Genomic DNA, 98,799 nt, shown 5'->3' with positions numbered 1-98,799 from the left:
GCGCCGGGGCCCCGGGGGGGGGCGGTGGGGGGCGCCGGGCCGTGCCCCCCGGCCCCGGGGCCTCGGCCCGCGCGCCCGGCGCTGCCGAAGCGTGCTCAGAACGCGCTGGGACGCGGCTCGGGCAGCGGCTCATCCACCATCGGCTTCAGCTCGGGGTCCAGCGCGATCCGTTCATCGAACACGAAACAACGCCCCTCGTAGCCCTCGCCACCGACTTCCTCGAAATAGCCGAGGATGCCGCCATCCAGCTGCAGCACGTTGTCCATGCCATCGTTGACCATCCACAGCGCCGCCTTCTCGCAGCGGATGCCGCCGGTGCAGAAGCTGACCACCGTGCTGTCCTTCAGCGCCTCGCGGTGCGGTGCCAGTGCTTCCGGCAGGTCGGTGAACTTGTGGATGGGCAGTACCAGCGCATCCTTGAAGGTGCCGTACTCGATTTCCTGCAGGTTGCGCGTATCCAGCATCACCACCGGCTTGCCGGCATCGTCGTGGCCCTGCCGCAGCCAGCGCTGCACGGTGGCCGGATCGATGGCCGGTGCACGCGGATAGTCCAGCGGCTGGCCATCGTCACGACGGAAGCTGATGATTTCGTCTTTGATCTTGGCCTTCAGGCGCGCAAACGGCTGGTGTTCACTGAAGCTGGTCTTGACCCGCATATCGGCAAAACGCACATCCGCGTGCAGCCACGCATAGAAGCCTTCGACAGCCGCAGGCTCACCGGCCAGAAACAGGTTCAGACCCTCGCCAGCCACCAGGATGGTGCCCTGCAGACCCGCCGCTCCGGCACGCGCCAGCAGCTGGTCGCACAGATCCTGGGGAGCGTCGATGACGGCGAAATGGTAAGCGGCGGTATTGGCGATCATGCGCCCATTTTAACGCCAGACCGTCGCCGGGGCAGTTTCCAGCGTTCATCCACGCATGGCCTGGATCTACAGGCGCCGGAAACTGCTGAAGGCGGGGCACGGTGGGTTTGCCGGGTGCAACCCGGCCGCCCCCTACCCGCGCAGCAGCATGAACGGCAGCAGCACCAGTGCCGCCGCCACTGCCATGCCCAGCAGCACCAGCACCACGAACAGCGGCCGCCGCCGGAACAGGCTGCCGAAGGTCTCAGCGGTGCCGTCACGCAGCGCCTGCTCGCGTTCGGCGCGGACCCGCACGCCACGCGCGGCCTGGTAGTCAGCCATCAACGCCTTGGCACGCGGATGGTCGGCATCCTCGCGCAGCCACAGGCCGCCATTGGAGATACCCCAGGGACTGGGTTCGGTGCGGTACCAGGCGATGCCATGCTGGTCCAGCAGCGTGCAGACATCGGCATATTCGTCGTTGCCGACGTTGCGTAGATTGAGCAGTAGTTTTGCCATGCCCGCATGATACCCGGCGCCGATGCGCTACCCTTGCCGCCCTCGACTCATCCCCTGTGGAGACGCCCGATGCGCCGCCTGTTGCTTCCCCTGCTGCTGTCCCTCGCCGCCGCTGGTTGCTCGTCGGAACCGTCCGGCCCGCCACCGGGAGGCACCCTCACCGCCTTCGAGCGCATCGACACCCAGGTCGGCAGCGGTGCCGAAGCCGTACCCGGGCAGAAGGTCAGCGTGCACTACACCGGCTGGATCTACGACCAGCGCGCCGACAACAAGCATGGAAAGACCTTCGACAGCTCGGTCGAACGCGGCGAGCCGTTCACCTTCGCGCTGGGCGCCGGCCAGGTCATCCGTGGCTGGGATGAGGGTGTGGCCGGGATGAAGGTCGGCGGCAAGCGCACGCTGATGATTCCGCCGGAGTTCGGCTACGGCGATCGCCAGATCGGCCCGATCCCGGCCGGCTCGTCGCTGGTGTTCGACGTCGAGCTGCTCGATGTCAAGCAGTGAAGCAGGCCCGCCGCGTCGCGTCGCCGTCATCGGCGGTGGCCCGGCAGGGTTGTTTGCCGCCGAGCGCCTGCGCGCGGCCGGCCTGGACGTGGATCTGTACGAAGCCAAGGGCTCCCCTGGCCGCAAGTTCCTGATCGCCGGCAAGGGCGGGCTCAATCTCACCCATTCCGACGAACGCCCGCTGTTTGACAGCCGCTACCGCGAACAGGCCGCCACGGTCGGGCAGTGGCTGGATGGGTTCGATGCGCAGGCGCTGCGCGAGTGGGCCGCCGGCTTCGGCGTGGAGACCTACGTCGGCAGCTCTGGCCGCGTGTTCCCGGTCGATCGCAAGGCCGCGCCGTTGCTGCGCGGCTGGGTGCGCCGGCTGAAGGAACAGGGCGTGCGCCTGCATGCCAATCACCGCTGGCTGGGCTGGAGCGAGGGCGGTGCGCTGCGCTTTGCCTGCGACCACGGTGAGCTGGAGGTGCGCGCTGATGCAACCGTATTGGCGCTCGGTGGTGGAAGCTGGCCGCAGCTCGGCAGCGACGGTGCCTGGGTGCCGCTGCTGCAGTCCCGCGCGGTGGATGTCGCACCGCTGCAATCGGCCAACTGTGGATTCGATGTGGCGTGGACCCCGTTCTTCGCGCAGCGCCATGCCGGTGCGCCGTTGAAGCCTGTGGTTGCGCACTGGCTTGGGTTGGACGGTGAACCGCGCGCACTGCAGGGCGAGTGCGTGGCCAGCGGGTACGGCATCGAAGGCAGCCTGGTCTATGCGTTGTCCGCCGACCTGCGCGACACCATCAACCGCGACGGCCACGCCATGCTGTGGCTGGACCTGGTACCCGGGCGCGACGAGGCCCGGCTGCTGGCCGACCTGTCGCAACCGCGCAAGGGCCGCAGCTTCGGCGAGCACCTGCGTCGCCACGCGGGGCTGGACGCGGTAAAGACCGCGCTTGTATTCGAGATGCTCGGCAAGGACGCCGGGCAGGATCTGCAGGCAGTTGTCACCACGCTCAAGCGCCTGCCGTTGCGCCTGCTGCGCCCGCGGCCAATGGCCGAAGTGATCAGCACCGCCGGTGGGGTGCGCCTGCAGGCACTGGACCAGGGGCTGATGCTGCACGCCCTGCCCGGCGTGTTCTGTGCCGGGGAAATGCTGGATTGGGAAGCGCCAACCGGCGGCTATCTGTTGACCGCCTGCTATGCCAGTGGCCTGCGCGCAGCGGAAGGCGCCATCGCATGGTTGGCCGGCCGCTAAAGCGCGCATCGTAGAACCGAGCGCGGGCTCGGCTCTACAGGAAGCATCAACGCAGGCCGTTCACCACGGCCTTCGCATTTTCACCGAGGCCAGCGCCACGCCACTCGGATGCGGATACGCCTCTTCGCGCTCGGCAATGAAGCCCTGCCGCTGGTAGAACTGCACTGCATTGAGCGAGGCCGACAACACGACATCCCGCAGCGGATCGGCCATCGCCAGCAGTCGCTGCATCAGTGCCTGCCCTACGCCCTGGCCGCCACGATCAGGGTCCACGAACAAGGCATCGACTTCATTGCCGGCAGCATCGAATACCCCGAACCCCAGCAGACCGCCCTGCGCATCCTCGGCCACCACGCAGCCGCCCTGCCCCAGCAACGCCGCGTACTGCACCGGCGGCGGAGAAGCCGACCAGGGCGCGATCACCTCCGGTCGATAGTGGCTGCTGCACAATTCGCGCACGCAGCGCGTGCGCAGGGCCCACAGCGTGGCCACGTCGCCAACCGTACCGGTCCTGAACTGCATCCCGCCTCCTCGTAGCGTCGAACCGTGCGCGACGCTGTTGAATCATTACCGCGACTTGCTGGCACGCAATGCCTGGATCCGCGCCGGCGGCTGGAACGAATCACTGCGTGCATCCGCCCAGAACGAATGGAACACCGCGTGGTCAGGCACCCGGCGCAACAGCTCGCCCGGCTCCAGATAACGGTACAGGGACGCAAGCGAACGGATCTCGACCGGCGACACCCGTCGCAGGATGTGCTCCGGGCCGAGTTCGGCCGGATCGTTCAGGCCGGCCGCGCACAGCAGCTCCTTCAACGCATGCAGCGTATGCTCGTGGAAGCTGTACACGCGCGTGGCCTTGTCCGGCGCGTCCAGATGCTTCCAGCGCGCCGGATCCTGGGTGGCAATGCCGGTGGGGCACTTGTCGGTGTGGCAGCTCAGCGACTGGATGCAGCCCAGCGCGAACATGAAGCCACGCCCGGCATTGCACCAGTCCGCGCCCATGGCGATGGTGCGGGCGATATCGAAAGCACTGGTGATCTTGCCGGCAGCACCGATACGGATGTGCTCGCGCAGGTCCAGGCCGACCAGGGTGTTGTGCACCAGCAGCAGCGCTTCGTGCATCGGCACGCCGACGTGATCGACGAACTCGGCCGGTGCCGCGCCGGTACCGCCTTCGGCGCCGTCGACCACGATGAAATCGGGCAGCAGGCCGGTTTCCTGCATCGCCTTGGCAATACCGAACCATTCCCACGGATGCCCGATGGCCAGCTTGAAACCGACCGGCTTGCCACCGGAAAGCTCGCGCAGGCGGGCCACGAACTGCAGCAGTTCCACCGGCGTGGAGAAGGCGGAATGGCGCGAGGGCGAAACGCAGTCCACGCCCATGGGCACGCCGCGGGTCACCGAGATTTCGGCCGTTACCTTCGGTGCCGGCAGCACCCCGCCATGGCCGGGCTTGGCACCCTGCGACAGCTTGATCTCGATCATCCTGACCTGCTCGAGTGCCGCATTGACGACGAAGCGCTCTTCGCTGAAGCCACCCTTCTCATCGCGGCAACCGAAGTAGCCCGAGCCGATCTCCCAGACCAGGTCGCCGCCCATTTCACGGTGATAGGGTGAGATCGAGCCCTCACCGGTGTCGTGGTAGAACCCGCCCAGCCGTGCACCCTCATTCAAGGCACGGATGGCATTGGCCGACAGCGATCCAAAACTCATCGCCGAGATGTTGAACACGCTTGCCGAGTAAGGCTTGGCGCAGTTCGGGCCGATCAGTACCCGGAAGTCATGCCCGGCGATGGTGGTCGGCGCCAGCGAATGGTTGATCCATTCGTAATCCACCGCATAGGTGCTGCGCAGCGTGCCGAAGGGCACGGTGTCCATCTGGTTCTTGGCACGCTGGTAGATCAGCGCGCGCTGCTGCCGCGAGAACGGCACGTCTTCCAGATCGCTCTGCACGAAGTACTGGCGGATCTCCGGACCGATCGATTCCAGGCCGTAGCGGAAATGCGCCATCACCGGGTAGTTGCGGCGCAGGGTGCTGCGCTTCTGCAGCAGGTCCCAGGTCCCCAGCGCGACCATCGCGGCGGTCAGGCCGACGCCCCAGTACCAGGCAGGCCAGATCGTCGCCAGCCACAGGCACAGGGGAAACATCAGGATGGCGAGCAGGTAGACGATATACCGGTGCATGGCGTTCCTCGATTGCAACAAGCCTGCGAGTCTACCCCGCAGGTGTCTACAGGCGGTCGTCCACCACGCTGCGCGGCCAGGCGGACTTCACGTCGTAGACCAGCCCGCCGGGGGCAAGCAGGCGGCGGATATCATCCTCCCCCAGCGCCTTGAAGTTCTCATGTGCCACTGCCAGCACCACGGCGTCGTAGCTTTCGATGCGCGGCTCGGCGATCCAGTGGACGCCCTGATCGGCAAGCGCGGCCGGCCCCACCCACGGGTCACTCACCTCGACCTGCGCACCACTGGCACCCAGCCGCTGCGCCAGTTCCAGCGCGCGGCTGTTGCGCAGGTCCGGGCAGTCTTCCTTGAACGTCACGCCCAGTACCAGGATGCGCGACTGCGCCGGCACGCGCCCGCGCGCTTCCAGCATTGCCAGCACCCGTGCGGCAACATGCTCGCCCACGCGGTTGTTGACCTGCCGCGCCGTATGGATCAGATCGGGGTGATAGCCCACGCTTTCGGACTTGTGCAGCAGGTAGTACGGGTCCACACCGATGCAATGCCCGCCCACCAGGCCGGGGCGGAACGGCAGGAAATTCCATTTGCTGCCCGCAGCGTCCAGTACGTCCTGGGTGTCGATGTCGAGGCGGTCGAAGATCAGCGCCAGCTCGTTGACCAGGGCGATATTGACGTCGCGCTGGATGTTCTCCACCACCTTGGCCGCCTCGGCCACGCGCATCGATGGCGCCGGGAACGTGCCCGCCGCGATGATCCGCCGGTACAGGCTGTCGACCACCGCAGCCACTGCCGGCGTTGAACCGGAGGTGATCTTGCGGATGTCGGCCAAGCGCCGCTGGCGGTCGCCCGGACTGACCCGTTCGGGGCTGTAGCCGCAGTAGAAGTCCTCATTGAAGCGCAGGCCCGACCCCTGCTCCAGCAGCGGCACGCAGACCTCTTCGGTGGTGCCCGGGTAGACGGTGGACTCGTAGATGACCAGGTCGCCGCTGCGCAGGTGGCTGGCGATCAGCCGCGTTGCCGAGCGCAACGGTTCCAGATCGGGCTGCTCGTAGGCATCGATCGGCGTTGGCACGGTAACGATGTAGACATTGCACGCATCAAGCCGCGCAGCATCGCAGCTGTAGTGCAGCAGCGACGCGCTGGCCAGCTCGTCGGGTTCCATCTCCAGCGTGTGGTCCTGGCCTGCGGCCAGCTCGGCGATGCGCGCAGCATCGATGTCGTAGCCCAGGGTCGGCATCTGCCGCCCGAACGCCACCGCCAGCGGCAGCCCGACATACCCCAGGCCGATGACCGCCGGAGAAGGTCCCCGTGCCGCGCCGATCGGCGCGCTCAAGCGCGGCGCCCTGCGGGCGACGGTGGATTCCACTGGGTCATGCGGGGGTCCGTGGGCGAGCAATCATGCCCACAAGGTTAACCGCCATGGCCGCGCCAGACTACGCCCGGCTCAGGACCCCAGACTGACCGCTGCCGGTTCCAGCTCGCCATGGCCATCGGTCCAGGCCCGCAGCAACAGCGCAAAGCCGTGCCCGGGATGCTCCGGCTGCAGGATGAAGCCCTGCCACGGCGCGGCCACGATGCTGGCCAGCGTGCCCGCCTCCACCTGCCGGTTGGCCATGGTCCAGCGCGGGAACCAGCGGGCCTGGATCGGGCCAGCGGCAAGCTGGGTGATGCTGCCGTGGCGGCGTGCGTTGCTGATGCGTGCGTGCACCGAGGCCAGCCCATCGCGGGGACCCTCGATGTACTGCAGGAAGCGATGGCCATCGAACATCAGCACGCCGGTCACGCCCGCCATGCGGTTGAACGCGGTCGCATCGGCCAGCAGCGCATCAAGCTCAGGTACGTCCAGTCCCTCCCTGGCCGTACTGACATAGGCGTACGCGTGCAACGGCATGTCCATCACTCCCCTCCCGAGTGCAGAGGAATATGACAGGAAGTGCGAGGACTTCAAGCGTTGCCTATTCCGGCGGCGCTTCCATCTGGTAGCCACGCTGTGCCAACGCATCCAGATAGCCTTCGCCCAGCAACAGACTGACCGGCACCGTGGCAAAGGTGGCTGCGTGCTGGACCAGTGCCGCATCCACAGCCTGCAGCCAGCGTGCGCGTACCTGTTGTGGCATGTCGTTCCAGCCGCGGCTGCGCACGAATGCAGAGTCCTGCAGCAGTTCGCGGCAGGTCTGTGCCATCGCCGAACCAGACAGGCGGCGCAACGCCGCGATGTCGCCCAGCGCCCAGGCGTTGGCCCGCTCGCGCAGCACCGGCGCCTGGAATTCGACGGTATCGAGCGTGCGTTCGAAACAGGCGCGATCATCGACTTCGGTAGCCTGCAGTTCCTTCAGCGTGGCACGGATGTCGTCGACCTTCAGTTTGACCCGCACATCTTCCGGCTTCAGATCGTGCGCCCTGTAGGCACCGGCGAGCGCCTCTTTCACCTGTTTGCTGTCGCGCAGGCCGTTGCGCTTCAGGAAGGCCTGGTAGAGACGGCCGGAGGCGACCAGCGGCCGATCCTTCTCGACGCCGCGATCGTTGCCCATGTAGGTCTGCTTCAAGCCGAGCCAGCGCGCGTGCGTGGCGGCCGGCAGAATCTGATCGAGCGTGCGCCCCTGCGGATCGCGCGCGGTCTTCAACGCCAGCGGCAACAGGGTCAGCCCCTTGAACACGCCGATCTTCGCATCGAGGGTGAACCCCGGGTCACCCAGCACGTGTTCGACACCGGCGATGGTCTGCTGCACTTCATCCGAGCGCCATTGCACACCACTGGGCAGCGGTGAGACCGTGCCCAGAATCCACAACACGTGCCCCTGCGGCCCGGTCACCTTCCACAGGCCGGGGCCGGGCTGTTCGCCGCTGACCTGCACGGTGGCCATGTCCACCACCGGCGTGGGTGGCACTTCTGGTTGCGCCCCTGCCACGGACAGCGCCGGCAGCAATGCCAGTGCCAGTGCCATGCATCGCCCGATCCATCGACTGCCACGTCCGTGCATTCCGGCATTTCCATTGGAGTTGGCGGACTGTACCCAGTGCTGCGGCATGCCGCGTAAACGCTTCGTTAGCCAGCGTCGCCGCCGGTGATTCGGCTACAATCGGGCGCGCTGCAGGCCCGGATGGCGAAACTGGTAGACGCATCGGACTTAAAATCCGCCGGGGGCAACCCCATGCCGGTTCGATTCCGGCTCCGGGCACCATCCCATCAAGCATCGACGCCCCTGCAAAGGGCTCGCGCACGGCGGGTTCAACGGTAATCCGCCGAAAAGGATGCGGCCATTCGACCGCCACTGCGGCGATCGAGACGGCCCCAGGCCGGCGTGGCAGAATCCAGGGCGTCGCCCCGTTCGACAACGACGCATAAGGAGATCACCCATGAAGTGGATATGGCTCGCATCATCGCTGACACTGGCCACGCTGTTCGCCCAGGCCACTACACCGGCATCTGCGCAGAGCCGGTCGGACAGCCACCGCAACCTCGACGGAAGCCTGGATATCCGCAACAGTGATGGATCGTCCAGCCGCATCAAGCGCGACCTGTCCGGACGCGTGATCGCCGAGCACAGCAACGGCAGCCGCTCGACCACCAGCACCGATCTGAGTGGCCGCAAGCGCACCTCCTACAGTGATGGCAGCTACTCCGAAAGCAGCACCGACCTGAGCGGCAACATCCGCACCGAGTACAGCAACGGCACCCATTCGGTCAGCAAGCGCGACCTGAGCGGCCGGTGGCGCACCGAGTACAGCGATGGGTCCTACTCAACCAGCGTGCGCGACCTCAGCGGCAACTGGAGCACCACCTCCAGTGGTGGCATGGCCGCGCGCCACCCCGAGCGCGGCGTCGGCAAACGCTGAGGCCTGTACTCAGATCGCCCGCGAGTAGCGCGGCTGCTCGTGGGCGACACGCAGATAGGGGTCGAAGCACATTGCCAGCAGGCGAAGCAGCGGGCGCCCCGGTTCGCTGGTGCGCACCACGCCATCGCGGTATTCGGCCAGGCCGTCCTGCTGCAGACGCTGCACGGCCCGCAGGTCTTCGGCGAAATAGTCTTCGAAATCGACGCCGTGGCGCTGCCCCAAGGAAGCTCCGTCCACCTCACCCTGGCACATCAGCTGCTGGATCAGCTCGGCGCGCAGCTGGTCATCGGCACTGAGCGCCACGCCGCGCCAGACCGGCAGCTGTCCCAGGTCGACCGCGTTTTCCCATGACGGCAGATCGCGCGGATTCTGGCTGTAGGTGGCACCGATGTGACTGATCGCACTCACGCCCAGGCCGAGCAGATCGGTATCGGCATGGGTGGTGTAGCCCATGAAATTGCGGTGCAGCTGTCCGGCGCGCTGTGCCCGCGACAGGTCTTCTTCAGGCAGTGCGAAGTGGTCCATGCCGATGTACTGGTAACCGGCGGCGGACAGTCGCTCCACCGCCAGGCCCAGCAAGGCCAGCTTGTCTTCCGGTGAGGGCAGACGGCTTTCGTCGATCTGCCGCTGCGCGCGGAACAGGTGCGGCAGATGCGCATAGCCGTAAACCGCCAATCGATCCGGGCGCAGCGCCAGCACCAGCTCCAGGGTACGGCCGAATCCCTCCAGGCTCTGCCCGGGCAGGCCATAGATCAGATCGACGTTGACCGAACGCATGCCGCTGTCGCGGCACGCGCGCAGGATATCCAGCGTTTGCCGCACTCCCTGCACGCGATTGATCGATGCCTGTACCTGCGGATCGAAATCCTGCACGCCCAGGCTGGCGCGATTGAATCCAAGCCGCGCCAGCATCGCCACGTCACCGGTGTCGATGAAGCGCGGGTCCAGCTCGATGGAAAAGTCACGCTGCGAGGAATCGCTGAAATCAAAACGGCGGCGCAGCCCTTCGACCAGCGCAGTCATCGCATCAGCGTCGAGGAAGTTCGGAGTACCGCCGCCCAGGTGCAGCTGGATCACTTCGCGGCCGTCGGCGAACTGTGGTGCCAGCAGGTCAGCCTCGGCCAGCACGCGCGAGACATAGCTGTGGCCGCGACCACGGTCACGGGTGATGACCCGGTTGCAGCCGCAGTAGAAGCAGGGGCTGGAACAGAACGGCACGTGTACATACAGCGACAGCGCGCGTGCCAGCGAATTGCTGTCGGCGATCGCTTGCCGCAGGGCCGGCGCATCGAAGCCATCGTGGAAGTGCGGCGCGGTGGGATAGGAGGTGTAACGCGGCCCCGGCCGGTCATGCCGGCGCAGCAGATCGGGATCGAAGGTCCAGGCCAGGCCACCGGCGGCGGGAGAGAACATGTCCATGGCGCCAGCATCGCGCCAAGCCCCGGGCACCGCCTTGACCCAGATCAATCCTTGGCGGGAACGCCCAGCACCGGCAGCGTCACCTGTGGCCAGCGCAGCATCTGGTAGCGGCGCCAGAAGGTTTCGGCAATACGCGCGGCGACATCATCGGCCAGCGCCTGCATCGGCGGGTTGTTGCATTCGGCCGTGGTGATGTGGAACAGCACCAGCCAGCGGTCGAACAGATCCTTCTCCAGCTCGATCGCCATGTGCTTGGACATCGGCGAACCCTTGAACCTGCGCGTACCGCGCAGCATCGCCGACCAGAAATCGACCAGTTGTGCCAGATGCTCGGGCCAGTCATGCACATGTGCCTCGAACACCGGCCCCAGGCGCTCTTCCTCGCGTACCCGCGCGTAGAAGTCGTGGACCAGCCGGGTCACTTCCTCTTCGCTGCACAGCTCAGGCGATGCAATGGGAAGGACGGGCGAAGGTGTTGCGTTCATCGGGGCACCAGTTGCGGGTCGGCAGTGTGCCGCATGTCGCAGCCACCGCTGTTGATCCAGATCAATGTCAGCGCACGGGGGCGCACCTAGGCTGGCACGCTTGCAGGAAGCATGCCCTGCGGATGCTGCGCCAATCACGGCGGAGTATACGCGCCGCCCCCTTCTTCGATCCGAACCCGCATGAACACACCGTCTTCCGGCCGCCGCCAGCGGCTGATCCAGCATTGGGGCGCCGTCCTGTGGCCCAGCTTCATCGCCGCCGGCCTGGCCAGCGTGGTGTTCTTCGCTTTCGTCGATCCGCTGCGGCTGCAGGCCATCAGTTTCCCGGGCACCTCGATCAGCCGTGAACTGGGTTACACCGCCGGCTTTTTCATGTTCTGGGCGGTCACCGCACTGTCCAGCGCGGTCAGCGGCTATCTGCTGCGGCCAATGCCGGCCGCGGATGATGAGGAGCTGCCGCTGGGATGAGCATCAACGCTTCCTCGCCACCCCGACCGTGGCGGTGGCGCGGCGCCCTGAGCGTGGCACTGCTGGTCTTGTTCCACGTGCTGCCGTGGCTGCAATGGAACGGCCGCCAGGCCTTGCTGCTGGATATCAACGCGCGTCGCTTCGACCTGTTCGGCTGGACCCTGTGGCCGGAAGACATCGGGATGCTGCTGGGCCTGCTGGCCGTGCTTGCCGTCTCGCTGGCACTGCTCACCCATCTGGCCGGCCGCGTGTGGTGCGGCCACGCCTGCCCGCAGACCCTGTGGACGCGCGCCTTCGACTGGATCGCGCAGGCGCTGGCCCGCCTGTTGCCGGCATCGGTTGCACGACCGGCCACCCACCTGGCCTGGTGGGTGCTGGCAGTGTGGACCGGGATCACCTTCGTTGGACTGTTCAGCCCGATACGCGAACTGCTGGCCAGCGCTGCCCACGGCGGATGGAGCGGCTGGGAGACCTTCTGGGTGCTGTTCTATGCAACTGCCACCTGGGGCAACGCCGCATTCCTGCGCGAACACGTGTGCCGCTCGCTCTGCCCGTTCGCGCGCATGCAGCCGCTGCTGACCGATCCCCATACGCCGCGCATGCTGTATGACGCGCGCCGTGGCGAGCCACGCGGCGCCCGCCCGCCGGCACGGGGTGGCGTGCTCGGCCGCGGACGCGGCCTGCTCGACCCGACCACCGCACAGGACTATGTCTTCCGGGCCGCGCATCCGCTGTTGGCCGGGCCGATGCCCAGCTTCAGCGCAGATCGGCTGGGCGACTGCATCGACTGTGCGGCGTGCGTACGCGCCTGCCCGATGCAACTGGACATCCGCCACGGGCCACAGGCCGATTGCCTGGCCTGTGGCGCCTGCCTGGAGGCCTGTGCAGCACAGCAGCACCTGGCCGGATTCGGTCCAGGGCTGGTGCGCTACTGCAGCCCGCAGACCATGGCAGACCAGCCACGACGGTGGTGGCGCCCACGCACCACGGCGATGGCATCGCTACTGCTTGCGCTGCTGGCCTGGGGCGCCTGGCGCCTGGCCTGAATCAGCCAGGGTCGCCCGGGCGCGGCGGTACCAGCTGGGCACGACGGACAATGCCCAGTTGTTCGATGATCAGCGCCATTTCATTGGTGACGTCGGTTCGGCCGGTCCCCTGCGGAACCAGACGATCAAGCACCTGCTGGTAGGTATCCCAGAACGCCGGACCGCATCCGTGTTTGTGATAACTGGCTTCCAGTTCGCGGCGTACCCGTTCAGCCAAGCCATGCATGCCGTATTCCATACGACCTCCGTTGGACTTGTTCTGCATCGTTGACGGTCTACCGATTCACTTGCGAGCTACTGAAAGACTCCCGGCCTTCACGGCCAGTTGATGCCAATTAGTCACAGATTTCACGACAGGTCAATTACAGGGCGCGACTTTAGCGATTGAAATTATTAATCGTTCATGAAAGACCGCGCTAGCCGCGCCCTTCCGTAAGCGGGGCGATGCCGACACTGCTCGGCAGGGAATCCGGCTGGCCGTCACAGATCAGCCCAGGCGATGCAAACGGCCGGACCGATTCCATCCATTTTGGCAAGCATGCTTAACAAAAACCTCTCTGCGGCCTGCATGCGACAACCCCTGACGCAACTCATTCACTTTCGTCGCCTGCACCGTCGTCCAACGGGAACAGAACCGGATAACGCTGGTGCAGCATGTAGCGCCGCAATGCCGGAATGGGAAAGCCTCGTGGCCATTGCGAGACAGCGGATCTGCTGATTCCAAAGAGCCTGGCGAGCTCGGCGTCGGTCGAAAAGCCCAGTCGCTCGCGTACTCGCCGCTTGCTCCAGAATTCGTCCATTTTCGATCCTTTTCATCATCAAACTTATTTTTGCGCCAAGGCCTCTTGCGATTCCACGCGTTAAGCTGGCTTGCATAGATGAATACTCTTGGACAACGACTCGCGGTCGCCATGAAGGACGCCGGGCACCCTCGCCCGGCCGATCTGGCACGTGCCGCCAAAACAACGACGGCGACGATCAGCAATTGGTTGAATGACCACGTCAAAGTCGACCATGTGAAGGCCGAACAGCTTTTCCGTATCGCCGATGCGGTGAAGCTGGACCCACGCGAACTGTTGTTCGGTCCGCTGGGGCATGGCGTGGGTGAGCGCGGCACGGCTTACATGCACATGCCCAGCGAAGCCCATCTGGATGTCTGGGAGGCCGCCTACGAGCTGGTCGCGCACATCCTGGCCGAGCGCGAACTGGATGTCGGGTTCCGCCGCGAGGCGACGCTGGGGCTGATGGCCCACGACCTGCTGATGGAAGGTGTCAGCCGCGGCAAGGTCGCCCGGGTGGTGATGACCGCCCTGCCCTGACCCGGCCGGGACTGGTAGCATGGGCGGCGATGGGGATGGGGCTCCCCCGATAACCGCCTGCAAAGGCTGATGGCTCCTGCTGCGACGAACCCGGCGTTCGTCGATGGCAGGCTGCGCCCGCCATCGCGTACGCCATCGACTCTGCAAACACGCACTCGAGGCAAGCGATGCAAACCTTCAACAACTATGTGCTGGTCTTCCTCGGTGGCGGCGTCGGCGCCTGCCTTCGCCATGCCTGCAACCTGATCGGCGCACGCGTCACCGTGGGCAGTGCCTGGCCCTGGTCGACGTTCCTGGTCAACATCAGCGGCGCCCTGCTGATGGGCGTGGTGGTGGAAGCGTTCGCCCTGCGCAATGGCGCTTCGCCGCAACTGCGCCTGCTGCTGGCCACCGGCATCCTTGGCGGCTACACCACCTTTTCCACCTTCTCGCTGGAAACCGGTCTGTTGCTGCAGCGCGGTCAGCATGGCCTGGCCACCCTTTACGCGGGTGGCTCGGTGGCCCTTGGGCTGGCCGGTCTGTTTGCCGGCATGAAACTGACCCGGATGGCGTTGGGTTGATGCTCAGGCGGCAGCGACGCGCGCCTGCCCGCGCCACTGCCGTGGCGATTGCCCGGTGTGCGCCTTGAACGCACGCGACAATGCCGCTTCGCTGCCGTAACCAACTTCGTCCGCGATCCGCTTCAACGGCCGCCCCTGGCGCAACGCCTGCTGCGCCAGCCCCACCCGCCAACCCTGCAGATATTGCCCCGGCGTGGTGCCCATGGCCTCGCGGAAGCTGGCGGCAAAGACACTGCGTGACATGCCGGCCACATCGGCCAGATCTTCCAGCGTCCAGGCCTGCGCCGGTGCCTCGTGCATCGCCACCAGCGCCAACCGCAGTCGCGGGTGACCGAGACCGGCAAACAGCCCGCCACGCATTTCACCGCCTTCCATCAGCTGCCGCAGCACCTGGATCATCACCACTTCGAACAGGCGGTTGACCATCACCGTGCGGCCGCACCGCTGCTCGAACGCCTCTTCGAACAGCAGTTCCAACGCAGCGTTGCCACCGTAGAGATCGGCCAGCGGCAGGCAGATGAAGTCCGGCAGTGCCGCACTGATCGGGTTGAGCCGGCCGCCTTCGAAATGCAGGTTGGCACAGGCCATGTCGGCACCCTGCTGCGGATCGCTGTGGAAGCGATGCGGCATCGGACGTGGATACAGCAGCAGACTGGGAACGTCGACAGTCAGCGTCTGCGCACCATGGCTGACCTGCAGCGGACCGCGACGCACAAGATGCAGCTGGCCCGCATCGCCCTCGGCTTCCAGGCTGTTGATGCCGCACAGCGCGCCGGCATGGAACACCGAAGCGGTCACCGCGAAGCGTTCGAGCAGGATGGCAAGGCGATCGACCATGACGGGACTCCAGGTCATGCAGAGGTGCGAGATACGCCAAATCGTATCGGATTCGGTTGCATTGCGTGAGGTACTAGCCACCGTGCAAGGGCGGCGCTATATAGATGGCACCTTCCGCGCAGACCGCAGCCAGGGCAAAGACCATGATGCGAATCTTCCATCGGCTTGTCCTTGCGCTGGTCCTGCTGCTGCCGCACACGCCGCGTGCCGCCGTACCGCCCGCCGCACCGCACACCTCCAGCGGGGAGCTGCAGGGCGCACGCTGGCGCCTGGACGTGCCTGCCGGCTGGAACGGCGAACTGGTGATGCTGGCGCATGGCTATGAACCGGTCGGCGTGGCGCAGCCATCACCGATGCCGGCCAACGACAGCACTGCCGGCCTGCTTGCAGCCGGCTATGCCGTGGCGCAGAGCGCCTATGCCAGCCAGGGCTGGGCAGTGGCAGATGCGATCGTGGACATGGAACGCCTGCGCGCGCATGCCCTGTCCGAATTGAAGGATGTGCGTCGCACCTGGATCCTCGGCTTTTCGATGGGCGGTGCAGTGGCCATCGCCACCCTCGAACGCCTGCCACAGCACTACAACGGTGGTGTGTCGCTATGCGGGGCCAACCTGCCCGGCGAACAACTGGCCAACGACCTGCTGACTACATTGCTGGCGTTCGACTATTTCTTCCCCGAGGCGGAGGGGCTGCCCCGGCAGGGCCTGGCATCGGCGGAAGCTGCAGCACTGGCGCAGACGGCGCTCTATCAAGGCATCGCTGCCGCGCTTCAGACCCGGCCGGCAGTGGCCGCACAACTGGCTACACGGTTGCAGGTAAGCGCAGAGGCATTGCCGGGCACGATCAGCCTGCACGCGATGGTCCTGCATGAACTGGCCACGCGCGCCGGCGGCATGCCGGTCGGCAACCTGAAGACCGTCTACCGCGGATTCGGTGACGACAAGGCGTTCAACGCGGGCGTGAAGCGGTCAGCGCCTGCTGCGCCGGCGCAGCGGTATGTGCGCGAGAAGTTGGCGTTGACCGGCACAGTCAAGCGACCACTGGTGATCCAGTTCAACAATGATGATCCAAGCATTGTGCCGCGCATGCAGACGGTGTATCCGCAACTGGCCGAGCGCGCTGGCGCAACGCCGTTGCCGCGCGTGTTGCCTGCAGTTGGCGAAGGTCACTGCGGCTTTACCGATTCACAGGTCGTCGAGGCATTGAAGGCAGTAGACATTTCATCCTGACCCGAAATCTGCGGCAGCGCACCAGCCCTGCCGGGCAACGACTGCTATTGTGACCTCGCCCATTGAAGGGCAAACAAAGGACTGATGTGATGATCAAGACGACCTTGAAGATCATGACGTTCCTTGCCATAGCCGTTTCAGGCTTCGCATTCGCGGCCGGCACCTGAATTCTGCGACCTGAGGTATCAGCAGTGCCTTCGTGCCCCCCATAGTCCCGGTGCCCCCACTTCTGCACAGTGCGACCTCGAGTATCGCCTCTGCAGGGAGTTGGATTGCCCGTCGCCTTGACCTGTACTCCGGCCGGCTCCCAACCCGGGACCCGGCTCAAGCCTTCCAGAGTTGCAGATGCCGCCCGCACGCCGGCAGGCCGCTGTTGCAACGGTTCAGTGGCCCAGCGTCCCCATCGTGAAGGTGTACCCCGAGCGCATCAGGAACTCACGCATGCGCAGCTCGGCGCGACGTGGCGATGGAAGGTCCGATGGGCCGTACAGCGCGTACACCTCGCCCGCACCCTCGATGCGCTCCCGGCGCACCCCGCACTGACGGGTCTCCGAGGCAACCACCCAACCGTCCTTCAGCTGGTCCGGGCCAATGGACTGCCCGTTCTTCAGCCGGAATGTGAGCCAACGCACCTCAGCGGTTGATCTGCTCATTGCCGGCGCGCTGCATCATGCATGCAGCCCCTCATGTCCTTGCCTGCCATTGCTGCTCCCGAAGACCAGGACTCTGACCATACCCCCTCGCCATGTCGCTACCGGCTGAGACTGGCAGCGGGCGCCAGCAGGCGTTTCAGGCGTGGATCCCGAACAGCCGGCGCAGCGCCTGCTGCCCCGCCGCAGTGACCCGCAGTTCGCGCCGCCCATCGAGGCGACGCAGCCACTGGTTGTGCAGGAAGCTGTCCAGCAATGCCTCGCCGACCACACCGGCCATGTGCGGGCGACGCTCGGTGCAGTCCAGGCATCCGCGGCAATGGCGCTCGGGCGTTGCGCGCGGTGCCGGCACCATCGCGGCGGCCAGCGGCGGTCCCACCGTGCGCAGCAGGTCGGCGCCCTGTACGGTGATCTGCCAGTGGTCCGTGGCCGGGATGATGGCGCCGATACCGAGGAGATGGTCGGCTATGGCGACGGCGTGCTCCCCCGCCAGATGCCGGTAGCAGGTGCGCGCCTTGCGGAAGCCGGCATCGCCGCGCGCGACGCGTGGTGGCGGAGACCGTTGATCGCTGAAACGCAGGATGCCTTCCAGCATCTCAGCGACCTCGGTGGAGGCAAGACGGTGATAGCGGTGCCGCCCCTGCGCCACCACCGCCAGGATGCCACCGTCGATCAATCGCCGTAGATGGCTGCTCGCCGTCTGCGGCGAGATACCTGCCACATCGGCAAGTTCGGTTGCGGTATGCGCGCGTCCATCCATCATCGCCAGCAGCATGGAAGCCCGGGCATGATCACCGACCAGCGTGCCGACGGCGATGAGGATGCGGGACGTCTGGACCATGCCCGATTGTGGCATGCCAGGCTGCACCCATGCTTCGGCCTGGATCGAAGCATTGTTGCTGCCGCAGCGGGCACAGTTGCCGCCCGTTATCGAGAAAATCCAGCATGCCATCGCAAACGATCCAACGACGCCGCATCACTCCTTCGGTGCTCTATCCCGGAACACCGGTGGTGCTGATGACCACGCTGAACGACGATGGCAGCGCCAACATCAGCCCGCTTTCCTCGTTCTGGGCGCTGGGCGACCGCGTCGTGCTGGGCATCGGGGAACAGGGCCAGGGCTGCAGCAATTTCCTGGCACGCGGCGAATGCGTGCTGAACTTCGCAGGCGCCGCACAGGCGGCCCAGGTGGAGGCCATCGCCCGCGCCACCGGGCGTGCCGAGGTACCGGAGTCAAAACGCGCGCTGGGCTATGTGCATGTGCGCGACAAGTTCGCGCTGGGCGGCTTCAGCCGCGTTGATTCGCTGCAGGTCGCACCGCCTGCGATTGCCGAGTGCCCGCTGCAGGTGGAAGTCACCCTGCTTGCCTCGCACCGGCCCAGTGGCACGGACGATCAGGCTTTTGTGATCGCCGAAGGACGCATCTGCTGCGTGCATGCACATGAGGCCATCACCGTTGCCGACAGCCAGCACATCGACGTGCAGCGCTGGCAGCCACTGATCTACCTGTTCCGCCACTACGTGGGCACCACTGCGCCGATTGCGCGCAATTTCCGCGCTGCAGAGCCAGCACCGCTGCAGGCGTGAGCGCTGCAATCAGGAAGACGGTGCAGACGCGCCTGCATATTTCTCGCGCACCTGTTGTTCACGATCACGGCGCATGCTCGAACAGCGATCGCGGGCGGTCGACATCTGGCTGTCCGCCGAGGTCCGTTCCGCGCTCAACGACTGCTGCAGACTGGAAATCTGTGCGCGGATGCCCGATTCGCTGGTCGCCCCGGCAAGGTTGGTGCCGGCCGCTGCCAGCTGTCGATTCAGATCGGCCACCTGCCGATTGACCGCTTGGCTGCGTGATTCCCATGGACCGTAGATGCGCGACTGCTCGCTCTGCAGGCAGTTGCGCTCGGCAATGCCGGCATCATTCAACTCGGCGGTCTGGAAAACAGCCGTCCGGTTTGCGGCCTCGCCGGCGGTCTCGGCCGCCGCCCGGTTCGAGCGCAGCTTCATGGGTTCCGAGCCCGCACCGCAGGGGTTCTGCGAGTAAGTGCTCTCACCGGAGGCCCCCTTGCACTTGTAGACCTGCGCCGATGCCAAGGGAGCGACCATCAGCAATGCCAGAACGATGCCAGGTTTCATGTTCATGCCAGACCTCCTGTCCCGGGGCCGAGCGGCCCGCACGGGCCATACGCTACGACTGATCGCGCGCGCGGGCAAATACAGCCCGTTCAAGCGTTTCCGTCAGCGCGCGGCTCGGCCGCTGCCCGTGCGGCCGCATTGTGGGCATGCAACTGATCGGCCAGCTGTTGGATGTCCTCGCGCAGGGCCAGTTGTTGCAGCCAGTGCCCGGGAATACCCGCCATGCCATGGAACGCCCCTGCCAGCTGGCCGACGATCGCTGCGGTGGTATCGGCGTCGTCACCGAGATTGGCAGCCTCCAGCACTGCACCGGCAAACGTGTCATGACGGTGGAAGCACCACAACGCCGCTTCCAGGCTGTCGACCACATAGCCGCTGCCGCGGATCTGTTCGCGCGCCGTGTCCTGGTAGGCCCCTGCAGCAATGGACTGAAGGCGTTGGCCCTGCAGCGGAACGTCATGCAACGCCAGCACGTCCTGCTTCGGCAATCCCGCCAGTGCTCGCTCCAATGCGACGGCCAGCAGTCGACAGGCATCCAGGCACTCGCGCGCGGCATGGGTGGTGCGCGAGCTCTGCTCGGCCATGGCCTGAAGCCCGGCCAGCCCGGCGTAGCGCAACGTTACAGGCGCCAACCGCATGATCGAGCCGTTGCCTGCACTGCGCGGGTCATCGTTGCCGGCCAGCGGCTCACCGCTGGCCAGAAACCGTTCGACCGCCGCGCGCGTCGCCGTGCCGATATCAAAGCATTCGCCAGTCGCGCTCCAGTAGCCATGCCGGTACCAGTTCGCATAGCGGGTCATCTGGTCGCGTGCATCGAACCCCTCGCGGCGCACCAGGCTCTCGGCCAGGCACATCGCCATCGAGGTGTCGTCGGTCCACTGCCCGGCCTGCAGGTTGAAGGGACCGCCGCCCACCATGTCGGTGAGCGGTGCAAAGCTGCCGCGCGGCTGAAACTCGACGGTAGTGCCGACAGCATCGCCGCAGGCCAGTCCCAGCAGCCCGCCGCGAAAATGATCGATCGCGTTCATGTGGTGATTGTAGCGGGCAAGCGCATCTCAACCGTTCGCAGGGTGTCTTCGCAGCTCCAGCGCGGCGAAGATGTACCAGCCGAACGCCGGCACCAGCGCAATGCGCTGGGTCAACCCGCGATATGGCTGCGGATCGAGCCCGGACAGCATCAGCCACAGATACGCCATGCCGAACAGCGACGTGACGCGGGCGATCCAGACGATGCGCGCGGAGGCATGCGGGCCCAGTTCCGCCAGGAACAGCAAGGGGGTCAGGATCGAGAAGATGCCGATGGAATACAGGCCATGCATCGGACTGCCGGTGGTGAACACGCCATTGCTCAGCATCGACAACCCGAACAGCAGGGAGGTGAGCGCGCTGGGCGCGAAACGGCGCCCCTTGGCCAGCAACGCCAGGCTGAAGAGGATGATGGCCGAGCCGCTGATCACGGCGGCCACCAGCAGGGTCTGGACCGGCAGGCCCGGCATCAGGCCCATTTCGCTCAGGTGCTGCGAGACCGAGTGGTAACCGGGCACGGTGAACCCAAAGGCGATCGCCGCCAGCATGGCACCGAGGGGAACATACCGCGCCTGCTGGATGGCCAGGTTCCGCACCGCAATCACCATCACGTTCAAGGACTGTGGCGACGGTAGCAATCGGGCGCAGCCGCTCGCATGTGCAATTTGGTACAGGCTGCGAACGACGCGGCGGGCCCAAGAAAAAAGCCCTGACCGGAGTCAGGGCTTTTCAATATGGAGGCCTCAAGCGGAATCGAACCGCTGTAAACGGATTTGCAATCCGGTGCATAGCCACTCTGCCATGAGGCCAACGTACTGCGATCAGGAACGAAGCCCCTGACATGACAAAACCCCGCGATGGGGCCTGTCGGAACATGGAGCGGGAAACGAGACTCGAACTCGCGACCTCAACCTTGGCAAGGTTGCGCTCTACCAACTGAGCTATTCCCGCATAAGCCGCCATGGTACCGGAAGCCCGGTGTTCACGCCAGCGTTTTCACACTTGCCTTCACTTTTCTGACTGCGCGAAGAGCCTTGTGGCTCAACGGCCCCACCGTGCCATGGCGGGAGAAAAACAAGGCCCCTGACGGGGCCCTGTGAAATCTGGAGCGGGAAACGAGACTCGAACTCGCGACCTCAACCTTGGCAAGGTTGCGCTCTACCAACTGAGCTATTCCCGCAGATTCTCCGACCTGCGTCGAAGGAGCGCTATTGTGTCCAAATTCCTTCACGTCGTCAACAGTCCACCTGCCCGATGAACCTGCACAAGCGCCCTCGCTACGCCCACCTGTTCTGGCTGCTGGTCGCCGTGACCTGGCTGGCGGTGATTGCTGCGCTGGTCAATGCCGGCTTCACCCCGGACTACTGGATGCTTCGGTCCATGGACGGTGGCACGCTGCCCTATCCGACCAGCAGCGTGATCGTGTTCGCGCTGCTGAGTACCGTCGAGCTGGTGGTTGCCGCACTGATCGTGCGCTCCTGGAAGTTGGATCGCCTGTGGTTGCGGCTGCTGATCGCATTCGTGTTGCTGCTGGCGTGGACGTTCCCCTGGCTTGCATCGATGATGCATCAGCCACCGGTGCAGGGCATGCATCTGCTGTGGTTGCTGCTTCTGGATGTGGGATTGCTGCTGGCGCTGTGCGTGGTGTCGCTGGTCAGCGTGTGGAGAGGATTCTCCGGCAGGAAGAAGACTCGGATTGCGGTTCCGTAGGGCATTGCGGCCGAGGACTGCACCGCTTCAATTTCGGATCTCTTGCATGGTTTGCGGCGGGCCGATGCCGGAAGGTCAAGTATCCGCCAACGACGAACGCCTGAATCGTGACCCTGCCCATCGCATTCCGTGCCTCCCCTGCCTTCTGGCTGATCGCATCGCTCATCTGGCTACTGCTGGTTGCCGCGCTCATCCATGCCGGATTCCAGCCGGATCGTTGGCAGCGGCCTGACATCGAGACCGGGACCTTGGCCTATCCCATCGGCTCGGTATTCACCTTCGCGCTGATCATCCTCGTGGAAATGACAGTGCTGGGCGTGGCTTTGCAGCCATGGCGGTTCCGCCGCCTGTGGCTGCGGATGCTGCTCGGCATCCTTCCGTGGGTTGCCTGGACGGCCTATTGGGGCGCGATCTCCATGCATCAATCACCCGTGCGTGCCGTACACATGCTCTGGCTGCTCGGCATGAGCGCCATCCTGCACCTTGCGATGCTCGTGATCGTGCCCGCCTCACTCTGGCCTCGCCTGCGACGCTGGCTCGGGAACTGAGGCCCGCGCCCTACTTCCGGAACTCCACCCGCACATGCTGGCCGAAGCGCGCCTTGGCCTCGCCATCGAACTCCAGCACACACTCCACCACCTTGGCCACGCCACGCCCGGCGTCTTCAGGCAGGCGCGCCTGCGCGAACACCGGGCTGATGCGCACCACGCGTGCGGACGGCAGTAAGCTGGTGTTCTCGGCGCCATCGCTGTCCGGCACCACGGTGGCATGCATGCCCACCTGCACGGTATCGGCGTAGGCAGCACTGAGTTCGGCGCGTACCTGCAGCGGACGCGCCGGCAGCAGCGAGATCGCCGGCTTGCCACCCTGCACGAAGGCGCCGAGGCCCGGCACCTGGCCGACCACGGTGCCGGCTTCCGGCGCGCTCAGCGATATCTGCTGCAGTTTCAGTTTCGCGTGTTCCAGCTTGTGCTGGGCCATGTCAACCTGCGCGCCGGCTACGTCAACATCGGCGCGCACACCGGCCAGCTGCTGCCTGGCCGCATCGGCCTGCTGCTTGGACGACACGCCTTCGCTGGCGCCGGTGGACAGGCGGCTGGCGTTTCGCTCCAGCTCGCGCAGCTGCGCCTGGCTGCCCTTCAGACGGTCATTGGCCAGGGCGAGATCGGCAGTGGCCATCGCCACCTCCTGCTGCAGCAGGGCGCCATCCAGCGACAGCAGCAGCTGCCCCTTCTTGACCGTGGCACCCTCCTTCACCGGTGCGGCGATGATCGAGCCATCCACCGGTGGTGCAAGCGCGATCAGTCCGCCCTCGACGTCGATGATGCCACGCGCCACCGCGACCTTCCCGGCGGCGGCTGTGCTGGCTTTCCCCTCGGGTGCCTGCGCAGGTGCTTCGCTGGAACAGGCGCCGAGCAGCATCGCGGTGGACAGGGCCAGGCTGAGGGAAAGCAGGTGTGGGATCTTGGTCATGGGGCGGGCTCTACGGTTTCGTTCTGGCGGCGGTCGTCACGGACCATGCCGTCTTCCATGGCGATCACCCGATCGGCATGCCGGATCAGGCGCGGATCGTGGCTCACGCACAGCACCGTGGCGCCATGCGCGCGTGCGTAGCGATGCAGGATGTCGATCACGCGCTGGCCATTCTCGGCATCCAGTGCGCTGGTGGGTTCATCGGCGAAGATCAACGTGGGCGATTTGGCGAAGGCGCGCGCGACGGCCACGCGCTGTTTCTCGCCGCCGGACAACTGCGCCGGGCGCATGTGGCTGCGATGGGTCAGACCAACCTCGTCCAATGCCTTGCGTGCCAATGGCTCGCTTTCGCGGTTGCGCATGCCGCGATAGCCCAGCGGCAGCTGCACCTGCTCCAGCGCGGTCAGCGCCGGGAACAGATTGAAGCCCTGGAACACGAAGCCGACATGGTGCAGGCGGAAGCGCTCCACTTCACTGCGACTCATGTGGCCCACATCCTGGCCGAGCGCGTGCACGCGCCCCCCATCGGGCGCAGACAACCCGGACAGCAATGACAGCAGCGTGCTCTTGCCGCAGCCGGACGGGCCGGAAACAAGGGTCAGTTCACCGGGATAGATATCCAGCGACAGCCCGCGCAGCACCGGCACCTGCACATCGCCGGACATGAAACCTTTTTCCAGGGCGTCGGCCTGCAGGGTCGGGGCGACGGCGCGTGTAGAAGTCATCGGCCGGTCCTCAGCGCAGCAGCAACGATGGATCGGAGCGGACGACGCTGCGCACCGCCATGATGCTCGACAGCATGGCCATCACCGCGACCAGTGCCACGCAGCCAATGATGACCATCGGCGTCAGTTGCACCGGCACGCGCTGGGCCTGCGCGATCAGCAACACCGCGGTGCTGAACGCCGCCGCCAGCACCATGCCCGCACCACCGATCAACAATGCCTGCTCGAATACCACCCGCGCCAGCGCATAACGACCGGCACCGAGCGCATTGAGCGTGGCGTACTCGCGTACCGAACCGGCCACCACCGAAGCGAACGATTGATTGGTGATCACTGCGCCGACGAAGCAGACGATGACCGCCATGAACAACACTGCGATGCCGGCACCGGTATCGAACAGCCAGTACTGCTGCGAGCGACTGGCGAACGCCGGTGCGGTCCAGAACTCGACCGTTGTGGCCTGCCCCATCGACGCGGCCAGGCGATCACGCACGCCGTTGGCCAGGTCCGGCGAGCGCAGCCCCGCCACGAAATAGGTACTGCCCTCATGCGGGTCGGTACCGGCGATGGCACGTGCGGTATCCAGCGAGGCCAGCACGTTGACGCCACCGAGCCCACGCAGGCCCGGTTGTGCCGCGACCACACGCACCGCCTTGCCATTGATCCAGGCACGGTTGTGCTGCAGATCCACGCCCAGCGTATCCAGATCGGCGCTGTCGACGATCACCGCGCCTGGCTCGCGCAGCTGCGCGCGCAGGTCGGCGGGCAGAATGCGCGCGAACATCATCGCGTCATCCCGGGTGGATATACCGGACAGGTACACCGACACGTTGCCGGTGGCCTGCGCACTGGAGCGCCATTCGCCATCGACCCATTCGTAGGGCTCGACACGGCTGACATCCGGGTCCATGCGTAGATGACTTTCGACATCCGCGCTGATCGCATGGCCATAGTTGACGCTCTGGGTGCCAGGGAAACCGGCCCAGATATCAGCGGTGGACGCCTTTACGTAGATCGCGGCGGTGCCGAAGATGCCCAGCACCAACGCCGCCTGCACGATCAGCAGCACACCGGCGAAGCACATCGCCAGCACCACCGGCAGGAACCGGCGCCACTCATAGGCCAGGGTCTTGCGGGCCAGAGCAATCATTGCGACGCGTCCTCGGCTTCGACCGGCAGCGGTGCGCCACCGAGGGCGCGGTACAGCGAGGCGAACGCCAGCACGCGCGCACCTTGTGCGCCGATCAGGTCGGCCTGCGAAGCCAGTGCGGCACGCTGCGTGTCCAGCCCATCGAACTCACTGGACAGCCCAAGCTGCACCTGCCGCGCCTGACGCTTGAGCTGCCGGTCGGCCGCATAATTGGCGGCACGCAGCGACTGGATGCTGCTGTCCTGCCGGGCCAGGCTGCCGAGCGCGCCTTCCACTTCACTCACGCCTTGCAGTACCGCCTTGCGGTAGCCGAGCAGCGCGGCATCAAGTTGTTTGTCATCGGACTCGTATCGGGCACGACGCTGGCCCCAGTCCCACAACGGAATATCGATGTAGGGGCCGATTGAGGGGCTGGAATCGGAATTGGAACGCGCGTTCTGGGTGAGGTTGTACGCGTACAGGATGGAACCGCCCAGGCTCAACCTGGGGAACATCGCTGCGCGCGCGCCCCCCTTTTCTGCCGCCGCCTGCAACACCTCGGCCTCGGCCAGCAGGAGCTGCGGGCGGTGGCGCAGCAGGTCGGCCGGCACCTGCTGCAGCGAGAACGCACCCAGCTGCGGCGGCGTGCGGTAGGCGCTCCATGCGGGATCCGGTCCATCGCGCCCCAGCAGCAGCGCCAATGCACGCGCGGCACTGTCTGCGCTTTCCTTCGCCTGTGCCGTGGCGGCGCGCGTGGCGGCCTGCCGCGCACGCATGCGCTCCCGTTCGCCGGGTTCATCCAGCTGCAGGCGCTGCCGTACCAGGGCCAACTGCACAGCGCGCGCATCAATGGCCTGCTGCCTGTCCAGCAGATCCCACTGTGCCTGCGCGACGGTCAGATCCAGATAGCTGCGCACCACATCGGCAATCACGGCCACCTGCGCTGCGTCACGCAGCGCCTCGGCATTGCCGGTGGCCGCCTGCGCGCCCAGGCGCGCACTTTCAGCGGCACCAAACAGGCCGAGATCCCAGATCGCTTCGATACCTGCGTGGAAGTAGGTATCCACGGCGGCGGCATCCTGCACCTGCTTGGCGCTGGCGGAGATTTCCGGACGGAAGCGCGCGTCGGATGTTCCAGCCAGCAGATGCACGGCCTGCAGCCGCAGGCTGGCCTGCTGAAGGTCCAGGTTGCTGGCGATGGCCTGCTCTACCAGTGCGTTCAAGTGTGCATCGGCCAGCACTTTCCACCACTGCCGCGCATCGACTGCCACACCCTGGCCCGGCGGAGACTGCTGCCAGGTCGTCGGCGTGCGATCTGGCAGATCCGGCACCGGCACCGACATGCAACCTGCCAGCATCACGCTGGCAAGCAGGGCGCCGGCGCGCAGCGTGGCTGCTGCAGAGGAAGTGGTACGTCTGGCCACCCGCCCACCTTCGTGGAAAGAGAAGCCGTGGAGGCTACGCCGCGATTGTGGAGTGGACATGGAGAATCGGCAGGAGGTGCGTTACAGCGCGTATGCGGTGCACGCATTGCGAACCCTCGGCCTTTCCCCAGCCTTTCATCGCTGCCGCCAAACTGAACGCTGGACTGCCCGCGGGCCCTGCTGCACATTGGCGGCCCCACTCGGCCAGCAGGAAATCGGTTTGAAATCCCCCCTTGGGCGCATGGCCTGCCTCTTCACCGTACTGCTGGCCGTGGCCGCGCTTGCCATCGGACTGGCCACTCCGCTGGTGTCGAACCTGGCCATGTTGCTGATGGACAGGAGCAACTTCATACCCGAACAGTCGTCGATCTTTCTTTTCGAGCCCTACGTGATCAATGACGGCTCGTCGAACTACTGGCTGTATGGCATGGACCGCACCTACTACTACCACTTCACCTACCAGGCCGAAGTGCCCTATCTGTACATCGCGCGGAAGAACACCTGCCCGGGATTCGACCGCACGGACGTGCGCACCTGGTGCAGCGTGCGCAGGGGAACGCGCCGCTAGCGCGCAAACGAAAAACGCCCCCTTGCGGGAGCGTTTTTGCATATCTGGAGCGGGAAACGAGACTCGAACTCGCGACCTCAACCTTGGCAAGGTTGCGCTCTACCAACTGAGCTATTCCCGCAGATTCCGTTCAACCTGCGTCGAAGGAGCGCTATTGTGTCGGGATTGCTGCACGGCGTCAACAGAATTCTGCCGGCCTTTCACAGGCTGACGTTCAGCTTCTGGATCAGGCCCGTACGCCCCGCCGGTGGAAGTAGAGCTGCTCGGCGACCCGGCGGGTGACGGCACTATGCAGCAGTGCATTGACTGGCCAGTCGCACTGCAGCTGGTCCATCGCCCAGCGCAGCAGCCGCTTGCGGCGGAACGTGGGGGCCGCCCGACGGGCCACCTGCTCGGCTGGCGGCCCTTTGCCGCGCAGATGCAGGCCGATGGCATCACCTACCGCCCACCCATGGCGCCAGGAAGCGTGGATACCGCCGGCCGAGAGCGGTGAGACGGTACCCGCGGCGTCGCCGGTAAGGATCAGCCCCGGCGCGGTGATCGGGCCGTCCGGAAGGCCGCAGGGCACCAGGCCGGCGCGGGTGGCCGATGGACGCGCTGAAGGAGGGATACCGACGACATCACGCACCTGCGCGAGGAAACCATCGATGTCCGGCGGCCGTACCTGTGCCGGGTCATGACGCAGCGCCAACCCCACCTGCAGGCCGGTCGGGTTCTGTGCGACCCAGCCGATGTAGCCTGGTGCGAAGCGCTTGCTGACGAAGCAATGCAGTGCATCGCCCTGCGGCAACTGCAGGCCGGCAAACTCACGTTCGACGCCATGAAGATTGTCGCGCACCTGGCCAAGGCCGGTGCGCTGCGCAACACGCGAGCGTGCGCCATCGGCGCCGACCAGATAGACACAGCGCCCTGCCCCTTCCACCTGCCAGCCATCGCCACTGCGGCGGGCATCGGTGAAGGACTGCTGCAGGCGCAGATCCACCCCGTTCGCGCGCAGCTCGCTGGCCAGCCAGCGCATCAGGTTGGGCGTATCGGTGGTGAGGAAGTAATAGCCCGGTGCTGCCAGCAGCACGCTGCGCAGGTTCGGCGCATACAGGCGCACATTGGCGACGCGTTGCACCAGGTGTTCGGGCATGCGCCCCAGCCAGGTCTGCTCCATCGCCTCCTTCACCACGATGCCGGTGGTGTGCAGGCGTTCGCCGGGGTCGGCTTTGCGTTCAAGTACGCAGACGCGCAGGCCATATTGGGCAGCGGCCAGCGCGCAGGCGGCACCGGCGAAGCTGGCGCCGGCGATGACCACGTCGTGGTCGTGTGCGGAGGATTGATGAGGCATCGCGACATCACCTTGGGAACGAGGGATGCAGCATCGAACCTTCGCGTGGTGAGGCGATGGCGTGACGGTGAAGCGGGAATGAAGCGCGGGGCTGGCAAACGAAAAACGCCCCCTTCCGGGAGCGTTCTTCTTGAATCTGGAGCGGGAAACGAGACTCGAACTCGCGACCTCAACCTTGGCAAGGTTGCGCTCTACCAACTGAGCTATTCCCGCTTGGGAGGCGAAATTCTACCTGTTCCAGAGAGGGCGTCAAGCGGTTTTTTCAGGCACCTGCGGGGCGCCTGGCATTGCGTATCCACGCATGGCGTGGATGTACCGCTGTGTGGGGCTGCTGTAGTAGATCCACGCCATGCGTGGATGGATGCATCGATGGGGTCACAGCCCTTTCCTGCGGAAGGGTTCCGACCCCGGTACTCAGTTGCCCAGCTTCTTCTGCCGTGCCCGCTCGCGCGCAGCGCGCTCGTCGTCGCGCAGGCTCGGCCAGGCGGCATGCAGGTACTGCAGGCCCGACCACAGCGTCAGCACCGCGGCGATCGCCAGGGTCCAGTCACCGATGTGGAATACCGGCGGGCCCATCCAGATGTCGTTCACCGGTACGTTCGGTGCCACCGAGTACAGCAGGCACAGCAGCGCCACCATCTGTGCGGTGGTCTTGACTTTGCCGATCATCGCCACACGCACCTTCGCGCGCTGGCCCAGCTCGGCCATCCACTCGCGCAGCGCCGACACCGCGATTTCGCGCCCGACGATCACCGCCGCCCAGAACGCCATCCACGGCGTCGGGTGGCCCTGCACGATCAGGAACAGTGCCACTGCCACCATCAGCTTGTCCGCCACCGGATCGAGGAAGGCGCCGAACGCCGACTCCAGGCCGTAGCGGCGGGCAATCCAGCCGTCGAGCCAGTCGGTGATCGCGGCCAGGCCGAAAATCGCCGCCGATGCGAAGTTGGTCCAGGTGTAGGGCAGGTAGAACACCAGCACCAGCACCGGGATCATCACGATCCGCAACAGGGTCAGCCAGGTGGGCAGGGTCAACGTCATGCTGCTTTCTTCTCTCTCTACTCGGCCGGATCCGGCGTGGCCAACCCGTGCAGGTTAGCGTAGATGCGCGCTGCGAGGGCGTCATTGATGCCTTCGACCCTCGCAATTTCCGCTTCTCCGGCCGCTTTCAGGCCGATCAGGCCACCGAAATGCTTGAGCAGGCTGGCACGCCGGCGCGGGCCGATGCCGGGGATATCCTCCAGCTTGCTGGTCATCCTGGCCTTCTGCCGGCGTCCGCGATGGCCGGTGATGGCAAAACGATGCGCTTCATCGCGTACCTGCTGGATGAACTGCAGTGCAGGATTGGCCGCGCCCGGGCGCAGCTCGCGGCCATCGGGCATCACCAGCGCTTCGTGGCCGGCACGGCGCTCCACGCCCTTGGCCACGCCCACCAGCAGCACGCCCTCCACACCCAGATCGGCCAGCGCGGCCTGCGCCTGCGCCAACTGGCCGGCGCCGCCGTCGATCAGCAGCACATCCGGCAACACCCCCTGCTCTTCCACTGCACGACGGAAGCGACGGTCAATGGCCTGCCGCATGGCGGCGTAATCATCCCCCGGCTCGATGCCGCTGATGTTGAAACGACGGTACTGCGCGCGCACCGGACCGGCGGCATCGAACACCACGCAGGAGGCAACGGTGGCCTCGCCCATGGTGTGGCTGATGTCGAAGCACTCCACCCGCTTGACCGGTTCGGCCAGGCCCAGCATCTCGCGCAGCGCTTCACTGCGTGCGTGCTGGGCGGTGCGGCTGTTGATCTCCGTGGCAAGGGTCAGCTGCGCATTGCGGCTGGCCAGCTCGACGTAGCCGGCACGCTCACCGCGCACGTTCCATTTCAGCTGCACCTTGCGCTCGGCCGAAGCTGTCAGCGCAGAGGCGATCAGGTCGGCATCGGGAATCTCGCGGTCGAGCAGGATCTCGCGCGGCGGCTCGAACTCGACGTAGTACTGCGAGACGAAGGCTGCCAACACTTCGTCCGGGCTTTCTTCGCCATTGGTGCGTGGATGGAACGGGCGGGTGCCGAGGTTGCGACCATCGCGGAAGGCCAGCAGCATCACGCAGGCCTGTGAACCCTGCATGGCCACGGCCAGCACGTCCAGGTCAGCGGCGCGTCCATCCACGTACTGGCGGGTCTGCATGCTGCGCAGCGACGTGATCAGGTCGCGCAGGCGCGCGGCCTGTTCGAATTCCAGGGCTTCGCTGGCGCGCTGCATCTGCTCACCCAGTTCACGGGTGAGTTCATCACTCTTGCCTTCCAGGAACATCGCCGCGCGGCGCACCGATTCGGCGTAGTCGGCAGCCGGCACCAGTTCCACGCAGGGCGCGCTGCAGCGGCCGATCTGGTACTGCAGGCACGGTCGCGAGCGGTTGCGGAACACGCTGTCCTCGCAGCTGCGCAGCTTGAACAGCTTGTGCATCAGGTTCAGCGTTTCGCGCACGGCGGTCACGCCGGGGTATGGGCCGAAGTAACGTCCGGGTATCGCGCGTGGGCCGCGATGCACGGCAATGCGCGGCCAGTCTTCGCGGGTCAGCAGCACGTGCGGATAGGTCTTGTCGTCGCGCAGGGACACGTTGTAGCGCGGCGACAACGATTTGATCAGCTGGTTTTCCAGCAGCAGCGCTTCGGCTTCCGAACGGGTGACGGTTACATCCATGCGCACGATCTGCGACAGCATGGACATGATGCGCGCGTTCTTCGGGCTGCCGTTGAAGTAGCTGCCCACGCGGTTGCGCAGCGCACGCGCCTTGCCCACATACAACAGCACATCGTCGGCGGCGTACATGCGGTACACGCCGGGCGCGGTGCTCAACTGCGCCGCAAAGGCCTTGCCATCGAAGGCCGGGGCGGGAACATCGGTCATTCGCTGATCGGCACTTCGCTGAGTACGCCGCTGTCGGGATCGAATCGCAGCACGGCGTGGGCATCGGTTTCGGCAATCCATACCGCACCGGCACCGACGGTCAGGCCGGCCGGTCCGTGCAGGCGGCGTGGCAGTGGTTGCGTGGCCAGCTCGCCACCGCCCAGGCGCAGCATGCGCAGGCGGCCATTGCCGGTATCGGCGATCCACAACAACGGCGCATCCGGGCTCAACGCGATGGCCTGCGGGAACTGCAGGCTGGCCTGCGCACGCGGGCCGTCGTCTTCGCCGAAACGCCAGGTCCCCTGCCCGACCAGGGTCTGCACCAGGTCGCCACGCAGCTGCAGCGCACGGATGGAAGAGCCGAGCGCGTCTGCCGCGTACAGCACCTGCTGCACGACAGCCAGCGCGGTAGGCTGGGCAAAGGCCGCCAGGTGCCCGCTGCCATCGCGTTCGTCGATGGCACCACTGCCAGCGCGCCACTGCAGGCTGCGCTGACCGAGGTGATAGCTCCAGATGCGGTTGTCGCCGGCCATGGCGATATGCAGCTGGTTGTCGGCGATGGCCAGTCCGGTGGGATGATCGAGCGAAACCTGCCGTGGCTGCGCCACCGGCCCCTCCACCGGCGCCCCGGGACGACCGTTGCCGCAGAGGGTGTCGACCACGCCCGTAGCCAGGTTGATGCGGCGCACGGCGTGGTTGCCGGTGTCGGCCACGTACAGCGATTCGCGCTCCAGCACCAGCGCCTGTGGCCGGTGGAAAGCGGCCTCGGCCAGATTGCCGTCCATGAAGTCGGCGGTGCCCAGCCCGAACTGGCGCAGCACGCGGCCGCCATGGCTGCATTCCAGGATGCGATGGTGACCGCTGTCGGCGATGTACAGGCGCTCCTGGTTCACCGCCAGTCCCAGCGGGAAGCGCAACGGGTGCCGCGGCTCGGGGTGCAGTTCACTGCCACCGCGCGGGGGCGCCATCGGAGCGCCCTCGCAGAGGGCATTCAAGGCGCGCTCCAGCTCACCGGGCGCGCCCTGGCCGGTCAACCGCTGCTGTTCACGGCCCTGCGCATCCAGCAACACCATGGTGGGCCAGGCAGTCACGCCGAAGCGGCGCCAGCCATCCCAGTCGGCATCGAGCAGCACCGGCATGTTCAGGCCCTGCCGGCGCAGCAGCTTCAGCGCGGCGCTGGCATCCCGTTCGAAATCGAAACGCGGTACCTGCAGCACCAGCGGCTGCAGCTTGCCGGGATTGCGCGACAGCCATTGGCCGAATTCGGCCAACCGCTGCGCGCTCCAGGCCGAGGCCGCGTTGACGAACAACAGGGCCACCGGCCGACCGCGCAGTTCGGTGAGGGTGCAGGGCGCGGCATTGAGCCAGGCGGCGAACTCGGGCAGGTCCGGGACGGGCTGGATGTTCATGGCCCGATTATGCCGGAGTCGGCGTGATGCAACAGGCGTGCCACTGCACGCCCGGCGGCCTCGTCGACCAGCGACCACACCTGTTCGAAATGATCACTGCCGCCCGTGTAGGGATCAGGGATTGCCGGTTCGCCCTGCCCGCCCGACCACGGCAGGTACAGCGCAAGGCGCTCACGCTGGGCCGGCGTCGCAAGCCGAGCCGCATCGCGCAGGTTGGCCTCATCGGCGCACAGGACCCAATCGAAGGTATCGAAATCCTGCGCCTGCAGCTGGCGCGCACGCAGGCCACGCAGATCCACGCCGTGCCCGGCGGTACAGGCGATGGCGCGCCGGTCCGGTGGCTGGCCCACATGCCAATCGCCGGTGCCGGCCGAATCGACCTGCACCCGCCCCGCCAGCGGCGAGGCCTGCAGGCGGGCGCGCAATGCGCCCTCGGCCATCGGCGAACGGCAGATGTTGCCGAGGCAGACGACCAGCAGCTTCATCGCGGTGCCAGCGTCTGCAGCAGCGCTTCAGCCCGCTGCAGGTCTTCAGGGGTGTCGATGCCCGGCGGGAAGGGCTCGGGCGAGATCGCCACGGCAATCGGGTAGCCGGCTTCCAGCACGCGCAGCTGCTCCAGCGACTCCACCTGTTCCAGCATGCCCGGCGGCATCGACGCGAACTGCTGCAGGAAGCCGGCGCGGTACCCATAGATGCCGATGTGGCGCAGCCACTGGTGACCGTCCGGGAGCGTGTCGCGGCTGCGCGCGAAGCCATCGCGGTGCCAGGCGATCGGCGCACGGCTGAAGTACAGGGCCTCGTTGCGCACGTTGCGCACCAGCTTGACCACGTTCGGGTCGAACAGGGTATGCGCATCCTCGACCGGCGTGGCCAGGGTCGACATCGGCGCGCTGCCATCGACCAGCGCCGCCGCCACCGCGCGGATGCCCGCGGCCGGGGCGAACGGTTCATCGCCCTGCAGGTTCACCACCACGGTGTCGTCGGCCCAGCCGGCAATGCGCGCGCATTCGGCCAGGCGATCGGTGCCGGATGCATGCGAGGCGGCCGTCATGGCCACCTTCACTTCGGCCAGGCCAGACAGCGCATCGGCAATGCGCGCGTCGTCGGTAGCGACCCAGACCTCCTCAGCACCTGCCACCAGCGCACGACGGGCCACATGCAGCACCATGGGGTCTTCCCCCAGCAGGCGCAGGGGCTTGCCCGGCAGCCGCGAAGCGGCATAGCGGGCCGGGATGGCAACGACGAAATCGGTCATGCGGGCGGTACTCGGCAGGCGCGATACAGCAGGAATGCGGTCGGCGGCGCGCGTTTGCAAGCGCCGCGCCACCGCTCAGTTCGGTCGCAGCTTGTCCAGGCGGTCGGTCAACGCGACCCAGAACGCGGCGGGCATTTCCGCGCGCAGCGGCACGGCGAAATACCAATCGTTGGCGAACGCGCGGCACTTCACCGCATCCTTCTCGGTCATCAACACCGGCAACTGGCTGCCGAAGGACAGATCCTGCGGCTGATAGACCTGATGGTCCGCGAAGGCATGCGGCACCACGCCGATGGCGCGGGCGCGCAGCATGGCGAAGAAGCGCTGCGGATGGGCAATGCCGGCGACGGCGTGCACGCGCTGGCCTGCGAAGTACGAAAGCGGGCGCGCACGGCCACCGGCCAGCGGCTGTGCGCTGTCGATGTGCAGGGCCATCGGCCATTGGCCGAAGCCGCAGGCCTGGGCGGCCGTCGCTTCGTCGGCCTGGCCGAGATTGACGACACGGAAATCGCATTCGGCAGCGCGGCTGACCGGCTCGCGCAATGGGCCGGCCGGTATCATCCGGCCGTTGCCATAGCGGCGCTCGGCGTCGACCACTTCGATCTCGATGTCACGCGCCAGCCGATAGTGCTGCAGGCCGTCATCGCACACGATCACATCGCAGCCTGCGGCGATCAGGGCCTTGCCTGCAGCCACCCGGTCGTTGTCCACGCGCACCGGCACGCCGGTCTTCCAGGCGATCAGCACCGGTTCGTCGCCGCCCAGCGCGGTCGGCGTATCGGCTTCCACCCACCGCGGCTTGTCCGCTTCTTCGCGGCCGTAACCGCGGCTGGCCACTCCCGGTTTCCAGCCTGCCGCACGCAGGCGTTCGACCAGGGCGATGGTCAGCGGGGTCTTGCCGGTGCCGCCGGCAGTGATGTTGCCGACCACGATGACCGGCACCGGCAGCGCATGGCGCTTGCGCCAGCCGCGCCGATACAGGCGCCGGCGCAGCGCGGTGACACCCGCATACAGCGGGGCCAGCAAGCGCATGGGCCAGGGCGCCGGGCTGCCGTCATACCAGTACGAGGGGGTCTGGGTACCTTTGCCCGCCATCAGTCCTGCCTTTCGCGGAACTGCATGTTGTGCAGATGCTGGTACAGCCCACCCATCGCCAGCAGTTGCTGGTGCGTGCCGCGTTCAACGATGCGGCCATGGTCCATCACCAGCACCTGGTCGGCATGCTCGATGGTCGACAGGCGGTGCGCGATCACCAGGGTGGTGCGCTCGGGCATCAGCCGCTGCAGGGCATCCTGCACCAGACGCTCGGATTCGTTGTCCAGCGCGGCGGTGGCCTCGTCCAGGATCAGGATCGGTGCGTCGCGCAGGATCGCGCGGGCAATCGCCAGGCGCTGGCGCTGGCCGCCGGACAACAGCGCGCCATTCTCACCCACCGGCGTCTGCAGCTGCTGCGGCATGCGGGCAATGAACTCCCATGCGTTGGCGGCCTCGGCCGCGGCGCGGATCTGCTCCTCGGTCGCCTCCATGCCGTAGGCGATGTTGGCGGCGATGGTGTCGTCGAACAGCATGACCTTCTGCCCGACCATGGCCACCTGCCGGCGCAGATCGGCCAACGGATAGTCATCCAGGGCCACGCCGTCGAGCAGGATGCGCCCGCCGTTGGGCTCGTAGAAGCGCGGCACCAGCCGGATCAGGCTGGTCTTGCCGCTGCCGGAGCGGCCGACGATGGCAGTGACCGTGCCCGGCCGGGCGACAAAATTGATGTCTTCCAGGGCAATGCCGCTGTCCTCGCGGTAACGCAGCATGACGTGCTCGAACGCGAGTTCGCCGCGCACACGCTGCACGCTGTGCGTGCCCTGGTCGCGCTCGACCGGCATGTCGATGATGCCGAACAGACGCTCGGCCGCGGCCACACCGCGCGAAATCGAAGTCTGCACGCTGGTCAGGCGGCGCAGCGAAGGAATGATGGCCATCATCGAGGTCATCAGGCCCATGAACTGGCCTGCATTGAGCTTGCCGGCCAGCGCTTCGCGGGTGGCGACCCAGACGATCACCGCCAGTGCCAGTGCGGCCAGGAACTGGACCACGCTGGAGGCGGCGGCACGGGTAACCTCCACCTTCATGTTCAGTGCCAGCATGCGGTTGGCCAGGCGCGAGTAGCGCGAGATCTCGTGCTGCTGGGTGCCATGCACCTTCACTTCCTGCTGCGCGGCCAGCGACTGCTCGGCGGTCTGCGCCATCGTGCCCATGCCGTCCTGGATGCCGCGGCTGATGCGCCGGTAGCGCTTGCCCACGTAGGACACGATCACGCCGATCAGCGGCACCACCACCAGCATGGCCAGGGTTACCTTGACGCTCATCTGCAGCATCACCGCGAGCATCGCGATGATGGTCAGGGTGTCGGCCACCACGGTCTTCAGTGCATCGGCGCTGGCCTGGGTGACCTGCTCGGTATCGAAGTTCAGGCGGCTGACCATCACCGGCGTCGCTTCGGCATCGAAATGCGAGGACGGCAGGTGCAGGTACTTCTGCAGTACCTGCTCGCGCAGGTCACGGACCACGCTGCGGCCGGTCTTGGCCAGGGTGTAATCACTGACCCAGGTGGCCACGCTGCGCATCAGGAACAGCCCGAGGATGGTCAGCGGCAACACCACGGCCGCACGCGGCTGCGGGTCGACGAAGCCGTCATTGACCAGCGGTTCCATCAGCTTGGTGAAGTGATAGCCGGCCAGGGCCTCGACCACCATGGCGATCACCGCCGCCACCATGAATACCCAGTAGGTCCGGGTATACCCCAGCAGACGTTTGTAGATCGGCCACACCGGCGCGTGATGGGAACTCATGGACGCACCTCTGGCGCTGTTGCAATGGCGATACGACGGAAACCGAGCTGGCCCAGCGCATCCTGCGCGGTGACCACGGCCTGGTAAGGGGTGCGCGCGTCGGCGCGCAGCAGCACGGTCTGCTCGCGGTCGCTGCCGGCGACGGCGGCAATGGTCTGCTTGACCGATTCGACATCGCTGCGCAGCACTTCCTGGTCATTGACGAAGTAGCGGCCATCGGCGTTGATCAGCACGCTCAGCGAACGCGGCGGCTCGTTGGTCTGCTGCTGGCTGGCCGTCGGCAGCTGCACCTGCAGGGTCGAACGTGCGTCGAAGGTGGTGGTGACCACGAAGAAGATGATCAGCACCAGGATGACGTCGATCAGCGGCACCAGATCGATATGCGGTTCATCCTGGGATCGGTCGTTGCCGATACGCATCGATCAGGCCTTTGCCGTGGCAGCGGAGGCAGCGCGCGCGGCCGGGGCCGGCGTCATCACCCCGGGGCGACCGTCCAGCGTATCCAGCAATGCGCTGGCCTCCTGCTCCATCTCCACCACGTAACCGTGGATGCGGCCCTTGAAGAAGCGGTGGAACATCAGCGCCGGGATCGCCACGATCATGCCGGTGGCGGTGCAGACCAGCGCCTTGCCGATGCCGCCGGCAAGCTGGTTCACATCGCCCACGCCGTGGTCGAGGATGCCCAGGAACATCTGGATCATGCCGACCACGGTGCCGAGCAGGCCCAGCAACGGACCGGCCGAGGCGATGGTGCCCAGCGCGTTGAGGAAGCGCTCCATGCGGTGCACCAGGTGGCGACCGGTGTCTTCGATGCGCTCGCGGATCTGGTCGCGCGGGCGGTTGCGCGCTTCCAGCGCGGCCGCCAGCAACGCACCCAGCGGCGAATTCGCGCGCAGGGTCTGCAGGTGTGCCGGGTCGAGCTTGCCGCGCGCGGCCCAGTTGCGCACTTCCTGGCCCAGGCCAGGTGGCAGCACCTCGTTACGCCGCAGGGACCAGAAACGCTCCAGGACGATCGCCAACGCCAGTACGCCCAACAACAGCAGCGGCACCATCGGCCAGCCACCGGCCTTGACCAGTTCCCACACGTTTCAACCCTCCGGCCCAACGGCCGCTTGTTCGATCGGCGATAGGATAGCAGCCGACCGCGCCCGCCCAGCGGCATCCCACCACCGGGCGCTGTGGATACGCTGTTCACGCAGCTGCAGCCCTTGTGCGCCAAGCCATACGCGGATGGCCCCGGATTCGGCGGTGGACAGTACTTCGGCGCCAGCGGCCTGCCAGCGCTGCACTACATCACGCCTGGGGTGGCCGAAGCGGTTGTGGTGCCCGGCCGACACCAGTGCGAGCCGCGCCCCGACCGCCCTCACCCAGCCCGGGCTGGAACTGCCGCCGCTGCCGTGGTGGGGCACCAGCACCACGTCCGCCCGCAGTGCGCTGCCGGCGCCCTGCAGCAGGGCCTGCTCGCCATGCCTGCCGACATCTCCCGGCAGCAGCGCCACCCCGTGCGCACCTGCAATCCGCAGCACGCAACTGGCCTCGTTGTCACCGCTGCCGGTGCCTGCATCCCTGGGTGGGGACGGATGCAGCACCTGGAAGTCGACGCCATCCCATTGCCAGCGCAGGCCCTTCTGGCAGGCAACGGCGCCGGCAATCGCCGCACCCGGCGGCGCCAGCACCTCCATGTCCGGAAGCTGCCTGCGCACGGCGGCAAGGTTTCCGCTGTGATCCAGATGGTCATGGCTGATCATCACCCGCTGCGGCGCAGCCTGCCCCAATGCACGCAGGGTCGGCACCAATATGCGCTCGTCCCCGCCGCTGCCTGCCGGCGGCCCCACGTCGTACCAGAGCGCATGACCGGCCGTGCGCAGCAGCACCGCCGTTCCCTGGCCGACATCGTGCACCACCAGTTCGAACTCACCCTGCTGCGGCACCGATCGCGCCGGCCACAGCAGCGGCAGGCACAGCAGTGAGCCGGCAATCCCCGCACCGGCGCCCCGCGGCAGCAACCACCAGAACACCCCTGCCAGTGCCGCCGGCAAGGCCCAGGACGGACCTTCCGCCAACCACCACATGGCCTGCGGATGCTCGGCCACCGATTGCAGCGGTTGCCAGCTGAGCTCGAACAGCCAGGCCGCCGCACGCCACGGCCACTGCCCCGCGCCGCCATGCAGCACCTCCAGCCCGGTTCCCAGCAGCGCCAGCGGCACTACCAGCAGGCTCCACAGCGGAATGACCGGCAGGTTCACCAGCGGCCCCAGCCGCGCGGTGCCACCAAACAGCGCCACCGCCAGCGGCAACAGCGCGACACTGGCCACGCCCTGTGCGGCCAGCGCCGCGCGCAGCATCGCGGCCACGCCCTTGGGCTGGCTCTGTGGCAGGCACCACAGCAACCACAGCACGCCGCCGAAACTCAGCCAGAAGCCGGCGGACAGTACCGATAGCGGTGCGGGCAGCAGCATCGCCAGCGCGGCCAGCGACAGCCCCTGCACGACCGGCACCGGACGGCGGGCGCTGCGCGCGAGCGCCACCACCGCGATCATCAACGCGGTGCGCACGGTAGGCAGCTCGCTGCCGGCGATGACGGCATAGCCGGCTGCGGCCAAGGCGGCAACACACGCCGCCGCCTGCGGGCGCGGGCAGCGGCTGGCGAGCGCCGGCCAGCATCGCCAGAGACTTGAACACAGCAAGGCGGCGAAACCGGCGACCAGACCCACATGAAAGCCGGAAATGGCGATCAGGTGGGTCAGGCCCAGTGCACGCAGCTGCGACCAATCGGTGTCGGACAGGCCGCGCGTATCACCCAGCGCCAACGCCTGGATGAAGCGCGCCGAGGGACGTGCGATCTGCGCGGCGATGGTTGCGCTGGTGCGCTGCCGCCAGGCCAGCAGCCCGTGGGCCGGGCGCAGTTCGCGGTTGTCGGCGATATCGCGCACGCTGGCGCTGCCCGCCTCGCCGCGCAGCAGCGCATGGCGCTCGCCATCGAAGCCGCCGGGGTTGATGCGTGAGCGGGGCGGCCGCACGCGCAGCGACAACGTCCAGTGAGCGCCAGCCCACAGCCGCTGCCGTTGATCCATCGCACCGTCGGCGTCGCTGCGCCGCGGCGCATGCCACACCACCTGCAGCCGTTTTCCCTGCAGGGTCGGGATGTCATCGCACGCATCGACGCGGAACTGGAAGCGGGTGTATCCCGTTCCCTGCCTGGGCAGATCGACAATCCGGCCGTGAACCATGACGTTGCGGACGCCCGTCCCGGCCGGCATCTGCGCCTGCAGCGCCCAGTGTCCGTGGCAGCCGGTCCAGGCCAGGCCGAACAGCAACGCGGCCATCGCCCGTCCACGCCAGCGCGTCACCCACGCCACGGCAGCGGCGCTCGCGGCCGATACACACAGCCACACGGGCGGCAGCACCGGCAGCAGCACACACGCCAGTGCCCCCACGACCAGGCCGGCAGCACACGCAGGGCCAAGCAGGGAGGGCGGAGTCTGATCGGCAGCCATCGCCGCAGCCTGCCCGGCACCGGCGTGCCCTCACCATCAGGCAATCCCGCACGGCGCTGTCAGCCCCCCGGGCGACGCACGCTGCCGCGATGGAAGTTGACCCTGAAACTGGCCCCGCCACCGACCGCCTCACCCACGCTGACGGTGCCGCCGTGGTGCTGCACGATCTCCTTCACCAGGTGCAGGCCCAGGCCACTGCCGCTGCCGGCCGCACGCAGGCGATGGAACGGTTCGAAGATCGCCTCGCGGTCGCCCACCGGTACGCCGGCGCCCTGGTCGCTGACCTCCAGCAGGCCGAGCGCATCCAGGCGCACGCAGATGGTGCCGCGGCCGCCGCCGTGGACGATGGCGTTGTGCACCAGATTGGCAAGCACCCGGCCCAGCGCAAGCCCGTCGCCATGGATCCATACCGGTGTTTCCGGTGCGTCCACCTCGAACCCATATCCGGCGCCGACCACCAGGGGCGCCAGATCGGCAGCGGCTTCGCGCACCACATGCGCCAGGTCCAGACGCTGCAGCGCGGCGACGTTGCGGTCCAGACGCTGCAGGTCCAGCAGGTGTTCGGCGACGTTGCCGAGCCGGGCCACGTCGGTCAGCAGCTGCGATTTCAGTTCGCCCTGCGGCAACTGCGACAGGCGCGCCTGCACCACCGCGATCGGCACCCGCAGTTCATGCGCGGCATCGGCCAGGAATTTGTCACGTGCCGCGTAGCCCTGCTGCACCTTGTCGATCGCATCGTTGAACGCCTCGACCAGCGGTGCGACCTCGGTCGACACCAGCTGTGCATCCAGGCGCGCACCTGCTTGCCCGATATCCAGTTCCTTGGCCTGCTGCGCGGATCGGCGCACGCCACGCATGGCGCGATGGATCACCGTCGGCATCACCAGCAGGGTGATCACGATCAATGGCAGGAAGAACCACAGGCCGATCAAGCGCAGAACCATCAGTGCGCCATCCAGCAGGCCGCCCTTCGGCGCCCCGCCCACCATCACGGTGATGCGGCGCCCGCCCTCGTTGCGGATCATCACCCGGGCCACGTCCAGGTAGGGCGGCACCAGCGAGCCGAGTTCCGAGGCCCCCAATGTCGGCAGACGCGCAAGCAGCGGGGCATGGATGGCAGGCAGCGTACCGCGCTGCAGCCATGCGCCCCGGTCATCCACTGCCGCGAACCACAGGTTGCCACCTGCGCGCGCATCGAGTTTCTGCCAGCGCGCCTCGTCCAGCACCAGCCGGCCGCCCTCGCTGTGCACCGCATTGGCCATGTCCTCGGCCATGAACATGTCCATGCCCCAGGTGTCCTTGTCACCCCAGGTCAGGATCAGCGCGACGACGGCAAACAGCACCGTGAAGGCCTGTGCCAGGAACAGGCGCCATGCCAGGCCGAGGGTGATCGAACGGATCGGTCGCGCCATCTCAGGCCTCCGCCAACAGATAGCCGACACCGCGGATCACATGGATCTCCACGCCTGCGCCGGCCTGCTGCAGCGCCTTGCGCAGCTTGGAAATATGCGCATCCAGTGCATTGGATTGGATCTCATCATCAAAACCATAGACCGCCGCCTCCAGCGCGCTGCGCGTGACCGTGCGTCCCTGGCGCATGGCCAATGCCTGCAGCACCAGCACCTGCCGCCGTGGCAGCGCGACCGGTGTTCCGTCCACCTGCGCCTGCAGCGACTCGAAATCAAACTCCAGCCGGCCCAGCCGCAGCCGCGGGGTCACCATCGCCGAGGGCCGCCGTGACACCGCACGGATGCGCGCCATCAGCTCCTCGATTGCCACCGGCTTGACCAGATAGTCGTCGGCACCCACATCCAGGCCTTCCACCTTGTCCGACAACCTGCCCTTGGCGGTCAGCATGATCACCGCCAGATTCGGGCGCAGCGCACGTGCGGTCGCCACGAACGCCACGCCGTCGCCATCCGGCAGCTGCCGGTCCAGCAGCATCAGCTGGTGCACCGGCTCGCGCAGGGCCAGCGCCGCCTCGGCCAGGCTGCCGACCACATCGGCAACCACCCCCTGGCGCTCCAGCCCGGACTGCAGGGCGCGGGAGAGATCAGGATCATCTTCGACCAGGAGGATGCGCATCGGGGGCTCGGCTACCGGAAACGGTGCCGATCATAGTGCCTTCGGCGTGCAAGTGGCGGCGATGCCGGTAGATTGCGCCCGCGCAATGTTCCGACAATGTTGTGCGCGCAGCATGCATCGTCATTCCTGCAACCCAGTCCATCGATGCCTTCTCTGTCCCCCACCCTGCTGCGCCCGCTGCTGTGCACCGTCGTTCTTTCTTCGCCGCTGCTGGCCAAGGCCGAGGAGCAGGCACCTGGCGTGCAGGCCGGCATCACCTTCGGCGCCACCACCGGCGCCTACGCCCATTACGACGACAAGCCGCTGCTGCTGCCGGCACTTTCCTGGCAGGGCAAGCGCTTCTTTGCCAGCCCCGGCTCGCTGGGCATGAACCTCTACAAGGCCGATGGCCTGCGCCTGTCGGCCGTGGTCACGCCCTACACGCTGCGCTTCAAGACCGACGATGTGAACGATCCGCAGCTGCGGCTCCTGCACAGCCGGCAGATGTCGGCGATGGTCGGCGTCAATGCCGAGTACAGCGCCGACTGGGGCGCGCTGGCGGCCAGCGTGAAGCGTGAAGTGAGCGGACACGGCGGCGGTATTGAATCGAGCCTGCACTACAGCTATCCGATCCAGGCCGGCCGCTTCACCTGGGTGCCGCGGGTGGGCGTGGTGCATTCAAGCGCGCGCCTGCTCGACTACTACTACGGCATCAGCGATGAAGAATCCCGGCGCTCCGGCCTGGCCGCCTACGCGCCTGGCAGTGCGACCTCGCCGAGCCTGCAGATTGCCGTCAGCACGCCGTTGGGCACCAAGTGGCGCGCCACCGGCGTTGTCGCCAACCAGTGGTTTGGCGATGCCGTCGAAGACAGCCCGATGGCACGACGCAGCAGCCAGACATCGGCCTTCATCTCGTTGATGCGCACGTTCTGACCGAACCTGCATCCGCCCCACCGACAACAAGGATCCCGCATGGCCGCCGCCTCCCCCACCGCCGATGCCCAGGCGATCCTGCGCGCGCCTGATCTGGACAGTGCCGAGCAGGTCTATCTGGGCCTGCTGCCGGACCGGGACCACGTGGATGCACTGACCCGCAGCGCGCTCGGCCTGTCGCGCGCTGCCGATGCTGCGCGTGGTTACGCGCTTTCGATGACGCTTGTCGGGCTGCGCCTGCAGGAACTGGAGATGGGCGAGCCGGGTGCGGCCGAACACCGGCAGGCAACGCTGCGCAGCCTGCGCCAGGTGTTCGCTGCTGCGTGAGCAGCGTGCTCAGCGGTAGGTGGACCAGGCCAGCAGCGCGGACAACAGCGCAACCCACACCACGGCCTTGAAGGTGCCTTCCAGCATGTTGCCACCGAACAGCAGTTCGATGATCGGGTTCGGGCGCGAAACGGGAGCGTGGTCACTCATGGTGAATCCTCTGGGTTTGTGAACTGCATCACTGCGCGGCGACACGGCAAGCATGCTGCCCGCGCTCCGGTCACAAATGATACGAAAGCTTAACAACCCTGCCGTCAATTGCGGTATGTTCGGTTCAACGCTGCGTTCAAGGATGATCGATGCTCAAGCGCGTCCTGTTTCCTGTAGTCGCACTGCTTCTGGCCGCATTGGTCATCCTGCTTTCCTGGCAGAACCGCCAGCTGCGGCAGATCAACGAACAGATGGCAGCACAGCTGCAACAGACCCAGCTGGATGCGCATGGCCTTGCCCCTGGCACACGTCCTGACCTGCTGACGCTGCGAACAACGCAGCAGACCCATGTCGATATCGGCGGCCCACGTGCCGTTCCGCAGATTCTCTACTTCTTCTCCACGGCCTGCCGTTATTGCCTGGCCTCGGTGCCGCAGCTGCAGCAGATCGCCGCTGCGCGCGGCAACGCCGAACTGGTGGGCGTCGGCCTGCCTCCGTACGACCAGCTGGCCGATTACGCCGGCAAGCACGCGTTGCAGTTCCCCATCGCCATCGACAGCGAGGGCGAAGTGTCCAAGCGCTATCGCGCCACGCTGACACCGATGCTGATGGTGCTCGCCGCAGACGGCAGCATCGCCTACAAGCACGTCGGCCAGCTCGACGCAGAGACGGTCACCGCCGTCGCCTTTGCAATGAATCCGGGAAGCCACACCAACTGAAGGAGATACACATGATCGGGAAGAAAACGCTGTTCTCGTCCGTCGCCGGTATCGTCATCGTTGCTGCAATGTCATTCGGTGCCGCGCAGGCATTCGCCACGCCGGTGAAGACCGGCTTCGCACCGGGCTGCGTGGACACCCCCGGGTGCATGTTCGGCGGCAACGGCCGTGCCGGCGGCACGCGGATCTGCTGCGTCGCCAACTGAGCCTGCTTCGACACCGCCCCGCAAGCGGTGAGCTCATGTTCCATCGCCACTCCAAGGAGATACACATGATCGGAAAGAAAAAACTGTTCTCGTCCATTGCCGGCATCGTGGTTGTTGCCGCGATGTCATTCGGTGCTGCGCAGGCATTCGCTACCCCGGTGAAGACCGGTTTTGCGCCAGGCTGCAAGGAGCATCCGAGCTGCCCCTACGGCAATGCCGGCTCGCACGGTCTGCTGGTCTGCTGCGATCCCATGTGATTCGGCCGCTGTAGCGTTCGCTGGGTGACCTGGCCCTCGGCTTCCCGGCCAATCGGGGCACCTGCGGACCAACGCGCCGGGCCGTCTTCGCAGGCGGCCCGGCCGCTTTTGGGGCCATGCCTGGCCCTGCGTGCTGCCCACGCCGCCGATTCATCCTCGCAGATGGCACTTGGCGCACGCTTTTCCGGTCTTCGTCGCATGCCGGTTTCACCCTGCAGGCCGCAGTGACACGCTGAACTCCCTTCTCCGGAGCACCGTGCCATGCCGATGCTTGCCCTGCTGCTGTTGATGGCTGGCCTGTGCGACCGCAGCGCCAGCACCGGGAGCGACGCCCTGCGCATGCAGATCCAGCAGGCCGATGCGCAACGCGCCGCTGGTGCACCTGCGCTGGATCAACAGGCCGCGACACGCATCGTGCGACTCAGCACCGATCGCGTGCTGCGCCTGGCCCGGAGTCATGTGCAGGACAAGCCGGTCGCTGGGTTGCAGGGGCAGGCGCACATGCAAGGCCTGATGCAACTCTGGCAGCACATCGATGGCAGATGGCAACTGCAGCGCACGGTGAGTATCGAACAGCGCGACTGATGACGGCCCCCCGGGCCTGCGGGAAACAGGTCGAATCGCAGGCACAAAAAAACCGGCGCAGGGCCGGCTTTCGTCGTGTCCACCGCTCCCGTCGTTGCCGGAGCCGGTGGTGGGCGGTACAGGGTTCGAACCTGTGACCCCTACCATGTCAAGGTAGTGCTCTACCGCTGAGCTAACCGCCCAAATATCCCGTGCAGCCCGCAGGCTGATGCTTCTACGTAAAAACCCGGCGCCAGGGCCGGGCTTTTCTGTTCACGAACGCCCCTCGGCAGGGACTTCGTGGTGGGCGGTACAGGGTTCGAACCTGTGACCCCTACCATGTCAAGGTAGTGCTCTACCGCTGAGCTAACCGCCCGTTGTTGCCTCTGAACCTGCGCGTTTGCGCCGGTGCAGGCCGCGTATATTACGGATGCCGGCCGCCAAGCGCAATACTCTTGTGAAGAAAAGCCACGCCGGCCCGTTCAGCCCAGGCTGGCCTCCTTCAGCTGCCTGATCTGATCACGCACGCGCGCGGCATCCTCGAATTCCAGATCCTTGGCGTGCTGGTACATCTGCTGCTCAAGGGACTTGAGGCGGGCAGCCAACTGCGCCGGGCTGAGCGAACGGTAATCGGCAGCGTCCTCGGCCACACCCGGCCTGCCCTTGCCTTTGCCCTTCCGGGATTCCTTCTCGGCAGCATCGGAGCGCGCACCTTCCAGCACATCGACAATCGGCCGCGCCACCGAGCGCGGGGTGATGCCGTGCTCCAGGTTGTACTCGACCTGCTTGGCGCGACGACGGTCGGTCTCATCGATCGCCGCCTGCATCGAACGGGTGATCTTGTCCGCATACAGGATCGCCTTGCCACGCACGTTGCGGGCCGCACGACCGATGGTCTGGATCAACGAACCGGTGGACCGCAGGAAGCCTTCCTTGTCGGCATCGAGGATCGCCACCAGCGAGACCTCCGGCATATCCAGGCCCTCGCGCAGCAGATTGATGCCGACCAGCACATCGAACTTGCCCAGGCGCAGGTCACGGATGATTTCCACGCGCTCGACGGTATCGATGTCCGAATGCAGGTAGCGCACGCGGATGCCGTGCTCGGTCAAGTACTCGGTGAGATTCTCGGCCATGCGCTTGGTCAGGGTGGTGACCAGCACGCGGTCGCCGGCCTTGATGCGCTCGTTGGCCTCGCTCATCAGGTCATCCACCTGGGTGCCGACCGGGCGGATCTCCACGATCGGATCGATCAGGCCGGTCGGGCGTACCACCAGCTCGGCGATATCCTCGCCTGCCTCGCGGTACTCGTAGGGCCCTGGCGTGGCAGACACGTAGATGCTGCGCGGGCAGCGCGCCTCCCATTCCTCGAAACGCAGCGGGCGGTTGTCCAGCGCCGAGGGCAGCCGGAATCCGAACTCCACCAATGTTTCCTTGCGTGACCGGTCGCCCTTGAACATGGCACCGATCTGCGGAATGGTCACGTGCGATTCGTCGATCACCAGCAGCGCATCGGCCGGCAGGTAATCGAACAGGGTCGGCGGCGGCTCGCCGGCGTTCTTGCCGGTCAGGTGCCGCGAGTAGTTCTCGATGCCGTTGCAGAAGCCCACTTCGGCCATCATCTCCAGATCGAACTGGGTACGCTGCGCCAGGCGTTGCGCCTCCACCAGCTTGTTCTGTGCGTACAGCTGCTCCAGGCGTTCCTTCAGCTCGACCTTGATGGTCTCCACTGCCGCCAGCACCCGTTCCCGCGTGGTTGCGTAGTGGGTCTTGGGGTAGACGGTGAAGCGCATCAGGTTGCGCATGGTCTCGCCGGTGAGCGGGTCGAACATGGTGATCTTCTCGACCTCGCCATCGAACAGCTCGATGCGCAATGCCTCGCTGTCCGACTCTGCGGGAAACACGTCGATCACTTCGCCACGCACGCGGAAAGTGCCGCGCTGCAGTTCGTACTCGTTGCGCGTGTACTGCAGCTGGGTCAGGTGGTTGATCAGGTCGCGCTGGTCGATGCGCTCGCCCTTGGACAGGATCAGCCGCAGCGAAAGATAGTCTTCCGGCGCACCCAGGCCGTAGATGGCCGACACCGTCGCCACCACGATCGCATCCGGGCGCGACAGCAGGGTCTTGGTCGCGGCCAGGCGCATCTGCTCGATGTGCTCGTTGATCGAGCTGTCCTTCTCGATGAAGGTGTCCGACGAGGGCACGTACGCTTCAGGCTGGTAGTAATCGTAATAGCTGACGAAATACTCCACCGCGTTGTGCGGGAAGAACGCCTTGAACTCGCCATACAGCTGCGCCGCCAGCGTCTTGTTCGGCGCCATGATCAGCGTCGGCTTCTGGATCTGCTGGATGACGTTGGCGATGGTGTAGGTCTTGCCCGAGCCGGTCACGCCCAGCAGGGTCTGCTTGGCGACGCCGGCCTCGAAGTTGCTGGTCAGCTTGGCAATGGCATTGGGCTGGTCGCCCGCCGGCGAATACGGCGAGACGAGTTGAAAACTGTCGCTCATGGTGTTGCCAGTTCCCGGGGAGTGTGAGTATACGAGGAGGTCGGTGACGGACGGCTGAGGGTCGTTCCGAGGCAGGTCGGCGGCGTTCACCGATGGGGACTGCGCCGGGAAAGGTTCAGGGTCGACAAGACGTCCCCTGCAGGCCATCTGCCATGCCCCCGTACGACACCCTCACCCAGCGTCCCTCCGGTTACACCCTGCTGCAGCTGCTGATGGCCATTGTCGTGGCCGGCATCCTTGCTGCCCTCGCCTTCCCCACCTTCCAGTCGTTGCGGGACCGGATCGCGTGCGATTCTGCACGGTTCCAGCTGCTCTCGGCCTTCGCCACAGCACGCAGCACCGCGCTGAGCCGCCGGCAGATCGTCAGCGTCTGCGCCAGCGCCGACGGGCAGCAGTGCATCCAGGACTGGAGCCGCGGGTGGATGATCTACCTGGATCAGGACCAGCAGGGCCAACCGGCCCGGCAGGCGGATGTACTGCGCCACCAATCGGGTTCCCGCGCTTCCGGCGTCCAGGCACTGGCAAGCAATGGAAGGCGCTCGCTACGCTATGCGGCCAATGGCCGCAGCCTGGGCAGCAACCTCACCGTCACGATCTGCGCGCGCGGGCGGCGCCATGGCCAGGTGATCGTCAACAACAGCGGCCGCGCGCGCTCGATTCGGGACACTGGACCTCAACCCTGCCAGTAACCGCCGCGCATGACCGCCGCAGCATCGGAAAAGACAAAAGCCGCGATTTCTCGCGGCTTTTGAATGATCTGGCGCCCGAAGTTGGACTCGAACCAACGACCCCCTGATTAACAGACGGCACGAGTGCGCTTTGCCATGATTTGATCTTTGGGGCAAAAACGCGCTTACGCGGTTGAAATTGCTCGACATGATGGCGTCGAGTCTGAGGGTTTCAGCGTGCACAGCCTTGCGTTGTTGTGCGCAGAAACAGTGTTCAGACGGTGTCTCAAACGTCGAGGAATCCAACCCATGAGAGCAAAAATCACACAGGCGCTCGTCGAGCGTGCGCCGCCGGTGGAGCGTGGCCGCACGGCCCTGTACGCCGACCCCGAGCTGCGGGGCTTCTACCTGATAGTGTCCAGCACCAAGCGCTCCTACTACACCCAGAGCCTTGTGCGAGGCCGGCAGGTGCGCACCAAGATCGGCGAGCACCCGGCGCTTGGCGCGAAGGACGCGAGGGCGCTCGCCGCCAAGACGCTGGTCGCCATGCGCGCGGGCGTCAACCCGACGGAAGAACGCAGGAAGGCGCGTGCGCGGGGCATGACGCTGAGGCAGGCGCTGGACCTGCACATCGCCGCGAAGAAGCTGTCGGCGAAGACGGTAGAGGGATACCGCTACAACTGCGACCACTACCTGCCGGACTGGCTCGACACACCGTTGGCCGAACTCGGCGCGGATCGTGCGGGGGTGCGGGAGCGCCACGCGCGCATCACGAAGAGGAGCGGTGCCACCACCGCCGACGCGGTGTTCCGCATCTTCCGAGCCGTCTACAACCGCGGCCTGCGCGAGCACCCGGACCTGCCTGCCAATCCGGCGATGAACGTGGACTTCCACGGGCAGAAGCGCAGGAAGGTGGACGTCGAGGCGGATCGCCTCAAGGCGTGGGGCAAGGCGGTGCTGGGCCTGTCGCCCGTGAGGCGAGACCTCAACCTCTTCATGATGCTATCGGGGATGAGGCGCACGGCCGCGTGCGAGGCCAAGATGGAGCAGGCGAGCGACGACGGACTCGCGCTGCACGTTCCATCGCCCAAGGGCGGTGCCGCCCGCGCGTTCGACCTGCCGCTGTCGTCTGTGCTGAGCGATCTGGTCGCCCACCGGGCTGCCGCCAACCCTGCGATCAACCGCAGGAGTCCGTGGCTGTTTCCCTCGGACAGCAAGAGCGGGCACGTCGCCGAGGTGCAGCAGCCCGAACTCGACGGCCTCACGGGGCATGCCCTGCGCCACGCCTATGCGTCGCTGGCATTGCAGGCGGGCGTCCCGCTGTTGGAGCTGAAGTTCCTGCTGAACCACAGCGCGTCGAGCGGCGGCGTCACGATGGGCTACCTGCACCCGTCGCTGGACCACCTGCGCGAGCACCAAGAGAAGGCGTCGGCCTACATCCTCGAAGCCTTGGGCATGGTCCACGAGTCGGGTTCGTGGCCGCCGCGGCTCAAGGAATAGCCGCACGGCCTCACCAGGTGGACCGTGTCGCGTCCGGTGGCCTTGGCCTAGGCGCTGAGCAGCCCGGGACCTTCCGGGCGCGACACGAAGCCACCCGGACGACTTGATCGAGCAATGGTGTTTTTGGCTTCGGCTAGCAAGTAATATCGAGTCAATCCCGGTCAGCAACTGACCCGGAGGACCGTCGGCAATGGCTATGGCGGTCACAAGAGCCTTCGGCGGCAAAAGTGGCCGAGGCCCACCCCGACACCGACTGACGGGGGCATGGGTCCATCTCTGCGACGCACAGCAGGCAGTCATCCCGCGGCATTCGCCGCACTGACTGGAGCTGATAGAGATGGCGAAACCCTACGAACCCAAGAGGCTCACGCCGCAGGAATTGGCAGAGCTGCACGCCCTGCCGGACGACGCGGTCGTGACAAGCGTGGAGGCCGCTGCCTTCCTGCGCCTGACGCCGCGCACATTGGCCTGGAGCCGCAGCCAGCGCCCCGAGAACCACCCGCCGCACCTGGTGTTCGGATCGCGGACGGTCCGCTACCGGATGGGCGACCTGCGCGCGCACATGAAGCGCCGCGGCGCCGCCGTGGAGGGCTGACCGATGGCCGCAGAAGAAAACGCCCACGGCATACGAGACCGTGGGCGCGAAGTGACCAGCGAGAGGAGTGAGCTGTCCAGGACTCACGGGGTCAATGATGCCGCGGGGTCTGCCGCCGCGACGCCATCATTTGAGGCGGCATCCGAGTACCGCCGCGCCCGGCTGGACCTGATTCCCCTGCGCCGCCGCGACAAGGTGCCCGCCGACAGGCGCTGGCAGGAGCGCGCATACGACCGGGGCGAGGTGCTGGAGCGTGCGAGGCGCGACGGCCTCAACCTGGGCGTGCGCCTGCCGGCCGACGTGGTCGTGGTGGACGTGGACCCGCGCAACTTCCCGGCGGGGCGCGACAGCCTGGCCGAGCTGGCCGCAGCCTTTGACCTGCCGCTCGCGTCGGCGCCGCACGTCCTGACCGGCAACCTGACCCACCCCGGCCATCACTACTACTTCCACAAGCCCGCGGGCGTCGTGCTGCTGGAGACCGTGGATGGCTTCGAGGGCGTAGAGCTGAAGTCGCTCGGCCGCCAGGTCGTCGCGGCGGGCTCTGTGCACCCGACCGGTGGCCTATACCGCTGGGCGCCTGACTCGCCCCCGCTGCCCGATATGCCGGATCTGCCCCCAAGGCTGGTCGAGAAGGCGCGCAGGCCGGAACGCCCCAAGAAGCAGGCGACCGGCGCGGGCGAGCTGACGCCCGAACAGCTCGCCGAGACATTGGCGCAACTCGATCCCTGCGACTTCGGCGAGAAGCAGCACGATCGCTGGCGCGACCTGATGATGGCCTGCCACTTCGCCACCGACGGCGAAGGACGACAGGAGTTCATCGACTGGTGCATGGGCGACGGCCACTACCGCGGGCAGGAGTGGAAAGTCGGACGCCGCTGGGACTCGCTGCACGCCGACAGGGACGAGGCCGTCACCACTGCGACCCTGCAGATGTTCCTGCAGGAGGTTGGCGGCGGCATCGCGCCGCCCGACGCCGCCGACGACTTCGACGTGTGGGACGAGGTCGAGCCGGCCGAGGAGCGCAGCCGCTGGAACTTCCTGTCGCTGGATGACGTGGAGTCGCTGCCGCCGCCGAACTGGCTGGTGCCCGGCGTGCTGACCGAGGGCAGCCTCGCAGCCATCTACGGCGCGCCGGAGTCGGGCAAGTCCTTCCTCGCGGTGGACATGTCGATGGCCGTGGCGAGCGGCACCGACTGGCACGGACGGCAGGTCGAGCGCGGCGGCGTCCTGTACATCGCTGCGGAGGGCGCGCCCGGCCTGGGCAAGCGCTTCCGCGCCTGGAAGATGGACAGGTGCGCCCAGGGCCGCAGGTTCGACCTGCACCTGATGCGCGACGACCTCAACCTCGCGGCGGAGAAGGACGGCGGCGTGCGCGCCTTCGTCGAGGCGGTGACCGAAGGTCTGGGGCCGCTGCGCCTGGTCGTCATCGACACCCTGAACCAGACGGCCGCGGGCGCAGACGAGAACTCGGCGAAGGACATGGGGCGCTACATCGCGAGCATGAAGCGGCTGCGCGACGCGACGGGCGCCACGGTGGTCGTGGTCCACCACTCGGGCAAGGACCTGAGCAAGGGAATGCGAGGCAGTACGGCGCTGCTGGGCGCGATGGACACCACGGTCGAGGTGGAGCGCGCGACCGACGGACGCTCGCTGGTCGCCACCGTGAAGAAGCAGAAGGACGCGGAGCGCGAACCCCCGATGCGCTTCAACATGGAGAAGGTGGGCGACTCCCTCGTGCTGCGCGCCACCGTGATGGCAGACGCATCGGGTGACTTCAGTGGAGGGATGGACCCGATCCTGGAGCTGTCGCGGCAGGCAGCGGAGGAGCGCGGCGGCAGCATCCCGCTGAAGGAACTGGCCGAGATCATCTGCGCGCGGGACGGCGTCGCGGACAAGACAGCGCGGCGCCGAATCGAGCGGTCAGTGCCCGAGGGGCGAGAGAACGCCAAGGCGTCGGTCGACGGCTTCATGGTGTGGCAGGAAGCGGCGGACCCGCGCAACCCGAAGCTCGGAATCCTGGTCAGGACGGACGGGTGAACGCGCGTTTTCGATTGTCACGGGGCGCGACTTTCGGAGCTCGATTGTCGCGCCCCGTGACAATCAGATTGTCGCCGAAAGTCACTTTCGATTGTCAGCGCGACAATCTAAGCGCGGCAAGCACTTAGGCCGCTTTCGGCCACCCGATTGTCAAAGCGAAAGTCACTGGCGGATTCGATTGTCACGGCGTTCGTCAGTCTATAGACGACGAACGTGACAATCAGACCGACTATCGAAAACCGAACCCTCCACATCATCGACAGCGCGTGGACGGATGCGTCCAACCTGGTGTGCCGAGGTCCTCACGCGCGAGGCGAGGCGGCACCGAAGAAAACCCCCTGATCTTTGATCGGTCGGCGGACCCCATCCAAGCGATTGATCGGCATGGACAAACACTGGCGTGCCTGCGCGCGTAAGCACGCCATATTCACTTTGCACACCATCTTTCAGGAGCCAAGTCGTGAGCAGGCCGTCGATCCCGAACACCTTCACCCCGGAGCGCAAGGCCCGCTTCCTGGAGGTCCTTGAGGAGACCGCGAGTCCCAAGGCTGCGGCCGCCGCAGTCGGGATCGTGCGATCCACCGCCTTCTACCACCGCGCGAACGACCTGGAGTTCCGAAAGCAGTGGGAGGCCGCGGTCGAGGTCGCGCTCGACGCGCTGCTCGAGGAGGCATACAGGCGGTCCGTGGTCGGACACGACGAGCCCCTGGTGCACCAGGGCCGACTGTCCACCGTGACCGACCCGGTGACCGGGGAGGAGCGCGTGCAGACGATCAGGAAGTATTCCGACCGGCTGATGGAGGTTCTCCTGAAGTGGAGGTACCCGCAGATGGCCGACAGGCTGTCCGTCAAGGTCGAGGACACGGGGCTGTCCGCCGAGGCACTGCTGGCCATGCCCGCGGACGAGCGCAAGCAGCTCACCGCACTTCTCGCCAAGTACGCGGCCAACAAGCACGAGGAGCAAGACGATGAGTGAGAAGCTGACCGTGGCCGAGGCGCTCGCCCAGGCCGCGCAGATCGACGCCATGCTGGACGCGATCGAGGGCACAGCTCCCGAGACGGTGGCCGCGATGGGCGGGCGGGGCGCCCTGACCCAGACGTGCCAGTCCACATGCATCGGCCCCGTGCCGCGCCTGGACGTCGAGGCCTGGCAGCGGATGAGCACCGAGTACGAGAACCGGCGAGAGCATGGAAGCGTCAACCGCGGGGACTAACGGGCACAGCGTCCCCGTGCGCATCGGCGGCGAGGTCTACCCCTCCGCCAGGTCCGCGGCCCAGGCGCTCGGCCTCAGCCCCAACGGGGTGTCGGGCCGCTGCCACTCGGACAGGTGGCCCGACTACGAGTGGCTCGGCGCGACGCCCGGCCCCCGCAGGCGGTTCGGCTCCTTCGACGACAGGCAGATCGCCAGGCCGCTCGTCGAGCCGGCGCGGTGGCCGTTCTCCGGCGACCTGTCGCGCCGCGCCGAGGTGCTCGACCCCGACTGCGAGCCACCGCGCGTCGTGCGCCGCGTCGGCTACGTGCGCTGCCTCTGCTGCCGCCGCCCCCACTTCTCTGAGGACGTGGCGCGCGTCCGGCTCTGCGAGGAGTGCGGCGGCCTGGGCGGGACGCCAGTCGGCGCGCGCCCGGACGGGGACGCCTGACATCCCATCGGTGCGCGGCGCGACGCCGCGGCCTTGATCCGAATGGGAATGCGATGGCTCGCGCGGATGGCGGAGCACGACACAGTAAGGGCATCGCGACTTTGAGGTGCCCCGAATGGCTATGACGATGACCGAGAGCGCCGCGCGCCACATGGCCGAAGGCGTGGACGACCCGGGCGAGCTGGCGCGGCTCGTGGAAATCGACACCGGCAGGATTCCTCAAAGGAACACACTTCATACCTACCGGTCATGGTTCCTTCGATATGGAGCAGACTGGGTGAACGCGCGTCGCGTGGAAGGCCGAGGGGCCAGTTCCAAGTGGATAGGGAAGAATCCGGAGAAGGTCCTAGCCAAAGCTAGGCGATACCGCGAAGAGAACCCTGATAAGGCGCGCGATGCCGTCAACGCATGGCGCGAGAGATACCCCGCGCGGCAGTTGCTCAAGCAGTGCAAGCAGAGCGCGGCTAAGCGGAACCTGGACTGCGCCCTCACAGAGGAGCAAGTCGAGGCCATGCTCGCGCCGATGAGGTGCTCGGCCACCGGCCTGCCGCTGACATGGGAGCGCAGCGGAGGCTCATACCGCCGCCCATGGGCTCCCAGTATCGACCGCATCGACTGCTCCAGGGGCTACGTGCCGGGCAACGTGCGCGTGGTTTGCTCAGCCTTCAACACCATGCGGAACGAGTTCCCCGACGAGGTGGTATTCGCCCTCGCAAAGGCACTGGCCGCACGCGCCCCCTGATTGGTTGTCGGCGCGCCGACGCGACCAAGCCCATGAATCGCAAGCCGCCGCCACGCTGACCGCGGCGGCGGAGCACGGCCGGGCAAACGTTGGTGTCCGCCGCGCCGCCCGCGCGACAAAGTTCTGAGCATCCGGTCAGCGCACAGGCGCGCATGACCCGCACCTCGGCTGGTGCACGCGCTCAAGAGCGACCGGAGGACCTCAAACCCACCGGAGCCAACGAGCAATGAAGATCGAACTCACCAACGCACCCCTCCTCAGCGCCGCCGACATCGGCACGCTCGCCTCGACCCTCGACCTGCTGTACGCCCGCACGGTCAAGACCATCTCCAGGCTCCAGGCGGACGTCGCGACCCGCAAGCAGCAGATCGCGTCCCGCTGGAAGAACGCCCCCGGCCTCTCGTCCGGCGACCTCGCCAGGTTCGCCCAGAACGAGACCCTCGCCAGCGTCCGCGAGATCAAGGACAACGCGAAGGCCGAGCTGGACAAGATCATCAAGGAGGCGGGCGCCCCGCACGCGAGCCTGATCGCGCAGCGCCAGTTCTACGACTCCCCGGCCAAGGTCCTGGCGCGCGCCGCGCTCGGGGACGAGCGCCGCACCGCCTACCTCCAGCAGCTCCAGCACGCCGGCCCGGCAGAGCTGGGCCACATGGCGCAGGTGGCGGTGTCCAGCCGGAACGTGGCGCTCGGCTCCGCCGTCCTCTCCCTGCTCGACAGGATGCCCAGCAAGGACCGCCCCGTTGGCCCCGCCGAGTTCGCCCTCGCGATGCGCATGGACGACTACGCAAAGGTGCAGGAGTTCATCAAGCTGGGCGACCTGAGGCTCCAGAACATTCTCACCTCCATCCGGGCCTGGAACGCGGGCAAGAGCAACCCCATCGACGCCGTGACCCTCGCGATGCGCGAGCGGGACATCGACCACGAGCTGATCGGGGGCGGCGATGAGTAAGCAGGCCCACTACGCGGCGGACCACCCCGTGACCATCGCGCTCGCCGGGATGGCCGTCGCCCTGCGCACCGGACGCGACCTGCTCGACGCCCTGGCGGAGCGGGCGTCCGGCGCCGGGGTCGAGCCCTGGTCCGCCGCCTTCGACGAGGCCGCGGCCCTGGCCGGCTACCACTACAGCCGCGCGTGGGACGCCTACCTGGACCGGGCCACCTGGGCCGAGGCGGAGGCATCGCTCCCGGCCTGACCGAGCAAACCCGGCCGGGTTGGTTAGGTGCGCAGAGGGCAACGGGTGGCCCGGCCGTGTTTCGAGGGGGATGTCCTGACGGCATCCCCTTCTTTTTTAAGGCGTTAGGCCAAGTTGTCCACAGGTTGTACATCAGAGGGCCGACCCGGGCGCGCTGACTGATCTCCGCTTACGCGACACATTCCAAATAGACTTACCACTTGGACTATTGGAATGAGAAGAACAACGAGCGTGGATGTTAAGAGTGCGATCCCCGGCGGCATCCGGGAACTGAGGGTGAGCGCGAAGCTCAAGCTGTCCGACCTGTCCGAGCTCGCGAACCTGCCCATTGAGGACCTGAAGCGCATCGAGCGCGGCCTGGCGCCAATCCCGCGCGGCGGCGCAGCGCGTCTCGCGCGTGCGCTCGGAGTCAAGGCGACGGAGGTGTCGCGCGTCCACGCCGACTTCCTGTCCACCGCTACGCCCGGAGAGGGTTACACGACCAGCAAGCGCGGCAACCTGGATGTGACGGCAGCGCGCAGCCCGCTGCCGACCAACGACGGCCGCTGGCGGGTTCTGGACCTGTTCTGCGGGGCAGGAGGGCTCTCCTACGGCTTCGAGCGGGCCGGCGGGTTCGTCACCGTTGGCGGCATCGACCTTCTGCCGGATCGCATCGCGACGTTTACGGCCAATCACGAGCACGCGGCAGGCCTCGCGGGCGACATACGCGAGACCTCGCCGGAAGCGATCCGCGAGATCGTCGGCGAGGTGGACGTCATCGTCGGCGGGCCACCGTGCCAAGGCTTCTCGTCCATCAGGCCCTTCCGCACGCTCACCGAGTCCGACCGCAGGAACTCGCTGGTCGAGCACTACGTCCTCATGCTCGCCGGCCTGCGCCCCCGCTGGTTCGTTTTCGAGAACGTCGTCGGACTAGTCAGCCACGAGGGCGGCGCGAAGCTGCGCGCGATCATCGATGCGTTCTCCGAGATGGGCTACAGCGTTAGCTGCCGCATCCTCAACGCCGCATCCTTCGGCGTCCCGCAGAATCGTGAGCGCGTGGTCATAGTGGGTAACCGGCTGGGGGTGGAGTTCGAGTGGCCGAAGCCGACCCACTATGTCAGTCACAGGAGCATGGCCGGGAAGCACCGCGAGCTTCTGTCATCGCTGCCGCTGGAGAGAAGCGGCCTAAAGCCCGCGGTCACCCTAATTGACGCTATCGGCGACCTGCCTCCCGTCGAGTCCGGCGAAGAGGTCGGAGAGTACGGGCAGCCGGTGCAGGCGACGGATTACCAGCGTTTCATCCGCGATGGGGCGGCGGAGCTGTCCTGGCATCGCGCGACTAAGCACTCCGAGAAGATGATGGAGATCATCAGGCACGCGGGATCGTCGATCAGCGACCTGCCTCCCGGCATGGTCACCAGCGGCTTCAGTTCGTGCTACAGCCGCCTCGACGCCGATAGGCCCAGCAACACCATCACCGTGAACTTCGTGCACCCCTCATCCAACCGGTGCATCCATCCTTACCAGCACAGGGCGCTGACGCCGCGCGAGGGCGCGCGGCTACAGAGCTTCCCGGACAGCTACTCTTTCGTCGGAACCACCGCGCAGGTGGTCAAGCAGATAGGTAACGCCGTGCCGCCTATGCTTGGGCGCGTGCTCGCGGAGTCGATCCACGCGCGGGAAGCGGATCAGATACCTCGCACCAACGGGCAGCGCGCTCTGTCGAAGTAGACGACGCTGAGGGCACTCATGCCTGCGGCATTGATGACGGCCGTCTTGCCTGAGTCGCCCTCGGTATTGCTGAAATTGAAGTGAGCTTCTTCCAGCTCGCCGATGCGGACCTCCCATATGTAGGGAACGACGCCCCGGTTCTGCTTGCCGCGGACGTAGTTGCCCTGCTCGTCGGCAAGCACGTACCTAACGGTGATGTGCGGACCGGGCTTCACAAGGTGGCCCTTTGGTTTGTTGTTCTCCAGCGCGACTTTGATCTCCACGTCGCTGGCATCCACGAAGTCTTTGTTCGCGAGGATGTCCGGGTAGGTGTGCGGCGCGTTCGGCAGGAAGATGCCGTCCGACGCGCGGCAGATGCCCGTGCGGAAGAGGTTCCCGATGATCGCGGACAGGTTCGCGAGCTCGACCAGCTGCGAGAGTCGCGTGTCCGCGGCAGTCAACAGCTGGGAATCGATCGAGTCGAGAATCTGGTGGACGTAGTCCACCGAGTCACCCACGATTTTCGCGGTCAAACCGTACCTGTAATGCTCGAGCTGCTGAAGCAGCGCCTCCTGAGCCGGATTCCTCATCAAAACCTTTCCCAAGCCACCGCCCCACGGGCATTGGTAGGGATGGTACCTGCGCCCCGCCGCCGAATCGAGTTCAGCCCATAAAGTGCCCTCAAGGGGCTCCCGGATTGAGGGAACCGCGACCTAATGCCTACGTGCCCACCAACACGTAGGAGAACGCCATGAAGCTGGAAGAAATGCCCACCAAGGAACTGCTTGACCTGCACAACCGGATCGCCGACAAGCCGGCAGGTCCCAAGACGTTCGCGACCCGGGGCAAGCTCGTCGCGCGGATCGAGCAGATCGTCGAGGCCAAGAGCATCGACCTCGCCTCGTTCGGGCAGCCGAAGAAGCCCAAGGCGGCCGAACAGCGCGCACAGCCTCAGGCCGACGTTGTCGAGACGTCCGAGGCGACCGAGAGGAAGCCGCGCGGCCGCGGCCTCGGGGTCGGCGCGCTCGCACGCGCGATCCTGATGGACCCCGCGGGCTACCCGCACGCGCTGGTGGCCGACATGGTCAACGCGCAGATCGACGGTGCCCATGCAACGGACAAGAGCGTCCGCTGGTACGCGAACGACATGAGGAAGAAGGGCGTCGAGGTTCCGCCCCGTCAGAAGTGCCACCCCGCCGACATGGACGAGGAGCAGTCCGCCGACGCGCTGTCCACCGTGCGAGTGGTCGAGCCCGCGCCGTCCGACGGCTGACGCCGTTCTCCCGCCGTGTACGAGAAAGGGCCACCTTCGCGGTGGCCCTTTCTTTTCATCGCCTTGTGGCGCTTCGCTTGCTGACGGTGGATCAGGTGTGCACCTTCTCGAACTCGTCCAGCTCGGTCAGGCACTCTTCCAGCAGGAGCCGCAGTTCCACCATTTCTGCCTCACCCTTTCGGAAGACCATGTGGTCGCGGATGGTGCCGACTAGGTCGTTTGCCTCGCCACTGATGCGGACGTTCCTGCCGACGTGCAGGGACAAGCGCTTCTCGACGCGACGCCGCACCCGGACGCGGGGATCAACGTTCATGCAACGCCCCTGAATGCCTGCGCGAGCGCGGCCTGGTAGCGCGCCTCGCGCTTCAGCCACCTTGTCACGGTGTCCTGCTCACGGCGGCGGAACTCCTGCAGCGCCTCGGTGGCGTTCGTGACCGCGGCTTCCGCGCGCTGCGCTGGTTGTCCCCAGCCGCGATCCGTGAAGTAGGCCTCCGCGGCGCGCTTCATCCAGTCCTTGCCGAACAGCGTTTCGAGCGCGATGTATGCGCGGAGGTGCTTGCCAGCATCACCAGGCAACACCTCTCTCTCGGACTCGTTGTACACCAGCCCGAAGGTATCCTCGCCCAGCTCATCGACGCAGAACTCCCGCAGGGCCTTCGGCGTGCACTTTCCCTGCATGATGCCGACATGGGCGCAGGCTGCGCGGACTCCGCTGGTGAGCGCCAGCTCGATGCCTACCATCTTCCAGTGCCTCTCGTTCGCGGCCACCAGGTCCATCACGTTCGCGGCCTTCTTTGCTTCGTTTTCCATCTTCATTTCTCCAGCTAGCTATCACTGATCGGTTGACCAGCTGGTGAGCGAAGCTACGCACACTTTTGAGTGCCGTGAATTATCGTTCGCTGGAAATGACGTTTCGGGAGCAGTTCTGGAAAACGATGATGGTCGGCGCGTCCGGCGTCGTGCTAGGAGGCTTACGAAGCACTCGCCAAGACGCGCGGGTCCGAATTCTTGTGTTGCTTTCGTGTTTTCACGAGCCCACAAAAGACGAAGGCCGCGACGATGCGCGGCCTAAGTGCTTGAATATCATGGCGCCCGAAGTTGGACTCGAACCAACGACCCCCTGATTAACAGTCAAGTGCTCTAACCGGCTGAGCTATTCGGGCGGGGAGGCGCATTCTAGAGGCTGCAGAAGAAGGATGCAAGCCCTCGCCCACCACGATCGGCACGTGTCACCAGCAACCTGACACCTTGGATTCGGCAGGCGTTTTCACGCTGGCCTGATTCAGCGTCATCGTGCCGCACTTGTCCTTGGCCTGGTTGCCATTGGGCGTGGCGGTGATGGTGAAGGTGGACTGCGTCTGCTGGATGCCCAGGGTGTACCACGCCGTCCCCCCTTCGCGCGGTGACTGCTTGGAGCCCAGCGCATATCCGGTATAGGTGTTGTTGACGGTATGGAAGCGCTCGGCCATCTGCGCGTACTCGACCAGGTCGGCCTTGGCCTGTGCGCGCCGCGACTTGCGGACCTGATCCTGGTAGGACGGCACCGCGACGGCAGCCAGGATGGCCACCACCGCAACGGTGATCATCAACTCGATCAGGGTGAATCCCGCTTCGCGCGGATGCTGGCAACGGACACGACTGGATCGGAAGGAAAACATGGGCGGTCTCCGTTACTGGATCTGGCGCCAGGACTGGCGACCACAGGGATAAGGCAGATACATCGGCGGGGCACCGGCCACGTTGACCACCATCCAGCAACCGCTGCCAGGAACCGCCGGCGGCGCGGCACCACCGCCCGGGTTGGCAGGCGCTTCCAGGCGCGGCACCACCGACACAGCCACGTCCTTGATCGGCGCGGTGCCACCGGTATCCAGCGCGATGGCGGCGGTGCCCTTGCCGAAGCCCGACCCGCCGGGCGAACCGACCCGCACGGTCGACAACGCGGGTGCGCCCGTACGTGCATCCAGGCCGAACAACCAGTTCGCGCCCACCGTGCTGCAGTCGGTCGCGGTGACCTTGGCCGCATAGGTCGGCATGAACAGCACGCCGGACACGATTTCCGGATAGCCGACGAAGCGCTCGCCGGTGGGCAGATCGATGGACCACCCCAGCAGGTTGGACGGCCTGTTGCCCACTGTCATGGTCCGCGAAACGCCGTCCGAGCCGGTGGAGACCGCGTACGGCAGCAGGTTGCCGCGCGTCACGGTGGTGATGGTCGTCCCGGAGCGATCGGTGAAGGAGTACAGCGACTGCAGCGTGACGTCCTTGGCATCATTGAGGAACGAGAAGCTGCCGGTACCGAACACCAGCTGCACACCACCACCTTCACCCGTGGCCGCTGCCAGGCCGCCGGTGATCGGCTGCCGGTAGGTCTGCGAATTCTCCACGGCGGCAAGCGAGGTGAACACCGGGGTGGAGATCGCGTTGGACGTGGACAGCAGATCGAACCGCCACACCGCGCCCTTGGCGTCGGCACCGTACACGGTGTCGGCGTAGCCATCGCGTACCGCGATGGAGGGATCGGTGTTGTTCTTGCGGTCCAGCACCACGATGTTGCCCAGGCCGTTCACGCCGGCCGGAACAGCGGTACCGGTCTCCACCGCCTCGATCATGCGCACGGTCGGATCAGAGGTGGTGGAGTCGAGGTCGACCACGAACAGCACGGCCTTGCCGCTCTTGCTGTTGTAGCCATTGCCGAAGATCGCCTTCCAGCTCACGGTGGTGCCCGACTTGACCGGCACGATGACCGGCTTGCCCAGCACATGCCCGATGTTGTCACGGATGGTCTGGCTGGCGCCGGTGATGTCGTTGATCTCCCACAGCCGGCTGCCCGAGCCGAAGCTGCCAGGCGTGGTCACATCCAGCGCGAACACGCCCCGACCACCGGCACCGGTAGTGCCTACCAGGGTGGTATGCCAGCTCTTGCCGTAGTACGCGTCACCCACGGTGACCGGGCCGTCGACGAAGTAGCGGTGCGGCACCTGGTCCTTGGCATTGAGCGGGTTGTAGGGCTTGAGCAGGTTACCCATGTGCCCGACCGAAGTGCCCGGGATATAGGCGAACGTCTCGCTGCCGCCCGTGCCGGACAGCTTGCCCGTCGCGTCCATGCCGCCATCAAAGGCATGCAGCATGCCGTCGTTGGCACCGACATAGACCATGTAACGATTGTCCTTCTTGGCCTTCATGTAGGCGTCGTAGGACGTGCCGAGCGTGCCGCCGAGGGCGCGGTAGCCATAGTCGTCGATCGGCGAACTGATCAGCGGCGACGAGTTGATGATGTCGCCAAGGATCGCGGAGCGGTCACGCAGCTTGCCACCATTGCGGACTTCACCGGCGGTTTCGCCGCGCAGGTAGGCCACTGCCGAGGTGGCGGTAGCGCCCAGGCCGGTCAGTGTCGCCGCGTCACAGCGGCTCATGGTCGGATAGAGGTTGCTGGGCGTACCGCAGAGCGCTTCCAGGGTCACGGTGGAATCGTTGAATTCGCTCACCGATGCGCCATTGGCGTAGTAGATCTTGCGCGCTGCCGGCGAGGGGAAGGCCGTGCTGGCCTCCCATATCGGCGTGTACACCGCAGCACGGGTCTTGGGATCGACCGTAACCTGGTTTGCACGCAGACGGCTGAACCAGTCGGTGCCTTCGTTGGCCACCTCATACTGCGGGGTCACGGTCAGCGAGCCGGCACCGATACGTGCACCGGTCAGCGCGATGCTGCCCGACGGCGAAGAACCCGATGCCACCGCAGAGAGCACGCGGCGCATCGCCGCAGTCACTTCGGCCGGCGTCTTGGCGTTGATGAATTCACCGCGGGTGTTGACGGTGGCGTGCCAGAGTTCATCGATCACGCGACCATCGTCGGAATCCACCGGATTGCCGTTGGCATTCCAGTTCGGCGTGGTGGTGTACGGATCCCGGGTCGCCGCCTGGTTGACCTCGAAGATCCTGCCCTGCGCGCCCAGCGTCACCGCATAGAAATTCATGTGCAGGTTGGTCTGGCAGTCCAGGCGCTTCCAGTCGGCAGAACTCTTGCTCAGCGATTCACACTGCTTGCTGACCGGCACCTGCCCTGCCGGGAACGCCGCGCCGCCGCGCAGCGGTACCAGCGAGCTGCTGTCGTAGTAGGCCGCTGCGATGTCAGCGATGGTGTTGTTGTAGCCATCGGCGAACGGCGCGCCGGTAAAGTGCGTCGTCCCGCTGGAATCAGCATTGCCGTAATCGGTGCCCTTCGGCACCTTGCTGGTGGTGTTGGTATAGCCATCGGTGAACAGCATGCCGCCGTTGCGCTGACAGGCCAGGGCGACCGGCGCGCCGGAATCGGTACGTCGGAACTGCTTGCCGAGGAAGTCCACCGCTTCGCGGTTGGGCGTGCCGCCATTGGGCTTGAGCGAGTAGATCTGCTGATACAGCGCCGCGCGCTGCTTGGCCACGTCATACATCGTCACGTCGGTGAGATTGTTGATCGTGAAGTAGCCCACGCGCATGTTCTCGATCTGGCCCATCGCATGCGAGGACGAACCGACCATCGACAGGATGCGGTTGCGGTGGTACTGGAACCAGTTGGCGAAATTCTGGATCGCGTCGCTGTAGCCGCTGGAGTAGTTGCCCGAAGCGATCGTGTAGCGGTAGAGGTTGCAGCCCGGGCCACACGCATTCCTGATCAGCGGGCGACTGGCGTCATCGGTCTTGTAGCCGGCCGGTGCAGGCGTTGCTTCCGGCAGGTAATAGGTGGCCGGGTAGTACTGGATCGGCACCAGGCAGTTGGTGGGCGCAACCCAGTCCTTGTCCAGTGCAACCCATTTGCGGTTGGTGTCCTTCAGCCCGTCGTTGTTGGAACGGGTATTGCCAAGCCAGTCGCGGTAGGTCGTGTTGCAGATCTCGCCATTGGCGTAGTACACCGTGCCCTTGGGCAGGGTCATGCCGGTAACCACGCCAAAGGTCTCACCCGTATTGGCGCGGCTGGCCTCCAGGTTGTAGGTCACGCCATAGGCGGTGGCGAAATCGGCGCCGGTCCGCGGATCGGCGCGGGTCTGGCTGATGGTGGCTGCAGGCATCAGCACGTTGTTGGACGCATCGGCCTGGGCCAGGCGCCACGGCTCGTACTTCACGCTCGGATCGAAGTAACCGGCGTTGTAGGCCGGTGAACGCGCAAAACCGAACACGTCCAGCGGCGGGATCGCCCGGCCGGGGCTGTAGCTGCCGTTGTAGCCGCTGTGCGGGAACAGGTACAGAAAGCAGTCGACCGAGTTGTTGCTGCAGCCGGCACCGACGTTGTAGAACACGCCCGCTGACTGGAAGAAGCTGCTGCCATTCCACTGCATGCGGCCATCGCCGCCGACGAAGATCCGCTCGAAGGTCATCGAGTTGGAATCATCGACGGCCATGATGAAGGCCGGCGGCGCCGAGCTCACCGAGTTCATCGGTGCCTGCGCCAGCTCGCCCTGCCCCTGTGCGGCGAACAGGTTGTAGATGAAATACACACCCGAGGCGAGCAGCAATGCGCCCACGCCCGCGGTGATGCCGAATTTGCGCGTGACCATGGCCGCGATCCTCAAAGCTTGAATACGGTGTCGACAACTGCCGACGAGGACGGGCCCGCCTGCGAGTCCGTCGAGAACGAGGTGATCTGGTAGATCGGCGCGGTGGGATCGAGCGGCTTGCCCATGCCCAGCGAACCACTGCCGATGATGCAGGTGTCGATCCGACGCACGTTCACCGACTCGGCGGCCGTGATCTGCTTGGTACGCCCCCAGGCAACCGGGTCGTAGCCGTCATCGCAGTTCAGCTGGATGCTGCTCGACTGGATGGGCGCATCACTGGCCGGCGACGTGCGGTTGGCGATGGCCTCGATGGCCCGCTCGGTACGCCGGGTCATGCTTTCGGCCGCCTGGAACGAGGTGTTGGTGGCGCGATAGTTGGCGGCCATCTTTTCCTGCATGCCTGCCACCTGCATGCCGGCGATGCCGATCAGGGCCAGCAGGATCAACATGATCAGTGCGACATACAGCACCGCACCACGCTGCCGGGCCGGGGCGACGAACGAACGGGAGAGTCGTTTCATGGCATCAGTTTCCGAAGAGGCGGTTGCGCAGGGCGATGGAGGACTCATAGGCCGCCCGGTAACGCGCATCGTTTTTGGCTGCCGGTGCGAAGCGCACCCCCAGCAATCGCGGATCGTTGAGTTCGGCGGCCGATGCGCTGGACACCGAGGCATTCGGGCTGCGCGCCAGGATCCCCACCTGCACTAGGCCAACACGGCGCCATTCGCCTGCACCGGCCGCAGTAGCGGCCGTGGTCACGCCTGCGGCGGTGTTCTGCACGGTGATGTTGCCCGCCGGCAGCGAGGTCTGGGTAATGACGGCGGTCGTGTCCTGGCCGAACATCACCTGCAGGTTCTCGATGCCTTCGACCAGTTCTTCGCGGACGGTGTAGGTTCCGCCATTGTTCGCACGCGCGCGCATCAGTACAGGCTCGCCGCTGGCCGAAGTACCCACGTAATAGGCGACCGATTCGGCGCGGTACAGCATCGTTTCGCCCGTCGGCTGCACGTTGTAGCGCATGACCGAGGCACCATTGGCGGTAACTGCGCCTGCGGCATAGGCGCCGACGAAGACATCGGCATGGCTGCAGTCGGCGATACCGAACAGGGTCGGTGCGGCCACGCCGTCCTCGGTCAGGCGCGTACCCAGCTTCGGGTCGAAACCGATCACGCTGTTGGCATCACTGCTGATGCTGGTGACCGGCACGCCGATCGGCGCCAGATAGCGCAGCACCAGAATGTCACTGCCGCCACGGGCGCCCAGTGCCTGCAGGGCCGACGGCAGGCCGGTCGGTGCGGTCCAGTTCTCGCCCAGCGTGAGGGCGTTGCCAGGTGCCGTACCAGGTGCCTCGTAGCCCTGCACGGACACGGAGAAGTCCAGCGGACTGCCGCTGCCGGTGCTGACACCGGCGATGTGCACGACCGGATCACCTTCATTCTTCACGAAGTGGGCCTGGTCGTTGACGCAGCCGAAGTGGCCGGCCATGCGGATGTCGCGTTGCAGGAATTCCATCGCGAACCGCGCATTCTCCTGCGCGCGCGCCGCACCCTGTGCAAGCTGCGACGCTTCGCGGGATGCCGAGAACACCTGGATGACGCCGAGCATCAGAACCAAACCGATGACCATCGCGATCATCACTTCGATCAGCGAGATGCCGGCAATGCGGCGCGGACGAACCGAAACCGGGCTCACAGCTGCGTCTCCGCGGTGAACGTGGTCAGGGAGTCCGGATTGCTCTTGTCCCAGCGCTGGTCACCCCAGGCGATACCCACGGTCACCCGGCCGTTGTTGTTGACCACCGTTGCGCTCGCCCCGTCCCCCAGCGCCTGCACCACCTGGCACTGCCAGCGGGTGACGTTGTCGGAAACTGCGATCGTGCCGGTCGGGCGCGAGCAGTTCGCGCGCGGCACCGTGCCGGCGGCGAAGGACGCGTTTGTATACCAGGCTGCCTGGTAACGGTTGGTGCGCATCTGGTCGAGCAGGTCATAGGCCAGGTTGGTGGCCTGGGTGCGGTAATTCGCGCTCTGCACGAAGCGCACGTTCATCGTCTGCAGCAAGGCGAATCCCAGCAGGCCGAAGGCAAGCACGATGATGGTCACGAGTACTTCAATCATGCTGAAGCCCTGCACCGAACGACGGCCGATGGGGGTACGGAAACGCCTCATGAGCAGGTCTCTTTCAGGCTGTTGAGCTGGCCGGACGCATTGATGGTCAGGCGACGTCGCAGGGGCTGCTTGTCACAGCTGGTGGGCTGCAGGGTCAGTTCCTGCGCGTCGGCGGCACGCCTGCGCCCATGGGCGTCGAAGGCGATGACCGTGCCGGTCGGCCCGGTCACCTTCAATGCGGTACTGACCGTTACGAATCGAAGCACGACCTCTCCGGTGGTGAAGCCACCGTCACCGTCGACATCGGCCCAGGCCAGCATGCCCTTGCTCCAGGTGCCGTCGCAGCTGGCGCCATCGGTGCTGCCACAGACGCCGCCACCGCGCTTGTTGCGGATGGCCTCGCTGCGGGCAAGTGCCACCAGGCCGGTGGCCTCATTGCTGGCCGAGGCGACCTGGTTCGAGCGCAGCGTGCTCCGGAACGACGGAAACGCAATCGTGGCCAGGATTGCCACGATGGCAATCGTGACCATCAACTCAACCAGCGTGAAGCCTTTGGACCGGCGCGATGTCATTGAACGCTCCCCAGCGTGTTGGTGGCCACGATGGCGCACCGGCCTGCCGCCGGCAAGCGGCGGCAGGATGAACGGTCAGATCGGGGCGACGGGCGTCAAAGGCTTGACGATCCGCCCTCCCCTGCCAGGTCCGGCACGGCCCCCGCCGCGCCGGCCAGCCTCAGGCCAGCACCTGGTAGCAGGGCTGGTATTCGCCGGAGATCTTCATCCGGCGCTGCTCGACGAAGCCCCGCAGCAGCTCGTCCAGCGCCTGCATCATGTCGGCGTCACCGTGGATCTGGAACGGCCCGAACTGCTCGATGCGGCGCATGCCGTCTTCCTTCACGTTGCCGGCAACGATGCCCGAGAACGCCCGGCGCAGATCGGCCGCCAGCGCATGGGGGGCGCGCCCGTGGTGCAGGTCCAGCGCCGCCATCGCTTCATGGGTCGGCACGAACGGCTGCTGGTACTCCCACGGAATCTCGATGGACCAGTTGAAGAAGAACGAGTCCTTCTGCGCCAGGCGGTGCTCACGCACGCGCTTGATGCCAGCCGACATCTTCTTGGCCACCGCCACCGGATCGCCGATGACGATCTCGTAGCGTTCGGCAGCGGCATCGCCCAGGGTCAGGCGGATGAAGCGGTCGATCTGCTCGAAGTACGGCGCGGCGACGGTCGGGCCAGTCAGGATCAGCGGGAACGGCAGATCCTTGTTTTCCTCGCGCAGCAGGATGCCGAGCAGGTACAGGATTTCCTCGGCAGTGCCGACGCCACCGGCGAACACGATGATGCCGTGGCCGATGCGCACGAACGCTTCGAGGCGCTTCTCGATGTCCGGCATGATCACCAGGTGATTGACGATCGGGTTCGGCGACTCGGCGGCGATGATGCCCGGCTCGGTCAGGCCGATGTAGCGGGTCACCGTGCGGCGCTGCTTGGCATGGGCGATGGTGGCGCCCTTCATCGGCCCCTTCATCGCGCCCGGGCCGCAGCCGGTGCAGATGTCCAGGCCGCGCAGGCCCAGCTCGTAGCCGACCTGCTTGGTGTACAGGTACTCATCGCGCGAGATCGAGTGGCCGCCCCAGCAGACCACCAGGTTCGGGTCGCCCGGGTTCAGGATGCGCGCGTTGCGCAGCAGCCCGAACACCGCATTGGTGATGCCCTCGGACGATTCGAGCTCGGCCGCGTAGGCCGGGCCCATCTCGATGGCCATGTAGGCCAGATCGCGGACCACGGCGAACAGCAGCTCGGCGACACCGCGGATGATCTCGCCATCGACGAAGGCCATCGCCGGCGCATTGGCCAGATCGATGCGCACGCCGCGATCCTGCTGCGCCACCTGGATGTCGAAATCGGGGTAGAGATCGCGCGCCGCGCGCGGATCGTCAGAGGCACTGCCGCTGGTCAGCACGGCCAGCGCGCAGCGGCGCAGCAGCTCGTGCATGCCACCGCCGGAGGCATCGCGCAGGCGCGCAACCTCGGCCCGCGACAGCACATCCAGCCCACCACGCGGGTAGATCCGCGCGTCCTGCACCGGCAGCGTCCGCGCTGCCTTTTCATTCGTTGTCATATCCACTTTTCTGCTTCCTTCAAGGTTTCCGACTGTACTGCCGCCCCCTTAAAAAGCAAAACGGCCGGGAAGCCCGACCGTTGGATAGGTGCGTCCCGCGTTCGCCGCTCCGGGACCGCTTCGGCGGCATCTGCGCCGCGCACGTGTCTGGATGCTACGCCGATGCGCAGACCCCCGCAAGGACTTTCGCCTGAACGGAAAACGGCCGGGTTTCCCCGGCCGTTACGAAAATACGCTTTTGGTATCGGCTACCTTTGACACTCGAAAGTACCGGCCACCGGGTTTGGCGCAATCGGCACCGAAGACGATGGATCCGTGATCGTCCAAACCTCAAACGCCAACCTGCCGTTTAGTTCGGAAATACCTGTGTACATAGCGTAGAACTCGCCTCGTGGGCTGTTTTCATAATAGTGAACCCGAGCGTCCAGCGGGTCAGACATGAATTCAGCCAAGACAGCGGCATACCGCTCCTGAACCGGCGAGTTGCAGCTCACTACCCCTGCAACGTAGCGGTTTGTATCTCCGTGATCTTCTTCTCGTGACGTCTCCCCAGACCCTGGATAGCCCGGAGTAGGTGGGCAGTAACTTGGATTACACCAAGGATCGAGTCCACTTGCCTTAGACGGCGCGGCACTCATACTCATTCCAAAAACCAAAGACGCAACAATTACACTCAACTTCATTCGAACCTCTCCCTAGTTAGACCTACAATCCATTCGCATCAAACAACCTCTAGATAGCGCCCTCCAACTCGACGCTTCGCCCAACCTGCCAATCAGCTGAAACTTCATCCAGCCACTCTGTCAGGCCACCTGGCTCCGCCAACGCCCGCTGATAGGCGCGCACAACATTCAAATTGAAATTCAATAGCTCGCTAGGCGCTCCGTCTGCCGCCATCTCAAGCGCGTGTACAAACTCATCCTGCATAACCTTTGCACAGACAGCGATGAACGCAAAAAAGCTGCACTGGTAATTAATGGCAAAAGCGCATGAAAGCCCCCTCATCAGGCGCCCATTGCCGTCCTCAAACGGATGCAAGATATCAACCGCCAATAAAAGTGCGAAGAGACGCTGCACAGGTTGAAGGTCAGCGGCCAAGCCGAAAAAACGCGAAAGATGAGATTGCACATCTATCTGCGCTGCAACAAAGCTATGCGCCCCACCCTCCGGCCCAACCCATATGCGCCGGAGCCTGTACCCGTTGGGAGCACCACTACCGACGAAAAATCTGGGGTGAATGGAGAGGAAAGAGCGTGCATGGAGGCGCTCTATCTGGCATTTGCTTGCAGACTTAAGGTACGCGCCGCCTCGATTGCAGCGGAGATAAGCACTCCCATCTGAACTGCAATCGGGGCAGTGACGCAGTCGACACGCAAGAAATCTAGCGAGAATCTCCGTCCGCTGCCTCTCCGAAGACTTGTCGGAAGTAGCAGGAAGCACAAATTCGCAATTCGCCAGCCCGGCTAAAGCTGACTCAGACAGTCCATATCTAACCTTCACTTCACCGGCCGTGAATGGATACCCCCTACTTTTAGCACACAAATTATTGCTTCACCACCACAACAAAAACGGCCGGGTTTCCCCGGCCGTTTCCATTTACTGCTTCAGGCTCTGACGGATCAGAACTTGTACTTCAGGGTCAGCTGCATCGACCAGCGCGACACGGCGGTGTTGCCCTTGTCGTTGTTGTTTTCCTGGATCTGCGAGTTGTCGGTCGCACCGGTGAACGAATACACATACTTACCCGTGGCCGGATCGATACCCGCGTAGTTGGCAACGCGGCGGGTCGAGTAGAAGCCGTAATCGTCGATCAGGCCCCACTTCTTGTTGATCAGGTTGCCGACATTCATGATGTCCAGCGCGATCTCACCCTTGTGGCTCTTCACGAAGCCCGGGAATTCCTGGCTGATGCGGACGTCGAAGGAGTTGGTCCACTTGGCGCGGTGCGAATTGGCCGGAACCACGCTGCCACGGTAGGCATCGAGTTCCGGGTTCTGCGCCAGCCAGTCGAAGAACTGCTTCTCCATCGCCGCGCCGCCCTTGAACAGCACGTCGCCCGGGCCCTTCGGCACGTAGAACAGGTCGTTGGTGGCAGCACCGTCGCCGTTGGCATCGTTGTAGAAGATGTAGCTGTACGGACGGCCCGAGCGACCTTCGTAGAACAGGCCGACGCGGGTGGCGTTGTCACCGAAGAAGTTGTGCTTCCACTCCAGGGTGCCGGTGATGCGGTCCTTGATCGCGTAACGCGAGTTGTAGGCCACGTCTTCGTTGGAGTTGAAGATCAGCGTGTTGTTCCAGTTCGAGGTGTTCTGCGAGCTGGACAGCGGGCTGACTTCCTTGGACTGGGTGTAGGTGTAACCCAGCGACCAGCCCCAGTTCTCGGTCAGCGGCTTGGCCAGCGAGAAGGTCGCCTGGCTGCCACGGCCCTTGTCGGTGTTGCGCATGACCAGCACGTCGCCCATGTCGCTCGGGCGGTTGGCACGGTCACCAGCGCGATTGGTACCGGTCGCCATGCCGTAATCGACGCCCTTGTCGACGCGGGTATTGGCCGGGTTGCGACCGGCGGCATTCCAGTAGATCGCGCGGCCATCCGGGCCGACCGTGGTCGGCGCGCCAACGTCCAGGCGGTCGAAGTAGATGCCATCCTTGACCTTGGTCACCAGCAGCTCGGCCGATGCCACGATGCCGTACCACGGCAGCTCATGGTCGAACGCCAGGTTGGCCTTCCACACTGACGGCAGGCGGGTGCCCGGCGCGATGATGTCCACGTTCTGACGGGCGGTAGCCGGGCCACCGGCCGGGATGTACGGGTTGTTGCCATCCGGCGTGAAGGCACCGGCCGGGATGCTGCGCTCGTCGTACTCGATGTAGTTCAGACCGGTGTTCTGGTAGGCACCTGCCAGCCACACGTTCGGGGCAGCGCCGCCGAACAGGCCCACGCCGCCGCGCAGCTGGGTCGGACGCTCGCTGTCGAAGGTGTAGTTGAAGCCGACGCGCGGCTGCACCAGGTTCTTGTCGACCAGCTTGGTGTTGTTGAAGCCGTACAGCTGCTCGATGCGCGGGTTGTACAGGCGCTGGCTGCTGAAGTCAGGCATGTCGACGCGGACGCCGAACATCAGGCTCAGGTTGTAGTTGATCGCCCAGGTGTCCTGCACGAACACACCGGTGTTCTTCAGGGTGAAGTCAGCCGGGATGTCGCTGCGGCTGCCATCGGCACGCGGCGCACGCAGCTGGTAGCGCGAGGCATTGCCGGTCAGGAAATCGTTGACGCTGTTGAACTCGTACACGCCGTTGAGGTTGCGGCCATAGAAGTTCATCAGCTCGTTCTTCGAGTAGTCGAAGCCGAACTTGACGGTGTGGTCGCCGACGTACCAGGTACCGGCACCGAAGGCGCTCAGTTCCTTCGATTCCACGATGTTGACGTGGGTGTTCTGCTCGGTACCTACGTACAGCGAGTCATTGCCCGACTTGATACGGATCTGCGGCATGTCGACCAGCGGAACGCGGTTGGCCGAGTAATCCTTGTGCGAGACCTTGAATTCGGTCGAGAAGCTGTCCGACCAGTCACTGAACAGTTCGCCCATCCAGGTTTCGTATTCGGTCGGCTGCTGGTACCAGAAGTTGCTCAGCGAAATCGCGCTGCTGCTGACCTGCGGGAAGCGAACGACGTTCTGCTCCATCTTGTTGTAGCGCAGGGCCGCACGGTGGTTCTCGTTGATGTTCCAGTCCAGCTTGACCGCGTACTCTTCGATCTCGGTCTTGCTGTTCGGCGCCGACAGGCTGCCCGGGTCATAGCCCAGCTTGCCCAGGTAGCTCTGGACGTCGCTGATCTGCTGCTGGGTGATGGTGCCCCTGCCGATCGGCGTGTCGCTCAGGCTGACGCCGGCGGCCGAACGCTCGTACTTTTCATAGTTGGTGAAGAAGAACAGCTTGTCCTTGACGATCGGGCCGCCGAAGGTCATGCCGTAGGTCTTCTCGTCCTCGAAGCCGTTGAAGTCCTGCTTGTCACCTTCCAGGCGCGAACGGACCATGTCCTTGTCGCGGTACGAGCCGTACACGGTGCCATGGAATTCGTTGGTACCCGACTTGGTCACGGCGTTGATCACCGCGCCCGTGCCACCGGCGATGGTGGTGTCGTAGTTGGCCAGGTCGATGTTGATTTCCTGGATGGCATCCATCGACACCGGCTGACGCTCGGTCGGCAGGTTGTTGGAGCCCAGGCCGAACGGATCGGAGGCGCTGATGCCGTCGATGCGGATGGCGTTGTAGCGGGTGTTCTGGCCGCCGGCCGAAATCGCGCCGTCAGCCTTGCTGACCTGCGAGATGCGCGGGTCCAGGCGGACGTAGTCCTGGATGTTGCGGTTGGCCGAGGGCAGCGCATCCATCGTTTCACGGGTCACGTTGCTGCCGGTACCCATCTTCGTGGCGCTGAAGATGTCCAGGCCACCAGCGGTAGCGACAACGTTGACAGCGTCCAGGTTGGTGGCAGCCACGTCGCCGCCCAGGTTGGCGTTGACCGTATTGACCTGGTTGAGGTTCAGGAAGACACCTTCTTCGGTCTTGGTGCCTTCACCGGACTTGGTGATGGTGATGGTGTACGGACCACCCACGCGCAGGCCGCGCGCGTTGTAGCGACCCGACGCATCGGTGGTCGCACGCGAAACGGTGCCCGATTCGGTGTGGGTGATGGTGACTTCAGCGCCAGCAACGGGCTGGCCTGCAGTGGACATCACCTGGCCGCCGACACCGGCAGAGGTGCTCTGGGCGAAGGCGGGAGCGGCGGCGAGCGCAGCCACGAGACCAAGGGTGAGCTTGGACATCCGGAATGGGTGAGTCATTGTTCGGTAGCCTCGATGCGAGTTGGGCGATGGCGGAAAAAAAGCGCATCCAAGCAGCCTTGCGGGCGGCTGTTCGGACATTTATCTGGGGTTCCCTACCGTGAACGGCAGCTGCCGCAACGGTTAACACTAGATTAACACGCTACGCTTTCAATGTGACGGTTGTGCGACAAACGGCACCGGATCGCAACGCAATCGTGACGGAATCTTCATTCCGCTTTACGGGCAGCTTACCCGGCCGGGGGAAATTCACCGGCGTCAAGGACCTGTCCACGCCATGCATGGCCAGCGCTGGACAGCAGGGTCACGGCTGCCGCAGCGGCCGCCTCCGGACCACGGGCGGCCGGATCCTGGTCGATCGAATAGGCGCGCGCGCGCAGCGCGGTACGCAGAGGGCCGGGATACAGCCCGCTGACCCGCACCGGACCCCGCGCCAGTTCGTCATGCAGGCTGCCGATCAGCCCGTGCAGGCCATGCTGGGCAACGCCGTAGCCGCCCCAGTAAGCCTGCCCTACCCGCTCCGGCGCATCCACGGTGAACACCAGGGCAGAATCTTCACGCTGCCGCAGCAGCGGCAGGCAGGCCTGCGCCAGCCAGGCGGGCGCGGTCAGGGTCACATGCACGGCACGGGCGAAACTGGCCGGGTCGGCCAGCTCGAACGGGGTCAGCCCCGGGAAGTGGGCCGCGCAGACCAGCAGGCCATCCAGGCGCCCCAGCTCGCGCTGCAGCGCCTGCGCCAGCTCGGCATAGTCATCGGGACCGGCGCCTTCCAGATCCAGCGGGTACAGCAAGGGTTCCGGACCGACCGCCTGCACCTGGGCATAGACCCGGTCAAGCCGACGCGGTTTGCGACCCAGCAGGACCACGGTCGCGCCGGCCTCTGCAGCGGCGACAGCGGCAGCGCTGCCCAGTCCGCCGCCGGCACCGGCCACCAGCACCACGCGCCCCTGCAACGGATGGCCATCAAGCGCCCCGTCAGACGGTGACGTCGATGGCCTGGCACTCATCCCTGTGCAGCCTCTTCAACGATGCGCTTGAGTTCGCCGGCTTCAAACAATTCCATGACGATGTCACAGCCGCCGATCAACTCACCGTTGATGAACAGCTGCGGGAAGGTAGGCAGATTGGAGAAACGCGGCAGGTTGGCGCGGATCTCCGGCTCTTCCAGCACGTTGACCGTGCGCAGGGAGACAGCGCCTGCGGCCATCAAGGCCTGTACGGCGCGGCTGGAGTAGCCACACATCGGGTACTGCGGGGTGCCCTTCATGAACAGCACGAGCGGGTAACGATCCACCTCGGCCTGGATTTGCTGCATTACCGCCACACCTCACTCCTTGCTTCGCCGGACAATCCGACCGCAGTGGTCGGCTAGACTGCCCACGGTAGTCCCCATTGTAAGCCGATGGTACCGGCTGCCGCCGCCCCCTGGCCACGAACCTGTCCATGCCCGTCGAACTGCCCACCCTGCCCTACCTGCCTTCGTCCCTGCAACCGCACCTGTCGGCACAGACGGTTGAACTGCATCACGGCCGCCACCATCGCGCCTACATCGATGCGGTCAATGCCGCCATTGTCGGCACCGAATGGGAAGACGCCGCGCTGGATGAAATCGTCCGCCACGCCCAGGGCACGCTGTTCGATGCCGCCGCCCAGGCCTGGAACCACGGCTTCTACTGGCAATGCCTGCGACCACGCGGTGGTGGCGAACCGCAGGGGCGCCTGGGCGAGCTGGTCAAGCGACAGTTCGGCGACGGCCAGCGCCTGCGCGAGGAGTTCAACCGCACCGCGCTGGGCCTGTTCGGGTCCGGCTGGGTGTGGCTGGTGCAGCACCCGGGCGGCCAGCTCGGGCTGCAGGCCACACGCAATGCGGGTACGCCGCTGACCGGCAGCAGCGTCCCGCTGCTGTGCTGCGACGTGTGGGAACACGCCTACTACAGCGATTACCAGAATGATCGTGGGCGCTATCTGGACGCCTTCTGGCAGCTGGTGAACTGGGAATTCGCGGAAAGCCAGCTGCGCTGAGATCGGCGCAGCTCCGCCGGGTATGGCCCGGCGCTACCTCGGGATGCTCCGCCGCCGGGTATGGCCCGGCGCTACCGGAATCACGCGCCGTTCTGGTAGATGCCCACCTTGGTGGGCATGCCGGCCAGCGGCCGGCATTACCGGGATCTACGGCACGCCCTGGCTCAGCCGTTGCGCAACGCGTGCACGGCCGGGGCCACCTGCGCCGGTCGGTCCAGCTCCAGGCCCACCTGCTCCAGCGCGTCGGCCAGCGCGGCTGCGTCGTCATCGCGCAGGGTGGCGTGGCCAACCTTGCGACCGACGCGTGATTCCTTGCCGTAGTCATGCCAATGGCCGCTGGCCTGCTGCAGCACGGGCGCCGGATCGGGCATCGCCCCCAGCCAGTTGAGCATGCAGGCATGGCCCAGCATGCGGGTACTGCCCAACGGCAGGCCCAGCACCGCACGCAGGTGATTCTCGAACTGCGAGGTCTCGCTGCCTTCGATGGTCCAATGGCCGGAGTTGTGCACGCGCGGCGCCATTTCATTGGCCAGCAGCTCGCCATCGCGACAGAACAGCTCCAGTGCGAACACACCCACGTAGTGCAGATGCTCGGCGACACGACGGGCGTAGCCGACGGCGGCTTCGTGCTCGGCGGCCGACAGCACGGCCGGGGCAACGCTGGCCGACAGCACGCCATCCACATGCCAGTTGCCGGTGACCGGCCAGGCCTGGAAGCTGCCATCGCGGCCGCGCACGGCAACCACGCTGACTTCACGCTGGAAGGCGACGAAGCCTTCAAGGATCAGGCCGGTGCGCTCTACCTGCGCCCCCAGTGCCTGCCATGCCGCGTCGATATCGGCTTCGCTGCGCAGGCGGAACTGGCCCTTGCCGTCGTAGCCCAGGCGGCGGGTCTTGAGGATGCACGGCAGGCCGAACTCGGCCGCCTTCGCGGCCAGCTCCTCGCGACTGCGGATATCGGCGAACGCCGGCAGCGGAATGTCCAGCTGCTGGAACAGGGTCTTTTCGCTCAACCGGTCCTGCGCCACGGCCAGCGCCGACGGCGGCGGGAACACGGGCACGTGTTCGGCCAGCCACAGCGCGCTGTCGGCCGGCACGTTCTCGAAATCAAAGGTGATCACGTCGACCTTGGCCGCGAACTCCGCCAGCGCCTGGCGGTCATCGAAGGCGCCGACGGTGAGCGGGGCCAGCGGCCCGCTGCAGGCGTCGGCCGCCGGGTCGTACAGTTCGAATCGCAGTCCCAGCGGTGCACCGGCCAGTACCATCATGCGGGCGAGCTGACCGCCGCCCAGGATGCCGACGGTCAGGTTCATTGGCGCGGATCGTCGTGGGCCATCACGTCTTCGGTCTGGCGCGCGCGGAACGCGTCGAGCGCCTGGCCGATGGCCGGCTGGTCGCTGGCCAGCATCGCCGCAGCGAACAGCGCGGCATTGGAGGCGCCCGCATTGCCGATGGCAAAGGTCGCGACCGGGATGCCGGCCGGCATCTGCACGATCGACAGCAGCGAATCCATGCCGTTGAGGGCCTTGGACTGCACCGGCACGCCCAGCACCGGCACGGCGGTCTTGGCCGCGATCATGCCCGGCAGATGCGCTGCACCGCCGGCACCGGCGATGATCGCGCGCAGGCCACGCGGACCGGCCTGCTCGGCGTAATCGAACAACACGTCCGGCGTGCGGTGGGCCGAGACCACCTTCACTTCGAACGGAACACCCAGCGCTTCAAGCTTCTGGGCGGCGTGCTGCATGGTCTCCCAGTCGGAGCGGGAGCCCATGACGATGCCGACGAGCGGCGCGGATTGGTTGGGGGTCATTGGCCGTCACCTGCCTTAAAGACGTATTCTAGCCGTCTTCCACGCAAGACGAAGAACCATGGATCGCAAGCTGCTCGACCTGCTGGTGTCACCGGACACCCGCCAGCCCCTGTCCCTGCTGGATGGCAAGGGCCTGGAAGCCCTCAACAAGGCCATTTCCGCCGGTACGGTGACCAGGGCCGATGGCAATCCGCTGGCGCAGCCGCTGCGCCAGGCGCTGGTCACCCGTGACCGCAAGCAGATCTTCCGTGTTGACGATGGCATCCCGGTGCTGCTGGCCGAAGAAGCCATTCCCACCGCGCAGATCGCCGACTTCCCGGGCGCATGAACATGCTGCCGACGCCGGATGCGACCGTGGTCGCTGCCGATGTTGCCCGCGCGTTGGCCGAGGACCTCGGCAGCGGCGATGTCACCGCCGCGCTGCTGCCCGATCAGGCCGACAGCGCCTACCTGCTGTGCAAGCAGGATGCGGTGATCGCCGGTCGCCCATGGTTTGATGCCACCCACCGCGCGCTCGACCCGGACGTGCGGATCGAGTGGAATGTGGCCGACGGCGATGCGGTTGCCGCCGGCACGGTACTGGCGTTGCTGCACGGGCGCAGCCGCAGCCTGGTCAGCGCCGAGCGCACCTCGCTCAATTTCCTGCAGACCCTGTCCGGCACGGCCACGACCACGGCGCGCTATGTCGCGGCCGTGGAAGGTACGGGCACGCGCATCCTCGATACCCGCAAGACCCTGCCCGGGCTGCGCCTGGCGCAGAAGTACGCCGTACGCTGCGGTGGTGGCGACAACCACCGCTTCGGCCTGTACGACACGGTGATGCTGAAGGAAAACCACATCCGCGCCGCCGGCTCGCTGGCTGCGGCCGTGGCGGCGGCACGCCAGCAGTGGCCGCGACTGCCGCTGGTGGTTGAAGTGGAAGACCTGGTCCAGCTGCAGCAGGCGCTTGATGCCGGTTGCGAGCGCATCCTGCTGGATGATTTCAGCCCGGAACTGCGCCGTGAAGCGGTACGCATCACCGATGGCCGCATTCCGCTGGAAGTATCCGGCAGCGTCGGCCTGGGCGGCTTGCGCACGATTGCCGAAGACGGCGTGGACTGCATTTCCATCGGCGGGCTGACCAAGCATGTGCAGGCCATCGATCTGTCGCTGAAGCTGGGCCCGCCACCGGGCTGAGGCCGGGTTCGCGCGCGGATTGCTCTGTTGCCGGCCAGCGGCCGGCACTACCCGCACGGGGCTGACCCTGTTCTCACACCCGGCGTTCACGACGGCACTGCGACGCTGCGACCATCCCCCACAGGAGCCGCGCATGCGCCGGATGCTCTTGCCTGCCTGCCTGCTGCTGGCCGCTGCGCCCTTGTCCGCAGCCGCCGCTGAAGCCTGCGATGTACCGCCCCGCTTTGGACTGAGCCCGCTGGCAGTGGCGGTGCGCAATACCGCCTGCAACGAGCACCGCCTGTGGTTCCGCCCCTTCATCGACCGTGACGGCCGTGCCGCCAGCCTCAGCGTCACCGAGGCCGAGGCCGACCATCTGGCAGACAACGGGCTGATCGCCTGGCAGCGGGTGACCAGCTACTGGCGCGAGAGCGGCACGCTCAATGCGCTGGGCAGCCTGCCCGGCGCCAGCAGTTGCCTGGCCCCGCTGGGCACGCGTTACACCGACAGCGACTGCCGCGCTTTCCTGATCGACAATCCGTGGTCGGCCGCCTTCATTTCGTGGGTGATGGTGCGCGCCGGGGTGCCCGGGTTCAACACCTCTCCGCGCCATATCGACTACATCCGCGCGGCCTACCAGGCTGGGCCAGCGGGCGTGCCCTACCGCCTCGTGGACCCGGCCACGGCCAGGCCCGCCCCCGGTGACCTGCTGTGCTTCCTGCGCGACCGCAGCAGCACGCTCAGCTACAGCGGGCTGGTGCAGGCCCTTGGCAACGGATCGGTGGGCCATTGGAAATCGCATTGCGAAGTGGTGGTGGCGGCCAATCTGGGCGGCGACCAGACGCTGTACCTGGTGGGCGGCAATGTCATGAACACGGTCGCCATGCGCCTGCTGCCACTGGATCGCACCGGCAAGATCCAGCTGCCGCCCCCGCGGGAGCGCGACAACACCGGCATCGACCCGACCTGCACGCCGGGCCGCGAGGACGAATGCAGTTTCAACCGGCAGGACTGGGCCGCGCTGCTGCAGTTGAATGCGACCGCGCCGGCGCTGGTGTCGCCTGCTGCGATGGCGCCGGTCGCAGAACCTGGCACCGCGCATTGAACAAGCGCTTGATCCGGCAGCCAATCGTCGCCATCTTTGCCGGATCGACCGCTGACGCCTGAAGCCATGCCTACCCTGTTGTTCCTGCTGATTGCCGGCGGCATCGTCTACTTCTTCTGGAACGCGGCGCGTTCGGCCGCCGAGCGTGCGATTGAACTGGGCCGCAACGCCTGCCGCGCTGCCGACGTGCAGTGGCTGGACCAGGCCGTGCATGCCACCGGCCTGCGCCTGTCGCGCGGCGAAGACGGTCGGCTCGGCTTCGAGCGCACCTTCAAGTTCGAGTATTCCTACGACGGCATCGATCGCCATGTCGGCCGCATGGTGCTGCGCGGCGACCAGCTGATTTCATTCACCGGCCCGGGCGCTTCGCGGATCAGCCAGATCCGTGCGGATGTCGATGAGGCCGAGGACGTATAGCACCTCGACCTGGTAGATCCACGCCATGCGTGGACGAGGCCTGGTCCGGGTAGCGCCGGGCCATGCCCGGCGAGCGGCGGCGGTGTGCCGACCGGGGTCGGCACGTACCGTTACTTGACCACGCGCAGGGTCGGCCGACCCTTCGGCGGGGGGCCAGCCGGCGGCGTATCGTCCGGCGGGGTCTGTTCATCGTCGTGCAGCAGCTCGTCGCCGGCCGCTGCCGGCTCGCCGCCCGGAATGTCATCCGGCAGGGCCATGCCCTGCCCTGTCTCGCGGGCATACACTGCAAGCACCGCACTGATCGGCACCTGCACCGGATAGCTGCTGCCGGAGAAACGCGCCGAGAAACTCACCGACTCATTGTCGATGACCAGGCGGACCACGGCGCGCTCGGCGATGTTGAGCACCACCCGGCCATCCTTGATGGCCGAGGGCGGAACCTGCACGCCGGGAACGCCCGCGTCGACCAGGATGTGCGGCGTCAGCTGGTTGTCGTTGATCCATTCCACCAGTGCACGCAGCAGGTACGGGCGGTGGCTGGTCATGTGGAAGAAGTCTTCGGTCATGCGTGAAGTGTACGCGCCCGGCGCCCCCGTCGGGGCAGATCGTCTGCACGCCGGTGGGCGTGCAGACGGTAAAACAGCAGCCCGCCAGGTACGCCGGCGTCAGCCCGGCAGGTCGCGCAGCTTCTTTTCCTGATCGGTAAGACTGCGCACGAAGCCCGGATGGCGGAAGATGCGGTTGCCGTAATCCTCGATCGCCTTGCTGTCCTTGGGCAGCGGCACATCCAGGCTCTGCAGGCGCCAGATGATCGGGGCCATCGCACAGTCCGCCAGGCTCATTTCCGGGTTGAGGAAGAACTTGCTGGCCTTGAACAGCGGCAGCGAAGCGGTGAGCAGTTCCTTCAAACGCTTGCGCCCTGCTTCGGCCTGGGTCTTGTTGCCCAGCTGGATGGCCTGCACCTGCGGCACCCAATCGTGCTCGATGCGCAGCATGGCCAGGCGGATGCGCGCCCGCGACAGCGGGTCGACCGGCATCAGCGGCGGATGCGGGTAGCGCTCATCCAGGTACTCGCTGACCACCGAGGCGGCGTACAACACCAGTTCGCGCTCGACCAGGGTCGGCACCGAGTGGTACGGATTGAGATCGATCAGATCTTCGGGCGGGTTCTGTGGATCGACCGGCACGAAGTCGAAACTCACGCCTTTGGCCGCCAGCACCAGCCGCACGCGGTGGCACAGTACATCGTCGTTCGAGGAAAACAGCGTCAGTGTATTGCGCATGCGTACGCTCGCCGCCATCAAAGGCTCTCCTGCGACAGGAGACCGCCTGCCGCACCGGCGCCACCAGCACCGTGCCGGCGGTCGACTCCTCCCCGAGTGTGCAACCGACCATCACAAAAGCCAATAGGCCAGGTGCAATGGGCGACACTGGATCAGTGCACGTCCTTCCAGTATTCCTTCTTCAGCAGGTACACCAGGAAGGTCAGCAGGGCCAGGAACAGGATCACCCACACGCCCAGCTGCTGCCGCTTCAATGCGGCCGGTTCACCGGCATATTCGAGGAAGTTGGTGATGTCCCGCACCGCCTGGTCGTACTGCCCGGCATCGACCGAGCCGGGACTGTCGATGCGCAGACCGGTCACCGGCGGGTCCATGCCCGGCGCCTCGGCCTTGCCGTGCACCGCGTGCTGCAGGCCCTGCATCTCCCACAGAGGATTGGGCATGGACGCATTGGCGAACAACGCGTTGTTCCAGCCCAGCGGGCGGCTGCTGTCCAGGTAGAACGACTTGAGATAGGTGTAGATCCAGTCGCTGCCGCGCACGCGCGAAATCAGGCTCAGGTCCGGCGGCATCTTGCCGAACCATTTTTCCGCCTGCTCCTTGGGCATCGCCACCGGCACCGGGTCGCCGATCGCCGAGCCGGTGAAGTTGAGGTTGTTCATCACCTCCTCCTCGCTCAGCCCAAGATCGTCGCCCATGCGCGAGTACCGCAGGTACTTCAGGGCATGGCAGCCACTGCAGTAGTTCATGTACAGCTGCGCGCCGCGCTGCAGCGATGCGCGGTCACCGAGGTCGTTGCCGGCCTGCAGCAGCTTGGTACCGCCCTCGGCCGCCATCGCCAGGGTACTGCCCAGCATCAGGGCGGCCGCCAGGGCCAGCCGGACCATCCAGCGCTCAGTCATGCGTGGTCACCCTTTCCGGTACCGGCTTGGTCTTGTCCAGCCTTGTCCATATCGGCATGGTGATGAAGAAGGCGAAGTACAGGAAGGTCAGCACCCGCCCGACGTAGGTCTCATGCGCATCGGTACCGGGGCCGGAACCGATCACCATCAGCCATGCGAAGCACACCACGAACATGCCCAGCAGGCCGCGCGACAGCCAGCCGCGGTAGCGGTAGGACTTCACCTTCGCCCGATCCAGCCACGGCACCAGGAACAGGATGGCGATGGCCGAGAACATCACGATGACGCCACCCAGCTTGTTGGGCACCACCCGCAGCATCGCGTAGTACGGCGTGTAGTACCACACCGGCTTGATGTGTTCGGGGGTGACCAGGCGGTTGGCTTCGGTGAAGTTGTCGTGCTCCAGGAACAGGCCGCCGAAGGCCGGTGCGAAGAAGATGATGAAGGCCGCGATGATCAGCAGGAAGCCTGCACCGACTCCATCCTTGAGCGTGTAGTACGGATGGAACGGAATGCCGTCGGTCGGCGCGTTCGGCGACCAGCGGTTGCCCTTGGGCCCCTTCTTGATCTCCACCCCGTCCGGGTTGTTGGAGCCCACTTCGTGCAGTGCTCCCAGGTGCAGCACCACCAGCAGCAGCAGCACCAGCGGCAGCGCGATCACATGCAGGGCGAAGAAGCGGTTCAGCGTGGCATCGCTGGGCAGGTAATCGCCCATGATCCATTCGGTCAATCCATTGCCGATCACCGGAATGGCACCAAACAGCGAGATGATGACCTTGGCACCCCAGAACGACATCTGGCCCCACGGCAGCACGTAGCCCATGAAGGCTTCGGCCATCAGCACCAGGTAGATCAGCATGCCCAGGATCCACACAAGCTCGCGCGGCTTCTGGTAACTGCCATACAGCAGCCCGCGGAACATGTGCAGGTAGACCACGATGAAGAACAGCGAGGCGCCGGTGGAGTGCATGTAGCGGATCAGCCAGCCCCACTCCACGTCACGCATGATGTATTCGATGGAGGCGAATGCTTCGGCGGCATTCGTCTTGTAATGCATTGTGAGGAAGATGCCGGTGACGATCTGGTTGACCAGCACCAGCAGCGCCAGCGAACCGAAGTAGTACCAGATGTTGAAATTCTTCGGCGCGTAGTACTCGCTGACGTGCTTGCGGTAGATCGGCATCAGGCCCGGCGCGCGGGCGTTGACCCAATCGGCGACGCCGCTGGCGGTACGGCTGAGGATGTTGGACATCAGGCAGCCCCCTGCGGATCGACACCGATGATGATGGTGTTGTCGTCCTGGTAATGGTGCGCGGGCACCTTCAGGTTGATGGGTGCGGGCACGTCCTTGAAGACGCGGCCGGACATGTCGAAGCGCGACTTGTGGCAGGGGCAGAAGTACCCGCCCTTCCACTGCGGATCGTAGGGCTCTGGACGGATCTCACCGACCATTTCCGGCGAGCAGCCCAGGTGCGTGCAAAGGCCGACCAGCACCGAGATCTCGGGCTTGATCGAGCGCAGCTCCGGGTTCTGTTTGAGCACGTACTCCGGCTGCTGGTCCTTCTCGCCGGACTCGGGGTCCTTGAGGCGGCCATCCAGTCCGTGCAGCGCATCAAGGATCGCCTTGGACCGTTTGACGATCCAGATCGGCTGACCACGCCATTCCACGATCAGGCGTTGGCCTTCCTGCAGGGCGCTGATGTCGGCGACCACAGGTGCGCCGGCAAGTTTTGCCCGAGCACTGGGGTTCCAGGATTTGATGAAAGGGACTGCGGTGAATCCGACGCCGACGGCGCCCACCACGGCTGTGGTGGCAGAAAGAAAACGCCGACGTCCGGTGTTGACTGGATCGTGTACCCCATCGTTTGCCATCCGGCACTCCGATATTGATTAGGTAGCTTTAAGGCTGCCAACGGTTCCGGTGGGGGCCAGAGCCGCATTGAATCATGGCCGAGTGTAGCGGAACCGTCGCGCGCCACACAACGCATTGCAACAACATTGATTGCGGGGTTGCCGGCCAGCGGCCGGCACTACCTTTAAAATGAGTGCCGACCAACGGTCGGCACCCACCAGTTAGCGGCACCTACTGATGGCTCAGGGCCGTGCGGTAACGCTCGGCCAACTGGCCGACCCGGCGCACGTAATACTGGGTCTCACTATAAGGCGGCACGCCGCCGTGGCGATCAACCGCGCCTTCGCCGGCGTTGTATCCAGCTGCTGCCAGGGTCAGGTCACCCTTGAAGCGCTTCAACAACCACGCCAGGTACTGCACGCCACCGCGGATGTTCTGCCCGGCATCGTAGGAATCGCTGACTCCGAAGCGTGCCGCGGTCGGCGGCATCAACTGCATCAGGCCCTGCGCGCCGGCGCGGCTGAGCGCGGTCGGGTTGTAGGCCGACTCGGCGTGGATGATGGCGCGCACGATCGCCTCGTCCACGCCGAACTCGCGCGCGGCGGAGGTGATCTCGCTCTGGAATGAGGTGGTATTCAGGCGCACGCTGCCGAAATCGACGCGGGGGTTCACCCCGCAGGCGTAGCAGCGCTCCATGAAGCTGTAGCGGATGGTGCGCACCGGGCCGAGGTTGGCGACCTGGGTCGGGCGGGCACTGGTGTAGTGGCGCACCCCGTCCTGCATGTAGGAATAGACCTGGCCGCTGACCATCCGCCCCGCGCGCGGACTGGCGGGTGCGGGGGCTGCGGCAGGCATCGGCGCTGGCGCAGGCGCCACCGCCGCGTTGGCGGTGCTGGCTGCAACGGCTACCGGATTGCGCTCGATACTGGCGACGACGGCCGGAGGCGTGGCCGCCACAGGCGCTGGCACTGCAACCGGCGCTCGCACAGCCTTGCCGGCGCTGCGGGTGTAGCTGATGGTGCTGCACTGGGCGCCGGCCACGCGCTTGCTGACATAGCTGGTGACCCCGTCGCCGCCGACGCACTTGTACAGCGTGCCGGCGCTGGCCGGCGCAGCGGTCAGCGCAGCGATGATGATCGCCGTTGTCCCCAGTCTCCCCTTCATGGCCGCGAGTGTCCCAGCTTCGCCACAGCTTGCCAAGCTGCGCCGCTCAGTCCGTGACCGCCGGCACAGCCAGCAGCTGGCCCAGCCCGCTCAACCGGTGCGCCAGCTCTTCACGCAGCTCCACTGGCGTGGTCCACAGCGCCACCGGCAGGCGGTCCAGGCTGAGGATCTGCGCAAGCATCATGCCGCGGCTCTCCGCGCCCATCCGCAGCAGGCAATGGTCGGCGCCATCAGCCTCCAGCACGCCGCACCAGGGCGGTATCCGGCCGGCCAGCTCGGCCTGCGACCCGGCCAGGCGCAGCACGGCCTGCAGGGCGAACGGGGCCTGGCTGACCGCTTGCCGCACCATCACGTCCGGTGGCGCCGGGGTACGCCGGTGCAGCCCCGGCCCCGGCTGCGGCTCGACCACCCCCATGCGGTCAACCCGAAGGGTGCGCCAGTCCTGCCGCACCCGGTCCCAGGCCAGCAGATACCAGCGGCTGCCGTAGTTGACCAGGTGCTGGGCCTCGACGTCTCGCTGGGTCAGCACGTCCTGCGCGCTGCGGTACTCGAAGGCCAGCCGCGCCGCCTGCCGGCAGTACTGGGCCAGGCGACCGAGCAGGCGGGCATCGGTGGAGGGCATGTTGGACAGCGTGGCCGTGGCGGCATGGACCTCGCCGGCCTGCTGGCGGCGGCGGGCCGGCACCAGCGGGTCCAGCTTGGACAGCAATCCACGGGCGGTGTCATCGATGCCGGACACGGTGGCCGAGGCAGCACGCAGCGCGATCGCCAGGGTGGTCGCCTCTTCCTCGTCCAGCAGCATCGGCAACACCGGCGCGCCTGCGCCCAACCGGTAGCCGCCGCCCACCCCCGACGACGCCTGCACCGGGTAGCCCAGTTCGCGCAGACGCTCGACATCGCGGCGGATGCTGCGCCGGTCCACGCCCATGCGCTCGGCCAGTTCGGCACCGGACCAGTGACGCCGGGCCTGCAGCAGGGAGATCAGGCGAAGCAGGCGGTGGGCGGTATGGCGCATGTGCAATCGAGGACAGAAGTCGTCCGCAATAGTGCCTCAGGATGAGCGCCACTTCATCACTACCCGCACGGAGCACCGCCATGACATCCCGCCAGATCACCCTGTACCACGCCGCCCGTTCGCGCTCGAGCGGCGCGGTGGCCCTGCTCGAGGCGCTGGGTGCGGACTACCGCATGCAGGTGCTGGACCTGAAGGCCGGCGCCAACCTTGCCCCGGCCTACCTGGCCATCAACCCGATGGGCAAGGTGCCGGCGATCGTGCACAACGGCGCGCTGGTAACCGAACAGGTGGCGATCTACCTGTACCTGGCCGACCTGTACCCCGAAGCCGGGCTGGCCCCGCCGATCGGCGATGCACTGCGCGGTCCCTACCTGCGCTGGATGGCCTTCTATGGCGCCTGCTTCGAGCCGGCGATGATCGACCGTGCGATGCGCCGTGAGCCGCCACCGCACGCGATGTCGCCCTACAACGACGCCGATACCGTGCTGCAGGTGATCGAGGCACAGCTCGCTGAAGGCCCCTATCTGCTGGGCGAGGTGATGAGCGCCGCCGACGTGCTGTGGGGCAATGCGCTGGCCTGGACCACCGCATTTGGCCTGGTGCAGCCTGCGCCGGCAACGGCTGACTACATCGCACGGATGAGCGCGATGACCGCCTTCGACCGTTCGCGGCAGATCGATGCGGAGCTGGTGGCGGCGTAAGGGCACCCGCCGGACACGGCCCGGCGCTACCGGACGGGGTGGGATGCAGGTAGCGCGGGGCCGTTGGCGTTGCGCCGGGCGGGCATTCCGGGATGCGGGTAGAATTGCCGGCTTTCCCGCCACCCGAATGGATTAAGCGCCATGTCCGGGACGCCAGACGTCTTTCCGCCCGCCGCACAGGGCGGCACCCCGCTCGTCGCCCTGCCCTCTGGTCCGCGCAAACCCGACCAGGTGAAGGGCAAGCTGTACATCAAGACCCACGGTTGCCAGATGAACGAGTACGACTCGGCCAAGATGGCCGACGTGCTCGCCGCCAGCGATGGCCTGGAATTGACCGATCGCCCGGAAGACGCCGATGTCATCCTGGTCAACACCTGCTCGATCCGCGAAAAGGCGCAGGAGAAGGTGTTCAGTCAGCTCGGCACCTGGAAGAGCCTGAAGAACCAGGGGCGCGAGGTCATCATCGGTGTGGGCGGCTGCGTGGCTTCGCAGGAGGGCGAGGCGATCATCAAGCGTGCGCCGTTCGTGGACCTGGTGTTCGGCCCGCAGACCCTGCATCGCCTGCCGGAGCTGATCCGCGCCCGCCGCGAACAGCAGCGCCCGCAGGTGGACATCAGTTTCCCGGAAATCGAAAAGTTCGACCGCATGCCGGAGCCGCGCGCAGAAGGCGCGTCGGCGTTCGTCTCGATCATGGAAGGCTGTTCCAAGTACTGCTCGTTCTGCGTGGTGCCTTACACGCGCGGCACCGAAGTCAGCCGCCCGTTCGAGGATGTGGTGGTGGAAGTGGCGCAGCTGGCGGCGCAGGGCGTCCGCGAGATCAACCTGCTCGGGCAGAACGTCAATGCCTATCGCGGCCCTTATGGCGACGGCGAGTTCGCCGACCTGGGCCTGCTGATCCGCACCATCGCCGAGATCGATGGCGTCGGCCGCATCCGCTTCACCACCTCGCATCCGCTGGAGTTCAGCGATTCGCTGATCGATGCGTTCCGCGACGTGCCGCAGCTGGCCAACTTCCTGCACCTGCCGGTACAGGCCGGCAGCGACCGCGTGCTGTCGGCGATGAAGCGCGGCTACACCGCGCTGGAATTCAAGTCGAAGATCCGCAAGCTGCGTGCCGTGCGCCCGGACATCTCGATCAGCTCGGACTTCATCGTCGGCTTCCCCGGCGAGACCGACGCCGATTTCGAGAAGACCATGAAACTGATCGAGGATATCGGCTTCGACCACAGCTTCTCCTTCATCTATTCGCGTCGCCCGGGCACGCCTGCCGCCGACCTGGAAGACACGATCAGCGATGCGGAGAAGCACGCGCGCCTGTCGCGCCTGCAGGAACGCATCAACGCACATGCCGCCAGCATTTCCGAAAAGATGGTCGGCAGCGTGCAGACCGTGCTGGTGGAAGGCCCCTCGCGCAAGAACCCCAACGAGATGACCGGCAAGACCGAGAACATGCGTTCGGTGAACTTCCCGGCGCCGGCGCGGCTGATCGGCCAGTTCGTGGACGTGGTGATCACCGAAGCGCTGACCAACTCGCTGCGCGCACGCGTGGTGGCGGCGGAATAAGGTGTGCCGACCAACGGTCGGCACCCACCGGCCGGCACCCACCGGGCGGCACCCACCGATCGGCACCCACCTGTCGGCAGGCCTCAATCCAGGCGCTTGCGGAAACGCAGGATGGCCAGGGTCATCATCACCACGATGAAGGCCAGCAGGGCCAGCGCATCCGGCCACAGCTCCCACAGCGAGGCGCCACGCAGCATGATGCCGCGCACCAGGCGCAGGAAGTGGGTCAGCGGCAGCACCTCGGCCAGCCACTGCACCGGCCGCGGCATGCCGGCGAATGGAAACATGAAGCCCGACAGCAGGATCGACGGCAGGAACAGGAACAAGGTCATCTGCATGGCCTGGAACTGCGAGCGCGCGCGTGTGGAAATCAACAGGCCCAGCGCCAGGTTGGCCAGCACCAGCAGCACCGCAGCCAGATAGACGTCCTGCAGGCTGCCGCGGATCGGCACCTGGAACAACCATGTGCCCAGCACCAGCACCAGCGTGGTCTGCAGCAGGCCGATGGCGGCATACGGCAGCACCTTGCCGACCATCAGCTCGCTGCGTGACACCGGCGTGGCGATCAGCAGTTCCATGTTGCCGCGCTCGCGTTCGCGCACCACCGCCACCGCGGTGAACATCACCAGGGTCATGGTCAGGATCACGCCGATCAGGCCCGGCACGATGTTTACGGCAGAGCGCCGCTGCGGGTTGTAGAAACTGATCACGCTGACCTGACCGCTGGCGATGCTGCCTTCGCGCAGCGGCCGCGTATTGAGCGTGGCACGTGTATCCAGCGGCACCTGCGCCAGCTGGATCGCTGCGCTCTGCACTACCGTGTCGCTGCCGTCGACCAGCACCTGCACCGCTTCGCGTCCATCGAAGCGGCGGCGCTCGAAGTCGGACGGCACCACGATACCGAGGCTGATCTCGCCACGGCGCAGCGCCTGCATCAGCTGGTCTGGCGTGTAGGCTTCGCTGCGCGGCGTGATCACGCCAGTGGCGACCATGTCCTGCACCAGCGCGCGCGACGCGGCACTGTTGGCCTGGTCGGCGATGCCGCCCTGCAGGTGGCGAAGATTGAGGTTGATCGCATAGCCGAACAGCAGCAGCTGCATCACCGGAATGCCAACGATCATTGCCAGGGTGATGCGGTCGCGACGCAGCTGCCGCAGCTCCTTCAGCATGATTGCCCACAGCCGGCGCAGCTTCATGCGGCCGGCTCCCGGCCCCGGCCACGGGTGGCGGCCACGAATACGTCTTCAAGGTTCGGCGCCACCGTGTCGATGCGGGCCTGCGGGTCGGCACTGGCCAGCGCACGTTGCAGTGCGGGCATGTCGACGGCTCCCTCGCTGCACAGCACGCGCAGCTGGGTACCGATCTGGGCAACGCTCAGTACGCCCGGCAACGCTGCCAGTGCGCGGCTGGCCTGGCGCGGCTGCGCGGCGTTGACCTGCAGCGTGCGACCGTCCAGCTGCGCGCACAGTTCGGCCGGGGTGCCGTCGGCCACCAGGGCGCCGCGATCGAGGATCGCCAGCCGGTGGCAACGCTCGGCTTCATCCATGTAGTGGGTTGAGACCAGCACGGTGGTGCCGGCGTCGGCCAATTCGAACAGCGCCTCCCAGAAATCGCGACGCGACTCGGGGTCGACCGCGCTGGTCGGTTCGTCCAGGAACAGCAGTTCGGGCGAATGCACGACGGCGCCGGCCAGTGCCAGGCGCTGCTTCTGTCCACCGCTGAGCGTGCCGGCCAGTTGCGGCTGCCGGTCCTGCAGCCGGTACTGCTGCAGCAACGCATCGACCCGCTGCCGCGCCTGCGCACGCGGCAGGTCCTGAATGGCGGCGAGGAATTCCAGGTTCTCGCGCACCGACAGGTCTTCGTACAACGAAAAGCGCTGGGTCATGTAGCCGATACGCCGGCGCAATGCCTCGGCCTGCGCCGGCACCGCCAGGCCCAGCACTTCGATACTGCCCGCGCTGGGCTCCAGCAGGCCACACAGCATGCGGATGGTGGTCGACTTGCCGGACCCGTTCGGGCCGAGGAAGCCATACACCTGGCCACGCGGCACGGTCAGGTCGACGTTGTCCACCGCCAGCAGCTCGCCGAAGCGGCGCGTCAGGCCCTGCGCGTGCACGGCGATGTCGGCACCGGTGTTCAGAAAGTCACCCGCACCGGCAACCCGGCCGGGAACGTGTGCATGTCGACGGCGTCGTCCACTTCGATCTCGGCCAGATAGCTCAGGCGTGCCACGTCATCGCCGGTCAAAGCGTAGTACGGGGTGAACGAGGGCTCGCTGCGGATCGAGCGCACATGCCCCTTCATCACGGTGCTGCTCCCTTCCAGCCGCACCTGTGCGGCCTGGCCGACCGCTACCTGCAGGCGCAGTGGCTGCGGTAGGTAGACACGTGCATGCGGGCGTTCGCCGACCAGCATCACCGCCAGCGGTGCACCGATCGGTGCCTGGTCCCCTTGCCGGTACGGCAAGGCATCGACCACGCCATCGCGTGGCGCGCGCAGCTGCAGCTTCTGCAGGTTGACGCCCTGCACCACCTGCTGCGCCTGCGCAGCATCGGCGGCGGCCTGGCCCTGGGTGATGTCCTGTGCACGGCTGCCGTGCACCTGTTCCAGCCATGCCTGCTCGGCGGCCCGCACGCTGGCCTCGGCATTGCCGGCGGCAGCGCGGGCGCGGTCCAGTTCGGCGGCGGCGATCAGGCGCTGGCGTGCCAACGGCTGCACCCGGCGGTAGTAGGCACTGGCCTCGGCAGCCTGCGCGCGCAGCGCGGCCAGCTGTGCCTGCGCCTGCGCGATCTGTTCCTGGCGCGGGCCGATCTTCAGCTCTTCAAGCTGTGCCTGCGCGCGGACGGTGTCGGCCTGGGCGGCAGCGAACTGCGCATCGCCACGTGCCGGGTCGAGCTGCATCAGCATGGCCCCGGCCTTGACCTGATCGCCCTCGCGCACGTTCACCGTGGCAATCACTTCGGCCGCCGGTGCCGGCACCGTGATCCGGTCCCATTCCAGCGTCCCCAGCGCCGCAGGCGGTGCCTGCACGCATCCTGCCAGCAGGCCCATGCCTGCCAGTCCAATTCCACGCATCCGGTTGCCGACGCCCATGCCATCCCCTCCTGCGACGGCGTCACCGTGCCATGCGTCCTGTGCACCCGCAATGATCCCGATCAGCCCTGACGGTTTTTTCACCACGCCGCAGCGAGCCTCTCACCACAAGGCTCTGCGCCACCTATCCACAGGTTCGCTGCACCACCGTCCACATCGCATGTGGAAAACCCGGTGGTGCCTGGCCATATTTTCACCACGGCATCATCTTCCTTGTGGCACAAGCGCTGCGAAGGTCTATCCACAGCTTTCTGCAACGACGGTCCACACCCGGTGTGGAGAACCGTGTGGTGCCACACCGTTCCGATGCCCGTGCTGGCCGGCTGCCCGGCACGCGCGTACCCTTGTCATCCCGAGTCCATCGCGGTGGACGGCGAACCCGCCCCACCCCAAGCAATGAAAAGCATCGAGCATCGAGACTTCACCCTTTCGCCGGAAGACAACCCGCGACTGGCCAACCTGAGCGGCCCCTTCGATGGCCACCTGCGCCAGATCGAACTGAAGCTTGGCGTGGAAATCGCCAACCGCGGCTTCGTGTTCCGCATCAGCGGTCCGCAGGAGGCCAGCGCCGAGGCACAGAAGCTGATCGAGGCGCTGTACGAAGAAGCCGGCGAAACCACCTTCGACAGCCACGCCATCCATCTGCGCCTGAACGCGGCCAACATTGAACAGATCGCCGAGCGCTCGTACGAAGCGCAGGATGTGGCGATCAAGGTCAAGCGCGGGACCGTGCGTGGCCGGGGCGCCAACCAGGGCCGCTACCTGCATCAGATCGTCAGCCATGACATCAACTTCGGCATCGGCCCAGCCGGCACCGGCAAGACGTTCCTGGCCGTGGCCAGTGCAGTGGAAGCGTTGAACGAATCGCGCGTGCAGCGCCTGATCCTGGTGCGCCCGGCGGTCGAAGCCGGTGAGAAGCTTGGCTTCCTGCCCGGCGACCTCAGCCAGAAGGTCGACCCGTACCTGCGGCCGCTGTACGACGCCCTGTATGAAATGCTGGGCGTGGAAAAAGTGGTCAAGCTGCTGGAGAAGAACGTCATCGAGATCGCACCGCTGGCCTACATGCGCGGGCGCACGCTCAACGACGCGTTCGTGATCCTGGACGAGGCACAGAACACCACCATCGAGCAGATGAAGATGTTCCTGACCCGTCTGGGCTTCGGCTCCACCGCCGTGGTCACCGGCGACCTGACCCAGACCGACCTGCCCAAGCATGTAAAGTCCGGCCTGCGCGATGCGATCGATGTACTGCGCGATGTCGAGGGCATCAGTTTCACCTTCTTCGAAGCCCGCGACGTGGTGCGCCATCCGCTGGTGGCGCGCATCGTCAGCGCCTACGACCGCCGCGACCTGCATCAGATCCAACCTGGAGCAACTCCATGACCCGTGGTCCCGTGCGACTGGACGTCGCTGTCAGTTACGCCATGCCCCGCGCAGGACTGCCCTCGGCGGTGAGCTTCCGCAAGTGGGTCGCCGCCGCGCTGAAGGGCCGGATCCGCGAGGCCGACCTGGCCATCCGCGTGGTCGACAGCAAGGAAGGGCAATCGCTGAACCGGCACTACCGCGGCAAGGATTACGCCACCAACGTGCTCAGCTTCCCGGCCGACGTGCCCGAAGGCCTGCCCAAGGGCGTCAAGTTCCCGCTGCTGGGCGACCTGGTGATCTGCGCACCGGTGGTCGCGCGGGAAGCGGAGGAACAAGGCAAGGTACTCAACGCCCACTACGCACACCTGACCGTGCATGGCGTGCTGCACCTGCTGGGCTGGGACCACGAGGACGACAAGGAAGCCGAGGCGATGGAACAGCTGGAGCGCGAGATCCTGGCCGAGCTCGGTATCGACGACCCGTACGCGGGCGAGCGCTGACTGCGGGCCGGGCCCTGTCCCGGCACCGCACTGACGGAACAGGAACACCGCATGGCCCCTTCCGCACTTCTGCTTGCCGCGCTGCTGCAGTCCGCGGCTGGCCTGATGCCCGACCCTGATCGGCCCTCACCGTTTCCCGTCAGCGACAGCGAGGCCGACATCAGCGCCAAGGTCGCCGAGCTGCGCGCTTTTTTCGGCAGCAGCGAACAGGACGCCCGCAGCACTGTCGCCACCGCCCAGCAACGGGCGCTGATCGAGCGCCTGGAAGCCCGGCACGCCGCGCGCCTGGCGGGCACCTGGGTGGACAACGATCCGGGCTGGCACACCGTGGTGCGGCTGACCGGCGATGAACCGGTGGCAGATGAAGTACATAACGGCGCAGATGGCCCGCAGTACGTGCATTACCGCACCGGCGCGGCACTCACCGAAGCCACGATGAAGCAGCGCATGCGCGCCCAGCGCGGCTGGCTGCTCGGCCAGCTGCCGGACACGACAGGCTATGGCCTGGACGTGAAGACCGGCGAGCTGTACGTGCAGCTGGACGACACGGCCCGCAACCGCGCCACAGCCGCCGCGGTGGGTGGACACCTGGAGGCACGGCTCGGTTTCCCGGTCAGGTTCGAGTGGACCTCACCCCAGCGCTGATCACGGCGAAGGGTCGCAGGCCGCAACGGGCGCCGCTACCATGCACAGCCTCCCCGCCGCCGATCGGATGCTCCTGCGATGCCACTGCTGCGTTTCCTGCCCGTGCTGCTGGCTGCCGGACCGGCTGCCTCTGCCGCGCCGCTTGACCTGCCGGCACTGATCGAGTGCCGCCAGGGCGTGGCCGACCACGCTGCGCTGGCACCGCTGCTGGCTGACCCGCTGAAAGCGGTCGCCCATGGGCTGCAGCCGCTGCCGCAGGGCAACCAGTTCATGAGCGAGTACCGGCTGGCCAGCCCGATGACCGTGTTCGGCCAGCAGACCGACCGGGTGGCGGTGGCCGGCGCCAGCATCATGGCCGTGCTGGACCAAGCCGACCCGCGGCCGCTGGCCAAGCGGCTGGCCCTGGAAACCGGTTACGACCAGGACGGCAAGTTCATGGCCGGCCGCGAACTGGTCAGCCGCGATGTGACCGATCCCAGGACCGGGGAGGCCCAGATCGAGTCGATCATCCTCAGCGTATCCACCGTGGCCAGCCACCCCGGCAAGACCCTGGCCGGCTGCACCTACAGCCTGGACCTGCCGGCCGAGGACGGGGACCCGGCCGCCGCTGCCCCGGCTGGCGACGGTCACTGACAGGCCCCCACATCCTGCTAGACTGGCGCCATCGCCCGGCCTGCCGGGTGCCTTTTTTCCAGAGATGTCAGAAGACGACAGTAGTAGCTCCCCAGCGGAGCACAGTGAAAAGAAGCGCGGCTGGCTTGAACGCCTGACGTCCGCTTTCTCCGGCGAACCCCACACCCGCGACGAGCTGGTCGCTGTCCTGCACACCGCGCAGGAAGAGGGTCTGATCGCCGCCGATACCCTGAAGATGATGGAAGGCGCCATTTCGGTGGCCGAGCTGACCGTGGGCGACGTGATGATCTCGCGTTCGCAGATGGTCTCGCTGCCGGTGGAGGCGCCCTTCCTGGACCTGATGAAGCAGGTGGTCGAGTCCGGCCATTCGCGCTTCCCGGTGCACGGCGAGAACAAGGACGACATCCTTGGCGTGCTGCTGGCCAAGGACCTGCTGCGCGGCGTGGTTGCCGACAACGGGCCAGGCAACGTGCGCGAACTGCTGCGCCCTGCCGTGCTTATTCCGGAAGCGAAGAAGCTCAACGTGCTGCTGAAGGAATTCCGCCTGTCGCGCAACCACATGGCGATCGTGGTGGACGAGTACGGCGGTGTCGCCGGCCTGGTCACCATCGAGGACGTGCTGGAACAGATCGTCGGCGACATCGACGACGAGCACGACGAGGCCGAAGACCCCTCGGCGCAGATCGCGATCCAGGCCGATGGCCAGTACGTGGTCGATGCGTTGACCCCGATCGGCGATTTCAACGAGCGTTTCGGCGCCACCTTCTCCGATGAGGACTACGACACCATCGGTGGCCTGGTGACCGAAGCGGTGGGCCATCTGCCGGAAATCGGCGATGAGCTGGCGCTGGACCGTTTCATGTTCCGCGTGGCCCGGGCCGATGCGCGCCGGGTGCAGGCCTTCCATGTAACGGTGCTGGCACCTGACGTGCAGGACGACGCTTGAAACACCGTGGCTTGAACCTGACCCTGTGGCTGGCGCTGTGCATGCTGGCCATGCTGCTGCCGCTGGCCGCGTCCGCGCAGCCGGCGGCAAGCCCGCCCGCTGCGTCTACCGCCAGCATCCAGGACGCTGCCCCGCGCATCGGCGTGGTCACCATGCAGCCGGGCACGGTGTTCTTCGAGCGCTTCGGCCACGACGCCATCGTCGTGCTCGATCCGGTCAGCGGCGAGGCAACCTCGTACAACTTCGGCTACTTCGATCCATCCGAAGACGATTTCATCGGCCGCTTCGTGCGTGGCGACATGATGTATTACCTGGTGGCGCTGCCGCTGCAACAGGATCTGTCCTACTACGACGAGACCGGCCGCGGCGCCAGCGTGCAGTGGCTGGACCTGCGTGCGGACCAGGCACGTTCGCTGACCGCCGACCTGGCAGAACGCGCCAAGCCGGAGAACGCCCGCTACCACTACGACTACTACACCGCCAACTGCGCGACGATGGTGCGTGACACGCTGGACAAGGCGCTGGGCGGCAGCCTGCAGTCGCAGTTGTCCGGGCGCTCGCGCGGCAATACCTACCGTAGCGAATCGGTGCGCCTGGCCTCGCCCGCGCCGTGGATGTGGCTGGGCTTCGACATCGGGCTGGGCCCGTTCGCCGACCAGCCGCTGTCGCGCTGGCAGGAGGCCTTCGTACCGATGCGCCTGGCCGATGCGCTGCGCCAGGCGCGCAACAGCGATGGCCGGCCTCTGGTGCAGACAGAACAGGAACTGCTGCCGCACCGCATCGATCCGGAGCCGAAGGAATTCGCGCGCCGCTGGTGGCCGTGGCTGCTGTGCGGCCTGGTGATCGCCGCCGGCGTGCTGGCGCTGCGCGGCCGTCCGCGCCTGCTGGCCGGACTTGCCCTGCCGCTGTGGCTGCTGTGCACCATCGCCGGCGGCCTGCTGGTGTTCCTGTGGGGCTTCAGCACCCACTACGCCGCCTGGGCCAACCGCAACCTGCTGCTGCTCTCACCGCTGGCCGTGCTGCTGCTGCCGGGCGCCATCGCCCTGCTGCGCCGGCGCGTTCCCGGACGCATGTTCAGGGTCGTGCTGTGGCTGCTGGCGATACAGGCCACCGCCGCGCTGGTACTGCACTGGCTGAGCCTGCAGGCGCAGTACAACGTGCAGTGGATCGTGCTGCTGCTGCCGGTGCACGCGGCATTGGCGTGGGTGCTGGGACGTCGTCCTCACTTGTCGGAAACGCAGCACTGACGCACGATGGCGGGCATGTCATCACCCGCCTCCATCGCCGTGCCCGCCTCGGCCAATCCCGCCTGTGTCATCAACTGCGTCCACTACGATGACGATGGCAAACGCCACGACATCAGCCTGGATGCCATCAGCGATGTCATCGCCAGTGGCAACGGTTTCGTCTGGGTCGGCCTGTTCGACCCGAACGATGACGTGCTGTTGAAGCTGCAGGAAGAATTCTGCCTGCATGATCTGGCCATCGAAGACGCGCGCAATGCGCACCAGCGCCCCAAGGCCGAGGCCTACGGCAACTCGCTGTTCGTGGTGATGACCACCGCGCAGATGGTCGACGAACGCATCCAGTACGGTGAAACCCACGCCTTCCTCGGCCCACGCTTCCTGGTGACCGTGCGCCATGGCGCATCGCTGTCGTATGCACCGGTCCGCGCGCGCGTCGAGCGCGAGCCGCAGCTGCTGAAGATGGGCCCGTCGTATTGCCTGTATGCGGTGACCGATTTCGTGGTCGACAACTACCTGCCGATCACCCACCGCTTCCGCGACACCCTGGACCTGCTGGAGAAGGACATCTTCGCCGACAGTTACAAGCGCAGCACGGTGGTGCGCCTGTATGAGCTGAAGCGCGAACTGAACAAGATGCGGATGGCGGTGGCGCCGCTGCAGGATGTGCTGGCGCAACTGCGCCGCTATCAGGGCGAACTGATTCCGGACGAAGTGAAGCTGTATGTCCGCGATGTGCACGACCACGCAGCGCGCATCAGCGATGTGATCGATACCCTGCGCGAGATGCTGGGCACCGCGCTGAGCGTGAACCTGTCGCTGGTGACGCTGGCGCAGGGTGAAACGGTGAAGCGGCTGGGTGCGTGGGCCGCGCTGCTGGCAGCGCCGACCCTGATCACCAGCTGGTATGGCATGAACTTCAGCCACATGCCCGAGTTGAGTGAGCCGTGGTCGTACCCGCTGATGATTGTTGGTGTAGGCGGGGTGTGCGTGGGCCTTTACCGGTTGTTCAAGCGCGCGAAGTGGCTGTAGCCTTTTCCGGTAGTGCCCGCCCCCGGCCCGCCCCCCCCCAAAAACCGCCCCCCCGCCGCAAAAAAAAAAAACCGGCAAGCCCCCCATAAAGTGTTTATATTAAAAAAAAAAAATAT

The 98,799-nt window shown here is 66.2% G+C and carries 106 protein-coding genes, 9 tRNA genes and 1 riboswitch; of the genes, 45 read left to right on the top strand and 70 right to left on the bottom strand.

Annotation, left to right across the window (positions count from 1 at the left end):
* Positions 1 to 95: 95 nt before the first annotated feature.
* Both ACVOLJ_RS08110 and ACVOLJ_RS08105 read right to left on the bottom strand, forming a co-directional pair.
* Entirely contained in the window at positions 96 to 863 is a 768-nt protein-coding gene (locus ACVOLJ_RS08110) for a sulfurtransferase (protein ID WP_475278078.1), read from the bottom strand.
* Positions 864 to 995: 132 nt separating this feature from the next.
* Positions 996 to 1,361 (bottom strand): DUF6164 family protein, encoded by a 366-nt coding sequence (locus ACVOLJ_RS08105; RefSeq protein ID WP_475278077.1) that lies wholly within the window; start codon positions 1,359 to 1,361, stop codon positions 996 to 998.
* Positions 1,362 to 1,430: 69 nt separating this feature from the next.
* Here ACVOLJ_RS08105 and ACVOLJ_RS08100 point away from each other — a divergent pair, with 69 nt between their 5' ends.
* Together ACVOLJ_RS08100 and ACVOLJ_RS08095 are read left to right on the top strand one after the other, a co-directional pair.
* Positions 1,431 to 1,865, top strand: coding sequence for an FKBP-type peptidyl-prolyl cis-trans isomerase (locus ACVOLJ_RS08100; RefSeq protein WP_475278076.1), 435 nt, complete (start codon positions 1,431 to 1,433; stop codon positions 1,863 to 1,865).
* Entirely contained in the window at positions 1,852 to 3,099 is a 1,248-nt protein-coding gene (locus tag ACVOLJ_RS08095) for a TIGR03862 family flavoprotein (protein ID WP_475278075.1), read from the top strand. The genes ACVOLJ_RS08100 and ACVOLJ_RS08095 overlap by 14 nt, the downstream gene beginning before the upstream one ends.
* A gap of 60 nt (positions 3,100 to 3,159) precedes the next feature.
* Here the strand turns inward: ACVOLJ_RS08095 and ACVOLJ_RS08090 are convergent, their stop codons facing one another.
* The 5 genes from ACVOLJ_RS08090 to ACVOLJ_RS08070 form a co-directional block, all read right to left on the bottom strand.
* Entirely contained in the window at positions 3,160 to 3,621 is a 462-nt protein-coding gene (locus ACVOLJ_RS08090; RefSeq protein WP_475278074.1) for a GNAT family N-acetyltransferase, read from the bottom strand.
* Between the two features lie 45 nt (positions 3,622 to 3,666).
* Entirely contained in the window at positions 3,667 to 5,289 is a 1,623-nt protein-coding gene (locus ACVOLJ_RS08085) for an FMN-binding glutamate synthase family protein (protein ID WP_475278073.1), read from the bottom strand.
* A 46-nt stretch (positions 5,290 to 5,335) separates the two neighbouring features.
* On the bottom strand, positions 5,336 to 6,622 hold the full coding sequence (locus ACVOLJ_RS08080) for a nucleotide sugar dehydrogenase (protein WP_481563878.1): 1,287 nt from the start codon (positions 6,620 to 6,622) through the stop codon (positions 5,336 to 5,338).
* A gap of 111 nt (positions 6,623 to 6,733) precedes the next feature.
* The gene (locus tag ACVOLJ_RS08075; RefSeq protein ID WP_475278071.1) at positions 6,734 to 7,180 is read right to left on the bottom strand and encodes a BLUF domain-containing protein; all 447 of its coding nucleotides are present in this window, start codon (positions 7,178 to 7,180) and stop codon (positions 6,734 to 6,736) included.
* A 64-nt stretch (positions 7,181 to 7,244) separates the two neighbouring features.
* On the bottom strand, positions 7,245 to 8,234 hold the full coding sequence (locus tag ACVOLJ_RS08070) for a TraB/GumN family protein (protein ID WP_481563877.1): 990 nt from the start codon (positions 8,232 to 8,234) through the stop codon (positions 7,245 to 7,247).
* Positions 8,235 to 8,384: 150 nt separating this feature from the next.
* Here ACVOLJ_RS08070 and ACVOLJ_RS08065 point away from each other — a divergent pair.
* Both ACVOLJ_RS08065 and ACVOLJ_RS08060 read left to right on the top strand, forming a co-directional pair.
* Positions 8,385 to 8,471, top strand: a tRNA-Leu gene (locus tag ACVOLJ_RS08065).
* 175 nt (positions 8,472 to 8,646) lie between these two features.
* Positions 8,647 to 9,126: a hypothetical protein gene (locus tag ACVOLJ_RS08060; RefSeq protein WP_481563876.1), complete on the top strand. Its 480-nt coding sequence runs from the start codon at positions 8,647 to 8,649 to the stop codon at positions 9,124 to 9,126.
* A 9-nt stretch (positions 9,127 to 9,135) separates the two neighbouring features.
* Here ACVOLJ_RS08060 and hemN read toward each other — a convergent pair whose 3' ends face one another.
* Both hemN and ACVOLJ_RS08050 read right to left on the bottom strand, forming a co-directional pair.
* Complete coding sequence (gene hemN / locus ACVOLJ_RS08055) at positions 9,136 to 10,545, bottom strand: oxygen-independent coproporphyrinogen III oxidase (RefSeq protein ID WP_481563875.1); 1,410 nt, start codon at positions 10,543 to 10,545, stop codon at positions 9,136 to 9,138.
* 44 nt (positions 10,546 to 10,589) lie between these two features.
* Complete coding sequence (locus ACVOLJ_RS08050; protein WP_475278067.1) at positions 10,590 to 11,030, bottom strand: group III truncated hemoglobin; 441 nt, start codon at positions 11,028 to 11,030, stop codon at positions 10,590 to 10,592.
* A gap of 180 nt (positions 11,031 to 11,210) precedes the next feature.
* Here ACVOLJ_RS08050 and ACVOLJ_RS08045 point away from each other — a divergent pair, with 180 nt between their 5' ends.
* Both ACVOLJ_RS08045 and ACVOLJ_RS08040 read left to right on the top strand, forming a co-directional pair.
* On the top strand, positions 11,211 to 11,498 hold the full coding sequence (locus ACVOLJ_RS08045) for a hypothetical protein (protein WP_475278066.1): 288 nt from the start codon (positions 11,211 to 11,213) through the stop codon (positions 11,496 to 11,498).
* Positions 11,495 to 12,544: a 4Fe-4S dicluster domain-containing protein gene (locus ACVOLJ_RS08040; protein WP_475278065.1), complete on the top strand. Its 1,050-nt coding sequence runs from the start codon at positions 11,495 to 11,497 to the stop codon at positions 12,542 to 12,544. Before ACVOLJ_RS08045 ends, ACVOLJ_RS08040 begins: the two co-directional genes overlap by 4 nt.
* Position 12,545: 1 nt before the next feature.
* Here the strand turns inward: ACVOLJ_RS08040 and ACVOLJ_RS08035 are convergent, their stop codons facing one another.
* Complete coding sequence (locus ACVOLJ_RS08035) at positions 12,546 to 12,782, bottom strand: hypothetical protein (protein ID WP_025875165.1); 237 nt, start codon at positions 12,780 to 12,782, stop codon at positions 12,546 to 12,548.
* A gap of 352 nt (positions 12,783 to 13,134) precedes the next feature.
* Positions 13,135 to 13,344, bottom strand: coding sequence for a helix-turn-helix domain-containing protein (locus ACVOLJ_RS08030; protein WP_475278064.1), 210 nt, complete (start codon positions 13,342 to 13,344; stop codon positions 13,135 to 13,137).
* Positions 13,345 to 13,422: 78 nt separating this feature from the next.
* On the opposite strand from ACVOLJ_RS08030, the gene ACVOLJ_RS08025 reads away from it, so the two are divergent.
* Both ACVOLJ_RS08025 and crcB read left to right on the top strand, forming a co-directional pair.
* Positions 13,423 to 13,863: a helix-turn-helix domain-containing protein gene (locus ACVOLJ_RS08025; protein ID WP_475278063.1), complete on the top strand. Its 441-nt coding sequence runs from the start codon at positions 13,423 to 13,425 to the stop codon at positions 13,861 to 13,863.
* A 22-nt stretch (positions 13,864 to 13,885) separates the two neighbouring features.
* Positions 13,886 to 13,949, top strand: a riboswitch (Fluoride riboswitch).
* Positions 13,950 to 14,030: 81 nt separating this feature from the next.
* A complete protein-coding gene (crcB, locus tag ACVOLJ_RS08020; RefSeq protein WP_481563874.1) occupies positions 14,031 to 14,423 on the top strand; it encodes a fluoride efflux transporter CrcB in 393 nt (130 codons plus the stop codon).
* 3 nt (positions 14,424 to 14,426) lie between these two features.
* On the opposite strand, the gene ACVOLJ_RS08015 is transcribed toward crcB, so the two are convergent.
* Entirely contained in the window at positions 14,427 to 15,260 is an 834-nt protein-coding gene (locus ACVOLJ_RS08015) for a cupin domain-containing protein (protein ID WP_481563873.1), read from the bottom strand.
* A gap of 146 nt (positions 15,261 to 15,406) precedes the next feature.
* On the opposite strand from ACVOLJ_RS08015, the gene ACVOLJ_RS08010 reads away from it, so the two are divergent.
* Positions 15,407 to 16,489: an alpha/beta hydrolase family protein gene (locus ACVOLJ_RS08010; protein WP_475278184.1), complete on the top strand. Its 1,083-nt coding sequence runs from the start codon at positions 15,407 to 15,409 to the stop codon at positions 16,487 to 16,489.
* Positions 16,490 to 16,872: 383 nt separating this feature from the next.
* Here ACVOLJ_RS08010 and ACVOLJ_RS08005 read toward each other — a convergent pair whose 3' ends face one another.
* Entirely contained in the window at positions 16,873 to 17,142 is a 270-nt protein-coding gene (locus tag ACVOLJ_RS08005; protein ID WP_475278060.1) for a hypothetical protein, read from the bottom strand.
* A 136-nt stretch (positions 17,143 to 17,278) separates the two neighbouring features.
* Positions 17,279 to 17,980 carry an ArsR/SmtB family transcription factor gene (locus ACVOLJ_RS08000; protein WP_481563872.1) on the bottom strand — a complete coding sequence of 234 codons (702 nt, stop codon included), beginning with the start codon at positions 17,978 to 17,980 and terminating at the stop codon, positions 17,279 to 17,281.
* A gap of 104 nt (positions 17,981 to 18,084) precedes the next feature.
* On the opposite strand from ACVOLJ_RS08000, the gene ACVOLJ_RS07995 reads away from it, so the two are divergent.
* The gene (locus ACVOLJ_RS07995; protein ID WP_475278058.1) at positions 18,085 to 18,726 is read left to right on the top strand and encodes a flavin reductase family protein; all 642 of its coding nucleotides are present in this window, start codon (positions 18,085 to 18,087) and stop codon (positions 18,724 to 18,726) included.
* Positions 18,727 to 18,735: 9 nt separating this feature from the next.
* Here ACVOLJ_RS07995 and ACVOLJ_RS07990 read toward each other — a convergent pair whose 3' ends face one another.
* The 6 genes from ACVOLJ_RS07990 to ACVOLJ_RS07965 form a co-directional block, all read right to left on the bottom strand.
* Positions 18,736 to 19,368, bottom strand: coding sequence for a DUF4124 domain-containing protein (locus tag ACVOLJ_RS07990; protein ID WP_475278057.1), 633 nt, complete (start codon positions 19,366 to 19,368; stop codon positions 18,736 to 18,738).
* On the bottom strand, positions 19,365 to 20,303 hold the full coding sequence (locus ACVOLJ_RS07985) for an ADP-ribosylglycohydrolase family protein (RefSeq protein ID WP_481563871.1): 939 nt from the start codon (positions 20,301 to 20,303) through the stop codon (positions 19,365 to 19,367). The genes ACVOLJ_RS07990 and ACVOLJ_RS07985 overlap by 4 nt, the downstream gene beginning before the upstream one ends.
* 27 nt (positions 20,304 to 20,330) lie before the next feature.
* Entirely contained in the window at positions 20,331 to 20,897 is a 567-nt protein-coding gene (locus ACVOLJ_RS07980; protein ID WP_481563870.1) for a DUF998 domain-containing protein, read from the bottom strand.
* Positions 20,898 to 21,036: 139 nt separating this feature from the next.
* Positions 21,037 to 21,110, bottom strand: a tRNA-Cys gene (locus tag ACVOLJ_RS07975).
* Between the two features lie 66 nt (positions 21,111 to 21,176).
* A tRNA-Gly gene (locus ACVOLJ_RS07970) sits at positions 21,177 to 21,252 on the bottom strand.
* A gap of 153 nt (positions 21,253 to 21,405) precedes the next feature.
* Positions 21,406 to 21,481, bottom strand: a tRNA-Gly gene (locus tag ACVOLJ_RS07965).
* Positions 21,482 to 21,555: 74 nt separating this feature from the next.
* Here ACVOLJ_RS07965 and ACVOLJ_RS07960 point away from each other — a divergent pair.
* Positions 21,556 to 22,011: a hypothetical protein gene (locus ACVOLJ_RS07960; RefSeq protein WP_481563869.1), complete on the top strand. Its 456-nt coding sequence runs from the start codon at positions 21,556 to 21,558 to the stop codon at positions 22,009 to 22,011.
* A gap of 107 nt (positions 22,012 to 22,118) precedes the next feature.
* Positions 22,119 to 22,559, top strand: a complete 441-nt coding sequence (locus ACVOLJ_RS07955; RefSeq protein ID WP_481563868.1) for a hypothetical protein — start codon at positions 22,119 to 22,121, stop codon at positions 22,557 to 22,559.
* 10 nt (positions 22,560 to 22,569) lie between these two features.
* On the opposite strand, the gene ACVOLJ_RS07950 is transcribed toward ACVOLJ_RS07955, so the two are convergent.
* The 4 genes from ACVOLJ_RS07950 to ACVOLJ_RS07935 are packed head-to-tail and all read right to left on the bottom strand — an operon-like array spanning position 22,570 to position 26,681.
* The gene (locus tag ACVOLJ_RS07950; protein ID WP_481563867.1) at positions 22,570 to 23,484 is read right to left on the bottom strand and encodes an HlyD family secretion protein; all 915 of its coding nucleotides are present in this window, start codon (positions 23,482 to 23,484) and stop codon (positions 22,570 to 22,572) included.
* On the bottom strand, positions 23,481 to 24,209 hold the full coding sequence (locus ACVOLJ_RS07945) for an ABC transporter ATP-binding protein (protein ID WP_481563866.1): 729 nt from the start codon (positions 24,207 to 24,209) through the stop codon (positions 23,481 to 23,483). The genes ACVOLJ_RS07950 and ACVOLJ_RS07945 overlap by 4 nt, the downstream gene beginning before the upstream one ends.
* 10 nt (positions 24,210 to 24,219) lie before the next feature.
* Complete coding sequence (locus tag ACVOLJ_RS07940; RefSeq protein WP_481563865.1) at positions 24,220 to 25,359, bottom strand: ABC transporter permease; 1,140 nt, start codon at positions 25,357 to 25,359, stop codon at positions 24,220 to 24,222.
* Positions 25,356 to 26,681, bottom strand: a complete 1,326-nt coding sequence (locus ACVOLJ_RS07935; protein ID WP_481563880.1) for a TolC family protein — start codon at positions 26,679 to 26,681, stop codon at positions 25,356 to 25,358. Before ACVOLJ_RS07935 ends, ACVOLJ_RS07940 begins: the two co-directional genes overlap by 4 nt.
* A 301-nt stretch (positions 26,682 to 26,982) precedes the next feature.
* Between ACVOLJ_RS07935 and ACVOLJ_RS07930 the strand changes: the two genes are divergently transcribed.
* Positions 26,983 to 27,330: a hypothetical protein gene (locus tag ACVOLJ_RS07930; protein WP_475278049.1), complete on the top strand. Its 348-nt coding sequence runs from the start codon at positions 26,983 to 26,985 to the stop codon at positions 27,328 to 27,330.
* 45 nt (positions 27,331 to 27,375) lie between these two features.
* Here ACVOLJ_RS07930 and ACVOLJ_RS07925 read toward each other — a convergent pair.
* The 15 genes from ACVOLJ_RS07925 to ACVOLJ_RS07855 all read right to left on the bottom strand — a co-directional run bounded on the left by ACVOLJ_RS07925 (position 27,376) and on the right by ACVOLJ_RS07855 (position 42,655).
* Positions 27,376 to 27,451, bottom strand: a tRNA-Gly gene (locus tag ACVOLJ_RS07925).
* 105 nt (positions 27,452 to 27,556) lie between these two features.
* Positions 27,557 to 28,663, bottom strand: a complete 1,107-nt coding sequence (locus tag ACVOLJ_RS07920) for an NAD(P)/FAD-dependent oxidoreductase (protein ID WP_481563864.1) — start codon at positions 28,661 to 28,663, stop codon at positions 27,557 to 27,559.
* 137 nt (positions 28,664 to 28,800) lie between these two features.
* Positions 28,801 to 28,876: transfer RNA gene (locus ACVOLJ_RS07915), tRNA-Gly, on the bottom strand.
* Positions 28,877 to 29,077: 201 nt separating this feature from the next.
* Positions 29,078 to 29,704, bottom strand: coding sequence for a CDP-diacylglycerol--glycerol-3-phosphate 3-phosphatidyltransferase (gene pgsA / locus ACVOLJ_RS07910; RefSeq protein ID WP_099820053.1), 627 nt, complete (start codon positions 29,702 to 29,704; stop codon positions 29,078 to 29,080).
* Positions 29,705 to 29,721: 17 nt separating this feature from the next.
* Entirely contained in the window at positions 29,722 to 31,566 is a 1,845-nt protein-coding gene (gene uvrC / locus ACVOLJ_RS07905; RefSeq protein WP_481563863.1) for an excinuclease ABC subunit UvrC, read from the bottom strand.
* Positions 31,563 to 32,975 carry a hypothetical protein gene (locus ACVOLJ_RS07900; RefSeq protein ID WP_481563862.1) on the bottom strand — a complete coding sequence of 471 codons (1,413 nt, stop codon included), beginning with the start codon at positions 32,973 to 32,975 and terminating at the stop codon, positions 31,563 to 31,565. The genes uvrC and ACVOLJ_RS07900 overlap by 4 nt, the downstream gene beginning before the upstream one ends.
* Positions 32,972 to 33,460 carry a low molecular weight protein-tyrosine-phosphatase gene (locus tag ACVOLJ_RS07895; protein WP_481563861.1) on the bottom strand — a complete coding sequence of 163 codons (489 nt, stop codon included), beginning with the start codon at positions 33,458 to 33,460 and terminating at the stop codon, positions 32,972 to 32,974. Before ACVOLJ_RS07895 ends, ACVOLJ_RS07900 begins: the two co-directional genes overlap by 4 nt.
* The gene (kdsB, locus tag ACVOLJ_RS07890) at positions 33,457 to 34,230 is read right to left on the bottom strand and encodes a 3-deoxy-manno-octulosonate cytidylyltransferase (RefSeq protein ID WP_475278043.1); all 774 of its coding nucleotides are present in this window, start codon (positions 34,228 to 34,230) and stop codon (positions 33,457 to 33,459) included. Before kdsB ends, ACVOLJ_RS07895 begins: the two co-directional genes overlap by 4 nt.
* A gap of 75 nt (positions 34,231 to 34,305) precedes the next feature.
* Positions 34,306 to 35,325, bottom strand: coding sequence for a tetraacyldisaccharide 4'-kinase (gene lpxK / locus ACVOLJ_RS07885; RefSeq protein WP_475278042.1), 1,020 nt, complete (start codon positions 35,323 to 35,325; stop codon positions 34,306 to 34,308).
* Complete coding sequence (msbA, locus tag ACVOLJ_RS07880; RefSeq protein ID WP_475278041.1) at positions 35,325 to 37,073, bottom strand: lipid A export permease/ATP-binding protein MsbA; 1,749 nt, start codon at positions 37,071 to 37,073, stop codon at positions 35,325 to 35,327. Before msbA ends, lpxK begins: the two co-directional genes overlap by 1 nt.
* A complete protein-coding gene (locus ACVOLJ_RS07875; protein ID WP_025875217.1) occupies positions 37,070 to 37,492 on the bottom strand; it encodes an ExbD/TolR family protein in 423 nt (140 codons plus the stop codon). Before ACVOLJ_RS07875 ends, msbA begins: the two co-directional genes overlap by 4 nt.
* Before the next feature lie 3 nt (positions 37,493 to 37,495).
* Positions 37,496 to 38,158: a MotA/TolQ/ExbB proton channel family protein gene (locus ACVOLJ_RS07870; protein WP_475278040.1), complete on the bottom strand. Its 663-nt coding sequence runs from the start codon at positions 38,156 to 38,158 to the stop codon at positions 37,496 to 37,498.
* A 3-nt stretch (positions 38,159 to 38,161) separates the two neighbouring features.
* Positions 38,162 to 40,570 carry a DNA internalization-related competence protein ComEC/Rec2 gene (locus ACVOLJ_RS07865; RefSeq protein WP_481563860.1) on the bottom strand — a complete coding sequence of 803 codons (2,409 nt, stop codon included), beginning with the start codon at positions 40,568 to 40,570 and terminating at the stop codon, positions 38,162 to 38,164.
* A 59-nt stretch (positions 40,571 to 40,629) separates the two neighbouring features.
* Complete coding sequence (locus ACVOLJ_RS07860; protein ID WP_475278038.1) at positions 40,630 to 41,982, bottom strand: sensor histidine kinase; 1,353 nt, start codon at positions 41,980 to 41,982, stop codon at positions 40,630 to 40,632.
* 1 nt (position 41,983) lies between these two features.
* Entirely contained in the window at positions 41,984 to 42,655 is a 672-nt protein-coding gene (locus tag ACVOLJ_RS07855) for a response regulator transcription factor (RefSeq protein WP_475278037.1), read from the bottom strand.
* A 144-nt stretch (positions 42,656 to 42,799) separates the two neighbouring features.
* On the opposite strand from ACVOLJ_RS07855, the gene ACVOLJ_RS07850 reads away from it, so the two are divergent.
* A complete protein-coding gene (locus tag ACVOLJ_RS07850) occupies positions 42,800 to 43,567 on the top strand; it encodes a MipA/OmpV family protein (protein WP_481563859.1) in 768 nt (255 codons plus the stop codon).
* 39 nt (positions 43,568 to 43,606) lie between these two features.
* Positions 43,607 to 43,894, top strand: coding sequence for a hypothetical protein (locus ACVOLJ_RS07845; protein ID WP_481563858.1), 288 nt, complete (start codon positions 43,607 to 43,609; stop codon positions 43,892 to 43,894).
* Positions 43,895 to 43,903: 9 nt separating this feature from the next.
* Here ACVOLJ_RS07845 and ACVOLJ_RS07840 read toward each other — a convergent pair whose 3' ends face one another.
* Positions 43,904 to 44,044, bottom strand: a complete 141-nt coding sequence (locus tag ACVOLJ_RS07840) for a hypothetical protein (RefSeq protein WP_475278034.1) — start codon at positions 44,042 to 44,044, stop codon at positions 43,904 to 43,906.
* A 149-nt stretch (positions 44,045 to 44,193) separates the two neighbouring features.
* Between ACVOLJ_RS07840 and ACVOLJ_RS07835 the strand changes: the two genes are divergently transcribed.
* From ACVOLJ_RS07835 to ACVOLJ_RS07820, 4 genes are all read left to right on the top strand, one after another.
* Positions 44,194 to 44,763: a peroxiredoxin family protein gene (locus ACVOLJ_RS07835; RefSeq protein ID WP_475278033.1), complete on the top strand. Its 570-nt coding sequence runs from the start codon at positions 44,194 to 44,196 to the stop codon at positions 44,761 to 44,763.
* Between the two features lie 11 nt (positions 44,764 to 44,774).
* Positions 44,775 to 44,969 (top strand): hypothetical protein, encoded by a 195-nt coding sequence (locus ACVOLJ_RS07830; protein WP_025875233.1) that lies wholly within the window; start codon positions 44,775 to 44,777, stop codon positions 44,967 to 44,969.
* A 65-nt stretch (positions 44,970 to 45,034) separates the two neighbouring features.
* The gene (locus tag ACVOLJ_RS07825) at positions 45,035 to 45,226 is read left to right on the top strand and encodes a hypothetical protein (RefSeq protein ID WP_032975717.1); all 192 of its coding nucleotides are present in this window, start codon (positions 45,035 to 45,037) and stop codon (positions 45,224 to 45,226) included.
* Between the two features lie 261 nt (positions 45,227 to 45,487).
* Entirely contained in the window at positions 45,488 to 45,811 is a 324-nt protein-coding gene (locus ACVOLJ_RS07820; RefSeq protein ID WP_475278032.1) for a hypothetical protein, read from the top strand.
* A gap of 107 nt (positions 45,812 to 45,918) precedes the next feature.
* On the opposite strand, the gene ACVOLJ_RS07815 is transcribed toward ACVOLJ_RS07820, so the two are convergent.
* The 3 genes from ACVOLJ_RS07815 to uvrB all read right to left on the bottom strand — a co-directional run bounded on the left by ACVOLJ_RS07815 (position 45,919) and on the right by uvrB (position 48,297).
* A tRNA-Val gene (locus ACVOLJ_RS07815) sits at positions 45,919 to 45,993 on the bottom strand.
* Between the two features lie 98 nt (positions 45,994 to 46,091).
* A tRNA-Val gene (locus tag ACVOLJ_RS07810) sits at positions 46,092 to 46,166 on the bottom strand.
* A 106-nt stretch (positions 46,167 to 46,272) separates the two neighbouring features.
* Entirely contained in the window at positions 46,273 to 48,297 is a 2,025-nt protein-coding gene (uvrB, locus tag ACVOLJ_RS07805) for an excinuclease ABC subunit UvrB (RefSeq protein ID WP_475278031.1), read from the bottom strand.
* Positions 48,298 to 48,449: 152 nt separating this feature from the next.
* Between uvrB and ACVOLJ_RS07800 the strand changes: the two genes are divergently transcribed.
* From ACVOLJ_RS07800 to dcm, 11 genes are all read left to right on the top strand, one after another.
* Positions 48,450 to 48,986 carry a GspH/FimT family pseudopilin gene (locus ACVOLJ_RS07800; protein ID WP_481563857.1) on the top strand — a complete coding sequence of 179 codons (537 nt, stop codon included), beginning with the start codon at positions 48,450 to 48,452 and terminating at the stop codon, positions 48,984 to 48,986.
* Positions 48,987 to 49,274: 288 nt separating this feature from the next.
* Positions 49,275 to 50,465: a tyrosine-type recombinase/integrase gene (locus ACVOLJ_RS07795; RefSeq protein WP_481563856.1), complete on the top strand. Its 1,191-nt coding sequence runs from the start codon at positions 49,275 to 49,277 to the stop codon at positions 50,463 to 50,465.
* A gap of 337 nt (positions 50,466 to 50,802) precedes the next feature.
* Positions 50,803 to 51,060, top strand: coding sequence for a DNA-binding protein (locus ACVOLJ_RS07790; RefSeq protein ID WP_481563855.1), 258 nt, complete (start codon positions 50,803 to 50,805; stop codon positions 51,058 to 51,060).
* 3 nt (positions 51,061 to 51,063) lie between these two features.
* Positions 51,064 to 53,097 carry an AAA family ATPase gene (locus ACVOLJ_RS07785; protein WP_481563854.1) on the top strand — a complete coding sequence of 678 codons (2,034 nt, stop codon included), beginning with the start codon at positions 51,064 to 51,066 and terminating at the stop codon, positions 53,095 to 53,097.
* A gap of 460 nt (positions 53,098 to 53,557) precedes the next feature.
* A complete protein-coding gene (locus ACVOLJ_RS07780) occupies positions 53,558 to 54,073 on the top strand; it encodes a hypothetical protein (protein ID WP_481563853.1) in 516 nt (171 codons plus the stop codon).
* Positions 54,066 to 54,311, top strand: a complete 246-nt coding sequence (locus ACVOLJ_RS07775; protein ID WP_481563852.1) for a hypothetical protein — start codon at positions 54,066 to 54,068, stop codon at positions 54,309 to 54,311. Before ACVOLJ_RS07780 ends, ACVOLJ_RS07775 begins: the two co-directional genes overlap by 8 nt.
* A complete protein-coding gene (locus tag ACVOLJ_RS07770) occupies positions 54,286 to 54,738 on the top strand; it encodes a hypothetical protein (RefSeq protein ID WP_481563851.1) in 453 nt (150 codons plus the stop codon). The genes ACVOLJ_RS07775 and ACVOLJ_RS07770 overlap by 26 nt, the downstream gene beginning before the upstream one ends.
* Before the next feature lie 127 nt (positions 54,739 to 54,865).
* Positions 54,866 to 55,480: a hypothetical protein gene (locus tag ACVOLJ_RS07765; protein WP_481563850.1), complete on the top strand. Its 615-nt coding sequence runs from the start codon at positions 54,866 to 54,868 to the stop codon at positions 55,478 to 55,480.
* A gap of 226 nt (positions 55,481 to 55,706) precedes the next feature.
* On the top strand, positions 55,707 to 56,429 hold the full coding sequence (locus ACVOLJ_RS07760; protein ID WP_481563849.1) for a hypothetical protein: 723 nt from the start codon (positions 55,707 to 55,709) through the stop codon (positions 56,427 to 56,429).
* 28 nt (positions 56,430 to 56,457) lie between these two features.
* Positions 56,458 to 56,673 (top strand): hypothetical protein, encoded by a 216-nt coding sequence (locus ACVOLJ_RS07755; RefSeq protein WP_481563848.1) that lies wholly within the window; start codon positions 56,458 to 56,460, stop codon positions 56,671 to 56,673.
* Between the two features lie 276 nt (positions 56,674 to 56,949).
* Entirely contained in the window at positions 56,950 to 58,383 is a 1,434-nt protein-coding gene (gene dcm / locus ACVOLJ_RS07750; protein WP_481563847.1) for a DNA (cytosine-5-)-methyltransferase, read from the top strand.
* Here the strand turns inward: dcm and ACVOLJ_RS07745 are convergent.
* Positions 58,341 to 58,952 (bottom strand): hypothetical protein, encoded by a 612-nt coding sequence (locus ACVOLJ_RS07745; RefSeq protein ID WP_481563846.1) that lies wholly within the window; start codon positions 58,950 to 58,952, stop codon positions 58,341 to 58,343. The two genes, dcm and ACVOLJ_RS07745, sit on opposite strands and share 43 nt — an antisense overlap.
* A gap of 161 nt (positions 58,953 to 59,113) precedes the next feature.
* Here ACVOLJ_RS07745 and ACVOLJ_RS07740 point away from each other — a divergent pair, with 161 nt between their 5' ends.
* Positions 59,114 to 59,635: a hypothetical protein gene (locus ACVOLJ_RS07740; RefSeq protein WP_481563845.1), complete on the top strand. Its 522-nt coding sequence runs from the start codon at positions 59,114 to 59,116 to the stop codon at positions 59,633 to 59,635.
* A gap of 91 nt (positions 59,636 to 59,726) precedes the next feature.
* On the opposite strand, the gene ACVOLJ_RS07735 is transcribed toward ACVOLJ_RS07740, so the two are convergent.
* The 14 genes from ACVOLJ_RS07735 to grxD all read right to left on the bottom strand — a co-directional run bounded on the left by ACVOLJ_RS07735 (position 59,727) and on the right by grxD (position 75,557).
* Positions 59,727 to 59,948, bottom strand: coding sequence for a hypothetical protein (locus tag ACVOLJ_RS07735; RefSeq protein ID WP_481563844.1), 222 nt, complete (start codon positions 59,946 to 59,948; stop codon positions 59,727 to 59,729).
* On the bottom strand, positions 59,945 to 60,445 hold the full coding sequence (locus ACVOLJ_RS07730) for a hypothetical protein (protein WP_481563843.1): 501 nt from the start codon (positions 60,443 to 60,445) through the stop codon (positions 59,945 to 59,947). Before ACVOLJ_RS07730 ends, ACVOLJ_RS07735 begins: the two co-directional genes overlap by 4 nt.
* Before the next feature lie 276 nt (positions 60,446 to 60,721).
* Positions 60,722 to 60,798, bottom strand: a tRNA-Asn gene (locus tag ACVOLJ_RS07725).
* 66 nt (positions 60,799 to 60,864) lie between these two features.
* On the bottom strand, positions 60,865 to 61,293 hold the full coding sequence (locus tag ACVOLJ_RS07720; RefSeq protein WP_475278029.1) for a type IV pilin protein: 429 nt from the start codon (positions 61,291 to 61,293) through the stop codon (positions 60,865 to 60,867).
* Between the two features lie 12 nt (positions 61,294 to 61,305).
* Positions 61,306 to 65,169, bottom strand: a complete 3,864-nt coding sequence (locus ACVOLJ_RS07715; RefSeq protein ID WP_481563842.1) for a pilus assembly protein — start codon at positions 65,167 to 65,169, stop codon at positions 61,306 to 61,308.
* An 11-nt stretch (positions 65,170 to 65,180) separates the two neighbouring features.
* Positions 65,181 to 65,690, bottom strand: coding sequence for a pilus assembly PilX family protein (locus ACVOLJ_RS07710; RefSeq protein ID WP_475278027.1), 510 nt, complete (start codon positions 65,688 to 65,690; stop codon positions 65,181 to 65,183).
* Between the two features lie 4 nt (positions 65,691 to 65,694).
* On the bottom strand, positions 65,695 to 66,861 hold the full coding sequence (locus tag ACVOLJ_RS07705; protein WP_475278026.1) for a PilW family protein: 1,167 nt from the start codon (positions 66,859 to 66,861) through the stop codon (positions 65,695 to 65,697).
* Positions 66,858 to 67,334 carry a type IV pilus modification protein PilV gene (pilV, locus tag ACVOLJ_RS07700; protein ID WP_475278025.1) on the bottom strand — a complete coding sequence of 159 codons (477 nt, stop codon included), beginning with the start codon at positions 67,332 to 67,334 and terminating at the stop codon, positions 66,858 to 66,860. The genes ACVOLJ_RS07705 and pilV overlap by 4 nt, the downstream gene beginning before the upstream one ends.
* Positions 67,331 to 67,846, bottom strand: coding sequence for a GspH/FimT family pseudopilin (locus ACVOLJ_RS07695; RefSeq protein ID WP_475278024.1), 516 nt, complete (start codon positions 67,844 to 67,846; stop codon positions 67,331 to 67,333). The genes pilV and ACVOLJ_RS07695 overlap by 4 nt, the downstream gene beginning before the upstream one ends.
* A gap of 160 nt (positions 67,847 to 68,006) precedes the next feature.
* A complete protein-coding gene (ppnN, locus tag ACVOLJ_RS07690) occupies positions 68,007 to 69,395 on the bottom strand; it encodes a nucleotide 5'-monophosphate nucleosidase PpnN (protein WP_475278023.1) in 1,389 nt (462 codons plus the stop codon).
* A gap of 732 nt (positions 69,396 to 70,127) precedes the next feature.
* A complete protein-coding gene (locus ACVOLJ_RS07685; protein WP_481563879.1) occupies positions 70,128 to 70,835 on the bottom strand; it encodes a Fic family protein in 708 nt (235 codons plus the stop codon).
* Positions 70,836 to 71,014: 179 nt separating this feature from the next.
* Positions 71,015 to 74,233: a TonB-dependent receptor gene (locus tag ACVOLJ_RS07680; RefSeq protein ID WP_481563841.1), complete on the bottom strand. Its 3,219-nt coding sequence runs from the start codon at positions 74,231 to 74,233 to the stop codon at positions 71,015 to 71,017.
* Between the two features lie 230 nt (positions 74,234 to 74,463).
* The gene (locus ACVOLJ_RS07675) at positions 74,464 to 75,240 is read right to left on the bottom strand and encodes an SDR family NAD(P)-dependent oxidoreductase (protein ID WP_481563840.1); all 777 of its coding nucleotides are present in this window, start codon (positions 75,238 to 75,240) and stop codon (positions 74,464 to 74,466) included.
* Positions 75,237 to 75,557, bottom strand: a complete 321-nt coding sequence (gene grxD / locus ACVOLJ_RS07670) for a Grx4 family monothiol glutaredoxin (protein ID WP_475278020.1) — start codon at positions 75,555 to 75,557, stop codon at positions 75,237 to 75,239. Before grxD ends, ACVOLJ_RS07675 begins: the two co-directional genes overlap by 4 nt.
* A 119-nt stretch (positions 75,558 to 75,676) precedes the next feature.
* Here grxD and ACVOLJ_RS07665 point away from each other — a divergent pair, with 119 nt between their 5' ends.
* Entirely contained in the window at positions 75,677 to 76,255 is a 579-nt protein-coding gene (locus ACVOLJ_RS07665) for a superoxide dismutase (protein ID WP_481563839.1), read from the top strand.
* Positions 76,256 to 76,419: 164 nt separating this feature from the next.
* Here the strand turns inward: ACVOLJ_RS07665 and ACVOLJ_RS07660 are convergent, their stop codons facing one another.
* The gene (locus ACVOLJ_RS07660; protein ID WP_481563838.1) at positions 76,420 to 77,568 is read right to left on the bottom strand and encodes a 5-(carboxyamino)imidazole ribonucleotide synthase; all 1,149 of its coding nucleotides are present in this window, start codon (positions 77,566 to 77,568) and stop codon (positions 76,420 to 76,422) included.
* Positions 77,565 to 78,068, bottom strand: a complete 504-nt coding sequence (purE, locus tag ACVOLJ_RS07655) for a 5-(carboxyamino)imidazole ribonucleotide mutase (protein ID WP_481563837.1) — start codon at positions 78,066 to 78,068, stop codon at positions 77,565 to 77,567. Before purE ends, ACVOLJ_RS07660 begins: the two co-directional genes overlap by 4 nt.
* A 58-nt stretch (positions 78,069 to 78,126) precedes the next feature.
* Between purE and ACVOLJ_RS07650 the strand changes: the two genes are divergently transcribed.
* From ACVOLJ_RS07650 to ACVOLJ_RS07635, 4 genes are all read left to right on the top strand, one after another.
* Positions 78,127 to 78,396 carry a Trm112 family protein gene (locus ACVOLJ_RS07650; RefSeq protein ID WP_475278017.1) on the top strand — a complete coding sequence of 90 codons (270 nt, stop codon included), beginning with the start codon at positions 78,127 to 78,129 and terminating at the stop codon, positions 78,394 to 78,396.
* Positions 78,393 to 79,244: a carboxylating nicotinate-nucleotide diphosphorylase gene (gene nadC / locus ACVOLJ_RS07645; RefSeq protein WP_481563836.1), complete on the top strand. Its 852-nt coding sequence runs from the start codon at positions 78,393 to 78,395 to the stop codon at positions 79,242 to 79,244. The genes ACVOLJ_RS07650 and nadC overlap by 4 nt, the downstream gene beginning before the upstream one ends.
* 133 nt (positions 79,245 to 79,377) lie before the next feature.
* Positions 79,378 to 80,328, top strand: a complete 951-nt coding sequence (locus ACVOLJ_RS07640; RefSeq protein WP_475278015.1) for a DUF2272 domain-containing protein — start codon at positions 79,378 to 79,380, stop codon at positions 80,326 to 80,328.
* Positions 80,329 to 80,394: 66 nt separating this feature from the next.
* Positions 80,395 to 80,745 carry a DUF3301 domain-containing protein gene (locus ACVOLJ_RS07635; RefSeq protein WP_475278014.1) on the top strand — a complete coding sequence of 117 codons (351 nt, stop codon included), beginning with the start codon at positions 80,395 to 80,397 and terminating at the stop codon, positions 80,743 to 80,745.
* A gap of 110 nt (positions 80,746 to 80,855) precedes the next feature.
* On the opposite strand, the gene ACVOLJ_RS07630 is transcribed toward ACVOLJ_RS07635, so the two are convergent.
* The 7 genes from ACVOLJ_RS07630 to ACVOLJ_RS07600 form a co-directional block, all read right to left on the bottom strand.
* Positions 80,856 to 81,311: a ClpXP protease specificity-enhancing factor gene (locus tag ACVOLJ_RS07630; protein WP_481563835.1), complete on the bottom strand. Its 456-nt coding sequence runs from the start codon at positions 81,309 to 81,311 to the stop codon at positions 80,856 to 80,858.
* 99 nt (positions 81,312 to 81,410) lie between these two features.
* Positions 81,411 to 82,046: a glutathione S-transferase N-terminal domain-containing protein gene (locus ACVOLJ_RS07625; RefSeq protein ID WP_089240017.1), complete on the bottom strand. Its 636-nt coding sequence runs from the start codon at positions 82,044 to 82,046 to the stop codon at positions 81,411 to 81,413.
* 134 nt (positions 82,047 to 82,180) lie between these two features.
* Positions 82,181 to 82,930, bottom strand: coding sequence for a cytochrome c1 (locus tag ACVOLJ_RS07620; RefSeq protein WP_475278012.1), 750 nt, complete (start codon positions 82,928 to 82,930; stop codon positions 82,181 to 82,183).
* Positions 82,923 to 84,182, bottom strand: coding sequence for a cytochrome b (locus tag ACVOLJ_RS07615; protein ID WP_475278011.1), 1,260 nt, complete (start codon positions 84,180 to 84,182; stop codon positions 82,923 to 82,925). Before ACVOLJ_RS07615 ends, ACVOLJ_RS07620 begins: the two co-directional genes overlap by 8 nt.
* The gene (gene petA / locus ACVOLJ_RS07610) at positions 84,182 to 84,802 is read right to left on the bottom strand and encodes a ubiquinol-cytochrome c reductase iron-sulfur subunit (protein WP_475278010.1); all 621 of its coding nucleotides are present in this window, start codon (positions 84,800 to 84,802) and stop codon (positions 84,182 to 84,184) included. The genes ACVOLJ_RS07615 and petA overlap by 1 nt, the downstream gene beginning before the upstream one ends.
* A 211-nt stretch (positions 84,803 to 85,013) precedes the next feature.
* Positions 85,014 to 85,946 carry a lytic transglycosylase domain-containing protein gene (locus tag ACVOLJ_RS07605; protein WP_475278009.1) on the bottom strand — a complete coding sequence of 311 codons (933 nt, stop codon included), beginning with the start codon at positions 85,944 to 85,946 and terminating at the stop codon, positions 85,014 to 85,016.
* A gap of 46 nt (positions 85,947 to 85,992) precedes the next feature.
* Entirely contained in the window at positions 85,993 to 86,961 is a 969-nt protein-coding gene (locus ACVOLJ_RS07600; protein WP_475278008.1) for a helix-turn-helix transcriptional regulator, read from the bottom strand.
* An 80-nt stretch (positions 86,962 to 87,041) separates the two neighbouring features.
* Between ACVOLJ_RS07600 and ACVOLJ_RS07595 the strand changes: the two genes are divergently transcribed.
* Both ACVOLJ_RS07595 and miaB read left to right on the top strand, forming a co-directional pair.
* Positions 87,042 to 87,662: a glutathione S-transferase family protein gene (locus tag ACVOLJ_RS07595; protein WP_481563834.1), complete on the top strand. Its 621-nt coding sequence runs from the start codon at positions 87,042 to 87,044 to the stop codon at positions 87,660 to 87,662.
* A 141-nt stretch (positions 87,663 to 87,803) separates the two neighbouring features.
* Positions 87,804 to 89,225, top strand: a complete 1,422-nt coding sequence (miaB, locus tag ACVOLJ_RS07590) for a tRNA (N6-isopentenyl adenosine(37)-C2)-methylthiotransferase MiaB (protein WP_481563833.1) — start codon at positions 87,804 to 87,806, stop codon at positions 89,223 to 89,225.
* 83 nt (positions 89,226 to 89,308) lie between these two features.
* Here the strand turns inward: miaB and ACVOLJ_RS07585 are convergent, their stop codons facing one another.
* Genes ACVOLJ_RS07585 through ACVOLJ_RS07575 form a run of 3 tightly spaced genes read right to left on the bottom strand, consistent with a single transcriptional unit; the run spans position 89,309 to position 92,318 of the window.
* On the bottom strand, positions 89,309 to 90,421 hold the full coding sequence (locus ACVOLJ_RS07585) for an ABC transporter permease (RefSeq protein WP_481563832.1): 1,113 nt from the start codon (positions 90,419 to 90,421) through the stop codon (positions 89,309 to 89,311).
* Positions 90,418 to 91,341 (bottom strand): ABC transporter ATP-binding protein, encoded by a 924-nt coding sequence (locus ACVOLJ_RS07580; protein ID WP_475278004.1) that lies wholly within the window; start codon positions 91,339 to 91,341, stop codon positions 90,418 to 90,420. Before ACVOLJ_RS07580 ends, ACVOLJ_RS07585 begins: the two co-directional genes overlap by 4 nt.
* A 20-nt stretch (positions 91,342 to 91,361) precedes the next feature.
* Positions 91,362 to 92,318: an HlyD family secretion protein gene (locus ACVOLJ_RS07575; protein ID WP_475278003.1), complete on the bottom strand. Its 957-nt coding sequence runs from the start codon at positions 92,316 to 92,318 to the stop codon at positions 91,362 to 91,364.
* Between the two features lie 396 nt (positions 92,319 to 92,714).
* Here ACVOLJ_RS07575 and ACVOLJ_RS07570 point away from each other — a divergent pair, with 396 nt between their 5' ends.
* The 7 genes from ACVOLJ_RS07570 (at position 92,715) to ACVOLJ_RS07540 (ending at position 98,683) form a co-directional block, all read left to right on the top strand.
* Complete coding sequence (locus ACVOLJ_RS07570; protein ID WP_475278002.1) at positions 92,715 to 93,701, top strand: PhoH family protein; 987 nt, start codon at positions 92,715 to 92,717, stop codon at positions 93,699 to 93,701.
* Positions 93,698 to 94,183 (top strand): rRNA maturation RNase YbeY, encoded by a 486-nt coding sequence (ybeY, locus tag ACVOLJ_RS07565; RefSeq protein WP_475278001.1) that lies wholly within the window; start codon positions 93,698 to 93,700, stop codon positions 94,181 to 94,183. Before ACVOLJ_RS07570 ends, ybeY begins: the two co-directional genes overlap by 4 nt.
* A gap of 51 nt (positions 94,184 to 94,234) precedes the next feature.
* The gene (locus tag ACVOLJ_RS07560; protein ID WP_475278000.1) at positions 94,235 to 94,828 is read left to right on the top strand and encodes a hypothetical protein; all 594 of its coding nucleotides are present in this window, start codon (positions 94,235 to 94,237) and stop codon (positions 94,826 to 94,828) included.
* A 78-nt stretch (positions 94,829 to 94,906) separates the two neighbouring features.
* Positions 94,907 to 95,461, top strand: coding sequence for a hypothetical protein (locus ACVOLJ_RS07555; protein WP_475277999.1), 555 nt, complete (start codon positions 94,907 to 94,909; stop codon positions 95,459 to 95,461).
* 64 nt (positions 95,462 to 95,525) lie between these two features.
* Positions 95,526 to 96,407 carry an HlyC/CorC family transporter gene (locus ACVOLJ_RS07550; RefSeq protein WP_475277998.1) on the top strand — a complete coding sequence of 294 codons (882 nt, stop codon included), beginning with the start codon at positions 95,526 to 95,528 and terminating at the stop codon, positions 96,405 to 96,407.
* Entirely contained in the window at positions 96,404 to 97,654 is a 1,251-nt protein-coding gene (locus tag ACVOLJ_RS07545; protein WP_481563831.1) for a lipoprotein N-acyltransferase Lnb domain-containing protein, read from the top strand. The genes ACVOLJ_RS07550 and ACVOLJ_RS07545 overlap by 4 nt, the downstream gene beginning before the upstream one ends.
* A gap of 6 nt (positions 97,655 to 97,660) precedes the next feature.
* Entirely contained in the window at positions 97,661 to 98,683 is a 1,023-nt protein-coding gene (locus tag ACVOLJ_RS07540; protein WP_475277996.1) for a magnesium and cobalt transport protein CorA, read from the top strand.
* Positions 98,684 to 98,799 lie beyond the last annotated feature (116 nt).

The organism is Stenotrophomonas sp. STEN046 (assembly GCF_056759755.1).
Note: the sequence above shows the minus strand (reverse complement) of the source record. Positions and strands in the feature narration are given on the sequence as shown.

Excerpts from the sequence above, each read along its gene's own strand:
- ACVOLJ_RS07770 (WP_481563851.1), top strand. The coding sequence starts at position 54,286 with ATGGAAGCGTCAACCGCGGGGACTAACGGGCACAGCGTCCCCGTGCGC.
- ACVOLJ_RS07845 (WP_481563858.1), top strand. The coding sequence starts at position 43,607 with ATGGCCGCCGCCTCCCCCACCGCCGATGCCCAGGCGATCCTGCGCGCG.
- ACVOLJ_RS08110 (WP_475278078.1), bottom strand. The coding sequence starts at position 863 with ATGATCGCCAATACCGCCGCTTACCATTTCGCCGTCATCGACGCTCCC.
- pilV (WP_475278025.1), bottom strand. The coding sequence starts at position 67,334 with ATGAGGCGTTTCCGTACCCCCATCGGCCGTCGTTCGGTGCAGGGCTTC.
- pgsA (WP_099820053.1), bottom strand. The coding sequence starts at position 29,704 with ATGACGTTGACCCTGCCCACCTGGCTGACCCTGTTGCGGATCGTGATG.
- ACVOLJ_RS07850 (WP_481563859.1), top strand. The coding sequence starts at position 42,800 with ATGCCTTCTCTGTCCCCCACCCTGCTGCGCCCGCTGCTGTGCACCGTC.
- ACVOLJ_RS07985 (WP_481563871.1), bottom strand. The coding sequence starts at position 20,303 with ATGAACGCGATCGATCATTTTCGCGGCGGGCTGCTGGGACTGGCCTGC.
- ACVOLJ_RS08045 (WP_475278066.1), top strand. The coding sequence starts at position 11,211 with ATGAACACACCGTCTTCCGGCCGCCGCCAGCGGCTGATCCAGCATTGG.
- ACVOLJ_RS07940 (WP_481563865.1), bottom strand. The coding sequence starts at position 25,359 with ATGATTGCTCTGGCCCGCAAGACCCTGGCCTATGAGTGGCGCCGGTTC.
- ACVOLJ_RS07710 (WP_475278027.1), bottom strand. The coding sequence starts at position 65,690 with ATGAAACGACTCTCCCGTTCGTTCGTCGCCCCGGCCCGGCAGCGTGGT.
- ACVOLJ_RS07935 (WP_481563880.1), bottom strand. The coding sequence starts at position 26,681 with ATGTCGGTGCCGGTGCCGGATCTGCCAGATCGCACGCCGACGACCTGG.
- ACVOLJ_RS07665 (WP_481563839.1), top strand. The coding sequence starts at position 75,677 with ATGCCCGTCGAACTGCCCACCCTGCCCTACCTGCCTTCGTCCCTGCAA.
- ybeY (WP_475278001.1), top strand. The coding sequence starts at position 93,698 with ATGACCCGTGGTCCCGTGCGACTGGACGTCGCTGTCAGTTACGCCATG.
- ACVOLJ_RS07835 (WP_475278033.1), top strand. The coding sequence starts at position 44,194 with ATGCTCAAGCGCGTCCTGTTTCCTGTAGTCGCACTGCTTCTGGCCGCA.
- ACVOLJ_RS07595 (WP_481563834.1), top strand. The coding sequence starts at position 87,042 with ATGACATCCCGCCAGATCACCCTGTACCACGCCGCCCGTTCGCGCTCG.
- ACVOLJ_RS08010 (WP_475278184.1), top strand. The coding sequence starts at position 15,407 with ATGCGAATCTTCCATCGGCTTGTCCTTGCGCTGGTCCTGCTGCTGCCG.
- ACVOLJ_RS07765 (WP_481563850.1), top strand. The coding sequence starts at position 54,866 with ATGACCGAGAGCGCCGCGCGCCACATGGCCGAAGGCGTGGACGACCCG.
- ACVOLJ_RS07735 (WP_481563844.1), bottom strand. The coding sequence starts at position 59,948 with ATGAACGTTGATCCCCGCGTCCGGGTGCGGCGTCGCGTCGAGAAGCGC.
- ACVOLJ_RS07865 (WP_481563860.1), bottom strand. The coding sequence starts at position 40,570 with ATGGCTGCCGATCAGACTCCGCCCTCCCTGCTTGGCCCTGCGTGTGCT.
- ACVOLJ_RS08070 (WP_481563877.1), bottom strand. The coding sequence starts at position 8,234 with ATGGCACTGGCACTGGCATTGCTGCCGGCGCTGTCCGTGGCAGGGGCG.
- ACVOLJ_RS07625 (WP_089240017.1), bottom strand. The coding sequence starts at position 82,046 with ATGGCGGCGAGCGTACGCATGCGCAATACACTGACGCTGTTTTCCTCG.
- ACVOLJ_RS07615 (WP_475278011.1), bottom strand. The coding sequence starts at position 84,182 with ATGTCCAACATCCTCAGCCGTACCGCCAGCGGCGTCGCCGATTGGGTC.
- ACVOLJ_RS08005 (WP_475278060.1), bottom strand. The coding sequence starts at position 17,142 with ATGAGCAGATCAACCGCTGAGGTGCGTTGGCTCACATTCCGGCTGAAG.
- ACVOLJ_RS07800 (WP_481563857.1), top strand. The coding sequence starts at position 48,450 with ATGCCCCCGTACGACACCCTCACCCAGCGTCCCTCCGGTTACACCCTG.
- ACVOLJ_RS07680 (WP_481563841.1), bottom strand. The coding sequence starts at position 74,233 with ATGACTCACCCATTCCGGATGTCCAAGCTCACCCTTGGTCTCGTGGCT.
- hemN (WP_481563875.1), bottom strand. The coding sequence starts at position 10,545 with ATGGACATGTTCTCTCCCGCCGCCGGTGGCCTGGCCTGGACCTTCGAT.
- miaB (WP_481563833.1), top strand. The coding sequence starts at position 87,804 with ATGTCCGGGACGCCAGACGTCTTTCCGCCCGCCGCACAGGGCGGCACC.
- ACVOLJ_RS07895 (WP_481563861.1), bottom strand. The coding sequence starts at position 33,460 with ATGAAGCTGCTGGTCGTCTGCCTCGGCAACATCTGCCGTTCGCCGATG.
- msbA (WP_475278041.1), bottom strand. The coding sequence starts at position 37,073 with ATGAGTTCCCATCACGCGCCGGTGTGGCCGATCTACAAACGTCTGCTG.
- ACVOLJ_RS07540 (WP_475277996.1), top strand. The coding sequence starts at position 97,661 with ATGGCGGGCATGTCATCACCCGCCTCCATCGCCGTGCCCGCCTCGGCC.
- ACVOLJ_RS07875 (WP_025875217.1), bottom strand. The coding sequence starts at position 37,492 with ATGCGTATCGGCAACGACCGATCCCAGGATGAACCGCATATCGATCTG.
- ACVOLJ_RS07650 (WP_475278017.1), top strand. The coding sequence starts at position 78,127 with ATGGATCGCAAGCTGCTCGACCTGCTGGTGTCACCGGACACCCGCCAG.
- crcB (WP_481563874.1), top strand. The coding sequence starts at position 14,031 with ATGCAAACCTTCAACAACTATGTGCTGGTCTTCCTCGGTGGCGGCGTC.
- ACVOLJ_RS07960 (WP_481563869.1), top strand. The coding sequence starts at position 21,556 with ATGAACCTGCACAAGCGCCCTCGCTACGCCCACCTGTTCTGGCTGCTG.
- ACVOLJ_RS07620 (WP_475278012.1), bottom strand. The coding sequence starts at position 82,930 with ATGACTGAGCGCTGGATGGTCCGGCTGGCCCTGGCGGCCGCCCTGATG.
- ACVOLJ_RS08050 (WP_475278067.1), bottom strand. The coding sequence starts at position 11,030 with ATGAACGCAACACCTTCGCCCGTCCTTCCCATTGCATCGCCTGAGCTG.
- ACVOLJ_RS07775 (WP_481563852.1), top strand. The coding sequence starts at position 54,066 with ATGAGTGAGAAGCTGACCGTGGCCGAGGCGCTCGCCCAGGCCGCGCAG.
- ACVOLJ_RS07840 (WP_475278034.1), bottom strand. The coding sequence starts at position 44,044 with ATGAGTGACCACGCTCCCGTTTCGCGCCCGAACCCGATCATCGAACTG.
- ACVOLJ_RS07790 (WP_481563855.1), top strand. The coding sequence starts at position 50,803 with ATGGCGAAACCCTACGAACCCAAGAGGCTCACGCCGCAGGAATTGGCA.
- ACVOLJ_RS07570 (WP_475278002.1), top strand. The coding sequence starts at position 92,715 with ATGAAAAGCATCGAGCATCGAGACTTCACCCTTTCGCCGGAAGACAAC.
- ACVOLJ_RS08090 (WP_475278074.1), bottom strand. The coding sequence starts at position 3,621 with ATGCAGTTCAGGACCGGTACGGTTGGCGACGTGGCCACGCTGTGGGCC.
- ACVOLJ_RS07945 (WP_481563866.1), bottom strand. The coding sequence starts at position 24,209 with ATGACTTCTACACGCGCCGTCGCCCCGACCCTGCAGGCCGACGCCCTG.
- ACVOLJ_RS07795 (WP_481563856.1), top strand. The coding sequence starts at position 49,275 with ATGAGAGCAAAAATCACACAGGCGCTCGTCGAGCGTGCGCCGCCGGTG.
- kdsB (WP_475278043.1), bottom strand. The coding sequence starts at position 34,230 with ATGACCGATTTCGTCGTTGCCATCCCGGCCCGCTATGCCGCTTCGCGG.
- ACVOLJ_RS07830 (WP_025875233.1), top strand. The coding sequence starts at position 44,775 with ATGATCGGGAAGAAAACGCTGTTCTCGTCCGTCGCCGGTATCGTCATC.
- ACVOLJ_RS08075 (WP_475278071.1), bottom strand. The coding sequence starts at position 7,180 with ATGCCGTTGCACGCGTACGCCTATGTCAGTACGGCCAGGGAGGGACTG.
- lpxK (WP_475278042.1), bottom strand. The coding sequence starts at position 35,325 with ATGGCGGGCAAAGGTACCCAGACCCCCTCGTACTGGTATGACGGCAGC.
- ACVOLJ_RS08060 (WP_481563876.1), top strand. The coding sequence starts at position 8,647 with ATGAAGTGGATATGGCTCGCATCATCGCTGACACTGGCCACGCTGTTC.
- nadC (WP_481563836.1), top strand. The coding sequence starts at position 78,393 with ATGAACATGCTGCCGACGCCGGATGCGACCGTGGTCGCTGCCGATGTT.
- uvrC (WP_481563863.1), bottom strand. The coding sequence starts at position 31,566 with ATGACCGATGTTCCCGCCCCGGCCTTCGATGGCAAGGCCTTTGCGGCG.
- purE (WP_481563837.1), bottom strand. The coding sequence starts at position 78,068 with ATGACCCCCAACCAATCCGCGCCGCTCGTCGGCATCGTCATGGGCTCC.
- ACVOLJ_RS08025 (WP_475278063.1), top strand. The coding sequence starts at position 13,423 with ATGAATACTCTTGGACAACGACTCGCGGTCGCCATGAAGGACGCCGGG.
- ACVOLJ_RS07860 (WP_475278038.1), bottom strand. The coding sequence starts at position 41,982 with ATGGCGCGACCGATCCGTTCGATCACCCTCGGCCTGGCATGGCGCCTG.
- ACVOLJ_RS07920 (WP_481563864.1), bottom strand. The coding sequence starts at position 28,663 with ATGCCTCATCAATCCTCCGCACACGACCACGACGTGGTCATCGCCGGC.
- ACVOLJ_RS08030 (WP_475278064.1), bottom strand. The coding sequence starts at position 13,344 with ATGGACGAATTCTGGAGCAAGCGGCGAGTACGCGAGCGACTGGGCTTT.
- ACVOLJ_RS07675 (WP_481563840.1), bottom strand. The coding sequence starts at position 75,240 with ATGAGTGCCAGGCCATCGACGTCACCGTCTGACGGGGCGCTTGATGGC.
- ACVOLJ_RS08015 (WP_481563873.1), bottom strand. The coding sequence starts at position 15,260 with ATGGTCGATCGCCTTGCCATCCTGCTCGAACGCTTCGCGGTGACCGCT.
- ACVOLJ_RS07555 (WP_475277999.1), top strand. The coding sequence starts at position 94,907 with ATGCCACTGCTGCGTTTCCTGCCCGTGCTGCTGGCTGCCGGACCGGCT.
- ACVOLJ_RS07820 (WP_475278032.1), top strand. The coding sequence starts at position 45,488 with ATGCCGATGCTTGCCCTGCTGCTGTTGATGGCTGGCCTGTGCGACCGC.
- ACVOLJ_RS08095 (WP_475278075.1), top strand. The coding sequence starts at position 1,852 with ATGTCAAGCAGTGAAGCAGGCCCGCCGCGTCGCGTCGCCGTCATCGGC.
- ACVOLJ_RS07900 (WP_481563862.1), bottom strand. The coding sequence starts at position 32,975 with ATGAACATCCAGCCCGTCCCGGACCTGCCCGAGTTCGCCGCCTGGCTC.
- ACVOLJ_RS07730 (WP_481563843.1), bottom strand. The coding sequence starts at position 60,445 with ATGGAAAACGAAGCAAAGAAGGCCGCGAACGTGATGGACCTGGTGGCC.
- ACVOLJ_RS07825 (WP_032975717.1), top strand. The coding sequence starts at position 45,035 with ATGATCGGAAAGAAAAAACTGTTCTCGTCCATTGCCGGCATCGTGGTT.
- ACVOLJ_RS07720 (WP_475278029.1), bottom strand. The coding sequence starts at position 61,293 with ATGTTTTCCTTCCGATCCAGTCGTGTCCGTTGCCAGCATCCGCGCGAA.
- ACVOLJ_RS08100 (WP_475278076.1), top strand. The coding sequence starts at position 1,431 with ATGCGCCGCCTGTTGCTTCCCCTGCTGCTGTCCCTCGCCGCCGCTGGT.
- ACVOLJ_RS07855 (WP_475278037.1), bottom strand. The coding sequence starts at position 42,655 with ATGCGCATCCTCCTGGTCGAAGATGATCCTGATCTCTCCCGCGCCCTG.
- ACVOLJ_RS07695 (WP_475278024.1), bottom strand. The coding sequence starts at position 67,846 with ATGACATCGCGCCGGTCCAAAGGCTTCACGCTGGTTGAGTTGATGGTC.
- ACVOLJ_RS07785 (WP_481563854.1), top strand. The coding sequence starts at position 51,064 with ATGGCCGCAGAAGAAAACGCCCACGGCATACGAGACCGTGGGCGCGAA.
- uvrB (WP_475278031.1), bottom strand. The coding sequence starts at position 48,297 with ATGAGCGACAGTTTTCAACTCGTCTCGCCGTATTCGCCGGCGGGCGAC.
- ACVOLJ_RS08040 (WP_475278065.1), top strand. The coding sequence starts at position 11,495 with ATGAGCATCAACGCTTCCTCGCCACCCCGACCGTGGCGGTGGCGCGGC.
- ACVOLJ_RS08000 (WP_481563872.1), bottom strand. The coding sequence starts at position 17,980 with ATGGTCCAGACGTCCCGCATCCTCATCGCCGTCGGCACGCTGGTCGGT.
- ACVOLJ_RS07600 (WP_475278008.1), bottom strand. The coding sequence starts at position 86,961 with ATGCGCCATACCGCCCACCGCCTGCTTCGCCTGATCTCCCTGCTGCAG.
- ppnN (WP_475278023.1), bottom strand. The coding sequence starts at position 69,395 with ATGACAACGAATGAAAAGGCAGCGCGGACGCTGCCGGTGCAGGACGCG.
- ACVOLJ_RS07995 (WP_475278058.1), top strand. The coding sequence starts at position 18,085 with ATGCCATCGCAAACGATCCAACGACGCCGCATCACTCCTTCGGTGCTC.
- ACVOLJ_RS08085 (WP_475278073.1), bottom strand. The coding sequence starts at position 5,289 with ATGCACCGGTATATCGTCTACCTGCTCGCCATCCTGATGTTTCCCCTG.
- ACVOLJ_RS07740 (WP_481563845.1), top strand. The coding sequence starts at position 59,114 with ATGAAGCTGGAAGAAATGCCCACCAAGGAACTGCTTGACCTGCACAAC.
- ACVOLJ_RS07635 (WP_475278014.1), top strand. The coding sequence starts at position 80,395 with ATGCCTACCCTGTTGTTCCTGCTGATTGCCGGCGGCATCGTCTACTTC.
- ACVOLJ_RS07575 (WP_475278003.1), bottom strand. The coding sequence starts at position 92,318 with ATGGGCGTCGGCAACCGGATGCGTGGAATTGGACTGGCAGGCATGGGC.
- ACVOLJ_RS07950 (WP_481563867.1), bottom strand. The coding sequence starts at position 23,484 with ATGACCAAGATCCCACACCTGCTTTCCCTCAGCCTGGCCCTGTCCACC.
- ACVOLJ_RS07585 (WP_481563832.1), bottom strand. The coding sequence starts at position 90,421 with ATGAAGCTGCGCCGGCTGTGGGCAATCATGCTGAAGGAGCTGCGGCAG.
- ACVOLJ_RS07550 (WP_475277998.1), top strand. The coding sequence starts at position 95,526 with ATGTCAGAAGACGACAGTAGTAGCTCCCCAGCGGAGCACAGTGAAAAG.
- ACVOLJ_RS07560 (WP_475278000.1), top strand. The coding sequence starts at position 94,235 with ATGGCCCCTTCCGCACTTCTGCTTGCCGCGCTGCTGCAGTCCGCGGCT.
- ACVOLJ_RS07660 (WP_481563838.1), bottom strand. The coding sequence starts at position 77,568 with ATGAACCTGACCGTCGGCATCCTGGGCGGCGGTCAGCTCGCCCGCATG.
- ACVOLJ_RS08105 (WP_475278077.1), bottom strand. The coding sequence starts at position 1,361 with ATGGCAAAACTACTGCTCAATCTACGCAACGTCGGCAACGACGAATAT.
- ACVOLJ_RS07630 (WP_481563835.1), bottom strand. The coding sequence starts at position 81,311 with ATGACCGAAGACTTCTTCCACATGACCAGCCACCGCCCGTACCTGCTG.
- ACVOLJ_RS07605 (WP_475278009.1), bottom strand. The coding sequence starts at position 85,946 with ATGAAGGGGAGACTGGGGACAACGGCGATCATCATCGCTGCGCTGACC.
- ACVOLJ_RS07640 (WP_475278015.1), top strand. The coding sequence starts at position 79,378 with ATGCGCCGGATGCTCTTGCCTGCCTGCCTGCTGCTGGCCGCTGCGCCC.
- ACVOLJ_RS08035 (WP_025875165.1), bottom strand. The coding sequence starts at position 12,782 with ATGGAATACGGCATGCATGGCTTGGCTGAACGGGTACGCCGCGAACTG.
- ACVOLJ_RS07760 (WP_481563849.1), top strand. The coding sequence starts at position 55,707 with ATGAAGATCGAACTCACCAACGCACCCCTCCTCAGCGCCGCCGACATC.
- petA (WP_475278010.1), bottom strand. The coding sequence starts at position 84,802 with ATGGCAAACGATGGGGTACACGATCCAGTCAACACCGGACGTCGGCGT.
- ACVOLJ_RS07715 (WP_481563842.1), bottom strand. The coding sequence starts at position 65,169 with ATGGTCACGCGCAAATTCGGCATCACCGCGGGCGTGGGCGCATTGCTG.
- ACVOLJ_RS07745 (WP_481563846.1), bottom strand. The coding sequence starts at position 58,952 with ATGAGGAATCCGGCTCAGGAGGCGCTGCTTCAGCAGCTCGAGCATTAC.